This is a genomic window from Nostoc sp. (genome assembly GCF_036919895.1).
Taxonomy (GTDB): Bacteria; Cyanobacteriota; Cyanobacteriia; order Cyanobacteriales; family Nostocaceae; genus Nostoc.
On sequence record NZ_JBALBW010000049.1, the window covers coordinates 1 to 115,343 of the forward strand.

Genomic DNA, 115,343 nt, shown 5'->3' on the forward strand with positions numbered 1-115,343 from the left:
GATAATTATTTGTCAAAAAATTATGCTTCGACACAAGTTCTCTATTTAAATAAAGAATTTTCTCTGATTTTTTTTCAAAATGAGAATTGCTGGACTTATAGTAAGCAACTTTAGCCCTAACTATCAACCTTTGATTATTTACGCCCACTTACTTAAACTTTGCCACCTAGACAAAAGACCGAACCTCTCAGTTGCATTTCAGGTCGGAGACTAGGAAGTAAATTAAGTAGTCAGACAGAATTAATTACACAATGTCATTGCGAACGCTTCTCTACTAGACGCTCCACGAACGCTCGCAATGACTGTAAATATTTTTGTCATAAGGCTCAAGTCAGAAAACCCAACCACACGACTGGCTCCCCTACGTATCTTTTCAGAAATCAAACCGGATTCATATATGAGAATTGCAATATGTATGGTTTTAATATAAAGTCAACCTACTTAAAAAGTGTACTTCTGATAACTGATTGACAAATGCAGCACTCTTAAAAAGATCATATTTTCTCGCAGATAGCCAGAAGATATGCCAAGAATTTAATTAACTTGACTTTTTCAAATTTTGGTAGATATACAGCGAAGATATTGTACTTAAATCTACTTTTTTATACTCATCTTCATCTTCATATTCATTAGTATTTTTAAACAGTACGGTAAATGCACCAGCCCCTAACCTGTCTTGAGGAAATATCCGATAACAAGGCATTGTAGTTAAATGCGACTGATATTTAGCTAAATTACTAATTTCCATCGCTTGAAACTGGGGAAAGCGTTCTAAAAACCATTCACAAACTTGCTCATTTTCTTCGAGTGAATATGTGCAAGTCATATAAGCTAAATAGCCTTTTGGTGAAACAATTTTGGCAGAGTTAGCTATAATGCGCTTTTGTCGATTTGCACTTTTGTTAATAGCAGTTGGGTGAAAACATCCGGGTGCTTTTTCTCCTTTAGCAAGCAAAGATTGTCCGGTACAAGGAGCATCTACTATTACTAGATTGCTACAGCCGGGAAACATTTCGGCAAATATACTTGAATCTCTATTAACTACTGCGCTAGAGCTAATCTGGCAACGCTTCAAATTAGAAATTAGCATTCCTAGACGTTTACCAATTACTTCATTACTGATGAGTAATTCTGGTTGTAAAGCTTTCCAAGCGAAGATACTTTTACCTCCTGGTGCGGCACACATATCGAAAACTAAACGTATTGACTGAGGAATTGCTAACAAAGTGGTAGCTGCAAATACCGAAGAAAAATCTAAACAATAGAAATATCCTTGTTGATGCAAGGGATGCTGACCGGGTTTTTCTCCCAGAGATAAACGGTCTATAAATTGTGGTTGCCAATAGGTTGGTGTTTCTACTGCCAAAGGCAAAGTCTCAGGCTTTTCTTGGCACCAAAGAATACTAGGTAAAAAAGGCTGTGGATTCATTAAAGCCTCAATAAACTTTTCTTGCTCATCTAGATTAACGAACAAACGCCGCGAGACTTTAAGTAATAAATTAGAAGGTTTTTCCATCTGGATATATACAATACCAATTTTCAATCATCTATAACCTGACTTCCTTAATTACGAATTACGAATTAGTAAAATTAGGTTGTATCAAAATCTAAATCAAACTGTTACATGAGAACAATGTAATCAAGGCTTTTGGCTTCATACTCAAAATATAATGACCGCCATTCAGAACGCAATGGCCAAGCTACCCCACTGCACCGGAGAAGGTCATGTTCTTAGATAGTTTTCCGCAAAAGTTACGCAAAGAAGCACAATTATGGAGGGATGAAGGATTAATTAGTTCTTCGCTGTATGAGCAAATAGCAGAACGTTATCAATTTAAAAACCTGGAAGCTGCTGCACGCGATCGCAATAAAGCGATCGCCATTGCTGTAGGCAGCATCCTTTTATGCTTGGGCATAATTACCTTTGTATCAGGAAACTGGCAAGGAGGATCGCGAGAAGTCAAATTTATTCTGATGATGAGTTTGTTTTTTGCGATCGCGATCGCCGGTTTTTACAATTGGATAACACCTGAAGGGAAGAAGCCGCAAAAAAGTAAACGCTTACTGGGAGAAGGGTTACTCATTTTAAGCGCCTTCATTTTCGGCGCAAATATACTGCTGATGGCCCAGATGTTCAATATCGCTGGTTCAACTTCCCAACTTTTTCTCGCCTGGGGGTTGGGTGTTGTAGTGATGGCCTTCAGTTTGTCCATAAATTCTTTAGGAATTCTGTCAATTGTCCTCGTGGAAATCGGGTATTGGACAGGATTAGAAGACTTATGGTACGCTTCAGGTGAGTTAACTTGGTCGCGCTTAGTGGTGCAGCATCTGCCTTTATTGGCATGGCTGGTGTTTGTCCCCTTAGCCTACTTCTGCCGATCGCGTTGGATTTTTGGTCTAGCAGCCTTTGTTTTTGCTAGTTCCTTACAAGCTAACCTTAATCCTCTGCCACTGCTGAATTATGCTGATATAGCGCCTTGGGTGGCATCTTTTGCTTTTGCACTGCCACCTGCATTATTCTGGAGTTATGATGATCTGCTGTTTCCAACCATAAATTACAGATTGTTTCAATCTCTAGCCCGTAATTTAGCGTTGTTAAGCTTTGGCGTTGTCTTTTACGTTCTGTCTTTTCGTTGGGTTTGGGAATCTCCAAATTATGGTTATAATCAACCAACGAACGTGACAAACTTGTTCCAATCTCTGCCGATCATCGATTTGGGGATTCTCAGTGGCTTGGCGGTATTGCAATGGTTGTTTCTACTGCGTCAAAGAAATAATCCTCCGCGCCGCGAAGTGATTTTCACAACTGCTGTTATTGGTACTTTTCTCGCCTTTATTACCATCGTACCTTTTTGGCATCAAACTGTCAGCCGGATTGATGAACTTGGTGTTTTTATTTTCAATGTACTTCTAGCAACATTAGCCTGGGGACTAATTCAAGAAGGATTGAAATTAAGCAACAGAACTTCCTTTTGGGGAGGTATGCTGTTAGTGACACTGCAAATTGTCAGTCGCGTACAAGAGTACGATACCGACTTACTTTTCAAGTCCCTAGTCTTTATCTTGTGCGGTTCCGCTTTAATTAGCTCTGGACTCTGGTTTGAACGCCGTTTACCTGGTGGCTCTAGCTCTGCAAGTAAAAAGTAGTACAAATTCAGCATGGGCTAAACGCCCCGCAACGCTAACAGAATTCAGGAATCTCCCCATCATCGAAATCTCTGTGCGTCAAAATTTTTAAAGTTTCTCTGCGTTAGTCCTAATCTCGTTACTTTTGACCTCCTCAATTCCTCTGCTTTTTAGGACTACGCTCATGACTAATAGTTCTTCTGAATCTAAAAATAAAACCTTGTCTCCCGAAGCCGAATTCTCCAATAAGGTAACTTTTCGGGATTACTTGATTGCTAGCGAACAAAAATCGAATAAGCCCTTACCTTTTTGGCGGTTACTAGCTCCCTTAGCGCTGCAAACAGGGTTAATTATGGCAGTACCAGCCCAAGCCGTTTATACAGATGTGACAGGTAAGACGGTGATTTTGCAAACCGTACCTGTAGACCCTAACAATGCGATAGATGGTAACACCCTAGACTTAGATTACAACATATCCCGTACCTCAAATTTGAGTAGATTACCTGGTTGGCAAACATTAGTCAGCAAAGGTCGGGGAAGCGGCAGAAGATTGCCGGATGGAACCAATATCTACGTGACTTTGCAAGAGCAACTATCTACTGGTCGCGGTGTTCCTAGAGCTTGGAGACCGTTACGAGTCAGTAGAGATCGTCCAACATCTCTAAGAGCCAATCAGGTAGCCTTAAAAGGTGTTTATCAGGATGGTTCCGTTAACTACGGCTTAGAAACCTATTACATCCCAGAAAACCAACGCCAGCAAATTACCAACGATTTGCGAACCCAACGCGCCCGTAGAGGACAAGTACCCCCTATTGTGGTGAAAGCGAAAGTAGATCCACAGGGTAAGGCAGTGCCGGTCAGTATGTGGGTGCGCGATCGCAACTATCGCTTTTAAGCTGTTAGGCGTGTAAACATGCAAGATTTTTCTCCAAAGTTCTGAGCGCCGACTTTCGACGCTCAGAATTTTCTATTTTTTAATACTAGGAGACGAGTTAACAATTACAAAGCATCCAGAATTTGATAACCTGCAACTTGGATTATTACGCGAACGGTAAAATATAAATATAAAAAATACACAAAAACTAGTACTCATACATACATTTTTCAGTAAATAATATGAAGATTATGCAAAGATATTTATGGGATTATAGACATATAAGTAAATTTCCGGTATGTAATTGCTATCAGGTTATTAAGATGTTTCCTATTTTCAAGTATCGAAATAATAGATTATTTTTCGTGATTAACAGTCTTAGAGGGTGTTGCGATCGCGACAAATAATTCATTAACAAATACTTGTTAAGTCTGGAAATTACTAGTTCTGACACTGTGAACTTCCGATCGAAGAATGCCCAATCTCAGAGTTCTCTGTGAATTCCGACTTAAAAATTTTTGTCGAGAGATTAAGGCCTTCAGGGGTTAAACCTGTATCACACTCAGTTGAGGAAAGTTAATATTATGCCCAGACTAATTGTTTCTTCTCCCTCGATCGTAGGCACTTCTGGTTCGGATTTAGTGGTAGGCCAAGAGGATAATGCATTGCCAGCAATTGGAATTGAGGTTCTAGAAAACGGAGTCATTGAAACTAGAGGAGGTAACGACACTATCAAGGGTAGTGGCACTGGTGGCAACGACTCTGAAGGTGACGGCACAGGTATTGCTAACAGTGGCATCATCAATGCAGGTAAAGGAGATGATACTATCTCTGGCACAGGCACTGGCGGCTTCGATTATCGATTCCATAGCCCTGGTATCGGTATCTCTAACACTCAGGGCGGCTATATTAATGGAGGAGATGGAAAAGATTCGATCTTCGGAATCGGAAACTACAGTTACAGTTTAGGGATAAGCTTTGCTACAGGCATCCAAAACACTCAGCATAGCCGCATTGATGGAGGAAAAGGGGACGACTCGATCTCTGGAACTGGAATTGGGCCAGCAGATGCTATAGGAATCTCTAATACTGAGAGCAGTAATATTAATGGAGGAGAAGGGAACGATTCCATCTCTGGAACTGGAACTGGTAGCACGGACTATTCCGGGGGAGATGGTACAGGCATCTCCAACAGTGGTGGTAGCGTGATTAGTGGAGGGAAAGGAAACGATTCTATTACTGGTATCGGCAAGGGCAGTGATGCATATTTAGAACCTTTTAGATCGTTCGATGCGGGTAATGGTATAGGTATCTCCAACAGCAAGGGTAGCATCATCAGTGGAGGGCAAGGAAACGACTTCATCTCTGGCACAGGCACCGGCGGTGAAGGTGTCTATGATAGCCCTTTTGGCGAGGTTGGGCCAAGTGTAGGTACAGGCATTGTTAACAGTGGCATCATCAGTTTAGGCGATGGCAACGATACCATCATTGGTACAGGCATTAGTCAAGGCATAGGTTTTCTTAATACTAATGGCATTATCTGTGGAGGAGCAGGAAATGATACCCTTACTGGCTATGGCAGCAGTATTGGCATTCAAGGCGGCACGATTGATGGTGGAAGCGGTAACGATTACTTCAAAGCCCGACGAATTGATGATAGCGGTAATCCAGTTTCAGACCAAGGGGGCGCTATTGCCGATGTCTTGATTAAGGGTGGATTTGGAGCCGACACATTTGATGTTGGTTACGGTAATGCTACAATCGATGGTGGCTGCGGATGGGACAAGCTAATTCTGCCTGATTTAAAAAGTGATTACACTATTCTAGGCACCTCTAATAATTACACAATTCAACGCGATCGGTTCACCCTGAATGTGTTAAATGTTGAGGAAATCGTCTTTTCTGGCGCTTCCTCTACTCTGGGTACCTAATCGGATTCAAGAGAGCCATCTAGAACAAAAAACCTTTAATAGGTATACAGACGAATGGCACTAAGAAAAGCGTAAATCCTGAATCTGGCTGACTTTTGGGTATAAGGGTGTAGGGGTTGCACAATCAAGAATTAAAAACTAAATAATACTTACAAATCAACTACTTCCTCTACACCCCCATAGCCAGAAGAAGCAAGGGTTTTACTTTTTCTTCGTGACATTCGTTTTTTTCTCTTTTTTAATTAGCGATCGCACCACAAATTTACTAGTATTCCAAAACACACTACTAAGGCACAATCAGCACTGGACAAGGGGAAAGGTTAATAACGCGAGTTGTCACACTATCATCCGCTCCCTCTTCAGTCAAGCCTAGCCCCCGACAGCCCATGATAATTAAATCGGCCCCGATTTCATCAGCGACATCGCAGATAGTAAAAGCTGGTTTACCTTGCCTTTCCAGAATTTCGGATGTAATTCCTTGCCCAGAAAATAAAGATTGGGCACTTTCTAGCAGTTTAGCAACTACCTCCGGTGACACCATCGGATCTGCACTAGGCGCATCTGGAGCATCTTTTGGCGGTTCTTCTACGACAGACAGCAGCACCAAACGACTGCTGTACTTTTTGACGATGTTGGTAACAACATCAGCAGCTTCCCGCGTTTCCCGGCTTTGATCGATAGGAAATAGTACTGTCTTAAATATCTCTATCACTTGGGTACCCCTGACTCCGGTAAAATCTTGATGGTTCTACTTTCAAAACAATAACAAAAAGGCAATCAGGAGAGTTTGGTGTGTCCAAAAAAAGTTTAGCAAGTTTATCTTCAGCTGATATATCTGGGAAACGTGCCTTAGTGCGGGTTGACTTTAACGTGCCTGTGGACGATCAAGGCAAGATTACCGACGATACTCGCATTCGCGCCGCTCTACCCACCATCCAAGATTTGACGCAGAAGGGTGCTAAAGTCATTCTCGCAAGTCATTTTGGCCGTCCCAAGGGTGTGGATGACAAATTACGCCTAACTCCCGTTGCCAAGCGTCTCTCTGAGTTACTGGGGCAAGAAGTTATTAAAACTGATGACTCCATTGGCGATGAAGTTGCAGCTAAAGTTGCCGCACTGCAAAATGGCCAAGTGCTGTTACTAGAAAATGTCCGTTTTTATCCAGAAGAAGAGAAAAACGACCCAGAATTTGCCAAAAAATTGGCAGCTAATGCTGATTTTTATGTAAATGATGCTTTTGGCACTGCACACCGCGCCCATGCTTCTACTGAAGGTGTGACTAAATTCCTCAGTCCTTCTGTGGCTGGATATTTGGTTGAGAAGGAATTGCAATATCTGCAAAACGCCATTGAAAATCCCCAACGTCCTTTGGCGGCAATTATTGGCGGTTCCAAAGTTTCCAGCAAAATTGGCGTGATTGAAACGCTGCTGGAGAAGTGCGACAAGCTAATCATTGGTGGTGGGATGATTTTCACCTTTTACAAAGCCCGTGGTTTGAATGTTGGTAAGTCGTTGGTGGAAGAAGACAAGCTAGAACTAGCAAAGTCTTTGGAAGCTAAAGCTAAGGAACGGGGTGTTGCTTTACTATTACCCACAGATGTGGTATTGGCAGATAACTTTGCCCCTGATGCCAATTCTCAAACCGTTAGCATTGAGAATATCCCCGATGGTTGGATGGGTTTGGATATTGGGCCAGACTCGGTGAAATTTTTCCAAGAAGCCCTTGCAGATACCAAAACGGTAATTTGGAACGGGCCGATGGGTGTGTTTGAGTTTGATAAGTTTGCCGCAGGTACAGAAGCGATCGCTCATACTCTTGCCGAAATCGGTAAAACTGGCACAACCACTATCATTGGTGGCGGTGACTCAGTAGCGGCTGTGGAAAAGGTTGGTTTAGCAGACCAAATGAGCCACATCTCCACTGGTGGCGGCGCTAGCTTAGAGTTACTTGAAGGCAAGGTATTGCCTGGAATTGCGGCTTTAGATGATGCGTAATTAGGGATTGGGGATTGGGGAATGGGGAATGGGGAATGGGAAATAAGATTAAAAATACTATTTTCCAATCCCAATCCCCAATGCCCAATCCTCAGTACCCAGTACCCGATCCCCAATCCCTAAATATGGAAACTAAATGGCTGGAATGGGCGCAAAAGTTGCAAGCGATCGCTCAAAATGGTCTAACTTATTCTGAAGGGCCTTTTGATATTGAACGCTATAAGCAATTACGAGCGATCGCCACAGAAATCATGGCGACTTTCTCGAATGTAGAACACACTTATATCCTCGATTTATTTAGCCGTGAAATCGGGTATGCAACTCCCAAGGTTGATGTGCGAGCAGCGATTTTTCGGGATAATACTATATTGTTAGTTAAAGAAAGAGCTGATGGCTGTTGGAGTTTACCTGGTGGATGGGCTGATGTTGGCGAGTCGCCCAGTGAAGTAGTTGTGAAAGAAGTATATGAAGAATCTGGATATGAAGCACGCGCGAGCAAATTACTAGCAGTTTATGACAGAGATAAACAGGGACATCCCCCGTTTCCGTTTTATGTCTATAAGCTGTTTTTTCACTGCGAAATTATCGGTGGTTCTCCATCATCTAGTATTGAAACTGAAGATGTAGTTTTTTTTGCTGAAGATACTTTACCAAAACTTTCTATCGGACGGGTGACACCAAGACAAATCACCCGACTTTTCCACCATTACCGCAATCCAGATTTACCAACAGATTTTGATTGAAAGTAGCCTTCACCTTAACTATAAAAAGTCAGGTTTATCCTTCCCTCAACGCCCAATTTCAACATCTTCGAGAATGCCTAGTGCGTCGGGGACGAGGACGGCTGCTGAATAGTAAGCAGTAACGAGGTAAGAGATGATGGCCTTTTCGCTGATGCCCATGAATCGGACAGACAAGCTGGGTTGATATTCGTCGGGGATACCAGTTTGATGTAAGCCGATAACGCCCTGGTCTTCCTCGCCAGTGCGGAGTACAAGGATGGAGCTAGTCTGGGTATTGCTGATGGGGATTTTATTACACGGAAGAATGGGTACGCCCCGCCAAGCGGACACCATACTGCCGTCCAAATCAATGCTTTCTGAATAGATGCCAAGGCGATTGCACTCCCGACCGAAAGCCGCAATGGTACGGGGGTGAGCCAGGAAGAATTTCGACTTCCTCCGCCGAGTCAGTAGTTCGTCAAGGTCGTCGGGGGTGGGTGGCCCGGTACGGGTGTAGATGCGTTGTTTGAGATCGGCGTTGTGTAACAAACCGAATTGACGGTTGTTGATTAATTCGTGTTCTTGGCGTTCTCGCAATGCCTCAATGGTCAGCCGCAGTTGTTGTTCGGTCTGGTTCATCGGTTGATTATACAGATCCGCCACTCGACTACTTACTCGCAAGACAGTTTGGGCGACGCTCAACTCATATTCGCGGGGTGAGAGTTCGTAATCTACGAAGGTTCCCGGCAAATCAGTTTCTCCGAGATGCCCCGATGTCACCTCAATGGAGGCTTCTCCATACTTGTTCTGTGGTGCTTGTGGGCGGGTTCTGAAGCGATCGACATGAGCCTGTAGCGCCTCGGACTGGTTGAGCAGATCCCGAAATGCCTGTTGTGGTAGCGCCAATACTGTAGTTCGAGTCAGAGCCTGGATTGTGAACTGCCAACTGCTCTGGGAATCTAGCAACACCTGACCACCAAAATAATCGCCATCGGCTAACACACCCAACACGGGCTGCTCACCATACTTGCCAACACCAATCTTGTTCACCTTGCCATGTGCGATCAGAAAAAGCTGATTGGCTGCCTGACCTGACTGCACTATGATGTCACCAGGTGCAAATTCCTGCTGAACAAACCGACTCGCCAACGCATTCAACACTTCAACGTCGTCAAATCCTTGCAGCAACGGCAACTCACCAAGTTCCTGGGGAATCACCTGCACCTCGGCTCCGGTGTTAGAGAAACTCAACCGCCCATCACCTACGGTATAGGTCAACCGACGGTTTACTCGATAAGTGCCACCCTTGGTCTGTACCCACGGCAACATCTTTAACAACCACCGCGAGGTAATACCTTGCATCTGTGGTGCAGATTTAGTTGTCGTAGATAAATTACGGGCAGCAGCCGTACTCAAACTGAGCCGGGAATGCTCATTCTCAACATCTAAATTCGATTCAATAGAATCCGTCATCACCTTATCCTCTTAGTTAATAACAAAAGTGCCCGACCCAATAGGTGAGAGGTTAAGGTTATAAGACTTTTGTCAGAAAGTAATATTGCTGAAAATATTCCCAAATTTTTAGGAAGGAGCAAATCTCCTCAGAGAAACTGAAAAGTCAGTACAAAACTGATTTTAATCCTCGTTTTTCAGCGTAATTTCTCATTGACAAAGGTCATTTTGCCTTAACCTCTGATGAATGTTTAGAGGCCGATTTGTACGTCTTCTAAGATTCCGAGTGCATCAGGGACGAGGACAGCTGCTGAATAGTAAGCGGTAACGAGATAAGAGATAATCGCCTTTTCGCTAATGCCCATGAATCGGACAGACAGACTGGGTTGGTATTCGTCAGGGATACCAGTTTGATGTAAGCCAATCACCCCTTGCTTTTCTACACCAGTGCGAAGCAACAGGATGGAACTAGTGCGGGCATTGCTAATGGGAATCTTGTTGCAGGGAAAGATGGGCACGCCCCGCCAAGCAGGTACTCGGTTGCCACCCAGGTCGATGCTTTGTGGATAGAGACCGAGGCGGTTGGCCTCCCGACCGAAGGCAGCGATCGTGCGAGGGTGAGCCAGGAAGAATGCCGGCTCTTTCCACACCGTGGCCAGCAGTTCGTCAAGGTCGTCGGGGGTAGGTGGGCCACTGCGGGTATAAATGCGCTGTTTAAGGTCGGCGTTGTGTAACAAGCCGAATTGACGGTTGTTGATCAATTCATGTTCTTGACGTTCCCGCAAAGCCTCAATGGTCAGCCGTAATTGTTGTTCGGTCTGATTCATCGGTTCGTTGTACAGATCCGCCACCCGAGTACTCACTCGTAATACGGTTTGGGCAACGCTCAATTCATATTCGCGGGGTGAGAGTTCGTAATCTACAAAGGTTCCGGGCAATTCAGTTTCCCCAATATGTCCTGAACTCACCTCAATGGAAGCTTCACCGTACTCGTTCTGTTGTCCTTCTGGGCGAGTTCTGAAGCCATCGACGTGAGCTTGTAGCGCCTCAGATTGGTTGAGAAGTTCCCGAAATGCCTGTTGTGGTAGGACTAATACCGTGGTTCGGGTAACTGCTTTGGCTGTGAATTCCCAATTGCTCTGGGACTCTAGCAACACCTGACCACCAAAATAGTCACCGTCAGCCAACACACCCAGCACGGTCTGTTCGTCATACTTGCCAACACCAATCTTGTCCACCTTGCCATGAGCGATCAGAAAAAGCTGATTGGCTGGTTGGCCTAACTCCACGATCGTGTCACCAGGGGCAAACTCCTGCTGAACAAACCGACCCGCCAACGCATTCAATACTTCAACGTTGTCAAACCCTCGCAGCAATGGCAGTTCACCAAGTTCCTGGGGTATTACCTGTACATCGGCTCCGGTGTTGGAGAAACTCAACCGCCCATCACCTACGGTATAGGTTAGCCGACGGTTTACGCGATAAGTACCACCTTTGGTTTGTACCCAAGGTAACAGTTTCAACAACCACCGTGAGGTAATGCCCTGCATCTGCGGTGCAGATTTGGTCGTAGTCGCCAAGTTACGCGCAGCAGATGTACTCAAACTCAGCCGGGGATGCTCATTCTCAACATCCAAATTTGACTCAATAGATTCTGTCATAATCTAACCCTCTATTCTATAGTTACTAAAAAAACCGATCTTGGATTCACACCACCAAACTCTATTCACTGACAAAAGAACCCAACCCGACTTGACCGAGGACTGAACTTAAACCCCCTGCACCGATCAACGATCTGATCCGCGCAGCCGAAGTACCCAGACCTGTAGGGCCATTGAGTAGCCGCCCTTCTGGCGAACTATTACGCAATTCAAATTCCTTATAGCGGTCTACCGTCACATGCCACTTGAGGACACCGCACATCCACTGCTGTAGTTTCTCGACGTATCCATACAGTTTCTCGCGGGTACTTGCGTCTAAGTCGAAATCGTCGAAGAGGGCTGGCAGTTCGGTAGCGACGATGTGTTCAAATTGGCGAGCGCGAGAGGTCATCAGATTGTTAACCACCTCGACAGCCTGCGGCAGATCGCAGTTGAGGAATTGCTGAACTACCAGCACGCCGTTATTGAGTTCGCCCTCGAATTCTATTTCTTTTTGGTAAGAGAAGATATCGTTGGTCAAACAGGCAAAGTCTGCGGCTGAATTTTCCAGTTGGCGCATCGATCGCGTCCGGTAGATTTCCTGCGGGATCTCGTCGCCCTGAGCTAGTCGAGATAAGCTCATCGTCAGATCCGAGCCAAAGGTCTTACGGCGCATCTCAACATAATCAATCGGGTCTGGAATCCGGTTTTGGATTTGATTGGCGAGTTCCCATAACCAGCTTTCGGTCATATCCGCGATCGCACGGCGGAACTGACCCCGCGCGTTTTGGGACATGGGGCCAGCTGTGCGAGACCACAGATCGGCCAAGCCACGTTCTACTGGGTTGGTCGGTAAGGGGATGGGGCTGGAGTCAAGAGGCATAAACGCCAACAGTCGAGCGTTAAATACTTTTGCACCCGCCATGTTGCGGCTGTGTCCGTAGAGTGCTGGGAAATAATCGTCAGCATAAGTTCCCCAGACAAGCCAGCCCGCCGTCAGATTCAACTCAGCACCGGATGCATTGGGATGGATCAACGCACCGCATAAGGCTACGTCGGCAACATCGAACTTGTGGTCATCCCAGATGACGGCTTCAGGAATACCAGGTAGTGAGTCCAGCATCCCCATCTGGCGGGCCCATTCTTTGGAATGCTGCCGCGCGGCATCCAAATGGGAATTCAAACTTGTAGTGAAGGGCATGTAAAACTTCGGCAGCGTTACTGGCCCCACTGCTTGGTATGGAACATGAGTGAAGTTCTTGAATCTTCCCAAACCCAAGGTGCTGTATAACGATCCAATCCGTGCAGCCGATGTGCCCAGCCCAGTGGGGCCACCGAGAAGTGGTGTGGATGCTGAAGAATTGTCTCCTCCCTTGTTCATGTAACGGCTCGATCGCATGTGCCACTCATGACCGCCTGACTGCCAATCCTGTAGTCCTTTGATGTATAACAAAATGTTCACACGAGCCACCGGGTCTAGTCCGTATTCTTCAAAAAGGGACGACAGTTCTGTAATGGCGGTGTTGTCAAACTGCTGTAACCGCGAGGTCAGCAGTTCATTGGTGAGGTTGGCTGCCTCCTGCGTACTCACATTTAGGAAGCGCTCAAAGACCAACACGCAGTTGGCATTTTCGCCTTCATCTTCGACTTCTCTCTGGTAGGAGAACAGGTCGTTACGAAGATGCACTCCATCAGCAAATGTGTCTTTCAGTACACGCATCGGTCGAGTTGTGGCGATTTCGGCTGGAATCTCAACAAACACAGCATGTTCGACGAGATCGGCTGACCACGGAGCGCCACCAACCTTGCGGCGCATCTCAATGTATTCGATTGGGTTAGCGATCCGATCCTGGCTGATATTGGAGAGTTCCCATAAAGACTCTTCTAGGAGGTTCTTGGTACTCTCGGAAAACCTGCGCCGCCAGTCCGCAGACTTGGTAAATGCGGTACGAGACCACAGGTCGCCTAGACCACGTTCCACCGGGTTGGTGGGAACTGGGGGGGTGTCGGTGGGGTACACTGGCATGAATGCTGGTAGTCGGTTAAGATACTCCTTCGCACCAACCATATCTTGGGTGCGCTTATAGATTTCAAGGAAGTGATCGTCAAAGAAGAACACCCAAACATACCAATCGGTCACTAGGTCAAGCTCCGCCCCTGGTGCATCTGGATGAGTATAGGAACAAAGCAAGGCGTAGTCGTGGGCATCGAATGTCCGCTCGTCCCAAATAGGGGAGCTTTCCGCTTCCTCTTGTGAGCCAAGTATCCCCATTTGGTAAGCCCACGCTTTGGAATGCACTCGTGCCGCTTCTAGATTTGGGTTAAGCCGCGCGGGCCAAGGCATGTAAAATTCTGGCAGTTCAAAGGGTTGCATGATCTGCGCGTAACCTCCTCTGGGGTCTTTTTGCTGTCTTTATTTCGTGGCCGATCTAAGCACCGTTGCATTCTACAAGTATTCTCGCCAACCGGGCTAAGTCCCCACATTTGGTTTCCTCGTAGTGGCTTATATCCAGGCAATAAGACAAGATGCTGTTAATCCAAATAACATTTGAAGTTGTCTATAACTAAAGATAAGGCATTTGAAAAAGCTATTTAAGTCATTACTTATTTCCAATGCTGGTAAATGAATTTTTAGTGATTTATGATGATGCCTTCATAACTTTTCATAGTTTTAGAAAAAAAGCAATCCGTAGACTAAAGCAATTAAACAATAGTTAAATCAAAAACTTAATAATTAGAAGACAGTTAAGACAGTTAAGTAGATAGTTAAATCAAAAACTTAATAATTAGAAGACAGTTAAGACAGTTAAGCAGATAGCCAAAAGATTTAAGACAGTTGTTAAACAATAATTACTAATTGTAACTTTTTCGCAACTAATGTTAACAAAGAATTTCTTGTCATTAAAAGGTACAACAACGATTAATTAAAAATTATGCTATTTGGCGTGAAATACTTATCCTAAAATAGTTTTTCACTTATAACAGATTGCGGGTGGGGCCAAAAGCGATCGCAGCCAGTAGTCTGTTTCTTTGAGAGAGTTATTCATTAAAGGTTATTTATAAAAAAAAATCAAATTATCCTACGGTGGGTTCAGCGCATATTTTCAGATGATTTGTCACAAAAATTTCATCAAAGCGCCTAACGCCTAGCTGCGCGAACAAGTCGGGAAACCCGCCCAACGCGCTGGTTCACCGTAACACTCCCTAACTTTTGATTTACTTTATAAGTAGTCTCTGAAGTAGATGAGTAATATTTTTAATTTTTAATTACTTTGAGGTGTCACCTCAGCACTAGGTGTCGGTGTAGGTTCAGGTGTGGGGGTTTCTGTGGGAGTTGGCGTAGAAGTTGGTGTTGGTGTTTCTGTGGGAGTTGGTGTTTCTGTGGGAGTTGGTGTTGGTGTTGGTGTTGGCGCAGGAGTGGGATTTTCCGCCGTGATGGTGAGTCGATAGTCTTCTGGTTTCGATGCTGTGGAAACCACGACAAACTCGTAAAAACCTTTTTCTGGTAATTTTTTTGATAAACTGCGCTGGGGAGAATCTTCTAAAAGTTGGATTTTGCCAGATGGTGAATATATTGATAACAAAACTTGGGAATTTGCTTGTAGTTTCAATTCCAAAGATTGATCTTTCGCAAGTCCAGCAATAAATACTTTACCATCACCTGCTTGGAGAGTACCGTTGACTGTTTTCCCAGTTGCGCCCGGATCAAAAACAAGCTTCTGAAAAGCGCTACCGTTGAGGATCGCACTAAGTTTATCGCTTACAAAACCGTACCAAACTTGTCCAATTGGCTGATCTCGAAAATCTTTACCACGCTGTTCAGGAAATACACTTAAAAAAGCTGCGTCTCCTAAATCATACAAAGAACGACTACCAACATTGATTTTGTTGACTTCCACTTTCCAGCGATCGCGTTCAGCACTTGTATAACTTCCCAGTTGTCGGCGGGTGTTGGAACTCAATGGCGCGAGTTTTTCCAGCAATTCTGAGGCTGTTTTATCCCATTCTGCCCGTAAACCCTCATCTTCAGGTCCATCGCTGAGAGTGCGTCCCCGTAAACTGGGGTTTCTATCCCAAAAAGCTTGATTTACCAAGTTCACGTAGAAGTTAGAGTTAATCCCCAACTGTTGACGGCGATCGCTTAATCTTTCTTTGCGCTGTCGTTCTGCTGGTGAATATTGCGCTAAAGGATCGGTTGGTTGGTTACTGGTTGGAATTGGGCTGGCTGTAGGAGTAGGTGGGACTTCTACAACATTATTGCGGCGGCTATTCAGTCCCCACGAAATTAATCCAACACTACCAACTACCGCCGCCGCCACTAGGAAGGTTTTTGTTGGTGTCCACCAGCTTGTGGACTGAGGGGATGGGGGAGATGAGGAAAATGAGGGGGATGGGGAAGAAGGTGGAGAGATGGCGACAGTGGCGGATGTGGGTTGTGGTGGGGTGGGATATTGAGTTGGGGGAAAGTTAGCTGGGGGTGGGTTGAGGGCTTCGAGTACTTGACGGACTGATTGATAGCGATCGCTTGGTCTAGCAGAGAGCATTTTATCTAATACCTGCGCCAAAATCGGACTGACGTTGACATCTCGTCGCCACTGCCAGGTAAGATTATAGGTATCAATTAATTCCTGTGGTTGTTTCCCTGTCAGTAAAACCAACATTGTTGCCGCCAAGGCGTACAAGTCGCTGTGGGGAGATACTAACCCAGTTTGCATCTGTTCTGGGGGAGCAAATCCAATCTTACCTAATAGGGTTGGTGATGGGGGAGGTGCAACTGCGCCGGGTTGGTAATATTGGGAAGCAACGGCTGCTACTACTTGTTTGACACCGCCAAAATCAATTAACACTGGCAATTTGTCAACAGTGCGAAGCATTAAGTTATCTGGAGAAATATCTCGATGAATTACTCCTAGTGAATGGATGTATTCTAACACTGGCAAAATTTGCTGCAACAATTGGCGTATTTCCGCTTCTGTAAAGCGCAAACCTTGCTGTAACCGGTTATTTAATAAAGAATTGTAAGTTTCCCCTTCTACATAATCTTGCACCAAAAATAGATATTCTTTGCCCTCTAAGTTCAGCCGAAGCAGTTCCCGGAAGCGGGGAATTTGGGGATGTTGCAATTTATAGAGAACACTTGCTTCTCTCTCAAACAGTTCTTCTGCTTTTTGGACAACGTAAGCGGTTTGAACTTGGGGAGAAAATTCTTTTAAAACACAAAGTTCGCGGAAACGGTTGACATCTTCAGCTAAATAAGTGCGTCCAAAGCCACCCTGGCCGATTTGGCGCACAATCACATAGCGATCGCCTAAAGTTATTCCCGGCTGGATACTATTACTCATGGGCTTATCCAACAAATTTTCACCACACTGGAGACAAAATCGGCTACCTGGAGAATTTTCATGTCCTTTAGAACAATATATTTTTGTCATTTGTCGTTTGTCATTTGTCATTAGTTATTACTAACTTTTCTCCAGTCCCAAGTCCCCAATCCCCTTAATTGCCAGATTGTACTTTACTGACTCGATCGGCTGCGATCGCATACCAAATTTGACCGAAAGTCTTTTGATTCAGTTTGCCACGCTCCTGACCAGGAAACAACCGATCAAATTTTTCATTTGTGTCTTTGTTCAGTTGCTCAAGTGTATAGTTCCCCAATTGGCCGGATCGCGCTTGTTGTCTCCATGTATCGTAATCTTTTTGACTGTACTTACCTAATTTCCGACGAGCTTCTGTACTGAGGTTAGCCTGTTCTATTTTATTCAATAAATCGTCAGCGATACCAGACCATTCATCTCGTAAACTAGCATCTTCAGTTTTAGATGTCAGGCTACGTCCTTTTAATTCCGGCTTTTTTGTATAAAATAAATCATCTACGAAGGGAATAAAAAATCCTTCAGTAATTTCTAGCTTTTGGCGACGACTGATAATTTCCTTGAGATTAGGATTTTTACCTTTGTCGCTACCTGGTTTACCGCTTGGAAAGTAGGGGATTTGTGGTAATGAAATTGATGGGATGGTGATTGAAGATACGCCCCGAATGACTGCATTTACTACTCCCCAAGCACCTGCGCCAGTTAAGACAATTAAAGCTGTTCCCCCTAAACTCATCATAAAAGGGCGAATCCAAATAGGGAAAGATATCGGTTTAGCGATTGCTTGCGTTCTATTCTGGAATCTACTCACAATCGCGCTGGCGCGTTGTCTTCCCGGAGCAACTACCATCGTCTTAATCTTGGTGGTAATATAATTTCCAGGTGATTTAGTCGCAGTTGCCGATGGTAAATCTTTGAGGACTTGCTCGGCTCGTTGATAGCGATCGCTCGGTTTATAAGCCAGCATCTTTTTTAACACCGCTTCCAATTGGGGACTAACTCGGATTTGTTTTCCCCATCCCCAAATTCCCTGATAGCTGTCGTATAATTTTTGCGGTTCTTGACCTGTAAGCAATACAAGTGTTGTTACCGCTAAAGAGTATAAATCACTACTAAAAAATGCTTTTCCTTGCCGTAGCTGTTCTTCTGGAGCGTAGCCTTTTTTACCCAGCAAAGTATTATTTCCAACCAACTTAGTCCGCCAAAAACCTTGAGAAGCTGGCAATTGCTTGACACCACCAAAATCAATCAGCACGGGTAAATTATCAGAACGCCGCCAAATCAAATTGTCAGGAGAGATATCACGGTGAACTACATCTTGTGAGTGGATGTAGGCTAATACAGGTAAAATCTGTTGCAGTAGGGTGATTACTTCTTCTTCACTGAAAGTCTTTCCTTGGCTCTCGCGTTGTTCTAATAATTGGTAGTAATTATCACCATCCACATAATCTTGCACTAGAAAGAAAAAATCTTTAGTGCCTATCTTCACTTGTAGCGAGGCGTGAAAACGCGGAATCTGTGGATGCTGGAGTTTTTTCAGAACATTGGCTTCTCGCTCAAATAGCTCTTTAGCTTTTTGTAAATCTTGATGTTCTTGGACTTGGGGTGCAAATTCCTTCAGCACACAGGTTTGATGGGATTTACTTATATCCTCCGCCAAATAAGTGCGTCCAAAGCCACCCTGCCCTAAATGACGGATAATTTGATAGCGATTATCCACCACCTGTCCCACAGCAAGAGGTAATGGTTCACCACAATGGGTACAAAAGCGGCTACTACCATTATTTGTGTGTTGTTTACTGCAATAAAGCTGCATGGTGCTGAAGGATAAATTAATGTTTTATTGAATGACTACAACGCACATACCCTCATTTTCGGATATCCTACGAATTACGAATTACGAATTACGTTAGCGCAGCGTTAGCAACGTAGGCGCGTCATTACGAATTATTTTAACGGTGTTGGTTCTATTTCAGGATAAACAACAAGCGTCATGAACCGCAAACCACGACAGCAGCAAGTCATTAAAGCATTTGAAGATTTTTTGTCTACTCCCCTAGAAACGATACTGCAACGGCATCTCAACAGTCAAACTTCGGCAGCTTTAACTTTATTTCATGATGTGGCGGCTAATGTACCTGCCTACAAAGCTTTTTTAGCAGAAAGGGAAATTAATCCCGCGACTATTCAAACCTTGGAGGAGTTTCAAAAACTCCCAGCGATCGCTAAACAAAATTATATACTGCGTTATCCTTTAGCTGACTTGTGCCGGAATGGGCAATTAGAAGCGTGCGACATGATAGCTGCTTCATCAGGTTCTAGTGGTAAACCGACATTTTGGCCTCGTTTTTTCACAGATGAACTCCAAATCACCACACGCTTTGAACAGATTTTTCACGATGGTTTCTATGCAGATACCAGACGTACCCTAGCTGTGATTTGTTTCGCTTTGGGCACTTGGGTAGGTGGGATGTTTACTACTAATTGCTGTCGTTATCTTGCTAGCAAAGGTTATCTCATCACCGTAATTACTCCTGGGAACAACAAAGAAGAAATCTTGCGAGTTGTCCAAGAATTAGGTTCAGCATTTGAGCAAGTTGTATTATTGGGATACCCGCCATTTTTAAAAGATGTGATTGATACTGGTATCGCTCGTGGTGTGGAGTGGCAGCAATATCAGATTAAATTAGTGATGGCAGGAGAAGTATTTAGTGAAGAATGGCGGAGTTTAGTTGGTGAAAGAGTTGGTTCACAAAATCCTTGCTATGATTTTGCATCACTTTATGGCACTGCGGATGCAGGAGTTTTGGGGAATGAAACACCATTAAGTACCTGTATTCGCCGTTTTTTGGCGCAAAATCCTGATGCAGCTAGAGCTTTATTTGGAGAATCACGTTTACCCACGCTAGTACAATACGATCCCTTCACTCGCTTTTTTGAAGTTCAAGATGGCGGATTGTTATTTTCTGGAGATAACGGTATTCCCTTAGTGCGTTATGACATATTGGATACTGGCGGGATAATTAGTTATGATGCGATGCTGCAATTTTTAGCAGAATGGGGATTTAACCCCCTTGAAAATCTGCGTTCTGACACTCAACAATCACCTAGAGGTATTCATCAGCTACCTTTCGTTTATGTATTTGGTCGTTCTAACTTTACAGTTTCCTACTTTGGCGCAAATATCTATCCAGAAAATGTGACGGTGGGATTAGAGCAACCAATAATTCAAGAATGGGTAACGGGTAAATTTGTGTTGCAGGTGAAGGAAGATGCAGACAAGAATCGATTTTTATCTGTGGTTGTGGAGTTAGCGCCAGGAGTAGAGGGGAGTGAAGCTCAAAGACTTGCGATCGCATCTTCTATTCTTTCACAACTGCTCCGCCTAAATAGCGAGTTCGCTAATTATGTTCCCGTAGAATACCAAACACCACAAGTTACATTAGCCCCAATGGGTGATTCCGAATATTTCCCCATTGGAGTGAAACATCGTTATACCCGTCAATAGTGAATGGGACAACAGTTTTCAGTTAAATGCAATTCATCGCTGCAATCAAAAAAGCGATCGCATTTCCATCGTTTTTACATATCTGTTTTACCAGGCGCGATCGAATAGACTAATAACTTTCCTAACTCAGCCCTCTTCAAAGGTACTCACGCAAGAAATCAAAAGGATCGTCTTCCCAACAAGGCTCAGGTATCAGCCAAAACAAACTAGCGCTGATGTCGGCTTCAATTTCATCACCATCGTCTCGATCAAATAGTTCTATCAAAGCTGTCCAATCACGTTCTCTCAAAGACGTTAATGATGGGGCATAAACCTGGAAATTATTTGAGTATTTCACGCGCAAAGTTGTGCTTGACAGCCGTAAAAATTTAGTATAAAAACTTGTAAATAATCAGATTTTAGATTTGACAACCGCAGTTAAATAGTTAATTTGATACTATTAAATATGGGCTACTCTTATCAGTGTCTCATAATTTAAATAGGACTGCTATAGTATTTGTTACATAATTACAAGCTGAATTTACTCAGACCGGAAAAATCCTTAAGGTTGTGATTCGATTAATTCCACTCCAAACACTTCAGCAAAGCACTGTGCTACATAAAGACGCACTTCTTGACAAGTAATATCTGGAATCCATTCGGCTAAACTACCTACAGGTTTATCAGAAATACCGCAGGGTACAATGCGCTCAAAGCCTGTCATGTCTGGACAAACATTTAATGCAAAGCCGTGCATGGTAATCCAACGGCTAACTTTAATCCCAATAGCCGCAACTTTTTGCCCTTGTAACCAAACGCCAGTAAAAGCTGGAATTCTTTCTCCCTGCAACCCATAAACTGCTAATACGCGAATAATCACTTCTTCGAGTTGTCGTAAGTACCAATGCAGGTCTTTACGATAACGTTGCAGATTTAAAATCGGATACCCGACTAGTTGACCGGGACAATGGTAAGTAACCTCGCCGCCTCGTTCAACTCGATGCACATCATATTGACCTTTGTCAATATCAAATTTGAGAAAATCTGAGTTGCTTCCTTGCCCTAGAGTGTAAACGGGTGGATGTTCTAGCAAAATTAACACGTCATCTAGACTGGGGTCATGGATGCGCTCATTGAGGAGCGATCGCTGCCATGCATGAGCATCTAAGTAAGGTATTAATCCTTGGTTATACAGCAAACAACGGTTTTTGTGTGGTTCTATACTACGGATCATGCAAAAAATCAACTGGTATTAGGAACAAAATATATTGTAATTTACAGGATTGAAGTCAATAAATGTTAAGTTTTGCAAAGGATTTTAAAGGAAAGTCAAGGGAATATGCATTAGAAAATACAAAGTGCTAGCTTGAATATACAACCTCGATAGGTTTTAGGAGGAATTCTCTGCAATAAGCATCATGCCAAGACAATAAGAATGATAAATTGGCTGATGGCTCTAATAATCTTGTTTGAAATATAAACAAGATAGACTTCTACAAATACTCTTGTTGTTGATCAACAGTGAGCAAACCTCAACCGGACACAGAAGGAGCAACTATCAAAAGTTCTGTAAGCGTTGTTTTAATAGAGAAGACAGTTACCGAAGCAACTACTCAAATTTCCTCACCAAATAGTTCTATGTGGAAATCCAATTGGATATCAGCGCAGAGATGAGGAGGAAAATCGAGAGTAGAATGAGCAAAAGCTCAGATGCAGTAAGCTTAGAGATTGCTTACCAGCAGTAGATAGAAACAGTTCACAATTTGTTTTGGCGGGAGTAATAGACCTTACCGCAATTTCTTTTCATACAAAGCAAATTCACACATCAAATATTCAGTGGGAGAGTTTACATGAAGCTTGTCATCCACAGCAAAAATATTGAAATCACCGATGCAATTCGGGAATATGTACATCAAAAGATTGAAAAAGCAGCTAGTCACTTTCAGAGCATTACAAATGAAGTGGATGTGCATCTGAGCGTAGCCCGGAATCCTCGAATTAATACTAGACAAGCAGCTGAAGTAACTATTTACGCTAATGGTAGTATTATCCGTGCCGAGGAAAGTAGTGAAAGCCTATATGCCAGCATTGATTTAGTTGCAGACAAAATTGCCCGTCAATTGCGGAAATACAAAGAACGTCGTCAAGATCACAAAACTCATGCCCAACCAACAGAAGTAGTTGTTGCAGAGTCGGTAGTTCCAGATTTAATTGGCGATCGCACCCCCGAACTACCTAACGAAGTCGTCCGCACCAAATATTTCTCCATGCCACCGATGACCCTTGCAGAAGCCCTGGAACAACTGCAACTCGTGGGACATGACTTTTATATGTTCCGCAATTCTGAAACTGGAGAGATTAATGTAATTTACGAACGCAACCACGGCGGTTATGGTGTGATCCATCCCCGCAATGGTAACGGTCATACTAACGGCAAGAATAGCAAGTCAAGCCACACTAATATTGTCATGCCGGAAAAGTTGCATTCTAAATAGGGAATGGGGACTAGGGACTAGGGACTAGGGACTAGGGACTGGGTAAAGAATTTCTCAGTACCCAATCCCCAATCCCCTCACTTCACAAGCTGTTGCAAAGTTTTCAGTGCTTCTTCAACATGACCTTTAAAGTTAAACATTGAATCAAACACGTATTGCACAACTCCTTGTTGGTTAATGACATAAGTAACGCGACCAGGGAATAAGCCAAAGGCTGCTGTTGCACCATATAGCTTCCGTACTTGGTCGCCTTTGTCAGTTAATAAGGTAAAAGGTAGATTATATTTTGCAGCAAATTTTTGGTGAGATTCGCTGGAGTCAGCACTCACACCGACAACTTCAGCGCCAGCGCTTTTAAACACTTCATACTGATCGCGGAAGGCGCAGGATTCAGCCGTACATCCGGGTGTGTCATCCTTGGGATAAAAATATAGGACAACAGCCTTTGTGCCGCGAAAATCTTGAAGGCTAACTGTTGAGCCATTTTGAGCAGGTAGAGTGAAATTAGGAGCGGTATCTCCAACTTTGATTGGCATAACAACTGGTGGTAATTATTTAACAAAATTTTACCTTGTATCCGAGTATATAAATTTTGCTTGATTACCTGCATCAGGCGGGGTAGCTTAGATACTCATCAAAGAAAAAATTCCCCTTATGCGCCTGACTTCACTGGATGTTTTTCGCGGCATTACGATCGCTGCTATGATTCTCGTCAATATGGCGGGAGTTGCAGATGATGTATATCCTCCCTTAGCCCACGCCGATTGGCACGGTTGCACACCAACTGACTTAGTATTTCCCTTCTTTCTCTTCATTGTTGGTGTAGCAATGACTTTCTCGCTGTCAAAGTACACCGAAGGTAATAAACCCACTTCAGTTGTTTACTGGCGGATATTACGCCGCGCCGCTATTCTCTTTGCCTTGGGATTACTACTAAATGGCTTTTGGAATCAAGGTGTTTGGACTTTTGATTTGAGTAGCATCCGCATTATGGGAGTGTTACAACGCATCAGCATTACCTATCTGTTGGCTTCCTTGATAGTTCTCAACCTTCCGCGCAAAGGTCAATGGATACTTGCAGCAGTAATACTCATCGGTTACTGGTTAACGATGATGTATCTACCAGTACCCGATTATGGCGCGGGAGTTTTGACACGAGAAGGTAATTTTGGTGCTTATATTGACCGGATAATTATTCCCAAAGCACATCTATATAAAGGTGATGGTTTCAACTTTATGGGAGATCCAGAGGGACTATTCAGTACTATTCCGGCGATAGTAAGCGTCCTCGCTGGCTACTTTACTGGTCAATGGATACGCAGCCAACCTGTACAATCACGCACAAGCATTGGGTTAGGATTATTTGGAGTTGGTTGTTTAATTATCGGTTGGGTGTGGGGGTGGACATTTCCCATCAACAAAAAGCTGTGGACAAGTTCTTATGTCGTCTTTACTAGCGGTTGGGCGTTACTTTTACTAGCAGCTTGTTATGAACTTATCGAAGTCCGGCTAAATCGTCGCTGGAGTAAACCTTTTGAAATTATGGGCTTAAATGCGATCGCACTTTTCGTTCCATCGGTTTTGTTGATTAAAATCTTAGTGAAAACCACTATCGGCACAGCTAAAGACGCTCCCAGTACCTACAATTGGATTTACCAGAACTTTTTCGCATCTTGGGCGGGAGTTCTGAATGGTTCTCTGTTATTTGCCATAGTCACCGTATTGTTATGGTGGGTTGTTGGTGTTCTGATGTATCGACAACGTTGGTTTCTCAAAGTGTAAATTTGAAACCAGGCATTAGAAAATGAAGATTTCAGTTGTTCTTTACGTTTTAGTGTTATCAAGGTTACAACAGGTATCAAGTGATAGATTTGTAACTCTCTAGGAACAAAGGCAATCGCAGCTTTATCTATACTCTTAATCAACTCATTTCCATTCTTCTTACGGGACTGATTAAAGTTCTGGTGTCTCGCTTCTTGAATTCTGAATAAAGAAGCGTGTACGGACTTATCTGTGCGTTGAAAATTCTTATTTCTTTTAATTCACTAAATTAATCCATAGAAAAATTGTGAGGTAATGGATGCGTCGCATTAAATTTTGGGTGCTTTTGCCAGTTACCCTGATATTGGGTTGCTCAAATCAACTGTTTCAATCTAGCCCATCTGTAGCAAACTCCAATCCAGCAGTAGTTGAACCAACCAGTCCAATTTTATTAGCAAAAGCGAGTTATCTTTCACCATTAGAACAACAGGTAATTGTTGAAACAAATAAGGTACGAACAAATCCCAAGTCATACCTTCCGATTATAGAAAACTATAGGAAACGCTTTGAGGGGAATCGAGTCAAAATTGCTAATAATACCTATTTGCGAACTCAAGAAGGAGTCAAAGCAGTCGATGAAGCGATCGCATTTCTGAAATCTGCACGTCCTGTAGGAGCGTTGAGTGCCTCGAAAGGGATGTCCTTAGGAGCAAAAGACCATGTTAAAGACCAAGGCCCAAAAGGTGCTACAGGTCATGATGGTAGCGATGGTAGCAACCCCTTTAATCGGATCAACCGCTATGGTAGATGGGAAACAACCGCAGGCGAAAATATCAGTTATGGGCCAAATACTGCCCAAGATATCGTCATGCAATTAATTATTGATGATGGTGTGCGCGATCGCGGCCATAGAAAAAATATTTTTAACGGCGCTTTTAAAGTGTCTGGCGTTGCTTATGGAACTCACAAATCATATAGAACAATTTGTGTAATTGACTACGCTGGTGGGTATAGGGAAAAATAATTCGAGATAGCGAGTGGGGACAATCCGGTTCGGTTAAGATCCCCCCGCCTTCTTTTTGCCAATAGTAACCATTCCAGGGCAGCAATCAGATGGTGATATTATCGTCCCCTTGCTGATTAATAGCTAATCGCAAAATTGATAATCCCAAAATTATCAAAAATAGCACTAGCCCAATTGTACAAGCATAGCTAATTTCCAAGTTACCAAAAGCTTGCTCATATAGATAATAAACAATCGTTTTAGAACTGCTGAGTGGCCCCCCTTGGGTCATAATATATACTTCTTCAAAAACTTTGGTCGCAGAAATAGCCGAAATCACTGCTACTAATGCTAAATATGGCTTCATTAAAGGTATGGTAATATCCCAGTGTTTGCTAATACCATCAGATCCATCAATGGCTGCTGCTTCATACACATCAGCAGGAATTGATTGCAACCCCGCTAAATAAATTACCATGTAGTAACCTAGCCCCTTCCACACGGTTACAGCCATGACGCTAGCTAGAGAAATTGGTACAATACCAAAAATTTTCGCTGGGCTAGTTAACCAAGGAATACCTTCTGGAAAAAGCCCCAAAGCTTTTAATAACTGATTGAGTAATCCATTTTCTGCATACAGCCATTTCCAAGCTATTCCCGCAACCACCATTGAAATTACTACTGGGGTGTAGTAGGCTGCTCTAAACCAATTCATCCCCCGCAGTTTCTGATTTACTAAAATTGCCAGCACTAAGGGGGCAATTACTAAAATTGGGACTACACCGACAAGATATAAAAAAGTGTTTTCCAAGGTTTTCCAAAAAACTGCATCCTTCCAAAGCTTGAAAAAGTTGGCGAAACCTATCCATTGCGGCGGCTGGGCGATATCTTCATAGCTAGTAAAGCTGAGGTAAAACGCTTGCAGTGCAGGTAAAAAGACTGTTAACCCCAAAAGAACTAAGGCGGGTAGTAAAAATAAATAAGGGGTAAGGCGCTGTTTGATGAATATCCAATTTTTAGGTGTCAATTGATTCATATAAGGTCTAATAGTTGTTTTCCCTTTGTCAGCAATAATTTGGGGATGTGAGTAGATTTAAGCTTCAATATTCTAAAGGCATATATTTGCAATCTGCTGTCACAACTCAGAGATTAACTACGATGGAAACTCAGCACAACCCGCCCATTGAACATCAAAATGTCCCCATTAACCACCGTGGGCTACATGAATTTTTGTATAGTTCCGACGACGAACACAGCGCCACTGAGGTGAGTATAACCCTTGAGATGGCAAACAATGGTACTGAAATCATTGACCTTGAATCTTGGAGTGCATCTGCTCAAAACGCTAAAATTGCGGGTGTTTACGCAGTATTAGATGCAGAACGCCGCGTGCAGTACATTGGCTATTCTCGAAATGTGTTGCTTTCCCTAAATAGTCATCTTCGCCAAAATGGTCAGCAAAAGTGTGCTTTTGTGCGTGTGCAAGCATTCAAGTTCCCCAAGCGTCAAGATATGGAAGATTTGCGAGATGCGTGGATAGCAGAACTCGAAACCACACCACCTGGTAATGCAACTGATGGCGAAATGTGGGCTAGTACAGTAGGCGAAGCTACGAAGGCAGTAATGTCGCAGGCAGAACGTCAAGCCTACGAGGAGAAAAAGCTAAAGCTGCGGAAAGCAATGGCTGACACAAGCCTCTCTAAAGAGTTAGAAACAATAGATGCGAGTATAGCCGAACGTCAGCGTCAGCTTGAAGCTGCTGTGACAAATGATGACTGGAGTGTAATTATCGACGCACAGACACAAGAAACGAAGTCTTAGGATGAGGTTGAGTCTTCTCGATATTTCCCACTTGGATAGCCCATTATTCTGTAAAAGGATGGGCTATACAGGTGTTTAGATCAATGTATAGTGAGGCAAAAACTGATTGGCTAGCATTTGTACGTGTAAATATAAACAACTTTAGTCAAGATATGATATGTCACAATCAAAGCCCAATAAATACTCTCCAAAGTTAACAGAGGTTACTCTTACAGCGAATTTTAATCAAACGTGCCACAGTTAAAAGTACTAAAACCAATATTGGACTTTGTTTTAGGATTTATTTTTGTGGTGGGTTTGATAAAAAACTGCTGTAATACAAGTAAATTAGAGTGTAAGTATTATATATGGGAAATACCCAAAACGAAAAAATTAGCAGGTTTAATTGTATTTAGTGGTAAGTACTTATATGGCTCGGCTGGCAGTGATGATGCACTTTTTATTAAATGGAGGATTAATGAGTTTTGTGAGCTAAATTTTCCACATCAAATCAGTGGATTAGTTGTTGACTTTAGAAGCTTAGATTATCAATGGGGTGATGATCTTGATGTTTATCCTCAAAAACTAAGAGGATTGGGGCAACCAGTTAGAATAATCGTTACTCCAGAAAGGTATGAAGCATTTAAAGGCGTATTAGATGAGCAAGAATTGTATACACATATAGAAGTTACTTTTGCTCAAATAGTAGAAGCATTAAAATCATAATGTTGCTTAAAAAACACCATTATTAATATTTGTTATTGAGTTATGCTGACACAGCAGAAATTGCACAAACTTGTAAACCAACAGGTGTTTGAATAATCACGGATTCCACGCCAAATACTTGGGCGATCGCACTTGGTGTCAGAACTTCTTCAGGTTTACCAACTTCCCAAAGATGACCTTGTTTTAATAAAGCAATGCGAGAACTATATCGTGCCGCTAGGTTCAGTTCGTGTAGAACGGTAACAATAGTTAATTCCTGGTATTGATTCAGACTTTTCAGTAGTTCTAATAGTTGTAGTTGATAGTTAATATCTAAAAAAGTTGTAGGTTCATCTAATAGTAAAACTTTTGGTTCTTGCGCCAGTGCTAAAGCTAAAAAAGCACGCTGTCTTTCGCCACCGGAAAGTTCTTCAACTAAGCGATCGCTCAATTTTTCTAGTTGCGTCTTTTTAATTGCAGCTTCAACTTTAACCCAATCTTGGGCGTTTAATTCCCACTGCCACCAAGATTGATGTGGTGTGCGTCCTAAACTTACTAATTGTCGCACTGTTAAGCCCACAGGAACCGTTTGTTGTTGCGGTAATAATGCCAGCTTCTGTGCAACCAAATTTGGGGGTTGAGAATGAATTGCTTTACCATCAAGTAGGACTGTTCCCTGCTGTGGGAAGAGAATACGACTCAGCAATTTGAGTAAAGTAGATTTACCTGAACCATTAGCACCAACTAAACTTAACCATTCTCCTGTTTGCAGTGTGAGATTAATGTCTTGAATAATTGGGACTGTAGTGTAACCGCCTGTGAGGTTTTGCAGTTCGAGTGGCATTTGCTAAAATTTATCGCGATCGTATCATGTCCGGTTAATTAGTTATGATTCCCATATCTGTGCAAAAATCGGAAAACCCTGTTTCCCCCTGCCCCCAGCAAGAACTGCGGTCTTCATGATAAGTCCTTAAGCTGACATGATATCACGGATAACCTCCGGGTTAATCACACTGAGTGTATTACAGTGGTAATCGAGTCAGTCGTTGCAAAAATCTAGTTTTTGCCCCCTTAATTCTCCTGATTTATCCCCTATAGAACTGTGTTGGTCGAAACTAAAGCAATTATTCTCGTTAATCCAAAACACTAGAAAATAGCGAAAAATTATACAAAGAGCAAAGACAAACTTTTGTAATAACTCTAGGTATAATCCCCAGTGAAGTATAAAGGGGGAAATTAGTTATTTAGGCAATATGAAAATTCGAGAATGGCTATCCTTCTTCAGTTCCCTTGCTAAATCACTCATAAAATACTGCGATTATTCAATTGGCTATCCACAGGGAAGAATAATGATGCTAGGTTTTCTGTGTCTAGGATTCGCTTTTTATTTTGGGCTGTTAAATGTTCTTGCTCAAAGTTTCCTGAAATGAATCTCTAAAGGGTTAGGAAGTGCGATCGCGTAATTAATCTGACGAAATCTAGATTATTCTTACTTTCGTTTCTTTTTGGGATTAGTCAGGTCTAGATTTAAAAAATCCTTTATGTCTTCTGGCAGAAATGTTGAATGCTGATACAAAACTTTACATTGTTAGTTACACTAAGTCTCAAAAGCTTAAATTAGTCAACAAAACCAGAAGTGTTGAATGTTAAGAGAACTTCGATAAAAATAGCCCAAAATATGGTATTTTGGGCGAAGGCTTAAACTATATTAGTTTAATTGTGATTATAAATTCATTTACCAAAATTGTCAAAGATATCCTGAAAAGCCTGCCAAAAAACGATTATCCAGTATTGAATAGTCGTCTATTCTTTGAGTGCTGGCTATTCTATGCTCTGGATAACAGTTTAACAAGTATGCGAGATTTATTTCAAAGATTAAATAACACCGGATTTTAAGTAGATATTTCTACATTTTCCAAAGCCAGTTCTCACCGCGCACAAAAACCCTTTCAAAAAAATTATCATAAATTGAATGAGACTGTTTAGTGAATTGTGTAAAATAATTCCCGTAGCCTGATGCGATCAACCCCCATGTATTGGGGGTTTTGAACCCAAAAGTTTCAGTTACCCTGAACCTGATTTAGTTTCCACCAAAGACGGTGTTTTAATTGCTCATCACGAAAATGAGATTTCTGAAACTACTGATGTTGCAAGCCATGCAGAATTTGCTCACCGTCAAACCACCAAAATAATTGATGGCGAATCAATAACTGGCTGGTTTGCTGGTTCATGTCTGGACTTTCCGCAATGAAGACTATTTTTCAATTTAGGTGTTGATGGCGTATTTAGCGATTACCCGGATACGGCTTGGGCTGTAAAGGAAAATCTTCGACTTAAACTTTCTTCCTCATAAAATCAAGGAATTGGGTATGCTTATCGCAAATAAAGGGCTGGGACTAGGAACTAATCCCTAATCCCCAATTTAACGAGAACTGCCCTTCAAGATCAGATTTGAGTCCAAAGTATAGAAGCCAATTTGGTTAGGAACCCTAGAAAATCGACCTGTCCGATAGCCTCTAGATAGTTCATTCAGCACCTTATTTTTGATCTCTCTAATTTCCTGAGAATCTAGTTCTCCATAAATTCCGGCGATGACTTCAGCAACGCTGAAAACTTTACCTGGATTTTGTCGTAACAGAGAGGTGAGAGCATCAATTAAGAATTGACCCTCAAAAGCTTTGAGCATCGGTACTGTTTTTGTCGGGGGTACGAAAGGCTTCTTATTTTTGTTTTTGATACTCCTAGAAGCACCATTGCGATTACTTGGGGCTACCAAACTTAAATCCAAAGTATAACAACCTGGCTCATCGGGAATAGTTACCCAATAATTCCTTTCTCTACCTTGGGTAAGGGAAGATTGAACTCTACCTTTAACTACTTTGAATAGATTGGCATCTAACTCTCCATAAAGCGATCGCACGATAAAATCGATATGACAGACAGTACCTATCTGCTCTTGCAATAGCTGTTTGATGGCTTCCATTCGGGAGATCGCGTGATTATACTGGGGTAGCATGGGAATTTCCGCCACCTTGGTTGAACTATCGTTGTTCTCTAGCGCAATCTTTGCATCTGACGATGTACTTGGAAGTTTTTTCTCTTTTGTATCAACAGCAGCAGAAAAGGAATTATCGATCTCAGCCCGATCTAATGTGACTTCTGACTGTAGAGACTCTTCCAAGTTGACTTCGTGGATGTCATCAAGAGGTGATAAAAACCGCAGAGAGCCTTCTTGGGAAACATTTGAGATTTCATCAGCCGCCGTCAGTCTTGATATCTGCTTATTGCTATCAGAATAAGACCAGTTAGACAACAACGCTTCTACATGATCGAGTTGCGATCGCGCCTGCACAAAGAGGCGTTCATACTCTTCTGTGAGGCGAGCATAATAGTCTCGTAATTCCAACAATGGTGATAGAAAATTGCCCGGAGGTGGTTCTAGTTGTCCATTTTGAGTCATAAGGCTTTTATAAATTTAAATCGATATCACTTTTGTAAGACATTGCTCTGGGTTTTGCTTTCTGAGATGTTGGCTGGGATTTCTTCGGCGCTTGGGGAGGGCGACATCTCTCACAATATAAGGGACGAGGCCCGAACGTCTCGCGTTTTGTCAGATCGTTACACTCTTTACAGACAAACTGGAAAACACGAGTATGAATCTGTCTTTTGTGCGCCCTGACAGTGTATTCCCTAACATCAATGAATTTACTTGCCATAATCGGGATTGTGAATTGCCGTCGAATCAATGTCCTATCAATATAGCTATTCAAGCAAATCAAAGTGCATCAGTGTGTGTTTATGTAGAAGTTTTATTCAAATCAGTTAATGGTAGAAGGGTAAGCTTAAGAAAGCCATGATTTCTGCCTAAAAAACAACCGCCTCCTAAAAACAGGAAGCGGTGTGCGATCGCTAATCAAAGTATGATTCCAGTAAGTTTTCTCGCTCTACTGCTGACTAGGAGCAGTTGATGGAGCCGCAGGTTGCGATTGAGGTTGTTGGCGTAAACGGCGCAAAGAGTCCCGTAACTTGTTCTGGCTAGTGTTGTTATCTCTTCGCCGCCGCTGATTTGTAGTTGGTTGTGGCTTTGGTGATGAATCGGTAGCCGTTTGCTCGCGCCGGATGCGGCGTAAAGACTCTCTAGCGCTTCCTTGAGTGCGAGTTGTGCTAGATGGGCTTGTAGGAGTATTTTCTCCTCTTTGAGGTTCTAAACGTCTACTAAACCCAGATATTGCTGGTTTTATGGCTCTAGCTTCGGCTGGTTTTTTAGCTGTAGCTTCATTAGATGAAGGTGCCAATTCTCTTCGCCTACGTCTTGGAGCTTCTTCTGTGGAGTTTGCAGCCGTTGTCTGCTGGGTTCTCTCTTGTGCTTGTCTTTGTGTTTGCCGTTCTTGAACTTGGCGCGATCGCCGCGAACCCTTTATGGCAAATTCAGTGGCGATCGAGACTCCTTGTCTGCCTCCTTCTGCGGGTTTTAATTTCCACTCACGCGCTTGTCTGGCGGTTTCTTCATCTAAGTCGCGGTTTCCACTAGAACGAGCAATCCGCACATTAGTCACATTGCCTTGTGCGTCAGTATCGACAGCTACTTCTACTCTACCTTCAACTCCTCCCCGTCTTGCTGCTTCTGGATACTTGGCATTACATTCACGGCACGCTGCACGACCATTACCATTACCTGAAGTATTAATTTTTGGAGGTGTTGGCGCTATTGGCGCTGTTGCTACTGGCGGACGTTTTTCTGTTTGATTGCCAATTCCATTACCAGTGCCACTGCCAATTCCACTGCCAGTGCCACTGCCAATTCCACTGCCAGTGCCACTGCCAATTCCACTACCAATGCCGCCGCCAGTAACAGTCCCAGTTCCTCCACCAGTGCCAGTACCACTGCTTGTACCTACAGCAATACCACTACCTGAACCTAAACCAACACCAGAGCCGCCACCCCCACCACCACCTTGAGGAGCAACAGTTGTCACAGGGACTGCTGGCTTGGGCGCAATTTCCCTGTTAGCTGGCTGTGGATTTTGAATAGTTTGTTGTGGTTGTTGAACTGGCTGTGGATTTTGAGTAGTTTGTTTTGGTTGTTGAACTGGTTGTGGATTTCGAGTAGTTTGTTGTGGTTGTTGTTCAACTGGCTGAATTGTTGATCTTTCAATAAATTCTTGTACTGGTTTTTGTATTGCTGGAGTTTCTATAGACTGTTTTTGAATAACTTTAGGTTCTTTTTTGGGTTCTTCTGGAATTTTTTCAACTGATTTTTCTGGTTCCGCAGTGGGAGAATCAACGATCGCTAACTCTATTGGTTCATCTTCTCCTGTGGGGACTCTCGTCAAATAATTACCTATGCCTGAAGACAGTACGCCGATATGCAGGGCCAGTGAACCTATCAGACTGTAAGTCAGAAAAGACTTGAGAGCCTCAACTTCTTTGGAACGTTGCTCGACAGTAATGCCAGAAAAGCTCATAGCTATTGCTACCTATTCTCACTAATTTAGTTATCTTAGAATGTAAGGTTATAAATATCAAGTCAACAATTAAAATTACTTGCGATCGCCTGACGGAACCCCAAATTAGTAAAGATATCCTCAATACCATGGTTTTTAACAAAATTAATTTTTATTTTGATTAAATTAATTTATGTAACCTGAATAAAGGATTAACTATAAATTATGACAAGTATATTTAAAAAATTATCATTATATTTTATAGTTTATTGAGAAAAAGTTTCAGCTTCAATCTAGATTCTGGTAGTCTGATTTTGTATTGTAGATGATGTTATAGAGGCACTACATGGGAATTCATAATTTGTTTGCAGCAGGTGGTGTGGTCATGTGGCCCCTGTTGGTGTTTTCGGTATTGGCAGTAGCATTGATGATTGAGCGTGTTAGATTTTGGGTAAGGATCAATCAGCGTCAAAGCCGCGTGGTGCGGGATGTTTTGAATCTCTACCGACTCGATAATCTTGTTGGTGCAATGGATAAACTTCAGAAAAACGCAGATTTGCCACTGGCAAGGATTTTTCTTGCAGCTTTAGAATTAGAAGAACCAAAGCCAGAAGAATTTCGTTTGGCATTAGAAAGCGAAGCCCAGGCTGAAATACCTGTACTTAAGCGCTTCCAAAACATTTTTGAGACAATAATTGGTCTTGCGCCCTTGTTGGGTCTTCTCGGCACTGTGTTAGGATTGATTGCCTCCTTTGCCTCCCTAAACCTTGGTGATGTGGGAGGTACAAAAACAACTGGTGTTACATCTGGGATTAGTGAAGCTTTGGTATCAACTGCATCAGGATTGGTTGTTGCAATTTTTACACTCTTGTTTGCCAATACTTTCCGGGGATTGTACCAGAGGCAAATTGCATTAATTCAAGAGTATGGGGGACAGCTAGAATTACTTTACCGTCGTCGTTATGAACGAGGAGAAAAAACTTATGCGTCTACCAGATGAACCAGAACTTCCACTACAGATCAACATCGTGCCGATGATTGATGTGATTTTTGCAATTTTGACATTTTTCATCATGTCAACTCTGTTTTTAACGCGCTCAGAAGGTTTGCCAGTAAATTTACCGAAGGCTAGCACAGCGAAACAACAGCAAGTTCCCACTAAAGTTACTATTACGGTAGATGAAAAAGAACAGATAAGTCTGAACCGTAAACCAATTGCAGTTGATGATTTGACAGAGCAAATACGCGCTTTAGTTGGTTCTAACCCAGAAGTATTAGTGATTATTAATGCTGATGAGAAAGTTGATTATGGGCGGGTAGTAGCGGTGATGGATCGGGTTCGTAAAGTTAAAGGGGCTAAGTTAGCGATCGCTACCCAAAAATAAAAAGTAGAAATATTGGACATCAGAAGTTCAGAGAGTCAGAAAAATGATATATTCTGACTCCTAACTCCTTTTTCTCTAATGATTACTACTAGCTACGCTTACACATCTGCAATTCTCGATATATAAGTTTAAATAATAATTCTTGGTGGGAATGGATAAAAAAGTGGTCGCCGTCGAACTCATGTAATGAGAAAGCCGCGATAGTCTGTTCTTGCCATGCTTGCAAAGCTTCATGACTAACGTCTTGGTCTTGCAAACCACCAAAAGCAGTAATAGGACACTCCAGTGGTTGTTTTGGAGTATAAATATAAGTTTCTAGAACTGCAAAATCTGCCCGCAAAACGGGGAGGAACATCTGCATAAGTTCCGGGTTTTCTAGCACTGCTTTCGGTGTACCATTAAGACTGCGTAGCTCGTCTTGCAAATCAGCGTCTGATAGGATGTGCAGGGGTGGTTTTATGGGTGGCAATTGCGGGGCGCGACGAGCAGAGATGAAGAGGTGAAAGGGAGCAAGACTATACTGAGAGCGAAGTAGACGAGTCAACTCAAAGCTAACTAATCCGCCCATACTGTGACCAAAGAAGGCGAATGGTTTGTCTAAGTATGGTAACAAAACTGGAGCGATCGCTTCCACAAGAGGTTCTAATCGTGTCAAAGGTGCTGACTGAATCTGTCTTCCCCGTCCTGGATATTCCACAGCACAGACTTCGACATTACTCGGTAGATTATTAGGCCAAGTGCGAAAAACTGCCGCGCTACCACCAGCGTAGGGGAAGCAAAATAAACGCAAGTTTGCTTGCGGATTTGGTTGGTGACAGATAACCCAGGAATTGAAGCTTGGTGTAGTTGTCATAATAGAGCTTAGAGTTGGATAATACAACTTTGCTTTAATTTTTAAACATACTCACTGAATAATCTTATGACAGGAATGGAATCTTTAGCCGCACAAGCCGTTAGCGGTTTAGCAGTTCCGATTTTCCAAATCCTTTGGGGAGGTAGCGGTAAACTTCTAGGAATATTTGGTAAAAGCCTAGACGAAAACACTAGGGAGATAATTTTTGCTGCATCAAAACAATATGTCCAGAACTATAAAGAACGGCATGGCATTCTCAAAGTATTAGGAATGCGTGAACCTATAAACTTGGAATCGATCTATACAGCAGTTCAGTTTTTAGGTGATGATGCTATCCGTAGTTTTGAATCTATTGAGAATTTAGAAGAAGTCTATCGCCAAGCTAAAAGCCGAAGTTTTCAATCTAATGATGGTAAAAAACAAGCAGGAATAAAAGTTGCTAACGATAAGCAATATCTGATGGTGCTGGGTGGCCCTGGTGCAGGAAAGTCTACATTTGTGCGGAAGATGGGACTAGAAGCGCTCAAAGGTAAAAAAGGAGGGTTTAAACACGCTTGCATTCCAGTTTTTATTGAATTGAAAAGGTTTGCATCCAGCAACATCAATATTGAAACGTTTATTGTTGAGGAGTTTCGTACTTGCGGCTTTCCATCACCAGATAAATTTACAGCCAAAGCTTTAGAAGATGGGAAGTTACTAATTTTGCTGCATGGTTTGGATGAAGTACCAACAAAAAACTTGACTGAGGCAATTAGTCAAATTCAAAATTTTGTTGACAAGTACGATCGAAATCGTTTTATTGCGTCCTGTCGCACGGCGGCTTATCGCAGCAATTTTCGCCGCTTTAGCGATGTCTCAATGGCAGACTTTGATGATACCCAAATTCAGCAATTTATTTATAACTGGTTTCATTGTGAAGCAGACAAACAAGCGAAGACAGGCGAGAAATGCTGGGAGTTACTGCAAAAACCAGAACATGAAGCTGCAAAAGAATTGGCGCACACACCTTTATTGCTGACATTTCTGTGTTTAGTTTATGACCGTTCCCAAAGTTTTCCAGATAATCGCAGTGTTCTTTACCGGAAGGCACTGCGGATATTGCTAGAAGAATGGGCATCAGAAAAGCGAATTCTCAGAGATGAGATTTATCAAGGACTGCATACAGAATTAGAAGAGATTTTACTATCAGAGATTGCTTATACAGGTTTTGAGTCTGACAGACTATTCTTTTCACAGCGTGATATTGTTCAGCAAATTAAAACATTTTTAGCGAGTAATCTGAATGCACCTCAACATTTAGATGGGGAATCAGTACTGAATGCGATCGCAATTCAACAAGGAATCTTGGTAGAACGAGCCGAGGATGTCTTTTCGTTCTCTCACTTAACGCTACAGGAATATTTAACAGCACAATATATTGATGACCATCGCCAAGTTGATAAGTTAGTTACTGAACATCTAATAGATAAGCGCTGGAAAGAGGTATTTTTGTTGGTAGCTGGGTTAATGCGCGGTGGTGCAGATGATTTGCTGTTGCTAATGGAAAAGGAAACGCAAAAGTATATTAACACCCCGAAGTTACAAGTTTTATTAAACTGGGCAGAACAGGTAACAGTTGGCTCGCCAGGGGATTTTAAACCTGTGGGTAAACGTGCAGTTGCGATCGCCATCGCCAACGCCTACGCCATCGCCAACGCCAACGCCATCGCCAACGCCAACGCCAACGCCTACGCCTACGCCAACGCCAACGCCAACGCCAACGCCTACGCCAACGCCATCGCCAACGCCATCGCCAACGCCATCGCCAACGCCTACGCCTACGCCAACGCCTACGCCAACGCCTACGCCAACGCCAACGCCAACGCCAACGCCAACGCCAACGCCAACGCCAACGCCAACGCCAACGCCAACGCCAACGCCAACGCCAACGCCATCGCCAACGCCATCAAATATACTGATGAACTAAAAAAATCAGAAATCTTCAATAACCTTAACTTTACTGTGCTGATTGCCCGACTAGAAGCACTTAAAGCTAGAATTCCTGATGATAAACAGCCAAGGGAAGTGCGTCTGGCATTTGCTAAACACCTGCAAAAAACCTTACTTAATGCTTTCAATCTCACCCTAGAAATGATCGATTTATCTGAGCCAGAAGCGGAAGCATTCGGCAATTATCTCTACGGCAATCATCTCATCATCCAGTGCAAACAAGCAGCAGTGCGAGTGTCACCCCAAACCTGGGAAGCGATTGAGGCGCGGATGTTGTTGGTTCCAGGTGATTAAGCAACAATAGAAAAATGGAAAGATAGCCAGATAAACGCACCATCAGTTCATCACAACAGGCTAAAGATACAAAACTCGAACCTTTACAGCAATTCTGCACTGGGAAGATGATGTTTATGTAGCTGAATGTCCAGAGGTAGGAACCGCCAGCCAAGGAGAGACGATAGAAGAAGCTATTGTTAATTTGCAAGAAGCAACGGAACTTTATTTAGAAGAGTTTCCACTTTTTAAAACAGCACCTCCTCGGTTTCTTTTTTAATGCAAGCCGATGCATCAACAATGCAAGCTGACACATTAACAATGTAAGCCGATGCATTAATAATGTAAGCCAATGCATTAACAATACAAGCCGATGCATTAACAATGTAAGCCGATGCATTAGCATTGTAGGGTATTGCCAAATTTAATTTCCTACAAATTAACGAAATGCTGTACTATAGCATTTACTAATCACATGAGGTACATCATAGTCCCCTCCTCGCTTGCGGGGAGGGGGTTGGGGGTGGGGTTCTTGTACCTCACTCAACTGAGAACCGCTATAACTTTTGTTGTTATGAATGCAAAAGCTGTGGTTTTTTCTCTTCACCTATATATATCTCATCTTCTCTGTGAATGAACACTTCAGACAATGCCTGATAAGCTTCACTCCAAGCCGCCATCACTTCTTCTGTAGCAGCTTCTCCCAAAACATCTTTCATCGCTTGCAGTAAACTTTCTCCGACAACAGGATATTGCTCTGGTGTAACATGAGTCTGCACATGACGATGGGCAATCTTTTCAACCATCGACTTTAAAGCAGGTAAATTATCAATTTGGTTAGCATAGCTATAAACTGCTGTAGCTAATCTCGCAGGCTGAGAACCATCTGCTTGAGCCGCCATCCTAAATTGTTCTCTAACCTCTGGATGGTTTTGAAACATAATTTCATACATCCGAGTTGTGATTTGCTGACCGTTCTTTTTTAAAATAGGTGCTGTAGATTTGACGATATCTATTGTTTGTTGGCTAACCATAGTTTTTTCAACCACTTGGAATATTGATTGACTTCACTTTAGTGATTATTCCTCTTGGCTACTATGAGCTAGCTCAGTTAACGAGTAATAAATGAAAATGTAAGAATGCAGGTATGTACATCGATAATTTATCAAACAACACTTGATATGCATACCATTAATCAAAAGTCAACAACAAAAGCATGGGCAGGTGCTAATGCAGAACCAGCAAAAGAATTTCCCTCTACGCAACTACCAATTATCTCTGGTAAAATTCCAGATGGTTTGCGTGGCACTCTTTACCGCAATGGCCCCGCACGACTAGAACGCGGTGGCGATGCCAACGGCGGGCTACGCCAACGCATGGGACACTGGTTTGATGGAGATGGGGCAATTCTGGCTATAAATTTTACCGATGCAGTTGCAACCGGAGTTTATCGCTACGTGCAAACCTCTGGCTATCAAGAAGAAACCGCAGCAGGTAAACTACTCTACGGCAATTATGGGATGACTGCACCAGGGCTAATTTGGAATCAATGGCAAAAGCCCCTCAAGAATACTGCCAACACCTCAGTACTAGCACTTCCAGATAAACTTTTGGCACTGTGGGAAGCTGGTAAACCCCACGCCCTCGATTTAGAAACTTTAGAAACTTTGGGTGAAGATGACTTAGGAGGATTAACAAAAGGATTAAACTATTCCGCGCATTGTAAGCGTGATAAGCAAACAGGGGAGATTTTTAACTTTGGCATCAGCCCTGGACAAAATGCGACGCTGAATATTTACAAAAGTGATTCCACTGGGCGGATTATCCAACAAGCGGCATACCAGCTAGATGGTGTACCATTGGTGCATGATTTTGTTTTAGCAGGACAGTATATTGTATTTTTCATTCCGCCAGTAAGGTTAAGTGTTTTAGCCCTGCTAATAGGAATAAATAACTACAGTGATTCTCTAAAGTGGCAACCTCAATTAGGAACTCAGATTTTAGTTATCGATCGGGAAACTTTATCTGTGGTGAGTCGTGGAGAAACCGAACCTTGGTTTCAATGGCATTTTTCTAATGGTTATGTAGATGCTAGTGGTTCAGTAATTGTGGATGTTGCCCGTTATGAAGATTTTCAAACTAACCAATATCTTAAGGAAGTAGCAACAGGTAAGACTCACACACCAGCGAAAAGTACACTAACACAAGTTCATCTCCATCCTCAAACTGGCAAAGTTACATCAATTCAGCAACTATTAAACGAACATTGTGAGTTTCCGACTGTACCACAGCAACATGTAGGGCAAGCTTCGCGGTACACATATATGTCAAAATTCCGTTCAGGAACAGATATTAGCCAAGAAATATTAAATGCGATCGCTCGTTTCGACCACAAGACCGAAACCCTAACTGAAGCAGACTTTGGAGAAAACCATTATCCCTCAGAACCCATCCACGCCCAAGATACCCAAAACCCCGAACAAGGTTGGTTGCTAACCGTCGTCTACGATGGTAATTCTCATCGTAGCGAAGTTTGGGTATTTGATAGCGATCGCTTGGATGCCGAACCAGTTTGCAAACTAGGATTACCTACCGTCATTCCCCACAGCTTCCACGGCACCTGGAACCCAGCCAAATAACCCTTGCGTTTCTACAGCATTAAAACAACAACACTAAGTAAAAACCCATAGCATTGAGCAGACATAATTAATCGCATCCGTTCAATTGATTAATCGGGTGCGATTAATTATGTGGTCATTATTCACTACTCTATAAAATATTTGTTGGCTGGGCATCGCCCAGCCAACAAATATTATCCAATTACCTCAGCAGTCTTCTTCTTATCCAACTTGAGAATCAACACTCCCAAAGGTGGCAAACACAAATCCAGCGAATAGGGACGACTGTGCAAAGACCAATCATCCGTCCACTTACCACCTAAATTGCCCATATTGCTGCCACCATACTGACGCGCATCACTATTGAACAACTCAGTATAAAATCCCTTTTGTGGTACACCGATGCGGTAATGAGAATGGGGTTGCGGTGTAAAATTGCAAACCACGATCGCAAAATCATCAGAATCCTTGTCACGACGCATGAAAGAAACTACACTATGGCGATTATCGCTACAGTCAATCCACTCAAACCCAGGTTCAGCAAAATCCTGAGTGTACAAAACTGGTTCAGAACGGTAGAGATGGTTCAATTCCCGGAAAAACGTTTTTAACTGTTGGTGAGCTTCATGCTGCAATAAATGCCACTCCAAATCTGCCCAAGCATTCCACTCACTCCACTGCCCAAACTCCATACTCATAAACATGGTTTTCTTGCCTGGGTGAGCAAACATATAGCTAAATAAACAACGCACATTAGCTAACTTCTGCCATGTATCCCCCGGCATTTTACCGATGATATTCTTCTTGCCATGCACCACTTCATCGTGAGACAGGGCCAGCATGAAGTTTTCACTGTGGTTGTACCACATACTAAAAGTGATATTGTTTTGGTGGAACTGACGGAACCAGGGATCCATGCTGAAATAATCCAGCATATCGTGCATCCACCCCATATCCCACTTCAAGTTAAAGCCTAATCCGCCTGTGTAGGTGGGCCAAGATACCATTGGCCAAGAAGTAGATTCTTCAGCAATTGAGAGAATGCCAGGGAAATAGCTAAAGATAGTGTGATTTACCTGACGCAGAAAATCTGCTGCTTCTAGGTTTTCTCTGCCACCATACTGATTTGGCAGCCATTCTCCTGGTTCGCGGCAATAGTCGTTATAGAGCATCGAGGCAACAGCATCGACACGAATCCCGTCAATATGATACTTGTCAAACCAAAAGAGGGCATTTGCTGCTAAGAAATTACAGACTTCATGGCGACCGTAGTTGAACACCAAAGTACCCCATCCTTTGTGTTCGCCTTTGCGGGGGTCAGCGTGTTCGTAGAGGTGGCTACCATCAAAGAAAGCTAAACCATGTCCATCTTTGGGGAAGTGGCCAGGAACCCAATCTACAATTATCCCTAGATCGTTTTGGTGACATTTGTCAACAAAATACATGAAATCTTCGGGGCTGCCAAAACGGGAGGTGGGGGCATAGTACCCAGTTACTTGATAACCCCAAGAACCATCAAAGGGATGCTCCGCAATGGGAAGTATTTCTATATGGGTGTATCCCAATTCTTTGATGTATGGAATAAGTCGCTCGGCTAGTTCCCGATAGGTAAGGAAACGTGCGCCCGGCTTAAGTTCAGAAACAACAACTACCGGTTCAGTTTCACCATTTGGCAGTTTAGCAGGTTCGGCACTGGAAGCGTGTAACCAAGAGCCTAAATGCACTTCATAAACTGAGACAGGCTGGGTAAGTGGTTCGGTGCGCCGCCGCTTTGCCATCCAGTCTTCATCATCCCAAGTATAAGCATCTAAGTCAGTGACAATAGATGCTGTCTTCGGGCGGGCTTCCTGCTGGAAACCGTAGGGATCGGATTTTTCGTAAATGTGTCCTTCAAAATTTTTGATTTCATATTTGTAATGCTCTCCCACACCGATTTCAGGAATAAACAACTCCCAAATTCCAGTGGGGCCTTTACGCATTTGGTGTTTCCGCCCATCCCAGAGGTTGAAATCTCCGAGCAATGAAACATTACGGGCGTTGGGTGCCCAAACTGCAAAATAAACGCCTTTAACACCGCCTATTTCCGTGGGGTGCGCTCCCAATTTTTCGTATATTCGGTGATGGTTCCCTTCACTAAACAAATGCAAATCAAAGTCTGTCAAGTTGGGAGAGCGGAAGGCGTAAGGGTCATAAGTTACACGCTCATTTTCCCCTTCCTTAATCCGTAACTGGTAGTTTGCCAGTTCTGCGGTTTCAATGGTGCATTCAAAAAAGTGGGGATGATGCACTGCTTGCATTGGGTATTCTTTGCGTTGTTCAGGAAGAACGACCCATACTGCACTTGCATTTGGTAGGTAGGCCCGCACAGCCCAGACAGTTTTGCCGTCTTGTTGTATGAGATGAGAACCTAGTATTTCAAAGGGGTCGTTGTGCTGATTCCAAACGATGCTGTTAACCTGTTCAGGGGCGATCGTGGTCATGGACATGAAGCTACCTACGTAAAATAACGTGATTGACTAAATCTACTTTTTTAATATCTATATATATTCTTTACATTTATTTGCAATTTTGTCGCCACCGTTATCGTACCTCAGAATGGGATTTTGGGTATGGGGCATTGGGAATAGGGAATTGAGGAAATATCTTGACTTTTCAACCTTGAGTAATTATTAATTTATCAAAAATTTAAAAACGGGAAAAACTGAAATAATGTTTTACGTAGACGAAGCAAGAAAATCTGTTCCCGAATTTTGGGGTCTAGTTTTGGTGGTGGGACTTTTTGTAGCTGCGCTTGTAATTGAATATATTCGGCAGCTGTTAGGAATCTTCCATCAATTGGCGATCGCGCTTCTATGATAATCTGTGTCCGTAATATTTCTTCTGGTATATCCTCTGGTGGGGGTAATGCTATGACTACTGACGATCCCCAATAGCCATTCAACACAAAAAAACTTGCAACGATCGCAACTAGACCCAGAAATTTTACCGTTTTTCTTGCTTTAACTCTCCCCATCTCTTGAACTGCGTTCACAACGCAGCATGAAAATCTGTTTTCCCCATGCCCAATCTATGTTCCCAATAAAAATCTGGCAATATCAAGGGACATGACCAGTCCTCTCTTAATAGAGAATAGACTACGGGGAATGCTCTTGAGCAATTGCCAGCGATCGCAATAATTATTTATGTCCTCTCAAAACTCAGGAGTCTAAGCCATTCTAAATGCTAAATCTGGCTTAGATTTACGGAACTAAACTCCCTTTTACTCGGAATAAGGTTCGGTCAGGCGAGAATTTCAGGCGGACACTTGGTTGAGGGGGTAATCCTCATTACCAGTGTCCTTTACTTGCTGCCCTACTTAGCTAATGGCTGATATTTGAGCAAACTCTAGGCTCTGATCCACCAACAGGGAGATACAGGTTTTTAGATGAACCTAATTAATTCAACCTATATGGTGACGAGCGTTGTTACTAAACTGTTTTGGGCATGATTTAAACTTAAGCTTAAAATGCCTTATTTAGGAGTAGCTGCGGGAGTAGCAGGTGTAGTAACAGGAGGTTTAGCTCCAGCAGGAGGTGCATCAGTTGGTTCACCTGTAGCAGCTGGAGTACTAGTACCACCACCAGCACCACCACCGCCTTCACAGGCTCCGAGAATTGTAGCTAGACTTAAGATTAATGCCAAACCAAAGACTTTTGTTTTCATAACTCCTCTTTCACCAATTGTGGCTAGAACAATTTTTCGCCTGTTGAATACGATACCGTATTTATTGCTTTTTTTTAGTGCTGTGAGATTACATACTCAAAAAAACAATCTTTTGGGGTATTCTTTTTCGGATTACGTATCATACAGCCATCTGATTAGTTTCTCTTAACTCAAGAGCAAAAGGGAAATTACCAAATTTTTTAGCAAACCGAGTTATCATAGCAAAAAATTTTATTTTTTTCACGGAGTATTGCACCTTGCTGCCCCGCGTTGCCATCCTTTAGGTGCGATACCTAAAGGGCAAGCTGTCCAGTTTCTAATCACTGATTGCAAACATTGGTACAGCTACCTATCAGAATACTTAAAAGGGTGTAGTCTGTTATGTGTGCTTGTTGCACAGAAGGTAATTTCAACTCAGCAAAAACATCCAATCAAGAAAATCAATCTAAAGTACAGTATTTCCCATCTAAAAAAAATTATGGTAGTTGCTCGTAAATCTGCTGTTTCTACAAGGGGTAATTGGTTCCGGCGAGATTCTATTTTCTCTTTAGGTAGGCGACGCTCTAAGCCTATGGAGTTAGCAGCACGGAGCGCTTCTACACCAGCTACCCAAGCTACACCCATATCCTCTCAAAGACAACAGCATTCCTCGAAAAATTTAGCGGCTTCTTCCACAAATAAGGTAGTTATGCCCAAATCGTTGAAAGAGTTGGGTAGACAACAAGTGCCAAATCTAAATCAGCAGTCCAGTGCGACTCAAAAGAGTTCAGGGGGAGATTTTCTTCGCCTTCCCACCATGCCTAATTCGGGAGCAGCACCTTTATGGTTATTGCGCTTGTATACTTTTCATCGTTATTCAACAGTTTTGGCGTTTTTTTTAGTAGCATCGACACTTGCTGTTTATGGATGGACAGTATATTCCCAAGAGCTTTGGAGTAAGTCATATCGCAGACTGCAAAACCTCCAACGTCATGAGCGCCTGCTAACGACAACCAACGCCACGCTGACAAATAAAATGGCTAAGGAAGCAGAACAACCAACAGCAGGGCTGGTGTTACCAACTCCTCAAGGGATGATTTTCTTGCCTCCAGCATCTCATAGTCCTAAGCCAGCATCGTCTAACACAACGTCAAATTCTGAAACGCAACAGCAAACGCTCTCGCCACTGGGATATTAAGGTTAAGGGTCATTAGTCATTGGTCATTAGTGATTATTGATTGCTCATTAAGTTTCAGACAAACAGAGAAGTCTTTAGGTTGTTCTCCCGTAAGGTGCGCCAAAAGCCAACGCTCAGAACTTCTCCTAACAGAGACACTCTTGCTAGTTTGCTTAAGAGTAGAGGTACGAGGACAAATGACAAATGACAAAGGACAAACCCAATGCAGAAGTCACCAAGTAAAACAAAATTCAGAAAGTTTCGGAATCCGGCATTCCAAAAACGACAGAAAGGTTCTAAACGAGGGTTGTTGGAGACACTTGCCTCTAATATCCAAGAACAAACATCTGATACCAAGTCTCGACTGTTTATAGTATGGGGCGCATTAATGACAGCAGGGTTAGGGTTGGGGATCAACTTGTATAACCTGCAAATTGTCAAGGGGCAAAAGTTAACAGAGCAAGCACGAAACCAGCAAATGGTGAATTTGCGACCTTTTATGCCCCGTCGTCCGGTGGTAGATCGCAATAGTAATCTGTTGGCAATTGACCGTCCTGTATATACTTTGTACGCTCATCCCAAGTTATTTGATAAGTCTAATGAAGAGATGGCAGAGCAACTTGCCCCAATATTGGCAAAAGATACAGCTGAATTAGTGAAAACTTTTCAAAGCAAAAGAAGCGGAATTATCCTTGCCCCAGCCTTACCGGAAGAAATTATCGATCGCGTGACTTCTTTGCGCTTAAATGGCTTGGAGTTAATTCAAAAATACTCCCGATTTTATCCGCCAGACGATTTAGTTTCTGATGTGGTGGGTTATGTGAATGTTGACCGTCGTGGTCAAGCAGGTGTGGAATATTCTCAAGAGAAGTTTTTAGAACGTCCTGTGCAAACGGTGCGGCTCAGTCGCTCTGGTAATGGGTCTGTGATGCCCGATCGTGCGCCTGAAGGTTTTCTGCACTTTGATGATTTGCGGCTGCAACTCACTATTGATAGCCGTCTGCAACGGATTGCTAGCCTTGCGCTCAAACAACAGATGGATAAGTTTGACGCTAAACGGGGGGCAGTAATTGTGATGGATGCGTTGGATGGTTCCTTACTCGCCCTCGTTTCTCAACCTACCTATAACCCTAATGAATACTCTAAAGCTAATATTTCACTATTTAAAAACTGGACGGTAGCGGATCTTTATGAACCGGGATCGACTTTTAAGCCTTTGAATGTGGCGATCGCTCTGGAAAATGGCATTATTAAACCAGATGATATGTTTAATGACTCCGGTTCTATTCGGGTAGCTAATTACACCATCAAAAATGCGATGAATAATGGTAATGGGCGAATCAGCATCGCTCAGATTTTACAATATTCCAGCAATATTGGCATGGTGCAAATTATCCAACGCTTAAAGCCTTCAATCTACTACAACTGGCTAGAACGCTTGGGGCTAGGACAAAAAGTTGATACAGATTTACCTTTTGAAGTTGGCGGTCGCCTCAAAAGTCAAGAAGAATTTATCGCTTCGCCAATTGAACCAGCTACTACTTCCTTTGGGCAAGGCTTTTCTATGACCCCGTTACAGCTAGTACAAATGCACGGCGCTTTAGCCAATGGCGGTAAGTTGGTAACACCCCATGTAGTTCGAGGGCTGATTGATAGCAAGGGGCAGATGCATGATTCACCCACTCATCCCATCCCCCGCCAAATTTTTTCAACTGCAACAACTCAAAAGGTTGTGGAAATGATGGAAACTGTTGTTAATGAAGGCAGTGGTAAGGCGGCACAAATTCCCGGATATCGCATTGCTGGTAAAACTGGTACTGCCCAAAAAGCTAGTCCTAATGGCGGCTACATCAAGGGTGCTAGAATGACCAGTTTCGTGGCTATTTTACCAGTGGAATCTCCTCGCTATGTAGTGTTTGCACTGGTAGATGAGCCAAAAGGAGAAAGTGCTTATGGTTCTACTGTCGCCGCACCAATTGTCAAGTCGGTAATTGAAGCGCTGATTCCTCTTGAGGAAATTCCGCCTAGTAAGGCATTTGAGCAACAGCCGAAAGCGCCATAGAGAGTGGGGATTCAAAATTCAAAATGACGCTCTCTACGAGACGCTAAAAGCGAACGCCGGACTCGCTCTAAGTGTTGGCGAAGCCTCTCGTTCACAAAGTGTCTCCGATAGGAGAAGAGAAGGCTTTACGCTGCGCTAACAAAATTCAAAATTCAAGTTGCGATCGCTGATAATGGCATAGGAATGAGTAAACATCACCCTATCCCAAAAACAGCTTATATGCTGGATTCTTGTTTTCATCCCAATAACGATAGCCCAGGTTATCGAGAAAAGCTTGCCACTCTCCCATCTCGTGGGGGGGAACCTGGATACCAACAACAATTCGTCCGTAGTCTGCGCCGTTGTTGCGGTAGTGAAAAAGACTAATATTCCAATCGGGACTCATGGAAGTCACAAATTTCATCAATGCGCCAGGACGTTCGGGAAACTCAAAACGGTAGAGTAATTCATTGTGAGCTAGGGGAGAATGCCCACCCACCATGTGCCGCAGATGTAATTTCGTCAGTTCGTCGTCTGTTAAATCAAGGGTTTCAAATCCATTAGCTTCAAAGGTTTCTACCATCTTGACAGCATCAGCACGGTTTTGAATTTGCACACCGACAAAAATATGGGCTGTTTGTTCATCAGCAATGCGATAATTAAATTCAGTAAGATTCCGGTTGCCAATACATTCACAAAACTGGCGAATACTTCCCCGTTGTTCAGGAATTGTAACTGCAAAGATGGCTTCGCGACGTTCGCCTAACTCTGCCCGTTCTGCCACAAAGCGGAGGCGATCGAAATTCATGTTTGCACCGCAAGCTACGGCAATTAAGGTTTGTCCCTCGATTTGTTCTCGTTCAGCGTATGCTTTGGCCGCTGCGATCGCCAATGCACCAGCTGGTTCTAAAATAGATCGCGTATCCTCAAACACGTCTTTAATCGCAGCACAAGTATCGTCTGTACCCACCAAAATAATTTCATCTACATACTGCTGACACAAACGGAAGGTTTCTTCACCTACTTCCCGCACCGCCACGCCATCAGCAAATAACCCCACTTGGGATAAGCGCACCCGATGTCCAGCTTTCAGCGATTGAGACATAGCATCAGCGTCTACAGGTTCAACGCCAATAATTTTGATTTCAGGACGCAATCGTTTCACATAAGCCCCAATCCCAGAAATCAATCCGCCCCCTCCAATGGCGACAAAAATTGCATGGATGGGTTGCTGATATTGTCGTAAAATTTCCATGCCGATGGTTCCCTGTCCAGCAATTACATGGGGATCGTCAAAGGGATGAATAAAGGTCAAACCTTTTTCTACTTCTAATTCACGGGCATAGCTATAAGCATCGTCGTAAGTGTTTCCATGTAACACAACCGCCCCGCCCCTCATTCTCACCGCATCTACCTTGACTTGGGGTGTGGTTATTGGCATGACGATAATCGCTTTGGTTCCCAAGCGATTGGCTGCAAGGGCAACTCCTTGAGCGTGGTTCCCCGCAGATGCGGCAATTACACCCTTCGCCAATATATCTGGTGGTAGTTGCACCATCTTGTTATAAGCACCCCGCAGTTTAAAGGAAAATACTGACTGCATATCCTCACGTTTCAAAAGGAGTTGATTATTTAGCCGCGCAGAAAGATTTGGCGCATACTCCAGTGGTGTTTCCTGGGCAACATCATATACACGGGCAGTCAGGATTTGGATGAGGTAGTCGCAATACATGGGTGTCAAGGTGTGAGCAAAAGCCGGATGAAAACTAATTTTACGTTACAAGCGATCGCACTGGTTTTATTTAATTACCCTCTCTCGAAATATTGAGCCAATAAAATTTAAAAAGTTCTAGTATTATTGGAAGAGAAATCAGTCAGTAATTGAATTTTTTTGTTACCTCAAATTTCGTGCGATCGCTGGTAGGTTGATTTTAAAAGAATTTCGTCAACTGTCGGAATATTTAACTCAACAGATAAGTATAATGTTACTTATGAACATAAGTTTTCAATTTATGATAAAGTATGCATAGAAGATTAAATTCGGCTGTGTAGTTTGTTTTTATATATACTTGTATTACAGACCTCTCCGCATCTAAATCTCTACACCCTCTGATTCTGGAGACATTATATGTCAATTTACGTCGGTAATCTATCTTACGAGGTTAAAGAAGATGACCTCCGGCACGTCTTTGCAGAATACGGAACGGTAAAAAATGTTCAATTGCCTATCGACCGAGAAACAGGTCGAATGAGAGGTTTCGGCTTTGTAGAAATGGAATCAGACGCACAAGAAACAGCAGCAATTGAAGCCCTTGATAATGCTGAGTGGATGGGTCGGAGCTTAAAAGTTAATAAAGCTAAACCCAAAACTGATGGAGGTTCCTCTCGTCGCTATTAAGGTCTAAAAGTAAGAGTTTAACTCTAAGGTCTTGAGGGCAGATAAAGCGTCTGCCTTTTTTGCTTTGATTGACTAGCGTAAGAGAAGTTTCTGCAATTGATTATAAATTTCTTTTATGAAGTTATGCTAACGCATAGCTTACCGTAGGTATCGTTTTTTTTACAGGTGTAGCAACCATGAACCCAGAAGCTAAACATATTGTTAGCGAACTAAGGCATAAGTTCTACTGTAACTTTGCTGCTACTATGAATATGCCGGTGAGCATAACTGGTACATCTTATAGTAGTAATTCACCGATCGCATCTTGGATGGATCGTAGGGAAAGACTGAACTATGTAAATGTATATGCTTATACAGCACCTGATGAATTTGTCCCCTTCCGCCCATTCATTCTTCGACTGGCTATAAATAAGAGTGCTGGGAGAGTGGCGACATTCAGAAAAGGACAAGTCTGCCGAGGTCTTAATTTAGTGTGGGATTTCGAGTTAACTGTACTACCAAAAGAAATTTTAGACTTTCTTCCCTGGATAGTTAACTTAGTTGAGGCTCATGATAAAGGTTCCTCCTTATTACTACAATCACCACCTCATTCGTTTGAATTCAAAGTGCCAGAGGTTGGGTTATTAAATAATGCCTGGACTCAGAAAGCTTGGCTTCTTGCAAATTCGACAATATCCTAATGGTTGGTGCTAATCGCTCTTTTAGTAACCGACTAAAAATATATGTGCTTGGGCTTTGTTTGCCCAATAATTAAAGTAGCGAGACTACTTTGGAGAATGTCCCCAATTTTTGTAACCTTTTAAACCAAAATAGTTAACGATGCACGAGTGCTAGAAGGTTCTCTTCATTTGCCTGCGATACTACTCGCGCATTAATACCTGCCATATACCTGATAATTAATAAGGCAATCTACAGAGAGCAAAGATGCAGACTCTCCAAAAACTCTCCCTTCCAAGTATGGGCTGCGGGACTTGGGCCTGGGGCAACCAACTGCTTTGGGGATATGACGAAAGTATGGATGACCAGTTGCAAGCGGTGTTTAACCTTTGCATAAACAACGGTGTGACTTTATTTGATACGGGTGATTCTTACGGAACTGGGAGACTGAATGGTCGAAGTGAGTTACTTCTGGGACGATTCAACCGAGAATATGTAGGTTCAAACAAAGAAAATATTTGTATTGCGACTAAACTTGCTGCTTACCCGTGGAGATGGACACGCAACTCAATGGTAAGGGCTTGCAAGTCATCTGCCCAACGCCTAGGAAAAAACGTCGATTTGGTACAAATGCACTGGTCAACAGCAAATTATGCTCCTTGGCAAGAAGGAGGGCTGTTAGATGGTCTTGCCGATTTGTATGAGCAAGGACTAGTCAAGGGAGTGGGATTATCGAATTATGGGCCTAAACGGCTCAAACAAGTGCAGAAAAAGTTTGCTGAACGAGGTATTCCTATTACTACTCTACAAGTTCAGTACTCTTTGTTGTCTACATATCCTGTCACCCAATTGGGGCTTAAAGACCTTTGTGATGAATTGGGAATTAAACTGATTGCCTACAGCCCTCTAGCTTTAGGACTACTTACAGGAAAATATTCTGAGCAAGGCCCTTTGCCCAAAGGCATCCGCGGTTTGTTATTTAGACAGATATTAGCAGGAATGGGTAGACACGGAGTGGCTTCTGCGGGCAAATCACTTTTGCTATGTTTGCAAGAGGTAGCACAGTTCAGAAACAAAACCATGTCACAGGTAGCAATTAATTGGTGCATCTGTAAAGGAACCATTCCCATCCCTGGAGCAAAGAGCGTGGAACAGGCGAGGGAGAATATTGGTGCGTTAGGTTGGCAATTAAATGTCAGTGAAATTGCAGAATTGGATAGGGCTGCGGCAAACACAGACAAAAAAATGGTACAAAATATCTTTCAAACTAAGTAGAACGGCGTAATATGAATCATTGCAAAACCTGCTTTACTGAAGTGATTTTAAATTTTTAATTGGAACAAAGCGACCATGACTGCTGCTGTCTTTCTAGAAAACGTCTACAAGTTTTATAACAATGTACCTGTAGTTAATGACCTGTCATTCAAAATTGAAGCGGGGGAGATATTTGCTCTACTTGGCCCGAACGGTGCGGGTAAATCAACCACAATTCGGATGCTGACTACACTTACGAAACCGTCCCAAGGACGGATAGAAGTCGGTGGATATGATGTAACGAGCCAAGCAATGCTAGCAAAACAAAGTATTGGTGTAGTCTTGCAGCAAATCAGTGTGGATAACGATTTAAGCGTTTGGGAAAATATGGAACTGCATGGGAGACTACATCACATTAGCAACCCGCAGCGACAAAAACTGATTAATCAATGGCTAGAGTATGTTGAGCTAGCAGAAAAACGTGATGATTTGGTAAAAACCCTGTCTGGGGGGATGAAACGACGGTTGCAGATTGCGAGAGCTTTATTGCATCAACCGCAAATTTTGTTTTTGGATGAACCAACCGTCGGACTAGACCCCCAAACCAGGCGACGACTCTGGGAAATTATTCGAGATTTAAATAAACAAGGGATGACGATGCTACTGACGACCCATTATATGGATGAGGTCGAATTTTTGTGCGATGCTTTTGGCTCTACTAAGCCAGGACGCATCGGTATTATGGATGGCGGTAGGCTGATTTCTTTGGGAACTTTACAACAGCTCCGTTCTGTTCACGGTGAAGGTTTGGTGATGAAGCAATTGGGTTTGTCTGAAGTGGGGAATGATAGTGCGCGTAGTTGGGAATATTTGTTTTTCCCATCTTTAGAATCCGCGAATATCTACTTGAATGAACAGCCCGATAAAACCGGAATGATGGTGCGTCCCTCTAACCTGGAAGATATTTTTGTGGAATTAACGGGACGCAAGTTAGATTAACCTCATCCTCCTAACTGTCGCAGCATGGCTTCTACTCTGTCTACTCCTGCTGAGTCATTGCGCCGCTTGTACAAGTCGCGGGCTTTTTGAAGCGAGCTGTTGGCTTGTTTGGCTTGTCGTCGTTGTTTATACATTGAACCCATCAACTCATAAGTTTGGGCATTGTTCTTATCCAAGTCGATTGCTTGTTCGTATGCCCAGGTAGCAGCACTATAGTCTCCCATCCGCGATTGGGTAACAGCCAATCCTAAGTAGGCGTTAACGTTGTTACGGTTCAGCTGTATGGCTCGACGGTAGCCTTCCTTTGCCCCAGGTGTGTCTCCCAAATTGGCTTTGATGTAGCCCACAGCGTAGTAAAAATCACTATTGTTAGGGTTGATGGCGATCGCCCGACGATAAGATGTTAGTGCTGCCTGGTAATTTCCCTGTTGAGCGTATAAGTAGCCAATACCTGAATGAATTTTAGCATTTTTGGGATCTAGACTAGCTGCTTGCTGATAAACTGCGATCGCACCACCATAATCGCCACTATCCACTAATCTCCGTCCCTCTTCTAGTAGTTGCTTTAATTGTGGGTTTTTAGCTTGCGCCACTAATACCTGAGCCTGAGCCACTGAAGGTATAGTGAAGGCAAAACATCCTAGTAACACTAGGCTAAACACAAATGATGTTGGCTTGTACACAGTAAATTTCCTGAAATTTTAGAGGACTTTTTTCTTGTACATTAAAACAAAAATCTGGACTTTTGAAAACTGTATTTCTTCGTATTGATTAAGATGTGAATAGTTCATCTCATCTTTCCTTTACAATCAGCATTACACCACAGAATTTTTACTGAATAATCAAGTGTAAGATGTCAAGTTCAGATGAAGTTACTTTACATATAAATCGGTAAAATAAAAAAGAACACGCTTGGGATCAGTATATATACGTGTCATCTCTAAAAACTATATGTATCTAACTTAATCCCAGAGAGATAATACTCCACTATGAGAGGCTTTCTTTAACATTGATTCCTGTTTGTTATTTGATTTAATAATTCGTTGACCCTATATTCAATTTTTCTCACATTTTAATCATTGATAATACCTTTTAGGAAACTGCCTTCCAGACGTTTACATCCTAATTTTGGTCATTACACGGTAAGATAAAATTAACAAGCGAAATGCCCCTTCAAATCCTAGCCTTTAGTTATGACAATACTATAAATGAGAGCGCATCTGCGATCGGAATCTACAATTGTGTAAGAAGATGTTGATGAGCCTGTATCAACACACACTATTCTTCTACATATATTTTGATAATAAATATCAAATCTCAACCTAATATGCCATCTAGGAGACTAATTTATGATAATAACTACAACTGATGTGATTCAAGGAGCCGTGATTGAGTCATATTTAGGTATTGTGACAGCAGAAGTAGTCTACGGCAGCAATTTCTTGCGGGACTTTTTAGCTGGTATTCGGGATATTATTGGTGGACGTACTGCCAGCTATGAGCGTCTATTTGAGCAGGGTCAACGCAAGGCACTAGAAGAATTAGAACAGCGAGCGCAACGTTTAGGAGCGAATGCAGTAATCGGGATTGAAATTGATACTGGCACAATCAATCTTGACCAGTCAGGAGTTCTTTTGCTGATTACTGCCACAGGCACTGCTGTGAGGATGCGTTAATTTTTGATTATCTTTACTTTTGACAATTGTTACAAAGGTTACAAACTTTTGTCTTGAGTTTAATTGTATACACAATTAAAGCTTTCTTTCATATAAGTTGATAATTATATTATATATAATTTCAAAATTTTTATGTTGAGAATGTCTAAATAATTATTTAGACATTCGTATTGAAGAAGAACGTAATTTTGCTTTTTACTTTTTTGGGAATACCACATTCTTTAACAAGTGAATGTTAGCTTCCTCTAGTTATTACCACTCAGAGAAGGGGATTAGGAGGTTATATTTTCTACATAAATATACCTCACTGAATAAAAAATGGCTTAGGAATGAGTCACCGATGTCTTTGCTTTAGCCACCAAGCTGACTGATGAATTATGAATTGTGTTGACTAGCTTTTAGTTCGGGGAAAGTCAACGTCCAATTCTTATTATTATTGATCTCAAAGTACAAACCTTGGAAAATAAGCCGGAGAGCGATTCGAGTTCTAATAAATTTTCTTACCAGATAAGTTCCTGGTTCAGCAAAGATATCATTAAAGCTTTTTTGATAACCAAATTGTTTTGAACAGTAATTACCAGCACCTTCAACTGTTAATACAAAAAACTCGGCTTGTTTGTATTCATCAGGAATCATAAAGATTCCATATATATGATGACGACCACGCCACGGCTGAATAATAACCTTAGTCGCATGTACCTGGAATTTCGTAGTTTTTGATGCTAAAAAAGCCTTGGGATTACAATCAGAATCATTAACAGGCCACCAAACTGTAGTAATAATCACAGAGAATAGTAAAATTAAAAAATAGCGGAGTCTGCGATGCATAAAGCCAATAAAATTTGTTGATGCGGTCGGTAGAATTTGATGAGTAATGATAGTCAAGCTACAGTAGTAAGACTATCTACCTACAACACCTTCTAATGGCAAGGACAAAACATTAAGCAGGCGATTATTTTTTTTGTAAAAAAAATGCAGATTGTATATGCGATCGCTTGCTGTGTTTTAAAGCTTCTTTACAGTATTAAACCTAGCTGAGAAACAACCAGGCTTTTGTGGCTATTAACACTGATTTATGCTCAATTTTTTTGCTGTAATTAATTCTACAATTTGTTGATTTTATTATGCTTTTGATGAGCAAATAGAAATGGTATAGGACGGGGCGATCGCTATCAATTTCAAGCTGCTTTTATCTCTAGCCAATCAATGGGGTAGTCAAATACACAAATATCCGTTATATTCCCGTAAGTAACACTTGGTATAAATATTTATGGTAAGAAGTTGGGAAGGTCTTAAGACAGTTGCAGGTTTTTTGGGTGCGTTGGGTAAAACCCTTGCCGTAGGAATCGCCCTTACACAGTTCGGGGCAAATACTTCGGCAATTGCGGCTGATACCGTTGTTGTGCGTTTAGGTTTATTTACAGAATCCATTTCCCTGGCTGAGTTGCAAAAGGCTGCAAAAACTGGGGAATTACCTGAGAGTTTACAGCCTTTTGCTAAAGGATTACCTGAACAACAACGCCGCTTCTTGTTGGGGGCATTGGGCATGAATATACCGATGAATGTTGTCACCATTGATAAGTTAGCTAATACCCAGATTGGCACAAGTATTCTCAGTGACTTCGCTACAGCCTTAGCCCGAAAGGACAAAGCGGGAGTTCAAGCACTAAGAGCAGGATTGGTATTAGGCTCTACTGCACCGCAGGGTCTTTCTATACTAAGTTTTATCGCCGCTTATCCTAGTAGACGCTTAGAAATTGATTTGCCCCAGGCTTTTATAGTTGCAGGGAATTTGAATACAGCTTTTTGGCGCACGCAGCAATTTATGCTAACCATCGCTCCCCAAATCGACCCCAAAACACCGCAAATTCCTTTCACTTTTGATCCCAGCCAACCAGGAAACTCTGAAGTAAAAATACTCAACTTAAGCCTGAATGACCAAAAGCGCGACCGTAAAATTCCAGTTGATATTTACTGGTCAACTGCTGCAACTCCCGACAAACCCATAATTGTTTTTTCTCACGGCTTTGCGTCAGGCCGCACGGACTTGCGTTACCTAGCAGAACATTTAGCATCCCACGGTTATGTAGTCGCAGCTTTAGAACATCCCGGTAGTAATGGGGAAAATATTAACTTAGCATTACAAGGCAAAACCAGAGTTATGAAACCTCAAGAGTTTTTGTATCGCCCTCAAGATATTAGTTTTGTTCTTGATGAATTAGAAAAGCTCAACCAAACAGCTAATAATCCACTGCAAGGAAAACTTGCAACCAATAAAGCGATGGTTGTTGGTTATTCTTTTGGTGGTGCTACAGCTTTAGCACTTGCTGGAGCCGAATTACAACTAGAACATCTGAAACAACGCTGCAAAAAGAACTTGACTATTTTGAGTCTGGGAGAAAATATACAGTGTATTGCTCAAGAACTACCAGAAAATAGCTATCAACTACGAGATCCCAGAATCAAACAGGCGATCGCTCTCAATCCTACAACTTCTCTGATGTTTGGCGAAACTGGGTTAACTAAGATACAAGTTCCTACCCTAGTATTAGCAGGTTCCGCCGATAAAACGGCCCCAGCTTTAACTGAACAGATTGTGGGATTTGACAAAATCCCATCCCCAAAATGGCTCGTTGGTATAGTTGGGGGTACTCATCTAAGTATAAAAGACCCTAGTACTACTTTGGATCAGGTAGGACAACTAAATACACCGATTAGTGGCGGTGAAGTTGTGGGTGAAAAAGCAGCAGATGTTCGCAAGTACGTTAAAGCTATAGTTTTAGCCTTTGCTGCACAGATGACTCCAGAAGCCAAAAACTACGCTGTCTTTCTGACACCAGATTATGCTCAGTTTGCTTCAACTCCTGCATTTCCATTTCGCCTAATTACACAGATTCCTCCTGATGATATGGCAGTGGTGAAAGAATTTGTTAATAAATAAGAGACTTCCAATTAAAAATTTTTACGCCAACTTGCTTAAGTAACATACAGATAGGATACAGGGATCATAGTTAATTTTTGAAATACACGTAGGGGAGCCAGTCGTGTGGGCGGGTTTCCCTACATATACTTAGATTTTTTCAAAAATCAAATCGGATTCCTATAGCCCTTTCAAGGTGTTCAAAGAAAATACCTTGTTTCAGTGCTATTACCCTAAGTTATCCGCTCAGATTTTGGGCTTTTTGAAGGTTGAAATCATTAATCTTCGTTCCAAATTTTACCACCTTGAAAGGGCTACAGCTAGGATTTATATCTTGACAAAGAAGACCAGATATGTATGACTTAAAAAACCACGCTTGTCGTAGGGATAATTCATTTAGACTGAATTTTTGATATCTTACTTAAGTGAAATTATACGAACTTGATACTAAACCTATGGTTGCTGTTGAATCAATACTAAATTTTTACAGTATAAATAACTATTGAGACAGAAACTTTATAATATATTTGTTAAAAATAATAGAAGCTTGAGGGTGTAAAAAAGTAGGACTGTCTGCTGGATAATACATGTGTATTCTAGCTAAAATGCCAGAAATAAATGAACACAAGTTGCTTGTTGCAAAAATATGTTTGTATATTGATTGGCTTAAGATTCTTTAGACTCACAAAAAGGCTTGAGCCTTTTTATCTGCTAAGTAGGTCGGCGCAATTAAAGCTAACTGGCATTCGCATAGCGGCGACCACAGGAGAAAGCTGTCATCTGTCCTTAGTCATTGGCATTAGTAAAGGCTTTAAGTCTGTTTACGTTTCGCAACATACTTGAGGTTTTTCACGCCAACTTACTTATAAATGACAAAGCAGAAATTACAAAATCCAGACGTATTTGTTTACTTAACTAATAATTAGTTTTAAACACATAAAATTGGATAACTATTTTTGACTTTTAAATCAACAGCTTATTCAATTTTATACAAGCTCATGCAACTCTATACAACTCTTGAAATCGAACAACTTAAACAACACGAAGACTTTCCTTACTTACTTGAAATTACGGAGTGGGTGAAAAACTTTTTAGGAAGACCTCATCCTAACTTAGGAAGACCCGGCGCAGTTTGTCCTTTTGTACCTTACTCTCTAAAGTCAAACAGTATTCGTCTAGCAGTTATTCGCACAAAAGATTTGTATCCAGAACAATTAGCAGAGGTTGTTGGACACTACCGAAATATATTTCTTGGGATGGAAGTTAAAGAGCAAGAATTAGCAATTAATAAAGCTTTTTTAATTATCTTTCCTGACATTGATGAAGGAGCCTATCAAGTAATAGATAATGTCCAGCAAAAACTTAAACCTTTGTTTGTTGAATCAGGACTAATGATCGGAGAGTTTCATAAACGCAATGAAAGTCCTGGTCTGCATAACCCAAATTTTCGTCCACTTCGTAGCCCGATCCCCTTATTGGCTATCCGGTTTATGGTTGAGGCTGACCTCCCCTTTCTTCTGAGTCAGACCGATCCACACTTACGTATTAGGTATCTGGAAGCTTATTTAAAGAATTTTGGTCATAAATTTACAGATGAAACAAAGTTTAAAAATGCGGTTCTTGCGTTAGCTTTAGCAAGAGAAGCACTTACAGCTATTGTCAGATAATATCATGTCCGGCAAATCACCCATAAGAAAATAACCTCCCCGTAAGCGGGGAGGGGATACAAAGCATAGCTTTGGCGGGGTGGGGTTCTTCGGGTCTAAGAAGCAATCAAGCGGACATGATATTAATGGTTATCAGCTAGCGAGATACAGCTTGTTTTTTAAATATTTTTGTACTTTTGATTTTTCATCTCCACATATAAAGATTGTGTATCAATAAGGATCAAAAAAATATAAGTATTTTAACGATCGCTCTTTCAAGAATAACTTTTTGGTTTACCGATCAACGGTTAATTCTCAAGCATGAACTAAATAAAAAAGCGCTCTCCCAAATTGGGAAGGCACTTTTTTGTTATTTGAGTGTGCGGTAGTGTAAAAACAATTCACTTCCAACCTGACGAGTTTCGACAAGTTGCAGATGAGGAGCAACCTTGGGAACAAAACCCTCCCCCTCTACTGGACTAGGGGCATCTTTTCCTCCAAAAATGACAGGCCAAATTGTCAACCACCAGTCGTCAATTTTCCCAGCCTTTACTAGAGCAGCTGTTAAAGAGCCGCCTCCCAAAACTACAACCTTATGAATACCCCGCTCTGCAATCAAGCTGTAGGCCCGATCCCAGTCCAGGTCTGTATCTCCCAAATCAATTAATTCAGCCAGTTTTTGCAAGGTTGTTGCATCAGAATTGCGCTCTAAACCAGTTCGTGTTGTAAATATCCATCGCTTAATGTCTTGACTCCAAAAAGGCAAGTCCAGCGAGAGATCAAGGGAACCTGAGACAACGCAGGTAATGGGCTGGGGAGACTGATTCCGAACCTCACGTGCTGCCAACAGTTCGGGATTGCTAATTTTAAAGCTTACCCCTTCAGTCCGAATTGTCCCTGCTCCTACCAGGATTAGATCGGCAAGTGAGACTTGAGACTCCAAATGTGCTAGATCAACTGCATCGAAATCACGGGGTGCATGAGGATCTACGGCGCTGATCTTTCCATCCGCCGTCATTCCAAGAACTACAGTCGTTTGAATAGCTGACATGATTGCGTTCTGATGGTTCTTTATGATTTTACCCTTTTGAATCCTTGGCATGAATACTTGTTACATTGTGCTTTAAATCACTTTTCAAGCTATAGCTCAAGGTGCTAAAAGGATTGTTGTTGGATTATTGCCTCTACGCAAGAGTCTAGCAAGAGTCAATTTTTTCCACTTAAGAGACTGTCATGCCTAAACACATATCTGCAATTGTAGTTGTCTTAATTTTAATTTTTGGGTTGGCATCTCCTGCTCAAGCTGCAACTCCTCGTTCAAGTTGGGTGGAAAATGAAATTTACCAATACAACCATCCCTTTGCTTCTCAATTGCCTCAAGAACTGGCAACGAAGATGCAAAAGATGAAAGCTAGCCCCTTCGCCTTTTATCGGGGAACAGATCATATTTTTTATCGTGATATTCAGGCTTTGCCAAACTCAGGTTTTGTAAATTCTTCAACCTCAGCTATCTGGTTAGAAGGAGATATGCATCTGCAAAATCTTGGGGGAATGAGAGATGGCAATGATAACAACGTTTTTGACACCACTGATTTTGATGAAGGCTATCTTGGCCCCTACGTTTGGGACTTGCGACGCATGGCAGTTTCCATTCTGCTAGCAGCTAAAGAGAATGGTCTTAGCTCAAGTGATGCTCAAGATATTGTGCGGAATTTCTTGGATGCTTATCTGAATAAGATGAGCGACTTTAAGGGAACCAATGATGAACTATCATATCGTTTGGAATCCAGCAATACGAACGGTGTGGTCAAAGATTTGATTCAAAATACATCAGGTAAGAGCCGTTCTAGCTTGCTAACTAAATACACTCAGCTAAACAACAGTAACAATCGAGTTTTCCAGACAACCTCGGAACTCCAGCCTGTATCTAGCAGCACCTATTCAGATATTGCTGGAGCTATGAGCAGCTACATTGCTTCAATTTCTAGTAGTAAGCGCTACAACAATAGTTACTACACCCTCAAGGATATTCGGCTCAAATTAGGTTCCGGCACTGGTAGTCTTGGTAAGTACCGATATTACTTGCTGATTGAAGGCCCAAGTTCAGCAACCGACGACGATCGCATTTTGGAGATGAAGCAGGAAGGTAGTAGCGCAGTTGCGATCGCTGTTCCAGGTTTGCTACCAACTTCAGTTTACGGAAACCAAGAAGGGGCGCGGGTAGCAATGGCCATGAAAGCGATGCTCTCCAATACCGATCCCTTGGTTGGCTATACTACGGTCAGTAGCATCCCTTTTATGCTGCATGAAAAATCACCCTACCAAGTGGATTTTGACTATACGTTACTAACTACTAAGTCAAAGTTCATGGATGCGATGGGATATGCAGGGAAGGTTGTTGCGAAGAACCATGCCATCTCTGATAAAGACTACGATGCTGCGATCGTTTCTGTAAGTGTTGACAAAGAAGTTACTGATGTTGTGAGCGGTAACAAGTCTGTATTCAAAGACGAAATCGTTAACTTTGCAGTAGACTATGCAACTCAAGTCGAGTATGACTACACGAGTTTTGTTAATGCTTATAACCAGGGGGTGACATTGTATTAAGATGCAATGCTTGTTGAATGCAGCAGTTCTAAATCATTTGTAAAAATAAACGAACCGCAGAGGCGCAGAGAACGCAGAGAGAGGAATCGGATATTTTCACGACTTATTTAGCTAAAACAGCAGAAGCCCCACACTCCTAAAAGTGAGTGTGGGGAAGCCCGTCTACAGCGCTGGCTCATGACCCATATTCATTATATTTCTTAAGGCAAATACCGCAACCAATGGGATGATAAATAAGTACAAACAAAGCCGAAAATACTGGTTGTACAAGGAACCTAGACAATCTAGAATATGGGTTCCATTCAATAATAGACTTGTGTTGAGCCTTCACGTAGCGTCTCGTTGGCGACGATATAAGCTCTTGTTTGCAAGTTCTAAAAAACCCTGCCTCATATTATAAGAGGTAGGGTTAGTATACTTACTAAGGCTATTTAACTACACATAAATGATATCACTCAAATTGCATAAGCGATCGCCCCGATACAACAATAAAGCCGACAGAATCAAGCCTAATCTGGGGTTGGCGAATTCCTTCGAGGATGGCTGCATTTAAAGCAGTTTCTATCTGCAATTCTTCAGCTAATGCATTATCCCAGCTTTGTTGGTTCAAACGCAGGCGTAATTGTTCGACTCGATTGGCTAATTTATTCTCGGCGACTTTAGCACAACTTTGGCACAATTCAATAAAATCTGGACGATTTGAGAGTAATTCTGAAGAAGTATTCCGCACTTGATAGCAGAAATTTTGCCATTTACTAGGATCAACAAATTCGTCAATAATTCCTAAACGCTCTTTTGCCAGATTGTAATCTCGTCCTTGACTATTGTTTTTATCTTTATATGGACGTTGCAGAATACTTAAAAGAGCTTTGTCTTCAACAACCTTTATTGGCTCTTTGCGACCATTAACATAGATAGTTTCTATAATTGGCGCAAATAGAGCATCAACACGTCGCTGCAAGTGTTTGAATTGAGAACTATCTAGTTTGTTATCTAGTAAAACTTGTTTGGCAATTCTTAAATTTGCCTCCACTACATAATTGCACTGAAAACCGAACCACTCTTTCCCTTCTTTAGCATCCCAAGACGCATCAGTGCGCCACAGAGCAAAGGCTTCACCTCTATCATCCCAGTTAATGTAGTTCCAGAGTGCTTCGACAAATCCTTCCCCAACTCGAAAGAGTTTAATGCCAGGACTCTGGTTTGCCACTCTGCGATTATAAGTACCAAATTTGTCTAGGTTACTATCAGCAAAACGGTTTTTTAAATCATTTATGGGAACCAATGTCCGCGTTGAGGGTTGATAACGTCGCATATCTGATGAGTCAGGGTTATTGAGTCCTCGGAATCCCAGCGCCTCACAAATCCAGCCTTCAATTGCCCGTTTCATTTCTAGATGACAAGCATCGTAATTATCTAGCTCTTGAAAATACTCGGTGGCAATTTCGTCGTTAGCGTCAATTTCATCTAGAGCATTTTGTTCGCTAATTTTGGCAATTTCGTTTTCAATTTGCTCTTGAATTAGTGGAATAATCTCTAACAATCCAGCAGCACCAGATTTAAACAAAGCTATTTCTAATTCTGCAAGTTTATCATCCACATAAAACTGCAAACTGGCAATTGATTGTTGGAAAATACCAAAGCCATCTTTTAATACTTGATACCAAGCATTGTGGGGGCTATCTTCCAAATAAGGGCCAATCAAAACACAAGATTGGACTCCAATTTTGCTACCAATGCGGTCAAGTCTACCAAGTCTTTGCTCTAATTGATTCGGCGACCAAGGAAGGTCAAAATGAATTAACCAATCGGCAAATTGGAGGTTAAGTCCTTCTTCTCCAGAGCGATCGCATACTAGAATAAAGCAGTTTGGGTTATTCCTGAATTTACTTAACCCTTCCTCAACTTTGTCTGGTGATTCTCCAAATTGATGTTTGGCTATTGTCTCTGCACCAAAGGTATCAGATAAATACCGGACTATTTCGCCACAAGTCTGCCCAAAGCTGGTAAAGACAATAAATTTGGGCAGAATATCGCCAGAAATTGGTCTCTTGATTCTCTGCTGTATCCTCGTGATGAATTCTTTTTGATTCTTCCGAACGTTTGCAGGAATTTTAAAGTATGTACCTAGCTGATTCAGCACTACTGTTTTCAAAGTTTCCGTCCGTCCTCCGTCCTCTTGGGGTTGAAGAATAATTTTAAGGAAGGATTGCAGAATCTCTTCTTCCCCTGAAAATTTGGGGGTTGTAGTTAATAGGCGAATATCATCTTCTTTAAACTCCTGGATGAGTTTAGCATGAGGCTTACCAGTTAACCGAGCGGTAATTACCTGCTCTAAAATCCCTAACCAAGTCCCAGCAGCTAAGAATAACACCAGAAAAATTCGCTGATATGGCTTTTCATCAGGAGCAACACTCCGCCATTGATTGAGGAGTTCGTGGATATCAGGCGATCGCTCGTCTAAATCATACTCTTCTTTCGGCGTAAAGTTGCGGTCAAATATCACATCTTCTACCGCCGCGCGACGGTTGCGAAGCATTCGGCGGTGTAGTCGATAGATATCACTAACGTGGGTGCGAATCGCTTGAACGATTTGATCTTGCTCGGTAGAATTGGCTTTTAAACAATTTTCTAAATCATCCGCCAGCTTCAATAAATACTCATCCTCAGCTAAGAGGGTTCGTAGTTGCTGCAAGTTGCTTTTGAGTACAGCAGGTTCTGCACCTTCTTTAAAAGAAAGCAGAAGTCTACCGATTTCCTGACGGCTTTCAACTTTGGCGCGGAAACCTGCTAAATCACCAATTTTATAGGTTGTTGGGTCGAGCAAGTGCAACATTGCCAGAAAATCTTGCTCGTGATTGAGAACAGGAGTAGCAGATAATAAAAGTAAGCGATCGCTCTTATGAGCAAGTTCTTTGCAAGTCTGAAAACGCTGGCGTACTGTCGCATCCTTTGAGGTTGCCATTGCTGCGATATGATGAGCTTCATCTAAAATTAAGCAGCCTATCCTCGCTTTCAGGTTGATTTTATGGATATCTTCAACCGCCAGCACCGCTACCCGTTTGCCAAAATGGGAGATGTAGAACTTGTTTTCTAACTCAGTTCGCCATTGTTTGAGCAAATATTGTGGAACTAATACCACCGCTCCTCTTTTTGGCTCATCTAAGAGGAATTGACGCAGAATCGCACCCGCTTCGATGGTTTTTCCGAGTCCCACCTCGTCTGCCAACAAGTAACGCTGAATTGGGTCTTCCAGTACCCGCCTAACTACTTCAACTTGGTGAGGATAAAGATTAATATTTGCCGAAATCAATCCCGTCATCCCGCGACTGACAGCGCGTTGCTTAATCAAGGATTTGACGAAAGCCAATCTTTTATCGTGGAAGTAAGGCGTTTCGTGACCCTTCATCGCTAGAGTTTCGATGGGGTCTGTGTTTGGCAGATTACAACGAACGTAAATATCTTCTTCAGTAGCGATCGCAGTTTTCTTATCTGGTAAATCAATTTGATACATTTCTGTATCTTCATCCCAAATGAAAACTCTCCCAACTATCCATTTATCCTGAGTTTGGTACTTAATATAGCATCGAGCCTGGGGTTCAAGCCTGACCTCAGATAGCGAACTTAAAGGTAAAGTTTTTTGAAGACGTTGCCCTATTGAGCAGAAATATTCAACATTTGCATTGGCATCAGAGATTTCCGTAATTTTTCCGATACCCAAAGAGTTATTCTGGGACTGTACCAATAAACCGAGCTTAATCATAGATCCAGTCCCCTGAACACACTAAAAGAACTTTCCAGACTAGTTTGTTCACCTAAATATCTGGAAATTTTGTCGATCAACATTATAGATAATAAACTGGCATTACAGTTTTTATTATGGCGATGTCTACGAGACGCTAAAAGCGAACGAATACTCGCTAACGCCGATAGAATTAAGATCGTGTACCTTTATTGACTATGAAGAAAATCCGAGACAACACAATTAAGTTAAATCAATATTTAAAGTTGATGGGCATAGTGCCAACTGGAGGACAAGCCAAGCTGATGATTCAAGGTGGTGATGTCCAAGTAAACGGGATGCTGGAAACCCGACGAGGGCGGCGACTAGTACCGGGTGATAAAGTGACAATAGAAGGAAAAACTTTAGAGGTGAATTTGGATAACAATGAAGACCAACACCTAGTGATAGATTTTCCTGAACAAACTGAGTAAAGGATTTTTATCCCAAATTGAAAAGTTTCTCTTTTGCCTTCTGAGTAATGCTACAAATTTCCAATAAAGTTACCATCCCACAGAGTGAGATTGAAATTAGTGCGATTCGCTCCCAAGGAGCAGGAGGCCAAAATGTCAATAAGGTTTCAACTGCGATTCACTTGCGCTTCAATATTGTTGCTTCATCATTACCGGATTATTATAAAGAACAGCTTTTAAAGCTGAACGATCGACGCATCAATCAGGATGGAGTTGTTGTAATTAAAGCACAAGAACACCGAAGCCAAGAAAACAATCGGGAGTCAGCTTTGAAACGACTTCAAGAACTGATTCAAAGCGCAGTTGTCGTAACGATAAAACGCAAACCCACCAAACCAACTCGCAGTTCTCAAAGAAAGCGCCTTGACTACAAAACTAAACACGGACAGGTTAAGTCTAATAGAGGGGAAGTGACAGATTATTGATTTATCAATTAGACTTTTGCACTCAATTTTGTTGCAAAATCTTACCAGAGAATTAAGACTAATTCCTTCTATTGACTGTGGTAAAGTTCATGGCTTAGTTGGTTAGCTTGAGAGTAGCAATTATTAAAGGTGAAAAAGATGAATAAGACATTACTAACGATTTTGATGCTTGCGCTCTTACTCTTATTCATCATTTCTCCCTTTGCTGCCCTCGCTAGTTTAATGCTGATAGTGGTAGTTGCAGCATTTTTCTCTTTACTAGGGAACTTGTTCCAAGTAATAATTGGTGGTGACACCAACACAAAAGGGTCATGAAGTATAAAGCTATGGGTTTTGAGGCAATTTAGAGGGTAATTGACTCAGGGGTGTAGCTAAACCGTCAATACTGACAAGATTTTTCTTCTGTTGATATTCTCTAACTCCCTCTTCACCTTTTTTGCTAGCCCAGTTTACTAAAGTCTGGCGCTCACCTTGATATTCATAGAGTGGTACGCCAAAACCACAGGAAGTCTGTATTTTTTCAATGTCGGCGACGATAATTTGACGAGTTCCAGGCATCGGCACAAACAAAGAATATAGAGAGTCCCAATCTGGAGAACTCGGTAAAATGGTGTTTCCTTGACCGTAAAGACGGAGGATACACGCAGGTTCTTCAAAGGCGCAAAACATGAAGGTTATCCGCCCATTTTCTTGCAAATGGGCTGAGGTTTCGTTACCACTGCCTGTAAGGTCTAAATAACCTACTCGGCTGGGAGAGAGGACGCGAAAGCATCCTAAACCTTTAGGAGATAGGTTAACATGACCCGTAGGACTCAAGGGTGCAGAGCCAACAAAGAAAAGATGTTGGGCTGCAATAAACTCTTGCTGTTCGTCAGTAATACAGTCAAAAACTTTAGCCATAGACTGTCTGATTTATATTTGTAAATTCCCCATCTTCTCAGCCTATGTCTTAGCTAAATATCTAGCGAGAGCCAATTGCTCAGTCTAAAGAAGTGGGGAGTTGGGAAAAATATTACTATCTCATATACCGACTTGCCATTTGGATGGCATCAGCGATATCAACATCACCATCGCCGTCAGCATCCAGAAAGGAATTTAGTACAGGATTACCACCAGCTTGGGGATTTTGAGCATTTGCGCCTGATTGTAAGAAATTCAGCACTAAAGGTACTGCTAAAGGTAGCAATTGTTGAACTATACCAGCATCCAATCCGGTGCGCTGGGCAGCAACCTCAGCTACTTGCTGTTGTATTTCAGGAGAAAACAGCGAATCGACTGCTTGGGGATTAGCTGAAGTTCCAGCATATTGATTCACTAAACTTTGTGCGGCTTCATTTCCGTCTGTAGCTTGCTTGTCTTGTAAAGCAGAACGCACTTGACCACCGACAATTGACAAGACTGATTGAATGGTAGAAGGGTCTGCACCAGTCTGTTGGCTCAACTGTTGTACAGTGTTAATAATTCCTCCCAGTTGCCCTAAGCTGCCCTGTTGATTGGGATTAGCAACGGCCCCAAGAATTTGATCGAAAAGTCCCATAAATTTCTCCCTTTATTCTCAAAAAGCTTGCCAAAACTGGCTTGAAGTATTTGATGTAGGCAAACTTTCGTCAGTCCACTAAAAGATTTAAACACGCAAGCTGATACTTGCTGTTAATTATTATGAAAAAATTAACTTTGGAAAGCTAATAGCTTAAGGATGACAAATCGGTAAAGTGATACTTGTGGTGGGCAAAGCAATGGCAAATTCTGTACCCTACAGTAGTATTATGCTTTCTAAATTCTTGACGATCGCTACTTAGAAAAGGCAAAAACAGGGAACTTCGACCTCGCTTTATTGAGAATAAGCCCTGGTAATTGAGAGATAAAATTCGATCTCACATTTTCCCATTGCTCCCAGATAAGAAGTATCTGTCTACTGAGATATAACAATCTGAACTTGATCTCAAAAAATCCTGAAACTATTAAGATCAGAAGCATCTGCCTACTGAATACCCACTAATCTTTCCCAGCCATGCCTCTGTCGCGCATAGTAACGCTAATTGTTGGTCTGATCGTCATTTTGGGGCTAGCCCTATGGCTAATTGATTCCCTATCGCGCCTCTATTGGCAATTGTCCTATTCGCCGTTGCTTGGCAATTTGCTGCTGTTGCTGCTGATTGTCCTTATCGGAGCCTTGGTTGCCGCTTTTGTCTATTATGTATTGGTAATTCAATCTGGGGAAAAGCGATCGCGTCGCAACCCCAAGCGAGTCACTGCGGCGCAAATTCCTGCGGCTAAATCTGACGCTGCTTCTACAACTCTCCAAGCTGTGCGCCAACAGGTAGCGCAAATTCAAGATGAAGTCACACGTCAAGCTTTATTAAGCCGATCGCGCGAGATTGAAGCGAACTTAGCCCGGGGTGAAATTCAAGTAGTGGTATTTGGTACGGGGAGTGCTGGCAAAACTTCTCTAGTTAATGCAATTATGGGACGCATGGTAGGTCAAGTGGATGCACCGATGGGTACAACCCAGGTTGGAGAAACCTATTGTCTGCGGTTGAAGGGATTAGAACGGAAGATTTTAATTACAGATACACCAGGGATTTTAGAAGCGGGGGTGGCGGGAACGGAACGGGAACAAATGGCGCGAGAACTGGCGACGGAAGCAGATTTACTGTTATTTGTGGTGGATAATGACTTACGACGCTCAGAATATGAGCCGTTGCGGGGATTAGCAGAAATTGGCAAGCGATCGCTTTTGGTGCTTAATAAAACTGATCTATATACAGATGAAGATAAAGAAGCCATCCTTGCAAGATTGCGTCAACGGGTACGGGGATTTATTGCTACTAGTGATGTGGTAGCGATCGCAGCTAATCCTCAATCTGCACAACTAGAAACTGGCGAAACCTACCAGCCAGAACCCGATATTGTCCCTTTACTGCGGCGCACAGCTGCTGTTTTACGCGCCGAAGGTGAAGATTTGGTAGCAGATAACATTCTTTTGCAATCTCTGCGATTGGGAGACGAGGCGCGAAAACTCATCGATAGTCAGCGTCGCCGTCAAGCTGACAAAATCGTAGAACGCTTTCAGTGGATTGGTGCTGGTGTAGTCTCAGTTACGCCCATACCAGTTGTGGATTTATTAGCGACAGCCGCAGTCAACGCTCAAATGGTTGTGGAAATTGGCAGAGTCTACGGCTGTGAATTGAATATGGAACGGGGACGAGAGTTAGCCCTTTCTTTAGCGAAAACTATTGCCAGTTTGGGCATTGTTAAAGGAGCGATTCAGTTATTATCTACAGCGTTGCAACTTAATGTTGCTACCTTTCTGATTGGTAGGGCGATTCAAGGCGTAACAGCAGCTTATTTAACGCGAATTGCTGGTAAAAGTTTTATTGAATATTTTCGTCACGATCAAGACTGGGGCGACGGTGGAATGACGGAAGTTGTGCAGAAACAGTTTCAGATTAATCGCAGAGATGAATTTATTAAAGCTTTTATTCAAGAAGCGATCGCGCGAGTGGTGAAGCCGTTACAAGATAAAACTGAAGTAGTTGAGGAAGATGAAGAAATCAATAATTAAATAATTAAGAATTTAAAAAAATATGCTTACTTGTCTTATATAATCTAATTACTATACACTTTTAAGTGTGCTAGCATATCGACAATAATCAATAGAAAATAACAATGCATCAAACAGTAACTCTTGAGGACGCATTAGAGTTAATAAAACAGCTTTCATTGATAGATAAAATCCGCTTAATTGGGCAAATTACACCTCAAATTGAACGCGAATTAACAAATATTCAGTCGAAACCGCGCAATTCCTTGCGAGGATTGTGGCGAGGTAGTAATGTTTCTGAATCAGATATTGTACAAATGCGGCAACAAGTTTGGAAAAACTTCCCACGTGAGGATGTTTAATGTCTGACTTGGTAACAGATACTCATGCGCTGATTTGGTACTTAGAGGATAGTCCTAACCTTAGTGTTCGTGCCAACGAAGCATTTGACAAATGCGATAGGGGTGAAATTATAATATATATACCAACAATTTGTTTAGTCGAAATAGTTTATTTGCAAGAAAGAAGACGAATATCAGCAGATATGAGATATCTGCTAGATACTGCATTAGCTAATGAAAGTAGTGGATTAGCTTTAGTTAATTTAACAACTGAAATTGTTGATGTATTATCTACGATACCACGTGATATTGTTCCAGATATGCCTGATAGAATTATTGCTGCAACAGCAAAGTATATGGGTTTACCTTTGATTAGTCGAGATGCAAAATAGTATCATCTGGAATAAGTATTATTTGGTAAAAACATGGCGATCGCCAGCCGAATATACTGTTGATTTAAATAATGCAATTTTAGCTAACTTTTCCTGAAATTAACTTTGATAATTGCTAACAGTTAGATGTATCTAGGTCAATTTTTTAATAACAATACAAATTGTAATAAAAAATTATATTTATTTACGCAAAAATACTTAAACAAATAAACTTGTATTTAAGGTATCAAAACTCCGTTAATTTATTTCTAAAGCATTCCGGAAACAGGAGGTAATGTCAGAAAAACTAAATAATAAGGACTTACTGAGTAACCAGGTCATGACCAACCACATAATCGGTAAATTACTACAAGGGCGTTACCAAATTGTCCGAAGCCTCGGTGCAGGGGTATTTGGACAAACATACATTGCTGTAGACGTAGATTATCCAGAGAATCCCAAATGCGTTGTTAAGCAGATTAAAGTTAGCAGTTGCGAACCTGGCTACTTAGAGATGCTGAGGCTAATGTTTCTAACTGAAACTGAAACCCTCAAGCTTCTGGGAAGCCATCCACAAATTCCTAAATTTATCGCCTGTTTTGAAGAAAACAACCAGTTTTATTTAGTGCAAGAGCTAATTGAAGGATATGCACTGACTGCGGAATTGCCCATTGAGCAAGAGTGGGGGTGTCTGTGGAATGAAAAAGAAGTTGTAGAATTCCTGATCGATGTCTTAGGTATTCTAGAATTTGTTCACTCTCAAGGCGTAATCCATTGTGACATCAAACCGGAAAACTTGATTAGACGTAATAGCGATGCCCTACGCAAGTTAGTTTTGATTGACTTTGGCTCAATCCAGTCTATTGATTTTGGCATCGGTGCAGAATTGCCAATTTATAGAATTCCCGTCACCTCATTGGGATACATACCACCAGAGCAATTTATTGGTCAAACCCAGCCCAACAGCGATATTTATGCTCTAGGTATGATTGCTATCCAGGCTTTAACTGGGTTAGAACCACTGCAATTAAAAGTCGATCCTTGTACTAATGAAATTTTTTGGCGTTCTCAAAACACGCCAGTTAACGATTATCTAGCTGCTGTTCTCAGCCAAATGATCCGCTACGATTCTCAAAACCGCTTCCAGTCTGCGGCTGAGGTGTTGCAAGTACTGAAACAAATAGTATGGGAAACTCAGCCACCAGAAACATTAGAAGCAGACAATCAATTTTTCCTAGAAGCGGCGATTGAAGATAATAATCCGACATCCGGCAAATTATCTCCGTTATTCACAGGAATGAAAGTCGGACTGGCGGCTAATTCTTTGTTGATGGGATTTGGTGTATATTCTTTAATTAATACTTCTCCTGCATACTCAGAAACAGAAACTTTATCTAAAGCCACACAAGAATATCAAGCTGGGGATTTGCAAGAAGCGATCGCACTTGCTAAATCAATTCCCTCCCACAGCAATGTTTATCCAGAAGCGCAAGCCACAATTGAAGAATGGCAAGGGCAATGGCAAATTGCTGCCCAACAATATCAAATGGCTCAACTAGCTTTTCATGAGAGCCGATGGTCAGATGTTCTTGATGCTGTTTCTCAAATTCCAAATATTTCGTATTGGCAATCTAAAACAGATAAACTAGTTCAGAAAGCATACATCAATATTGAAGCACAGACACAAGATTTGTTAGCAAAAGCTTACGAAAGTGCCCAGATAAAAGATTTTTCTAGTGCATTACAATATCTGCGGCAAATTCCTAAAGAAAGTCGTGCGGGTGCTTTAGTTCAAGAAAAATTGGCTGAGTACAACCGAAAGCGCCAGATTAGAGCAGCTTACTTTTTACAAAATGCTTACAAAAAAGCATCAATTGGTGATTTCGAACTTGCTCTAAAATTTCTGCGAAACATTCCTCAAGACACTCTAGTTTATGCTCAAGCTCAAGTCAAATTAAATGAGTATACTCAAAAGCAACGTCTGCTAGCTGACAATCAAAAGGTAGCTTCTGCAAAAAGAACAAATTCATTTATCTCTAAAAAGTCAGCTAATAAAATTGAATATCTTCAGGTAGGAAATTACCTGCAAGAAGTTAATATTCGGTAGTAATAGTAATTGTTAGATGTATAAACTTGTTATATACATCAATTTTTTAGTTTGCAAATTCTCATTTATCGGATAGGTAGTTCAACGATAAACTCTATACCTTCACCAGGTTGGGAATGGTATGTAATATTGCCATGATGATTATTAACCACAATTTGGTAAGCAATCGATAGACCAAGCCCTGTCCCTTTACCGACGGGTTTTGTTGTGTAAAAGGCATCAAATATTTTTATTTTATCTGCGTTTTCTATACCTGAACCATTGTCGGCAACTCTTAAAATAACTTGCTCTCCAATTGCCTCAGTTTTAATTTTAATCATACCAGGATATTGACAAATTGTATCAATATCTTTAGTTTTATATGATTCTTCAACTGCATCGATTGCATTACAAATTAAATTCATAAAAACCTGATTAATTTCGCCGGGTAAACACTCAACAAGTGGCAAATCTCCATATTCTTTAATTAATTGGATAGCTGGGTGATGAGCATTTCGTTTAAAGCGATGTCCAAGAATGAGTAATGTACTTTCTAACCCTTCATGCAAGTTAGCTAGTTTCTTACCAGCTTCTCTATGGCGCGAGAAGTTGTTCAAATATGACACAATTTCTGTGACGCGATCTGTACCAAGTTGCATTGATTGAATAATTTTAGACAAATCACCTAACAAAAATTCCAGATCGCTTTTTTCAATTGCAGTTTGAAGTTCATCTGGGGGTTCGGGCAGATATTTTTGATAGAGGTTTAGTAAACTAACTACCTCTTGTACATACTTTTCAACAAAATTCAAGTTACCAGCTATAAAATTGATGGGATTATTAACTTCATGAGCAATTCCGGCTGTCAGTTGCCCTAATGCTGCTACCTTTTCGGCTTGAATAAGTTGAGCTTGAGTCTGTTGTAATTCGGCGTTTTTAGCAATCAAGGTTTTCGTCAAATTTCTCAGCTTGAGGTGATTTTCAATCCGCACTAAGACTTCTTCATGCTGAAAAGGTTTGGTAATGTAGTCTACAGCCCCCAATTGCAAACCTTTGACTTTATCAGCCGTTTCTGAAAGGGCTGTCATAAAAATGACTGGAATATCTTGGACGCGAGGATTGCTTTTTAGCTGTTTACAGGTTTCAAAACCATCTATACCCGGCATCATCACATCCAGCAAGATTAAATCAGGTAAATCATCATTTTCTAATCGCTGAAGGGCTTTTTCTCCACTGCGGGCTGCCCAAACTTCAAAGCTAGATTGATCCAGAAAACTGGATAAAACTTGTAAATTTGCAGGGTTATCGTCAACGACTAAAATAATTCCTCTAGAAGGAGCGTAATTAATAGAATTGTTTTGGTTCTCAATAAGTGTTTTCATACTTTTTCTACTACATATTTAGTCAAAAAACTTAGAATTAAATCTTCATCAAATTGCCTTGCTAGTTGCCGTAGTTCGTTAGCAAACGGTGCAAAGATTATGTCTGTTTCCTCAAGTTGGTCGGCCCACTTGAGAATGGCGTTGAAGTTACCTTTAGTGGCTAAGGTGACTATTTCTTGCAACACTTGGGGGGAAGGAGGGCTTAATTGAGCAGTTACTATTGTTGCTTCTTTAGCTTTTTCCCCATCCGGCTGAGATTGCCTGTAAATCCATACCAAATTTAAGTATTGTTGTAGTTGATGCAATAATTCATCTACTTGTATAGGTTTGGTTAAAAAGGCATTACCTCCAGCTTGCAGACTGCGATTTTGGTCGGCTTCAAAAACACTAGCAGAAGAAACAATAATCAATACATCCTGAATTTCTGGAGTCTGACGCAGGTGTTTAATTAATTCAAAGCCATCCATTTCTGGCATCAGCAAATCTGTGATGATTAAGTCCGGCTTGAGAGCGATCGCTTTTTCTAAACCTTCTTTACCGTTGCTGGCTTCAACGACATTAAAACCCAGTGGTTGCAGTAAGTTTGTAATCACTGTGCGATTCTCCCAGCGATCGTCAACCATCAGGATGGTGTAGGCGCTACCCTCAAAGCCAATGATTTGTTTGTCTGATGTAGTCATCGCAGATTGTACCCAGTCGGTCGCTTCGGAAATCTCCAATTCAAACCAGAAGCTACTCCCCTGACCAATCTGACTCTGAACATGGATATCGCTACCCATCATCTCTACTAACTGCCGAGTAATCGCTAAACCCAGACCAGTGCCTTCAGCTTGGCGCTTTTTCTCACCTACTTGTTCAAATGGCAAGAAAATTTTGCTCAATTCTGCGGGAGTTATACCAATTCCCGTATCTTCTACGGTAAAGCGAAGGCGATGTTTCAGCGTCTGTCCATCACTGGGAGGTCGAACGATGACTTCAATATTGAAAGTAACCTGACCTTGATCTGTAAATTTGATGGCATTTCCCAGCAGATTTAATAGTACTTGACGTAATCTTTTGACATCAATATGAACCCCTGTAGGCAAGTCGAGCGCGGGTTTATAGACAAACAAAATGCCCTTTTGTTTTGCCCGAATGTGGCATATTTCGACAATTCCTTGGAGAAAGGAGGGGAAATGCACATCATCAGGATGCAGTTCTAGCTTTTTCGCTTCAATTTTGGAGAGATCCAAAATATCATTAATTAAAGTCAACAGATGAGAGCCGCATTGTTCAATAATATTGACGTGATATTGCTCTTGATTCGGTAAAGCTGGGGAACGCAGCAAAATTTGGGCACAACCGAGAATGCCATTTAAAGGTGTTCGCAGTTCATGACTCATGTTGGCTAAAAATTCACTTTTAGCGTGGTTGGCTGTATCCGCCGCAGTTTTAGATTTTTTTAGTTCGCGTTGTTCAAATGCTTGCACTTGCCACAAGACGGTAATCATGGTGACAGTTAATCCACCAACAATTAAGGCGATCGCATCGAGGAATTGCAATCGAGATTCGATATTTTGACGGGGAATTACCAAAGCTACAGACCAATTAGCGGCTTGCAACGGCAGATAAGCCACATACTTTTTAGTGCCGTCAATTTCCATTAACTCAATTCCCTGCTGTTTGTTTACCATCCTCCGGGCGATCGCATTTAAATTGCGATCGCTCATTTTCAGCAAGCTGGGTGCAGGTTTTTCTAGGGTTGACATCAACGCTGAGTTAGGATGAGCGATCGCTTGTCCTTGAGAATTGAGGGCAAAAGCATAGCTGTTCGTACCGTATTGCAGGGAGTTAACAACCTCTGTAATGCGATCGACTCTCACATTGCCCTGGAAGGCCCCGATTGGTGAACTACTGCTAGCAGAGTTTGACCAAATCGGGGTAGAGATCGCAATTAAAGGAATTCCTGTAGAACGGCTAATAAAGGGATCAGAAATGTTGCTCTTTCCCGCAATTGCCTTTTTAAAGTAGTCTCGATCCCGAATATTTTTATTTGTTCGACCAACTTTTGTATTGGAATATGAAGCATCAGGGTTAGCTATTTGGAAAAGGAAAAATTCATTGATCCGCTTGACTTCTGCTTTTAAATACGGTTCTGCCACAGGCCAGTTTAAGGAGCGTACAGTTGAAGTATTAGCCAGGGTTTGTACCTCCACTTGGCGAACATGTAGCCACTCCTCAATTTCATCACCCCCTCTCTGTACCTCTAAAAAAGCGCTATGTCTCAAATCTTTGAGCATCATATTTCTAGCGGCTTGATAGCTGAAATAAGCCGAAATGCTAACTACAAGGGTAGTGCCGCCAAGAATAAATCGAATCAGCAAATTTCGCGAGGGTTGATTTCCTCTGTTAGCTACAGATACGCTGGAGTTTGCTCGTATCAAGGGTTAACTCCTTAATCGCATAGTTCGGTAAAAAGAAATTCTAGGTTATCTTTAGATTGCCCAAGAAATTACCGATGCTCACAGCTTTTGGTAAAATAAACAATAAATTTATAGGAATGCCACGAATTATAAGTTTTTATCTCAAGATATTCTTTAAAATCAACTAAAATTCTAGTTATTGCTTCTGATTAAGTGTTGGTAACAATTCGTAATTACGAATTACGAATTGCGTTAGCGTAACGCGAAGGAGTCCGCGTACCCCTACGGGGAAGCAAGCTACGAGACGCGATGCGTAGAGAGCATAATTACGAATTATTTATGGTGTTGGGGGCGGTGGATTAATAGGAGTAGGAACTGGGATAACAGGCACGATTATAGGCTTTGGTTTCTCGGATTGTAGTTGAATCTGGGCTTGATTGCGCCCGTCTATTGCTTGTTGGTAATTAGGCTTGTATTTTATTGCTCGATCGTAAGATGCGATCGCATCTTGAAACCGTTTTAAATTTAAGAGAGCATTACCTCTGCTATACCAGCTTTCGGCATGGTCTGGTTTATAACGAACTGCCTTATTATAAGACGCGATCGCATCTTCGTATTTTTGCAAAATGTATTGTGAATTCCCCATATTATACCAGAGTTGATAGTTTCTTGGCTGAAGGGTTGCGGCCTTATTATAAGCTTTTACTGCTTCTTCATAGCGTTGATTTTGATGCAGCGACCAGCCCAAATTATACCATCCTTGATAGTTGCTAGGATTGTATTTAATTACTTGATTAAAAGATTCAATTGCATCTGGATAACGTCGTAAATTTAGTAGGGTATTACCTCTCGAAAACCAGGCTTGATAATAATTTGATTTGTATTGTACCGCTTTATCATAAGCTGTAAATGCATCTTGGTAGCGTTGCAGATTAACTAGCACATTTCCTAAATTATACCAAGCTTGGTCGTAGTCGGGTTTTAAATCAACGACTTTTTGGTAGGCTGCGATCGCTTCTTCATATCGGTTAGAATTCTTTAAGGCTAATCCTTTTTTGTACCAAGCTTCATAATTATCTGATTTTAATTCAATCGCTTTTTCATAAGCTTTAATTGCTTGGTCATATTGGTTTAGGTTACTAAAAGCTTCACCCTTAGCATTCCAGATTTCTGAGCTTTCATTATTTAATTGTAAGGCTTTGTCAAAAGATGCGATCGCTTCTTGATATCGCTGTAGATTTGCCAATACAAAGCCCCGTCCACTCCAAGCTTCAAAATAATCTGGCTTAATTTGAATTGCTTTATCATACGCAACTAGCGCTTCTTTAGATTTTTTTAATTTAAACAGTGTTTTGCCTTGACCATTCCAGCCTTGAGCATAATCTGGTCTAATATTAACAGCCTTTTCATATACTTCTAATGCGTCTTGATAGCGTTGCAAATCAAAAAGTGTATTTCCTTGCTTGGATAATTCTATAGCGTTATTTGAATTAATGTAATTCAAAATAAATATTGATGCTATTCCACTTAATGCAACTAAAAATATTGTTAGTAAAACTTTACCTAAAATTCCTTTTTTTAATGGAGGTTTAGTTATATTTTTGGATAGAGAAATAGGAGTTAACGCTATTGTTTCAGCCAGTGGTAGTGTTAACTCTTTCAGTGCTTGTAATGCTATCGTTGCCGAAGAATAGCGCTGTCGAAAGTCATAGCACACCATTTTATCTAAAAATTCAGCAAATTCTGGCGTTACCGTGGCTTTATCGCGCCAGATAATTTCATTAGTCTCAGCATCTTTTATTATTTCCTCTGGTAATAATCCAGTAAGAGCTTGAATAGCAATTATTCCAGTAGCATAGATATCACTGCTTAATTTTGGCGTACCATGAGCTTGTTCTCCAGGGATATATCCAGGTGTACCTATAGCAACAGTACCTTTAGCTGACCCTTCGGGAGTAATCACTTGGGTCGTAATTTGTTTAACTGCACCAAAATCAATTAAGATTAATTTGCCATCTGGCTGTCGTCTGAGAATATTTCGGGGATTGACATCACGGTGAATTACATTCTGTCGATGGACAAATTCTAGAATTGTCAAAAGTTCTTGTAAAAGTGAAATTACTTGTTCTTGACTAAGGGTTTTACCTGGTATTAATTCTTGACTCAGGTCATAACCTTCGATTAATTCCTGTACGAGATAAAATTCGGCATTTTCCTCAAAATAAGCTAAAAGTTGAGGAATGCGATCGTGAGTTCCTAATTTATATAGAACTTGTGCTTCTGTATCAAATAAACGTCTAGCTGTCTCCAACGTTACCGGATCATTTGCCTGGGGTTTAAGTTTCTTGACGACACATTGAGGTGAACCGGGTAATTGAGTATCATAAGCGACAAATGTTTCACCAAAACCCCCTCCTCCCAAGTTACTAATAATTTGGTATCTTCCAACAAGTGTGTTTCCCAGCATCTCGTTTGCCTAGTTAAGTGCGATGCGATCTGATTTCAATCTTGCCACAGGTTAAGGGTTATAGGGAGAATAGCTAATGACCAATGACTAATGACAAACTTATATGATTCCTATTAGTGATAATATTCGTTGTTGGAATAAGCCGATTATTACCTATTGGCTAATTGGCATTAATATTGCCGTATTTTTTTGGGAACTCCAATTAGAATTTAGTGAGACATTGGGCTATTTTGTCAATAGTTGGGGTGTGATTCCAGCCCAGATTAGTGCAGCAATTACAAATGCTCTCTTTTTCAACTCTGCTGCTTGGATAATTGTAGTTTGGCGGGCATGTTCACTAATTTTTGGAATATTTCTACACGGCAGTTTTAGTCAAATATTGGGAAATATGCTATTTCTGTGGGTTTTTGGCAAGACTGTAGAAAATATTCTGGGACGTAGACGCTATCTCGGATTTTATCTGGCAACTGGTATTATAACAGAAGTTTTACAAATTCTGGCTGAACCAAGTTTGACAGTACCGTTGATTGGGGCAAATGGTGCGATCGCAGCTATTTTAGGGGCATACGTTATGAAGTTTCCTAAAGCTAAAATTGACAGTATTTTGCCGTTAATTATTGTGTATATCCCGATCGAACTTCCAGCCTTTTTCTATATATTTTGGTGGTTTGTGCAACAATTATTTTATGGGATCGGCAGTTTAAATATTCCCCCCGTTGGCGTAAATCAATCGGGTGTTATTTTTTGGGGACAGGTTGTAGGCTTAGGGATTGGTGCAGCCTTCATGCGATTGAAAAGATAAGATGATTTATTCAAGTATGGATAGCGACTGAATCGACTTTCAAGCACATAAACAAGAATGTATCTGTTTTCTCGATCCGCAGCCCTGCCCCTTTTAAGCGGGAAGAATCAAAGTCTCTCAATTTATCAGGAGATTTAGAGGAGTCTAGAACTTTTGATACCCATAAGAGGACTTTTCAAATATCCTCTCAACTGCTTCTCTTCTTACCGTATAATTGGACTGCCATGATGATGAACTAAATACCACTTTCCAGCAATAAAGTGAAATATATTTGTAGCTGTTGATTGTGCTTCAAGTCTTCTCCCTGCAACTACTTGGAACACATTTTCCCTCAGCACAACATAAGCAATATTATCACTTAACTCTGTAGCAATTATATCTGTGTTTATTTCGATATAAGCAGTGTTTTTAAATATCTGTTCCCAAGAGATGCGAATCTCCTTCCAACCTCGCAGTATATTACTTCCAGGATGAATACAAAAACTACCAGTTCCTTGTGACCATACTGCACTCATTATCTCAATGTCTTTTCTTTCAAAAGCTCGATAAAAAGCTGCATTAGCCGCTAAGACTTCATCCTTCGTCATAGGTAATCAAATATTAAAAGTTAGGAGTTAAGTAACTCGGCGTAGTTATATTAAGAAATTTAAATGTAGGGTGCATTGTCGCGTAGCGCAACTCACTGTTAACAATTCCAGGTGCGTTAGCCTACGGCATAACACACCCTACTGATAATTTATCTTTCTTTATATACATTGAACTTTTATCGCCGATTTACTTATGAGTTGCTAAATTATAACTCTCAAATTTGACAAATTAGTAATTACCAATGCCTAATACCCAAAGCCTGAAGCTAAATATCATGAAAATTTGACATAACTGCTATTGCTCAATAGCTGGCTAGCGAATAATATGATGAAACCATGACATTGCGATCCCGAAAAGGCTTATAGATTCGTAACACAGGCAGAAAACCTATTGAAACCCCTTGATCCCTAGATATGCTTAGTGGTTAATATTGACTTAACAAACAGAACATTCTCCGATCCCAAAGAAATGCTAATTTTGGCATAACTAGGAATTGGTTGAAAGTTACCTCAATTTAAAAACAGATTAAAAAACTTAAAACTGGGCAAAACCAGGAGTCAGGAATAAGAAATTCATCTGGAGTGGATGAGATTTTATATAGCATTCTTTAACCAGGGGAAATCATTTACCGCTTACACTACTGGAGGCCAAATAAATGGCAAAAGAACGCCCGCCACTAGAGGAGATGACCTTACGCCAACTACGAAGAGTTGCTAGCGAATATAGCATCTCTCGCTATAGCCGAATGCGTAAATCACAATTGTTGGCATCAATTTTAGAAGTTCAGCGCAGCAAAACTTTGCTCAGTCCATCTCGTTCATTGGAGGCACAGGAAACCGTGGAAGCAGCTAAGTTTGAATTAGGTCAAGAAGATCGTACAGGTGGATCTCTGGCTGATGTTGATGAAGGACTTGCAGATTTGCCCTCTGGCTATGGTGAAAGCCGGATTGTCCTTTTACCGCGCGATCCTCAGTGGGCTTACACTTACTGGGATATTCCCAATGAACATAAAGAGGAACTGCGCCGCCAAGGGGGACAACAACTCGCACTAAGAATTTATGATGTCACCGACATCAATATCGAATACCAAAGCCCCCACAGCATTCAAGAATATCCGGCTGATGAACTAGCTAGAGAATGGTATTTACCAGTTCCAGTTAGCGATCGCGATTATGCGATCGATATCGGCTATCGTGCTGCTGATGGTCGCTGGTTAGTATTAGCTCGTTCTGCTAGAGTACATATTCCTCCCGTCTATCCTTCTGACTGGATTGAAGATGTCTTCATCACTGTCAACTTTGAAGAAGATTTGCGTGCTAAGACTCAGTACGAACTAGTTCCCCCCACCAAGAAGATTGCAGCTACAGCTACAGCTACCGGCAATGGTAGTAATGCTGTGAATGCCAACGGCAATCCTATCTACGACCAAATCTTTGGTTTAGCTGAATCTGCCGAAGGACTACGGGTTGCTGGTTCTATCTTCGGTTCGCAACACCAAGTACCAAGTCCAGAACAAGCCCTTAGCTCTTACATTTTCCCATCTGGTGTGGGTATGTGGGCAGTTCCCACCATGTCTGGCTTAACAGCCTCCGGTGCTGGAATGTCAGGTGTTGGCTTCTCAGCTTCCGCCGTACCAGTGCATCCGCGCCAGTTCTGGTTAATTGCCGATGCTGAATTGATAGTTTACGGTGCAACCGAACCCGACGCTACTGTCACCATTGGTGGCCGTGCAATTCAGCTAAATCCAGATGGCACATTCCGCTTCCAAATGTCCTTCCAAGATGGTTTAATTGACTATCCGATTCTGGCTGTAGCTGCTGATGGTGAGCAAACCCGGTCAATTCAAATGAAATTTAACCGTGAGACACCATCTCGTAATACCAACACCAAAGAAGAAGCTGTTGTAGAATGGTTCTCTTAAGTTTTGGTTATCAAATTAATTGCAGACTGAAATTTTAAATTATTCCCCGCTATAGTAATTCTGTAGCGGTTTTTTTGTATTATTATGTCAACAAAAAAATTATTTTTGTTATTTATCTTGATAATTGGTACAAGCTTGTTATCAGGTTGTCAAGAGATTGAAGCAAATTCAGCCCCTAAAGCATCTAAAACTTGCCCTGGTAAAGATGCTAAATTCAGTATTGATTTTTTTAAAACCAATAATCAAGGTAAAAAGAATTCCAGAGGTATTAACAATGTAATTATTTTTAATCCCAAATCAGCAGAACTAGATTTTAAAGTGAATGTTGGTCTATCTCATAAACTCTACGCCAAAGATGCTAAAGGTAAACTCCGTAAAGAATACATCCCAAAACAGTTTCATGAACTACTCAGAGATGAAAATGCTAAATTAAATGGACAGCTACCAATTGCCGCAATTAATGCCGACTATATAGGTACTGATAATAAACCGCAAGGCTTAAATATTTCTCGTGGCGTAGAATATTCAGGAATATTTAAAAATAAGCGTTCTTCTTTTGGGATATCAGGAGGTGCGCCCAATCAGCGACAGGCTACTATCCAAGCCGGGAGAAGAAACAGCGATATTCTCAATTACAATTTAGTGGGCGGTAATGGCAGATTCTATCGTCAGGGTAAGTTTAAAGATATTTGTCAAGATTTGGGAGAATTTGCTTGTAAAAATGCTACTAATCGCTCTCTGGCAGCAATTACTGATCGAGGCTATGTAATCTTAATAGTTAATGACTTGAAAGCTAATTCTGATATTGAATCATCTCAACTTAATCAAGAATTACTGCCAGATATGTTTGATAATGTCCTAGAAGGCATTGCTAACAATAACTGTTTAGGTAAAATTCAAGAAGGAATTTTATTTGATGGAGGTATGTCTCCAGGATTGTATTATAACCAGAAAATTTATGTAGAAAATCTTGGGCCAATTGGTTCAGTTTTTTTGATTTACAAAAAATAAAATAGTCTTGTTTGTTAAGACGATAAATTAAAATTATGCTCGATAGTAGTGCAGTCAAAATTTCCGAGCAAAGCCTGCACCGAAGTCCAACTGAATTCTGACTCCTTAATTCTGTTTAATAAAATTGTTTGTGATGCTCTGATTTGCGATCGCAATCTCTATCTCAGGAGTAATAGACACAAAAGAACACTTTATCGTAAAAATTGGTAATATATGGTGCTTTCTGAACTTGAATCTATATGGCTCACATTAGAAGCCTATTTGTGGCAAAGCAACCTAATATTGGCATACTAATTCGTGCCCTGCGGCAAGAGTTAAATCTGTCTCAAGAAAAATTTGCCGCCGAGTTTGGTGTTACTTTCCCAACAATTAACCGTTGGGAAAATGGACATGTAACACCTTCTCCTTTAGCAATACAGCGAATCAGTAGCCTACTCGATGAGTTAGGTGAACGCGGGGAAATTATTAAGGCAACATACTTCCGAGAACAGGAGTAACCTTTGTGAGTTCGGAATGAGAATCGGCCTTGTCACTTGGGAATATGGATGATATATAGGTGACAATGAGAAAATCGTCAAAACAGCAACTTGCATTTAAAAGACGCTCTCTAACCTTTAAAAAGTCACGGCAGAGTTGAGATTTCAACGCTGGATATGACCTTAAATATCTTCCAAAATGACTGTTTGGCAGCATAAACGTCTAATTTAGAGGGTATTTTGACCGAAAACGACCACAGATTTATCCTTTAACCGACGCATGACCAATCGAGAGGAATTAATGAAGAACGAGTCAACGTCAGCAAGCAACGCCGACGTAAATTTCCTTCTCGGCGGAGGTGAAATGGGTGCTAGGATGCGAGAACAGGACTGGTCAAAAACCTCTCTTGGCCCAACACAACAGTGGCCACAGAGTTTAAAGACCGCCGTTCGGATTATGCTGACTTGTCGCCAACCGATGTTTGTCTGGTGGGGCAAAGAACTGATTAACGTTTACAATGACGCTTACAAGGCGATCGTTGGCGGCAAGCATCCAGAAGCCTTGGGGCAGCCAGCTTCTTATGTGTGGCGGGAGATATGGGATCAGGTTGGGCCTCGCGCAGAATCAGCGATGGTGAACAATGAGGGCACTTACGACGAAGCGCTGCTGCTAATTATGGAGCGCAACGGCTACCCTGAAGAAACCTATTATACTTTTTCATATAGCCCGGTTCCTAATGACCAAGGCGACACAGGTGGGATCATCTGTGCCAACATAGAGGACACTCAGCGCATCATTGGTGAGCGTCAATTGGCACTTTTGCGCGAACTAGCTGCTAGGACGGCAGATGCGCGGACATTCGATCAAGCCTGTAGCCTGAGTGCGAATTGTCTGGAGAGCAACCCTTACGATTTGCCTTTCGCAATGATTTATCTGGTCGATCCAGATCGGCAGCAAGTTTTTCTAGCTGGAACATGCCGGATTGAAAAAAATCATGTAGCAGTTCCTGAAACAGTCGATCTTGATTCTGATTCAGTTTGGCCTTTTGCAGAAGTCATCAGAACGCATCAGGCAAAACTGATTTCTGATTTGGAAGTGTCTTTTAGTAGCTTACCTTGTGGTGTTTGGCAGCGATCGCCCCATCAAGCGATCGCAGTGCCAATTGCCCCATCCGGTCACACAGGAAAAGCTGGTATATTAATTGTCGGCTTAAATCCCTTCCGGCTATTCGACGATAATTATAAAAGATTCATTGATTTAGTTGCGGCTCAAATTGCAGCCAGCATCGCCAACGCCCAAGCTTACGAGGAAGAACGCAAACGCGCCCAAGCATTGGCAGAAATCGATCGCGCTAAAACTGTCTTTTTCAGCAACGTCAGTCACGAGTTTCGTACCCCTCTAACTCTGATGTTAGGGCCATTAGAGGAAACCTTAGCCAATTGTGCCACCCTGCTTCCAGCTAAGGAACAAGAACAGTTAAAAATGGTGCAACGGAATGGACTCCGCTTGCTAAAACTGGTCAACAGTCTGCTAGATTTCTCACGCATCGAAGCCGGACGAGTTCAAGCCTCTTATGAACCCACCGATCTGGCCACTTTCACCGCAGAACTCGCTAGTGTATTTCGTTCAGCAGTAGAACGCGCAGGAATGGAATTATCAGTCAATTGTCCTTCCCTTCCATCACCAGTGTATGTAGATCGGGAGATGTGGGAAAAAATTGTTCTTAACCTGCTCTCCAATGCATTTAAGTTCACAATGGCTGGAAAAATCGCAGTCAGCTTGCAGTGGGCAAACGATCGCATTGAGTTCGCAGTCCAAGATACAGGAATCGGCATCCCAGCAGAAGAAATCCCCCACCTTTTTGAACGATTTCACCGCGTTAAAGGGGCGCAAGGACGCACTTTTGAAGGTTCGGGAATTGGATTGTCACTGGTGCAAGAATTGGTGCAAATGCATGGCGGAACAGTCAAAGTCACCAGTGTTTTAGGCGCAGGTAGTTGCTTTACTATATCAATTCCAACGGGATATGCTCATTTGCCTCCAGACCGGATTAGTGCGCCTCGAACCTTAGCTTCAACTGCATTAGGTGCAACACCTTATTTAGAAGAAGTCCAGCGTTGGCTACCAGAAGAAGGAAATAGGGAACAGGGAATAGGGAATAGGGAAGAATCTTACCTGTTACCTGTCACCTATAACCTGTCACCTTCCTCCCCCCGAATTCTCCTGGCTGATGATAACGCAGATATGCGTGATTACGTCAAACGGCTTTTAGGTCAGCAGTATGAGGTGGAATCAGTTGCAGATGGTTTAGCTGCTTTGGATTCTGCTCGTGGGCGTGTCCCAGACTTGGTACTGACGGACGTAATGATGCCCGAATTAGATGGCTTTGGACTTCTGCAAGAATTACGGGCCGATCCTCTGACGAGAAAAGTTCCAATCATTCTGCTGTCAGCGCGGGCGGGCGAAGAAGCACGGGTGGAAGGGTTAAAAGCGGGAGCCGATGATTATTTAATTAAACCGTTCTCAGCTCGGGAATTGTTGGCGCGGGTTGAGGCAGCCCTAAAAATGGCTCGGCTCCGCGAGGAGGCAATGGAACGAGAGCAAGGGCTGCGGATTGAAGCTGAGGTCGCAAAAGCCCACTTAGAGACTGTCCTAGCTGGCATTCAAGACCAGTTTTATGTGTTGGATCGGGAGTGGCATTATACCTTTGTCAACGATCGCCTAGCAGATGTTGTGGGCATCCAAAAGGAAGATTTACTAGGTAGGATAGTTTGGGAAGTGTTTCCCGATCTGGTTAAAACCGAGTTTTATACTCAGGTTCATCGGGCAATCGCCCAACAGACAGTTGTTCGGTTTGAATACTTTCATGCTCCTTGGAAACGCTGGTTTGAGAATCGCGTTTACCCCTTTGGTGAAGGAGTAAGCATTTTTACTACAGAGATTAGCGATCGCAAACAGGCAGAGAAAGCACTTCGTGAAAGCGAAGAACAGTTCCGCAACATGGCTGACAATGCCCCTTTCATGGTTTGGGTAACAGATACCGATGGCTACTGCACCTATCTCAGTAAGAGTTGGTACGACTTTACCGGTCAAACTGAGGAAATGGGTCTGAGATTTGGCTGGTTGAACGCCGTACACCCAGAAGATTACGAAGACGCTAAGAATATTTTTCGGGAAGCTAAAAGTTACTGTTCGGCCTTTCGTATGGAGTACCGCTTACGGCGCAAAGATGGTGTGTATCGCTGGACAATCGATGCTGCTAATCCTTGGTTTGGGGTGGATGGTCAATTTAAAGGTTACATTGGCTCAGTAATTGACATTACAGAACGCAAAGTAGCAGAAGCCGAACGCGATCGCCTCCTGCAACTTGAGCAAGCTGCTAGAACTGAAGCTGAAAGAGCCAACCGGATTAAAGATGAGTTTTTGGCGGTACTTTCCCATGAATTGCGATCGCCTCTCAATCCCATTCTTGGTTGGGCTAGACTGTTACAAACCCGCGAATTTCACCAAGCAGAGATCAAGAAAGCGATTGCAACTATCGAGCGGAATGCTAAATTACAAGCGCAACTAATTGAAGATTTGCTCGATGTCTCTCGGATCTTACAAGGCAAGCTCAACCTTAATATGTTTCCTGTCAACCTAGTGCTGGTAATTGAGGCGGGATTGGAGACAGTGCGTTTAGCAGCAGAGGCTAAAGATATTCAAATTAAAACAATGCTGGATGCTTCTTTAGCGCATGTTTTGGGTGATTCCGGTCGTTTACAACAAGTAATCTGGAATTTGTTATCGAATGCTGTCAAATTCACTCCTGAAGGGGGAAAAATTGCGATTCGATTGGAGCGCATTGATACTCAAGCTCAGATTACCGTCAGCGACACAGGTAAGGGGATCAACCCGGAATTTATCCCTTATGTATTTGAATATTTTCGTCAGGCTGATAGCACCACAACCCGAAGGTTTGGTGGTCTGGGGTTAGGGTTAGCAATTGTCCGTCATTTGATAGAATTACATGGTGGTACGATTTGGGCAGAAAGTTTAGGGGAAGGGCAAGGAGCTATTTTTACAGTCAGGCTACCCCTGATCAAAAAAGAGTTAATCCCAAAAGAACAGATAAATATCGATCGTTTAAATGACTCTTCTACAACTGAAATCCTTGCAGGTATCGAAATCTTAGTTGTGGACGATGACGATGATACCCGTGAATTCCACTCATTTGTGCTAGAACAAGAGGGAGCAAGGGTAATTGCTGTGGCATCAGCAAAAGAAGCACTGCAAGTATTGGCTGAGTCAGAACCAGATATTTTACTCAGTGATATTGGGATGCCAGAGACAGATGGCTATATGCTGATCCGCCAAGTTAGAGCATTGCAGGCATTGCAAGCTAAACAGATTCCCGCGATCGCTTTAACTGCTTATGCTGGAGAAATCAACCAGCAACAAGCACTTGAATCAGGATTTCAAAAGCATTTGTCCAAACCCGTTGAACCAGAGGAGTTAGTCAACGCAATTGCAACTCTGATTGGCAGGAATGGGAATGCCTGAGTTCCAAAAACCATTCAAAAAACACCCTTACGATCGAGAGTGTTTTGGCATTATCCAGGTATATTCATAAAAATTATTAAAAATTATAGTTTCAGATTTTTTATCTAGTGATAGGGATAAATTAATATAGCTAAAAAATCTTCCTCCCCTAGCTGATTTTCCCCTTTATTTCATAACTTAAATTCTTAATCTAACTATTCATTAATTTGCTTCATTTCATAAAAAAATATAGGCAATTAGTTGAGTATTTAATATAAAAATATAGAAACACTGTTGAGTTAATTGATCGACTAAATTATTCAATTTACAGAAATCATCAAATCTTCATGTATTTGAAGCTTAGTTTATCTTTTACACTAAAAATAGTGGGAATAATAGAACAAATAAGATTAAAAAAGTAGTTAGCTATGAGCCAAATATGTCCTATCTCCAAAACCTGTGCTTGTCGCAATGTTGCACGCTGCCAGACAAAGGAAGCAGGCAGGCTCTTTCTCTGGTTCCCCGTTTCACATACCCTAAAAAAAGTCACCTCTTACCTAAAGAAGTTTGCCCTAAAGTATGAATTGATGCACGAACGTCCAGGTTTGAGTTTGGACTGTAAACCCGGACAGTCCCTAGAAATTGCTCGTAATCTGGCCAAACTACTTGCACCAAGAGAATTAAAAGAGACGCAAGTCCTTTTCATGCAAGGTACTTTCCAACCTCAAATCCACGATTTTAGTGACATCGCTTCATTACAACGCTTCATTAAGTTGAACCAATCCGACTGGCTGGTTGAAATGCTGGCAAAGGAACGATTTACCAGTTACTTCCAACCAATTGTCTCAATTAACGATACATCACAGGTTTTTGGATATGAATCGCTCTTGTGGGGACTAGATGAAGAAGGCAATTTAGTGCTACCAACACCAATTGTGGAGTTAGCAACCGAAGCCGGACTTCTACCACAACTTGACCAAGTTGCTCGCCTCAGCGCAATTACTCAATTCAGCCGCTATCAAGTGAGTGGGCACATCTTCATCAATTTTGCACCAACGTCACTTTATGACCCAGCTTTTTGTCTACGTAGTACGGTAAAAGCAATTGATACTGCGGGATTTTCTCACGATCGGGTTGTTTTTGAAGTCGTGGAATCAGACAATCCTCAAGATTTAACTCACCTCAAGGCAGTGCTTAAATACTACCGCGATGCTGGGTTTTTAATCGCTCTTGATGACCTTGGTTCTGGCTATTCCAGCCTAAACTTGCTGCATCAGTTACGTCCAGACTTTATCAAGCTGGATATGGAGTTAATACGAGATGTACATCAAGACCTTTACAAAGCTTCGATTACTGAGAAGCTTCTAGAGATTACTCAAAAATTAAACATCCAGACCGTTGCTGAAGGAATTGAGTGCATTGAGGAACTGAATTGGCTGCGAGAACGAGGTGCAAATTTTGCTCAAGGCTATTTGATTGCTAAACCCAGTGCAGTGCCTATTACTACAACCCCTTACTTCGATCCGATCGCATTAACTATAGTATCAGCAAATTCTCAGGTAGTTGAGCAGGTTCAACACCAAAGCGAGTCCGAACGAATTGTCGCAGCTGTGACGCAACGAATTCGCCAATCGTTAGAGTTAGAAGAGATTTTGCAAACCACAGCGGCCGAAGTGCGGCAACTGTTTGAGGTAGACCGAGTAATAATTTACCAATTTCAGGCAGACTGGAGTGGGTTAGTAGCTGTAGAATCCTTAGCAGAAGAGTGCATGTCCATTCTGGGATTTAACGTTATGGACACGTGCTTTAAATCTACCCGTGCAGCTTACTTTCAACAAGGTAACACTAGAGCCATAGAAGACGTTGAAAATGCGGGACTATCGCCGTGTCATCTTGACCTCCTGCGGAGTTTGCAAATCCGGGCAAACCTTGTTGTGCCTATCTTGCAGAAAGAGCATTTGTGGGGACTATTGATTGCTCACCAATGCCGTCATCCCAGACAATGGCAGCAATCGGAGATTAACTTGTTTAACCAGTTAGCGGGACAAGCTGCGATCGCTATTCAACAATCAGAACTTTACCACCAATTACAACAAGCAAACCAAGAATTACAGCGCCTTGCCTGTTCAGATGGTCTAACCCAAGTAGGAAATCGACGTTGCTTTGATGACACGTTAAATACACAGTGGCAACGATTGGCACGAGAGCAAGTCCCGCTATCTTTAATTTTGTGTGATGTCGATTACTTTAAGCTCTACAACGATACGCATGGACATCTGGCAGGAGATGATGCACTTAGACAGGTTGCTAAGGCAATCTCTCAGACAGTAAAACACCCCGCAGACTTAGTTGCTCGTTATGGTGGAGAAGAGTTTGCAGTCATTTTGCCGAATACTGATATCGAAAGGGCCATTACAGTTGCCAAAGATATTCAGACCAATATTAGTGCATTACAAATGCTTCATCCTCATTCTGATGTTAGTGAATTCATCACCCTAAGTCTTGGTGTAGCAACCATCATACCTCATAGCCAATTATCTCCTGAAGCCTTAATTGCTGCTGCTGACCAGGGACTCTACCAGGCAAAAGCCCAAGGAAGAAATTGTGTAGTGCAGATGGACTCTGAGGATGTCGAACTTAAATCGGAAAAAAAACAAAGCGGAGTACCCAAGCTCTTACGGAGAGAGTCCTGAATTTAAGCGCCTAGTAAATATTATTACTATCATTAACGTGATTTAAGTTACATAGAGTAAGCCACCGAAGATATTTATGTCTTGGGTGGCGGTGTGCAGTCGAGGGGCAACGACTATTTCCAGATAAATTTACTGGAAATTGCTCGGCAATGGATTGAAAGACAATGTTCAGACGACAAGCCGCACACAGGGTAATTATTGGGAGGAATGTTAGGTAATATCGCTACTGGCTAGGCTTATTTTCTGCAAATGACTAACTTTTACAATTCTGATTCCGTCTTCGGAGCAATAATTTCCCCACTACCCAATTCCAGTATTAAATCCTGATCGGTAATCAATCCACTTAGTTCCTTCACTTGTAAGTTCATTTCTTCACAAGCTTGTCTGAGTTCTCGTGCAAATTTATTGAGGTCTTGACCATAGCCACATTGATAAGCAGCAGTTTCAATTCCTTGCTTGGCATTTGCTCTAGCACAATCTACTAGTTCTGTGCCTTGCAGTGGTGTTGGAGATGCCATAGACTTAGTTATTATTTCTTAAATGTTTGCTGCTAAATACATTATCAATATTTAAAGATTAGCTCATCCCTCCAATGGAAGACTATGAGGGTAGAGTTAAGAGTGAGAAGTTAAAAGTTATAAATGAAAAATATATCGTCGAATATATCGGTTATAACTTTTAATTCCTAATTCCTAATTCTTAACTTTTTCACTTACCTATTGACAACATCTCCACTATTGACATGCAACACTTGCCCAGAAACATAAGAACTATCAACAGAGTCTAAATATACGTAGCTAGGAGTAATTTATTCTGGTTGTCCGGCTCGTTGCATTGGTATTTGTTTACCAGAAGTTTCAACTTTTTATTTGGGAAAAATTGAATAAATTAAAGGTGTCCAAATCGGTACTGGCGCGACAGCATTAACACGACTTCCTTTTGACCCCATATTTTGTGATAAGGAGCGATTAAAGGCAACAATAGCAACTTTCGTAGAAGAATAATCTAGTAGTTGTGGGCTATCTTTATAAGCTGTTACCGATGTGGTATTGATAATAGAACTGCCTGCTTGTAAATGCTTGAGCGCAGCTTTAATTATGAAAAAATACAAGTATATGTAGGGTGTGTTAGGCGTAAGCCGTAACGCACCTGAATCCTTACATTTTTGGTGCGTTACGCTGATGCTAACACACCCTACGTGTATTTCAAAAATCAAATATGAGTCCTATATTAGATTAGTGCGGAAAATTCGTTCTAGTTGTTCTTCGGTTCAATAGTGCCATTTTTGCTAAATAAAAATAAAGATTTCTACTTTTTTACTTCACGATCGCAAAATACCCTCTTTTATAGCATCGATTTTAGTTAATGTTAATATTTATTTAGGCTGATATTTATATAGTTAACTTCTTGCAGACTATATTTGTTGCAAAAGTCCTTGACGACTATTCCCCAAATTAATAGCCCAAAAGCCTGCGTGGTGCGCTACATTGAGATCATTAGAGGGTAGGGGTTATGGCAATATTAAATATTTCCGAGTTAGAGCAGGTTGAAAAGTTTCGCCACTTACAATTAACCCTAAGCGATCGCTGGAAAACGATCGAGTCATTTGACAATAGTGAAGCGGATATTTTAATTATTCCCTCCCTAAGTCTCGATCGGCGGGAACTCCAAAAGATCGAAGGCTGCGAGCATTATGAAGAAAGATTACTATTCTCCTTAATTCGATTGCAGAATCCCCGGACTCGGCTGGTTTATGTAACATCAGTACCCTTGCATCCGAGTATCATTGATTATTATCTGCAACTGTTGCCAGGAATTCCTTTTTCTCATGCTCGCAATCGCTTGCTGCTACTTTCTACTTATGATTCCTCCCTTAAGCCTCTGAGCCAAAAGATTTTAGAACGTCCCCGCTTGCTAGAGCGGATTCATCAATCTTTAAGGCTAGACAAATCGTTTATGATCTGCTACAACTCTTCGCACTGGGAAGGCGAATTGTCTGTAAAATTGGGTGTACCACTGTATGCTGCCGCACCAGATTTACAAACTTGGGGGACAAAAAGTGGCAGTCGGCAAATCTTCGCCGAAAGCGGAGTACCACATCCAGATGGCACCGAAAAAATTTGGAACCACACAGATTTGGCAGAAGCTACCGGTGATTTATGGGAACGACAACCGAGATTAAAACGGTTAGTGGTGAAACTCAATGAAGGCATTTCGGGAGAAGGGAATGCATTGTTGGATCTTAGACCAATTGAGAATTTAGCACCAGGTAAAGGGACTCATGCCCAAAGGGTAGAGGCAATTAGCGATCGCTTCTCAACAATGCGCTTTCAAGCAAAACAAGAGACTTGGGATAATTTTTCGGGAAGAATCCCGGAATTAGGGGCAATCACCGAAGCATTTGTGGAAGGGGAAATTAAGCGATCGCCCAGTGTCCAAGGACGCATTACACCCACCGGGGAAGTGGAAATCCTTTCAACCCACGACCAAATTCTTGGAGGCCCAGACGGTCAAATTTATCTTGGTTGTCGCTTTCCGGCTGATGAAAGCTATCGATTGGAATTACAGCAATTGGGGCTACAAGTTGGCAGAAAGTTAGCAGAAAAAGGCGCTTTAGAGCGATTTGGCGTAGATTTTATCGCCGTTGACAAGGGTAACGCAGAGTGGGATATTCAGGCGATCGAAATTAACCTGCGTAAAGGCGGTACAACTCACCCATTCATGACTCTGAAATTATTAACGAACGGTCGCTATGACCTTTCCACAGGTTTATTTTATAGTCAGCAAGGTCGCCCGAAATACTACATTGCCACCGATAATCTCCAAAAAGAGCGCTATCAGGGATTATTGCCTAATGATTTGATGGATATCATTGCTCACCACAGACTGCACTTCGACAGTGGTACAGAAACGGGCACAGTATTTCATCTTATGGGTTGCCTTTCGCAGTTTGGCAAGTTGGGATTAACCAGTATTGGTGATTCCCCACAACAAGCACAAGACATTTATAACAAAGTTGTCAAAGTTCTTGATGAAGAAACCCGCAGCGAAAATCATGATTTCTCGGCGTTTTCAGATTATTCTTTTCCCGTCGCTTGGGATGAACATAGTTAAGGAATCTGCTTAGGAACGTGGACTAAATACGGATTTTTAAAGTTCTGTGTTTGTAACGGACTATGCATAGTAGAACGATTAGCAATACAAGCGCTTTGATAGTTGATGGTTCCACTACTTTCTTCACTTCTATAGGGGGTTTAGGAGCAACATTGCATGGAATCTCGACTATCTGTGTGTGATTGGAACCATTAGCAGTCAAATCGCATTCGCCTTTGTTGGTGAGAGAAATAGGTGGTGGAACTGGAGTAACAGATGGTGGAACTGGAGTAATAGATGGTGGAACTGGAGTAACAGCTGGTGGAACTGAAGAAACAGCTGCCTGAGCTGAAGAACTATCGCCATTAAGTAATAAAAACAGGATTAAAGCAAGACCCCCGGCTCCGATTATTGGCCAGAGTGGGAAGGAATCAGAACTGTTTGGTACTAAGACATCTCCCTCAGTCCCAGGGAAAGTATCAAGGGCTATTTCTTCTCCGTCCAACGGTCGTGGAGTGTCACTCAGCAATATATCGCCCGGGACATCTTCTCCTAATATCTGATTAAATTCCTGTGGGATTGCGTTGTTGGGTCGTCCAAGTTCCCCACCATTTTCGGAGTATGGATAGGATAATAGTTCAAAAATCCTTTTTTGGAGTTGGTTTTGATCTCCAGAATTCAACGCATCTAGGCCTGTAGAGAGTTTATTCAAATAAAAATTCGTCATTTCTGGCGACAGACCTAGAGATTGAATCTGTTCTTTGATATTGTCAATTTTTGAGGCCTCTTCAAACAACAGTCGTCCGTATGAGAATTTCAAGTCTAGTAATCCATTACGAAGGCTGACTGGATTATTGACTCCTGAGTATGGTGCCCAGTAGAACTGGTTGGTTACAAGTCCAAGTCCCTCTACTGGATTGCGACCAATACCTTGTCCAAGAAGGTATTGAGAGCTATCCATGATGGCGGGGGATTCGTTTCTCCAAAATGAGGCGAAAGGCACCGAATAGAGATTGGGATTGTTACCGTAAAAGCTAGCGAAATTCTGGAAGTTTTTCTCCCCACCGGCTGCTCGGATCAAGAGGTTTTCATAGCTATTCCCGCTGTTTAACTCTACTAATCGTTGGATTACCGCTCCAGTTTTATTGCAGGTCAGGCCAAATCCTACATCACATCCAGGAATGACTCGCATCTGGCTTAAATTCTGGTTATTGATTTGGTACTGGAGATACTCAGACTCCAATCCTTGTTGGATACCATAACGGCCAATATTGAGCTGTGCAGAAGCAGACTGACATGTAGTGAGTGCTACTGCAACAGATGAAAATGCGATCGTTGCAAAACGAACCGCTTTCGACACCGCAATTCTTTGAAAAATTGATTTAGGCAAAATGCACCTCCAGAAAACTACAGCAATTTAATTGAGCATGGGGCATTGGTTCGTCTCCCCCAATCCCCAATCCCCAATCCCAATTCAACTCTTAGGTAAAGAAATGTTGATCGTGATTCCGGTACCTTTGAGATTTCCTGATGAGAGTGTGTGATATAAGACCAATGCCCGGTTTGGCTGGTCGAAAAGAAATCCACGACGCGTGGGTTTGATCTTCCCTTCCTTTACTAAGGAAACGAAGGCTTCTAAATATCTACGTATGCCTTGACGGTTCTCTTGACTAGCATTCAGATGATGCTCAATCAGCATCATAAAGAAGTCCAAGCTCCGATTTTGCTGCCCTTGAATCAGACTACCCTCATCTAGAAAAGAAGTTGCGATTAGCCTGCCATCAACTTGTTTAACCTTAAACATAGTGAAGTAACGCCCTTCTATTTTGGGATCGTTTGCATAACAGACCCAAGAACCCTCTTTATTTTGTGTAAAACCCTGTTCTGCAAGGTAAGAAAGCAAAGAATTATTTGCCTTATTCTGAGGTGGAGGTAACAATTCCTCAATGGGATCTAAAGAGCAAATCCTGTGTGTTGTTTTTGTTTTCAGTTGAGAAATAATAGGAGTCTCTTGAGTAGGGACGCGCAAGGGTTTGTCATCAGACATTGCCATGCTAGACATCGCAGCCAATGCAGATACTTGCAGAACGATCGCACCAAACAAACGAACAATGATATTCATGGTTTTCCTGTTACTTTTGCTTATGTTGTCAATAATCAAGTTGTTACTAAATCAGGATTGATCTAGCAGTCCTAGATTGTTTGTTAAATTTAAGTGTTTTCCTCATTTGGTCGAGGGTCACTTAAGTTTTCAGCAATCACATAGGTTTTATATATAGGTAACTAAGTGCGAATAGAATAAATATCTAAATAAAACATAAAACTTCAATGTATTGTTGACAAGTAAAATTAGGCTTTTTGATACTTTTACGTATACAAAAAACGATTGGCATTGAGTCAACACTTTTATATTTAGTGCCACCTAAATTCTTGCCATTCTTAAGAGGCTTTTATGCCTTATTCGCTGGCTACCATGATTTCTAAAAAAGGCTTTTTTAGCTCTTTCGTATCTTAGTATAAGCAGACTTTCAAAAGCTCTATGCTTTGCACATTGGTGCTTTTGTTGATTTCGTTGCTGGGTTGAATAATTTTTTGTTTTTTGGAGGTAGCACACCTAACTAGCTGTTTCAGCATGGTAATAATTTTATGTATAAAATAATATCTCCTGGCAGTAAAATAATATTACCATGAGCTTGAGACATGCAACACTATTGTGGACAGTTATCAAAGTTGTACACTATGAATCGCAACCATCTCTTCATTAAATTGCATGGCAAATAGCTGAGAGTTAAAGTCAATTTACTTATATATCATTAGTACTTTCAAATTTAGTACTCTTGTTCTTTAACTATTAATGCTGTGTCTCAAATATAACCTATAGTTAACAGGCACACTGACGATAAATATATTCTAATTGCTGGATAAGCTTGATTATCTGAATTTTAAGCTACAAGCGATCGCATCAAACTAAGTCAAATTAGATGACTATGTATAAAATTTACGTTTTAACAAGCTTTTGTCGCTATAAATTTTCTCAGCGTCTTAGACTCAGACTCCTGAATCTATATATTGTCATAACGAAAAAGTATTACTTAGATTTGCCCTGTAGATAGAGGAATATCCTGAGTAAAGTTGGTATATTTGAGAATTTCAGTGGTGACAAGCTTTGACTATAATTAAGATACTAAGTTGTTATTTTTACAAGCCTTGGCAGTATGAATGTGGAATTTTTTAGCAGGATTCCTTTGATGCCTTTAGTATTACTATTGCTAGCTTACACTCTTCTGGGATGGTATCTTGCTGCTAATCATATTGTTTGGTTGGTGGGAGCTTTTGTTGCTGCTATGGTTTTAGCTATAGTGCGAAAGAGTACTTCTTGGTTAGAGCGTTTTGTTGAATTTGGTTCTCAAATTTTAGCTGTTGGATTATTTTTAAGTATATCAATTGCTTTTGTAGCAACTTGGGCGCTATTATTAAAGCTTTTTATCATCCCCTTAACGACTACACTTTTAGCTGATTTGGAGATGCGCTTTTCTGGCTTCAACAAACTAGATTCATTTTGGATATTAACAGTTCTAGCAGTATTGGGTTTGGTAGTGGGCGAATTCATAGATATTCTACTTTTTCCCAGTAGCAGATATTAAAGTATTAAAGATAAAAAGAGATTTATATTATTTATTAAGTAGTGCTGCCTAGATATGTGCCACTACTTAATGTGAAGTGTTAGAGGATATTTTACACGTTTTAAATTACACCCCAAACTGTGCATTTTGAGTCGAGCAAGTGCGGCGGAACTTTTGAGTACTGGGACTTTAATACATAGAGAGATATTCTGGTAATAGAAAGCTATCTTAACAAAGATGCAAAATTTAAAGTTGAGATATTAAGTTATTAGTTTCAATCGGGAACAACAACTTTACTATCCTTCTGATGGTTAATTGACCAACGGTGATCGACAGTCACAGAGGTAAACTCGCAGATTTCTTCTAGTCGCTTTTGTTGCACCGCAGCTTTACGCAGAGTGATAATTAGTTGATTTACCTGATGCCGTAAATCTGGATTATCATTTACTGCTAACATAGTTTGTCTTTCTAAAAGTTGAAGTATAAGTTCGTAGTGAATAGGTGAAGGTAGAGGAATTTGCTCCATGAAGTTCAATTTTGATTTCATATCTGGAATTTTGTATTAGTTAAACTTTATCTCTTGTAAATGAATTGTTACATACTAAATAACTAGTTGCTTATGCTTTAATTTGATTAGCGATGAAGATTTGGCAAAGAATCTATAATACTTGACATCAAAGTACTGCGTATCTACGCATAGTATGCCTCATTAGTTGCCCTGCACAAAGAAGTACAGGGGAGGTGTTGATTTCAGAAATTCCTCGGCAAGATATGGCCGATCGCAGCGCCGGGATCTGGTTGTTTTACCAAAGATTCTCCAATGAGTACAGCAGATGCACCTGCTGTAAGCACCAAATTCAAATCATCTGGGTTGTGTAGTCCTGACTCACTGACAACAAGAATGTTTTTCTCCTGCAATTGGCTACCCCTTGCAGCTAAAAGTTGGCAAGTAGTTTGCAGATCAACAGAGAAATCTTCCAAATTGCGATTATTGATTCCGACTAAGTAGACCCCATCTAAAGCTAGCACTCGGTCAAGTTCTGCCAAGCTATGAACTTCAATCAAGACTGCCATTTTCAGGTTGTTAGCAATTTTGAGGAAGTATTTCAAATCTTGATCGCTCAGGATAGCTGCAATCAATAAAATAGCATCTGCACCCTGAATCCGTGCTAAGTATATCTGATAAGCATAAATGATAAACTCTTTGCATAGTAAGGGCAAATCTACGGCAGCCCGAATTTTGGCCAAGTTGTCAAAACTACCTTGAAAGAACTTGACATCGGTTAGCACTGAAAGACAACTAGCACCACCTTGCTGATAAGATTGGGCGATCGCTACTGGGTCAAAATCTTCTCGGAAAACGCCTTTGCTAGGTGAAGCTTTTTTCACTTCCGCAATCAATGCTGGTTTAGTTTTACCTTGGCGCAAAGCGGCGACAAAATCACGAGTTGGCGGCGCAGTCAGTACCTGCTTCCGCAATTCTTGCAAAGGAACCTTTTCCCGCATCAGATCGTATTCTACTTCTTTCTGCCAGACAATTTCTTCTAAGATGTTGTTTGGCGCGGCATCAGGTACGGCTACCTGATAACGTAATATCGATACATCAATAGCTGGATTAGGGGAACGACGACGGATTTGCATAAGGATTGGGGATTAGGGATTGGGGATTAGGGATTGGGGATTAGGGATTGGGGATTAGGGATTAGGGATTGGGGATTAGGGATTAGGGATTAGGGATTAGGGATTAGGAATGAATTCTTCCCAATCCCCACTACCCAGTACCCAATCCCCAGTACCCAGTACCCATTCCCTAAATTGTGATCGCTCGTTTATAAGCTTCGTCTAGTACTTCGGAGAGTGTTGGGTGGGCGTGAACTAAATGTGCGAGGCTTTGGACGGATTGACGGTTTGCGATCGCAGCTGACGCTTCATGAATTAAGTCTGAGGCGTGCAGTCCGAAAATGTGAACGCCTAAGACTTCTCCTGTGTCTTTGCGATATATCACTTTGGCAATACCGTCGGCTTCATTTTCTGCCAACGCTTTGGAATTCCCTTTGAAGTAACTCCGACTTGTGGCGACTTCAAAACCTTCGGTTTGTCCCAATTCCTTCGCTGCGGTTTCTGTTAAACCTACATAGCTAACTTCTGGGTGGGTAAAAGCTGCTGCGGGGATGCTGCGATAGTCTACTATTCTTTCCCTCCCAAGAATATTTTCTACCGCGATAATGCCTTGAGCAGAAGCCGCGTGTGCCAACATCATCTTCCCATTAGCATCGCCAATTGCCCAGACATTTGGTACTACTTCACCGGCTGATAGTACTGCCATGCGATCGTCAACTGGGATAAAATTCCGCCGATCGAGTTCTATGCCCACAGACTCTAAACCAAGATTTTTGGTCGCAGGGATGCGTCCTGTAGCCACCAAGCAAGCATCTACTTCGATGACATCTACATCTTCTTTGGTTTTGAAATCTGCTAACTCAATTACCACTGGTGAACCAGGGGTGACTTTTTTGGCGTATATTCCGACTTTCGTTTCAATATCGCGGGAAGTAATCAGTACCCGTTCGGCAAGTTTGGCAATATCGCGGTCAAATCCTGGCATTAACTGATCTAAAGCTTCAATCAAGGTGATTTCACAACCCAAAGCTGAGTAAACATCAGAAAATTCCAAGCCGATGTAACCACTACCAATAATCGCCACCCAGTCTGGTAACGACTCTAACTTTACACCTTGGTCGCTGGTAAATACAGTTTTGCCGTCTACTTCAATCCCTGGAGGTACAAAAGGAATTGAACCAGGTGAAAGGATAATATCTTTGGCTGTGATGGTTTTTTCGCCACCGTCTCCGGTTACAGAGACTTTTTGCGCCCCGGCGATTTTTCCCCAACCCCTGATGATATCCACTCCTAGACGTTTGAGGCTGTTAGTTAAGTCCCCTTGAATTTTCGAGACGAGATTATTAGCATGATTAGCGATCGCTTGGCGATCGAATTCCACGCTACCAATTTGAATTCCCAGCGATTTGAGGTGGTGGGCATCGCGTAACTCCCGCACCCGCCCAGATGCCGCCAGTAGTGCTTTAGAAGGAATACAACCCCGATTAACACAGGTTCCTCCCATATCAGCAGCTTCAATAATCGCTGTTTTTAAACCACAACTTACGGCGTGTAAGGCTGCACCATGTCCGCCTACACCAGCGCCGATAATGACTAAATCGTAATCAAATCCTTGACTCACGTTACGTTCCCCGTCTGCTTCGCCTATTTATTCTCAACTTGACCGACAATCAGCGCAACCCCTTTAATAGTTATCAGTTATCAGCCATCAGTTTTGTTGCTGGGTTTAAGCCCCTAGCCCACAATTATCAGCGAACATTGGAAACTATCAACCGATTTAACTCCCCTACCATCCGCCTGATAACAATTTCTTGATTCAACTTCGGGTATTGCTAGCTTTAATTATGATTCACTGACTTCGGGCGAAAAGATGGATGTTTTCAGTAATTATAGTCAAATCTAGATACTTATTTTTTTTATACTTTAAAGGGAATTGGGAATTGGGAATTGGGGAATTAGAAACTGATTCATCCACCTCAGAACTCCGTTCATCCACCTCGGAACCTCATACTCAATGCCCAGTCCCCAATCCCCAGTCCCCAGTCCCCAGTCCCCAATTCCTAATGACTTTACAGCGCGATCGCTAACACCTAAGCTTGATTTAGGATTGATCCAGAGGATTTACACAGGCGATCGCTCGATGTCTATTCCCCAAATTACTGAATTTACTATCCGCCGTCATGCCAACGCCAAATCTTTCCAACGCGGCGAGGCATACTATGAAGCTGGTGCTGTCAATGCTGTTACCCAACGCGGTCATCTGCTTCAGGCTGATGTTGCAGGGACTGAAGCGAGACCTTATCATGTCAATCTGAGTTTCGATAGCAGTGGGTTAACCTCAGCAAACTGCACCTGTGCCTACAACTTAGACGGATGGTGCAAACACATTGTCGCGACGATGCTTGTCTGTGCCCGTGAGTCGGAAAATATTGAGCAGCGCCCCACCCTAGAACAACTACTCGAACGGTTGGATAGTAGCCAAACCCAAAGGTTGTTGCAAGAGTTAGTAAATGAATATCCACCATTAATTGAGGCGATTGACCGTCATGTAGGTTGGATGACGAATCCGATGGTCGAGCAAACAACCATAAAATCCGTGCGCCGCCTTACTATCGATCCGGCTCCCATTCGGCGACAAGTCCGGCAAATTATTCGGGATGCTGTGCGCTTCTTTGAGGAAGGGTGTGAAGAAGATCCGATTGCCGAAGATTTACTTAGTGTGGTGCAAACTGCGGTAGATTTTAGCGAACGGGGAGAAGGTGAAAATGCGATCGCTATTTTAGAAGCAATTACCTTTACCTGTGTAGAAAATTGGGACGATATTGCAGATTACGGCGCTGAAAATGATGAAATTGTTGGCGAATTAAATCAGGCTTGGTGTGAAGCAATTCTTACTGCTGAACTCACCCCCGAAGAAAAAGTTGATATTCAAATAAATTTGGAAGCTTGGCAAGATGAGTGGAATGCTGATTTTGGCTTAGTTATGGAAGCTTTACGCCAAGCTTGGGATTATCCACCATTGCTACAAGTTCTCCAAGGTAATATTACTGAAAGGGGGGCTTGGGAAGAAGATGTACCAGACTATGCAGATGATTTGGCACTAATTCGGCTAAAAATCCTTGAAGGTCAGGAACGTTACGAAGAATACTTGTATTTAGCAAAAGCAGAAGGGCAAACCCAACAATATCTGACAATGTTAGGGCGTTTGGGCAGGGTGGAAGAAGCAATTGATGCTGCTCAAACCCAGATGAACTCAATGGAAGAGGCTTTTGCCCTAGCGAAAGCATTAAGCGAACAAAAAGCATTACAGCATGCACTAGATATAGCCCAGAGTGGCTTAAATTTACCGGGTAATTGTCAGTATGAATTAGGAATTTGGACAAGTGATTTAGCTGTTGAGTTGGGTAATAGTGAAGCTGCTTTATTAGCAATCAAAGCGGCTTTTCAAGTCAAGCCCTCTTTTGTTGACTATCAAAGGATGGCAGAATTGGCTGGGGAAAACTGGGAAAGTGTCAAAACAGACCTGCTAAGAATTGTCCGTACTTATAGTGGTTGGGGAACAGAATCAGCCAAGGTAGATATATTTTTGCATGAGGGGCTAATTGATGATGCAATTGCGATCGCTAACGAACTCAGTTCTTATGATTCCGAGTTGATAAATCGCGTCATGAATGCTGCTATCCCTCACAATCCTAATTGGGTGATTGCTAATGCGCGTCGCCGGGCCGAAAAGATTATGGATGCAGGTAAAGCCGAATACTACTACTACGCAGTTGAATGGTTGAAAAAGGCACGTACCGCCTATTTGCAATCTGGGAAGAAAGCTGACTGGTTAAGCTATCGGCAAAACTTGATGCAAATTCACGCTCGTAAACATAAATTAATGGGAATGTTCCAGCAAAGGGATATGGATTGACACTCTACGGTCTAAATAATCGATGCTTTGAAGTCTGCAATCACCACATTATTTCACTTTTAAATTGAGATTTGCCCAAGATATCAACTTTGACGGCAAAAGATGAAGTAAGATTCACATCTGAGACAGTTTCCGTATAATCCCATAGTTACTGACAAAAAATAGTCCAGTGTGATGATTAATAAATATCCTCAGAATCTTATAACGTCCCAGTTACCACTGCTTATATTACTCAGCAGCATATCTTCTAGTCCACTGAAAGCTCAGGCTGTTGATACAACACAATTACCAACTAGTAATTTTATCCTGTCACAACGACAACTCCCACCACCACAAGATTTACAACCACCCATACCTTCGCCACGTCCTTCACCGGAACTACCACAGCAACTTCCCCCACCAGCAGAACTATTTCCCCCCTCTGTCCCCACTCCCACACCTGATGAACCACCACTTGGCAACTTTCCTCAAACTATTGTTGTAGAACGGTTTGAAGTTCTTGGTAGCACAGTCTTCAGTCCCAAAGAGTTAGCCAAAGCCACTGCTGAATTTACCAAACGACCGATCTCGCTAACTGAAGTGTATCAAGCCCGTTCTAAAATTACCGATCTATATGTCAGCAATGGTTACATTACTTCTGGTGCATATATCCCACCCCAAACAATCCAATCTGGTGTTGTCAAAATTCAGGTGGTTGAAGGTAAATTAGAAGGTATTCAGGTAACTGGAACTCGGCGGTTGAATCCAAATTATGTCCGCAGCCGCCTAGCAATAGCGACATCAGCACCTCTGAATCGCCAACGTCTACTAGAAGCACTGCAACTATTGCAACTGAATCCTTTAATTCAAAACGTGTCTGCTGAACTATCAGCCGGATCGCGGACAGGTTCGAGTCTTTTAGAAGTCAAGGTTAGTGAGGCAAAAACCTTTAGTAGCCAAATAGTTCTTGATAATGGGCGATCGCCTAGCGTTGGCAGTTTTCGCCGCCGATTACAATTGAATGAAGCCAACTTATTGGGATTAGGGGATTCTCTAGGTGTTGCTTACACTAATACCGATGGTAGCAATTCCTTTGACGCAAGCTACACATTACCACTCAATCCCCGCAATGGGACACTTACCTTCAACTATGGCACTACGTCAAGTAATGTCATTGAACCTCCTTTCAACGTTTTAGATATCGAATCGGCTTCTCGCTATTACGAAGTAACATTCCGCCAGCCCATAGTTCAAACTCCTACCCAAGAATTTGCTCTGGGATTGACAGCCTCTCGCCGGGAAAGTGAAGCCTCTTATAGCCCTTTGGGAGAACAACTACCTTTCCCCGGTTTAGGTGCTGATGAACAGGGACGCACAAAGGTATCTGCATTCCGATTTTTTCAAGAGTGGACGAGTCGTAACAGTCGCCAAGTCATCGCCCTCCGTTCTCAATTTAGCTTGGGCATAGATGTATTGAATCCCACGATTAATCAAAATGCTCCCGATGGGCGTTTTTTTGCTTGGCAAGGACAAGCACAGTGGGTACGCCTTTTAGCTCCTCAAACCTTACTGTTACTTCGTTTAAACACACAACTTGCATCTAGAACACTTCTGCCTTTAGAGCAATTTGGCTTAGGTGGGCAAGATAGCATTCGGGGCTATCGTCAAGATTACCTGCTAACGGATAATGGCACTTTTGTCTCTGCGGAAGTTCAAGTACCAATTCTGCGCTTACCTCAAATAGATAGCACCTTACAGGTTGTCCCCTTTGCAGATTTTGGTATTGGCTGGAATAGTTCGGGTAGAGAGAATCCCAACCATAATACTTTAGCTGCTGTTGGTTTGGGGTTGCGTTGGACACAGGGCGATCGCTTCACCGTTCGTCTTGACTGGGGCGTTCCTTTAATATCTGTTGACTCAAATGACAGAACATTACAAGAAAACGGTCTGTATTTTAGTTTACTCTATAATCCTTTTTAAAATTTCGGTGTTAGAAATAGTTTATTTTCCTTCCTTCATCTCCGATAGGCTGCACCGGTCGGGGATTACAGCCATTAAAAAATAAAAATAAGACGGTTATTTATATAATTTGGAGTTTCCCCACTCTAAATAAAAATCCGTAAATACACCATGTATTTTATTCAGTGTTTGCTCTGATTCTGGGTATCCTAAGAAAGAGAAGGTTGGGTTATGTAAAGGAAGGGACAAAGTTTATAACTTATTTCTGGGATTTCAATTTAAAAATATTCCATCCAACCAATAATCATAGTTGTAGGATGTGTTACCGCGATAGCGTAACTCACCTGTTATCTGTAGGTGATGCGTTAGGCTTAACACCATAACACACCCTACTGAATAATTTATTTTTGGGAAGTCCAAATGAGTCGAGAAAACAGCTAGAACTTCTACTGTAAAACTGATTCAACAACTAGCTATATTATTCAATAAGGTCAATCATGAATAGAAGGGCTGGTTTGCAATTCACACTAATTTTGTGATCGCAGGTGGTGACAACTTTGATTAAACAAGTTTTCCTAGAAGTTAAGACTTTCAGATGGTGGTCTGAAAGTCTTATTTTTCAGACTAAAACATAAATATATGAGAAATTGAGGAACAGCCATGCTAGGAAATGAGCGGGAAAAAATACGCCATCTGTTGGTCATCAAAGACCTGGAAGGGAGGCGAACTGTCCCCTTGCGAGAGACTACTTATTCTCTGGGGCGGCATCCTGCAAACACTATTATCTTGGCTTCTCGGTCAGTATCAATGCAACATGCAATTTTATTGCGAGTAACTGTTCCAGAGACTGACCAATATGGCTTCCAGATTATTGATGGCAACTATAAGGGTAAAGGAAGTACTAATGGCTTATTTATAAATGGCGCTAAATGCTTTTCTCATAACCTTAGAAATGGAGATGCCATTGCCTTTGGCAGCAATCAAGCTCAGGCTAAATATTATGCTATTTCCAACATTTCAGAGCAAGCATTCTCTGAATCTTTTGATGTTGAAGACTTATCTGGTTTCTTATCAGAGCAAGCCAGTCCTGCCAATCCTTTTCAAACCCTAGCTATCGATCCTGGTTTTGAAGCAGCTAGTGAGTCTGCCTTAGCTCGCCTAGCATCATTCCCTGAACTCATCCCCAATCCAATTATTGAGATGGACTTCGAGGGAATAGTGACTTATCTCAATCCAGCCGCAACTCTCAAGTTTCCTAACCTCAGAGAAGTTGGGACGCAACACCCAATATTAGCGGGACTCCTGAATACAGTTAAGAATCTAGAAAAAAATTCTTTTGTGCGCGAAGTGGAAGTAGGTACAGAAGTTTTTGAGCAATCCGTTCTCTACCTGCCTGAAAGTGATTTAATTAGAACTTTTATTATTAGAGATATTACGGAGCAAAAACAAGCTACAGCCGAACTGCGTCAGCGCGATCGCTTGCTACAAGCTGTTGCAGAAGCTGCCAATTATTTGCTAGGAGAAATGAATTATGAAACTGGTATCGATCGCGCTCTAGCTCTACTGGGTGAAGCTGCCCAGGCAGACCGGGCTTATCTCTTTCAGAACCATCTCCATCCTGCTACAGGAGAAATAGCTGTCAGCCTCCGGTTTGAATGGACGCAATCTTTGATTGAATCTAGCCACCACTATTGGCAGAATCAACCTTATCAAGCTTCTGGATTAGCCCGTTGGCACGCTGTTCTCTCTAGCGGCCAGTCGATTAGCGGCCTCACCTCAGAATTTCCTGTCGCCGAACAAGAATTCCTGATCAGAGATGGCATTCAATCCCTTCTCTTGGTGCCTCTCCGCTTAGAGAACGAGTGCTGGGGATATATTGGCTTGGCAGACTGCACCTTTGAGCGTCATTGGTCAAAGCATGAAGAATCTAACCTGTTGACAATGGCCGCCAGTATCATTGGTGCGCGGCAGCGTCAGCAAGTAGAAGAGAAGATTCGCTATCAAGCCCTTCATGACATGCTGACAGGGTTGCCCAATCGCCTACTATTTAGTGAACTGCTCAGTAAAACTCTACCGAACGCCACGCGGAATAACGAAAGTTTAGCTGTAATCTTCCTCGACCTAGATCGCTTCAAGGTCATTAATGATACTCTGGGGCACACTTTGGGCGATCAATTGTTGAGAAGCGTCTCTCAAAGATTACAAGACTTACTCAGAGGCGGAGACACTATAGCCCGATGGGGAGGCGATGAGTTTACTATCTTGCTCCCGCGAGTCAATGATATTGAAGAAGTAACGCAGGTGGCGTACAGAATCTTACAAACCTTAGAAGATCCTTTCCATCTCCAAGGGCATGAACTTTATGTGACTGCCAGCCTCGGTATTGCGTTGCTTGATAGCAACAGTCCTGATGGCGAAACACTAATCCAGCACGCAGATGCCGCTTTATATTATGCCAAGGACAAAGGGCGGAATAACTACCAATTTTATAGTGTTTCTCTAAGCGCCAAAAATCCCGAACTTCTAACTTTAGAAAAGAGTTTGCGCTATGCCCTAGAACGTGAAGAATTTACGGTGTACTATCAGCCCCGTGTGAACACTGCCACAGGACAAATTACTGGTATGGAGGCTCTGTTACGTTGGCAGCACCCAGAAATGGGATTAGTTGCGCCCAGTGTCTTCATTCCCCTCGCTGAAGAAAGCGGATTAATTATCGCCATCGGCGAATGGGTGCTACGGAAAGCGTGTATCCAAAACAAAATCTGGCAAGATGCAGGATTGCCACCTATAATGATCGCTGTCAATCTTTCTCTGAAGCAGTTCCGCCAACCCAAATTGGTGGATATTATAACCACAGTTTTAGAGCAAACAGGTCTAGAAGCCCGCTTTTTAGAATTAGAAATTATGGAAACCACAGCCATTGAGGATTTAAATTTTACTAGAACGGTATTAGAAAATCTAAAACAGATGGGTGTTTACATCTCCATTGATGACTTTGGTACAGGCCATTCCTCGCTTTCGCGCTTACAGCTTTTGCCACTCGACAATCTGAAAATAGATCAGTCTTTCATTAAAGATTTGAAGCCCGATTCTAAAGTAGCTCATATTATCAAGGCCATAGTTACCTTGGGACAAAGCTTGGGATTGAAGTTAACAGCCGAAGGGGTAGAAACAGAGGAGCAATTCGAGTTCTTGAAATCTATCAACTGTGATGAAATACAGGGTTATTTATTCTACCGCCCACTTTCTGTCCTGAAGGCTACAGAAGTCCTCGAAAGTAAACGACCAACTCTCTAGAGCATGGATTTAGGATTGATGGTTTAGTAGATTTTAGTAGATTAGGTATGTATTGGACTCAAATAAGAAGCGCTACATAGCGCTTCTTATTTCCAACGGCGATTTTGTAGGAGTAAACTACACCTTCAGATTCTGAATTAGACATCGCATTGCCAAAGTTTGATTGTCATGTCTCTACTACCACTAACCAAAGTTCTACCATCGGGGCTGAAAGCGACGGAGTTAACCCAATCTGAATGGTTATCCAAAGTATAAAGTTTTTGTCCAGTGCTAATATCCCAGAGCTTCACAGTATGATCTGCACTACCACTAGCAAGATGTTGGCCATCGGGGCTAAAAGCCACAGACCAAACATAATTATGATGTCCTGCAAGTGTGTTAATTAGCTTACCTGTACTGATGTTCCATAACTTGATAGTCTGGTCGTAACTGCCACTAGCTAAAATTTGTCCATCAGGGCTAATGGCGACACAAGTCACGTAACCTGAATGCCCGTTGATAGTTTGCAGCAGTTTTCTACTCTTCAAATTCCACAACTTAATGGTATTGTCTGCACTACCACTGATTAAAATCTGCTGCTTTGGGCAAATGGCAAGGGAGTAAAGCAAGTAAGAATGACCTTTGAGGACGTGTAGTAATTGTCCCATATCTATATGGGAAATCTTGATAGTGGTGTCTCTACCGCCACTTAGGACAGTCTGACCATCTGGACTAATGATTACAGAAAAAACTGGGGTTGAATGTACTTTGAGGGTGTTGAGTAATTTACCCGTAGACACTTGCCAAATCATCATGCTGCTGTCGTCACTGCCACTAACCAGAGTTTGGCTATCTGGACTAAAGGCTATACATCTTACCCATTTTGTATGACCAGTGAGAAGATGTAGTAATTTACCTGTGTCGAGATGCCAAATCTTAATAGTATTATCACTACTTCCACTAGCCAGAGTTTGCCCATCTGGACTAATTACGGTTGTGAAAACCCAGTTAAGATGAGTCAGGGTGTGTACACACTTCCACGGTGAAGGTTGAGACTGTGATTCAGGTGGTGGTGTTGGTGGCTTTGATGGTGGTGATGTAGGTTTGGGCGGTGCTTTTTTCTGTTCCAGTTCTGCGGCATTTTTAAAAGGTGAAGGTTGAGACTGTGATTCAGGTGGTGGCGGCGTTGCTGGCTTTGGCGGTGGCGATGTAGGTTTGGGTGCTGCTTTTTTCTGTTTCAGTTCCAGTTGTATAGCATTTTTGAAATCTGACTCGGCTCTATTTTCATATCCTAGTTTCGAGCAAGCAAGCCCTCTATATTTATAGGCTTCAAAGTAGTTGGGGTTGAGACGAATCGCTTGGGTAAAGTCTTCAATTGCTTCAGTATATTTTCCTCTTTGAGCTTTATCCAAGCCCCGTTTATAGAAACTTTCAGCATTGGATGGAGTGAAATCTATTTTGATAGAAGTAGAAGCAGATTGATTTGTCTCACTTGGCGGATAAGATTTTAACCTTGCATAAGCTTGATTAATTTCTTTGATTTTTTCTTCCGCTTCTAGCTTTTGCTGTGGTTCAAAAAAACAATCTGGATGCCAAGTCTTAGCCATCTGGCGGTAAGCTTGCTTGACATCATCAACAGATGCACCTGGTTTTAACCCCAGAATATCGTAAACATGATTTATATCAAAGCGATCGCTCATACTAGAAAATCAGCAGCAAATCTCAATATACTTAGTATTCCCAAGTATAAGTATTGTCTAACTCAAAGTATGGTATCGCCGTCTGAGCGGTTTTCATCTCCAACGCTGATTTAGTCGTAATATCTTTTTAATCCCCTGACAAAATCTTTCTAGCAGAGGTCTAGGCTTTGATACATATTTAGGCGATCGCACTTTCCGTACAGCGCCCGGATTTCTTAACTCTTGTTCTATTTGTGCAGCTTTATTTAAATCGGAAGCGGCTCTATATTCGTATCCTAGTTGAGAGCAAACTAGCCCACGATATTTATATGCGTCAACATAGTGAGGATTGAGACGAATTGCATGGGTAAAATCTGCGATCGCATCTTCATATCTTCCTACCGTGGCATTTTCTACTCCTAAAGTATAGAAAGCTTCTGCATCCCAACGATTGACAGATATTTTTGTGGGATTTTTAGGCGAAGATGAAAATGGATTTTTAGAAGTGGGAGGTTCCGATGGACTTTCTGATTTGAGTTTGTTGTAAGCTACGTTAATTAATTTGATTTTTTCCTCAGCTTCCTGTTTTTGCTTTGGATCGAAAAACCGATCGGGATGCCAAATTTTCACCAGTTTACGGTAAGTTCGCTTCACCTGTGCTTGAGACGCACCAGGTTCCAGCCCAAGAATTTCATAAGCATCATTGATATCGAAGCGTAGACGTTTTGGCTTGTCGTTAGACATCGCGCATACTTAAAAAATCGGCAACTATATACTATGTTAACTATTCCTCTAAATTTCCTCCAATCAACCCAAACGCCCCATTCTGGTTATCACTGGGATGGCGGTAGTCGCCGCTTTTTTGAGGGTTGGTATTACCGCGTCACTTTGCCGGAAATTGGGCAAACCTTCGCCTTTATGTACTCCATTGAAGACCCCATCGGCGGTAAACCTTACAGTGGCGGTGCAGCCCAAGTCCTCGGCCCAGATGATGAATATTTATGCCGGACTTTTCCTGATGTGAAGAAATTTTGGGGTAGTCGGGATGTTCTGGGTTTAGGTCATTGGGGTAAAACGGATTTGCAAATTGCTCCTCTGTATCTTTTACCAGCAGAGTTTGAGCATCATGTTCAAGAAGGATATCAAGCTACAGCTACCTTGAATCAGGGAATTATCCGTGACTATGCTACCAATAATTATTGCCGTTGGGAGTATGAAATTCAACCAGTATACGGTTGGGGTAATAAAAATAGTATTCAGCAATCAACCGCCGGCTGGCTCTCATTCTCGCAGATTTTTGAACCAGGATGGCAGATTTTGATGGCTCACGGTTTAGCCAGTGGTAAAATTGACTGGAATGGTGAAATCTACGAATTCACCAACGCCCCAGCCTACGGCGAGAAAAATTGGGGTGGTGCTTTTCCCCAAAAATGGTTTTGGATAAATTGTAATTGCTTTGAAGGCGAACCCGACTTAGCATTAACTGCTGGCGGTGGACGGCGGGGTGTGCTGTGGTGGATGGAATCTGTAGCGATGATTGGGTTGCACTATCAAGGTAAATTTTATGAATTCGTTCCCTGGAATTCACAAGTAGACTGGGAAATTCAGCCTTGGGGTAGATGGCAAATGAAAGCTACTAATTCTAATTATGAAATTGAATTGACAGGAACCACAGATTTACCTGGTACACCTCTGCGTGCGCCTACAGCAGAAGGTTTAAAATATTGTTGTCGAGACACCATGCAAGGAAAGTTAAATTTAGAGTTACGAGAACTAAATGGGAGAAAATCTCAAATAATCTTGAAAGCGGAAAGTTTTCTTTGTGGTTTAGAAGTAGGTGGCGGCTCTTGGGATAATCTTTGGCAGTCTCGCTAAAACTACTGCTATAATCATATATGCTTCCTAGTTGGGGTTGTAGCTCAGTTGGATAGAGCGGACGCCTCCTAAGCGTCAGGTCGTGCGTTCGAGCCGCACCAGTCCCGTAAGCAAACAAATCTCTATGACCTTGATTAATAGCAGGTCATAGGGATTTTTATTTTTTTCTGTAGTTGCTGGAAAAGCAAATGCCAAAGCTGCTTTAATCCCTTCATCGGTAAGTCGTGGATGCGCGATGATTTTGTATTTCCTGTTTTTCTAAAGTTATTTCTATTAAACATCAGTAGAAATTAGAATACATCGCAAGTCTTTATCAACTACATTTAAATTTTGTTTAATTAATTCAACATATTTACATAACTGATGTGAAGCGTTTTTTGCGGAAGAATTGTTTGTTTTGATTTCTATAATCACTATTAGACCAAACTTATCTCTAGCTATGATGTCAACTAAACCATCTGAACCAGAAATATTTGGTAATTTAAATTCTGTTTGGATCGCATTTAAACCATCTTCAATTAAATGTAAATTATTTACGAGGAAATCCCTGATTTTGCTTCCTTAGTCATATAGAGTTATTGTTGAAGCTTATAGTTTATTTTGTGGTGTTAGTTAGATACAGCATAACTTCTACTTACTTAGATGTCAGTATAAAAATCTTTTTTTTTAATAAAAGCTATGGATACGGTGAAGTGTGCATTGTTCATTTGAAATTAACAATCTGAATGGCAACAAACTCTCTATCACCTACCAGAACACAAGGCGCGATCGCTCTTTGTCACCTTCTGGTTAGTCTGCAAATAATCGTGTAACAAATGGCAACCCCGCGTGAGTAAATTTTCGAGTTGGATATCTGCCAAATCTTGGAAGATTACTGTGCCATTACCACTACCCGCAGCCAAAATCTTACCATCAGGACTGAAACTAACGCTGGTTAACTCAGCTTCATAGCCTTTCAAAGCAATTAGTAATGTCCCTTCTCGGTTCCAAATCCTCACTTTGTCATCACTACTGGCGGCTAAAGTCTTACCATCGGGGCTAAAACTCACACTGATGAAGCTGTCGCCATCTCCCGCAAGAGTATTTAGGATATCACCGTCCCGACTCCAAAGTTTGACGGTGCTATCAATACTAACTGAAGCAATTACTTGACTATCTGGCGACCAAGCAACTCCATTTACCCGGCGGATATGACCAGTTAAATTGTATAGTAATTTACCCTCTATACTCCAGATTTTCACGGTTTTATCATCACCGGCTGAGGCTAGCAATTTACCGTCTGGGCTAAAACTTACCCAATTCACTGCATCTTGATGTCCTTGCAAGGTGTTGAGTAGTTTACCGTCTCGACTCCAAAGTTTTACTGTTCTATCTTTACTAGCTGAGGCAATTATTTGACTATTAGGCGACCAAGCTACACCCAAGACGGTACTATTATGACCCTGTAAAGTGTTGAGCAGTTTACCGTCAACACTCCAAAGTTTCACTGTTTTATCTTTACTAGCCGAGGCAATTACCTTACCATCAGGACTAAAACTAACTCCCCAAACTTGACCTTGATGCCCTGTAAATGTACGGAGTAGTTTACCGTCTAGACTGAAGAGTTTTAAAGTTTTGTCTCGACTCGCGGCTGCTAAGGTGCGATCGCTTGGGCTAAAACTGATGCTAGTTATCCAGTCATCATTATCGGCTTTGGGCTTTCGCAGTAATACATCGTCCCAATGCCAGAGTTTAATAGTTTTGTCCCGACTTGCAGAAGCTAGGGTGCGACCGTCTGGGCTAAAACTGACGCTGTTAACCCAATTATTATGTCCCTTCAAGGTTCCTAATAATACACCTTCAAAACTCCAAAGTTTGATTGTCTCGTCGGTACTTGCGGAAGCGATGGTGTTACCATCACGGCTAAAACTAACGCTGGTAACTCCACCACTATGACCTGATAAGGTTCGCAGTAATTTACCCTCCAGATTCCATAGTTTGATTGTCTGGTCTAAACTAGTAGAAGCGATAGCTTTCCCATCGGGCGACCAAGCAACACTCAAAACTGCATCATTATGTCCCTGTAAGGTTTTGAGCAGTTTACCATCCCGACTCCACAATTTCACCGTCTTGTCACCACTCCCGGAAGCAATGGTTTGTCCATCGGTTGACCAAGCGACACTCAAAACTGCACTATTATGTCCCTGCAAGGTTTTGAGTAATTTACCATCCCGACTCCACAGTTTTAATGTCTTGTCTGTACTTGCTGAGGCAATAATCTGTCCATCTGGGCTAAAACTGACACTATTCACTACACCCTGATGCCCTAATAGAGTAGCAAACAGTTGACCCTCTCGACTCCAAAGCTTCACCGTCTTGTCTTGACTGGCGGAAGCGATCGTTTGACCATCTGGGCTGAAACTAACGCTATTAACGACATCTTCATGCCCCGATAAGGTTTTAACCAAGCTACCATCAGGATGCCAAAGTTTAATTGTAGTGTCGGCGCTGGCTGAGGCAATTACAGAGCGATCTGGACTAAATGTAACACTATTTACTCCTGATATATGCCCTTCCAAACGGTTATATTCTCTCAACCCAGAAACTGCTTGATAAAGTGCCGTTTGTACTTCTTCTTTTGTATAGGAATCTACCCAGACTGTCTGTTGTAATTTCTTCCCTGCCTTTAAACCTTCTTTTAAAGCATCAATACCTTTTTGCGAGGCAAAGAGGGCTTCACTCGATGCACTAAGAGTTTTAATTTCGCTATCGACTGCTGTCACAATGGAAATACTTAATCCTAATATAGCGAGAACAGAAGCAGTCAGGGCAATTTTCAAGGAACGATTTAATTGAGCTTCACTAAGTCTTTGTCTCTTTTGACTTTCTGCAAGTTTAGCTGTTAATTCTTTTTCTTTTAGTTCCGCTCGTAATTGCTCAATTTGTAACTGACTCAATTCTTCCCGCTTGTGTAATTCTCGCAGTTCTGTTAATAAGTCTAATCCCTGCTGGGGATGAGTATCTGCCAATTTGAAGCGCTGCTTTTTTTGGCTAAGTTCGCTTTTAAGTCGCTCA

General features: G+C 41.9%; 86 protein-coding genes, 1 tRNA gene and 3 pseudogenes (1 of these 90 running past the window's edge). 47 read left to right on the top strand and 43 right to left on the bottom strand.

Features of this window, described 5'->3' with window-relative positions; translation table 11 throughout:
• Positions 1 to 538: 538 nt before the first annotated feature.
• Positions 539 to 1,516 carry an RsmB/NOP family class I SAM-dependent RNA methyltransferase gene (locus V7K55_RS08450; protein ID WP_334830097.1) on the bottom strand — a complete coding sequence of 326 codons (978 nt, stop codon included), beginning with the start codon at positions 1,514 to 1,516 and terminating at the stop codon, positions 539 to 541.
• A 209-nt stretch (positions 1,517 to 1,725) separates the two neighbouring features.
• On the opposite strand from V7K55_RS08450, the gene V7K55_RS08455 reads away from it, so the two are divergent.
• The 3 genes from V7K55_RS08455 (at position 1,726) to V7K55_RS08465 (ending at position 5,931) form a co-directional block, all read left to right on the top strand.
• Positions 1,726 to 3,147 (top strand): DUF2157 domain-containing protein, encoded by a 1,422-nt coding sequence (locus V7K55_RS08455; protein ID WP_334830099.1) that lies wholly within the window; start codon positions 1,726 to 1,728, stop codon positions 3,145 to 3,147.
• Positions 3,148 to 3,310: 163 nt separating this feature from the next.
• Positions 3,311 to 4,021, top strand: a complete 711-nt coding sequence (locus V7K55_RS08460) for a GDYXXLXY domain-containing protein (protein WP_334830101.1) — start codon at positions 3,311 to 3,313, stop codon at positions 4,019 to 4,021.
• Between the two features lie 563 nt (positions 4,022 to 4,584).
• A complete protein-coding gene (locus tag V7K55_RS08465; RefSeq protein ID WP_334830103.1) occupies positions 4,585 to 5,931 on the top strand; it encodes a calcium-binding protein in 1,347 nt (448 codons plus the stop codon).
• 286 nt (positions 5,932 to 6,217) lie between these two features.
• On the opposite strand, the gene V7K55_RS08470 is transcribed toward V7K55_RS08465, so the two are convergent.
• Complete coding sequence (locus V7K55_RS08470) at positions 6,218 to 6,634, bottom strand: universal stress protein (RefSeq protein ID WP_334830333.1); 417 nt, start codon at positions 6,632 to 6,634, stop codon at positions 6,218 to 6,220.
• A gap of 89 nt (positions 6,635 to 6,723) precedes the next feature.
• Between V7K55_RS08470 and V7K55_RS08475 the strand changes: the two genes are divergently transcribed.
• Together V7K55_RS08475 and V7K55_RS08480 are read left to right on the top strand one after the other, a co-directional pair.
• Positions 6,724 to 7,926, top strand: a complete 1,203-nt coding sequence (locus V7K55_RS08475) for a phosphoglycerate kinase (protein ID WP_334830105.1) — start codon at positions 6,724 to 6,726, stop codon at positions 7,924 to 7,926.
• A gap of 125 nt (positions 7,927 to 8,051) precedes the next feature.
• A complete protein-coding gene (locus tag V7K55_RS08480) occupies positions 8,052 to 8,669 on the top strand; it encodes an NUDIX hydrolase (RefSeq protein ID WP_334830335.1) in 618 nt (205 codons plus the stop codon).
• Positions 8,670 to 8,714: 45 nt separating this feature from the next.
• On the opposite strand, the gene V7K55_RS08485 is transcribed toward V7K55_RS08480, so the two are convergent.
• The 5 genes from V7K55_RS08485 to V7K55_RS08505 all read right to left on the bottom strand — a co-directional run bounded on the left by V7K55_RS08485 (position 8,715) and on the right by V7K55_RS08505 (position 18,931).
• On the bottom strand, positions 8,715 to 10,121 hold the full coding sequence (locus tag V7K55_RS08485) for a family 2B encapsulin nanocompartment shell protein (RefSeq protein ID WP_334830107.1): 1,407 nt from the start codon (positions 10,119 to 10,121) through the stop codon (positions 8,715 to 8,717).
• Between the two features lie 230 nt (positions 10,122 to 10,351).
• Positions 10,352 to 11,761 (bottom strand): family 2B encapsulin nanocompartment shell protein, encoded by a 1,410-nt coding sequence (locus V7K55_RS08490; protein WP_334830109.1) that lies wholly within the window; start codon positions 11,759 to 11,761, stop codon positions 10,352 to 10,354.
• Positions 11,762 to 11,822: 61 nt separating this feature from the next.
• Positions 11,823 to 14,114: a family 2 encapsulin nanocompartment cargo protein terpene cyclase gene (locus V7K55_RS08495; RefSeq protein ID WP_334830111.1), complete on the bottom strand. Its 2,292-nt coding sequence runs from the start codon at positions 14,112 to 14,114 to the stop codon at positions 11,823 to 11,825.
• An 889-nt stretch (positions 14,115 to 15,003) separates the two neighbouring features.
• Positions 15,004 to 17,172: a serine/threonine-protein kinase gene (locus V7K55_RS08500; RefSeq protein ID WP_334830113.1), complete on the bottom strand. Its 2,169-nt coding sequence runs from the start codon at positions 17,170 to 17,172 to the stop codon at positions 15,004 to 15,006.
• A gap of 64 nt (positions 17,173 to 17,236) precedes the next feature.
• Positions 17,237 to 18,931: a serine/threonine-protein kinase gene (locus V7K55_RS08505; protein ID WP_334830115.1), complete on the bottom strand. Its 1,695-nt coding sequence runs from the start codon at positions 18,929 to 18,931 to the stop codon at positions 17,237 to 17,239.
• Positions 18,932 to 19,108: 177 nt separating this feature from the next.
• Here V7K55_RS08505 and V7K55_RS08510 point away from each other — a divergent pair, with 177 nt between their 5' ends.
• A complete protein-coding gene (locus tag V7K55_RS08510) occupies positions 19,109 to 20,623 on the top strand; it encodes a phenylacetate--CoA ligase family protein (RefSeq protein ID WP_334830117.1) in 1,515 nt (504 codons plus the stop codon).
• Between the two features lie 136 nt (positions 20,624 to 20,759).
• Here the strand turns inward: V7K55_RS08510 and V7K55_RS08515 are convergent, their stop codons facing one another.
• On the bottom strand, positions 20,760 to 20,960 hold the full coding sequence (locus V7K55_RS08515; protein WP_334830119.1) for a hypothetical protein: 201 nt from the start codon (positions 20,958 to 20,960) through the stop codon (positions 20,760 to 20,762).
• Positions 20,961 to 21,164: 204 nt separating this feature from the next.
• Positions 21,165 to 21,836, bottom strand: a complete 672-nt coding sequence (gene lipB, locus V7K55_RS08520; RefSeq protein ID WP_334830121.1) for a lipoyl(octanoyl) transferase LipB — start codon at positions 21,834 to 21,836, stop codon at positions 21,165 to 21,167.
• 616 nt (positions 21,837 to 22,452) lie between these two features.
• Here lipB and hpf point away from each other — a divergent pair.
• Positions 22,453 to 23,097: a ribosome hibernation-promoting factor, HPF/YfiA family gene (gene hpf, locus V7K55_RS08525; RefSeq protein ID WP_334830123.1), complete on the top strand. Its 645-nt coding sequence runs from the start codon at positions 22,453 to 22,455 to the stop codon at positions 23,095 to 23,097.
• Positions 23,098 to 23,174: 77 nt separating this feature from the next.
• Here the strand turns inward: hpf and V7K55_RS08530 are convergent, their stop codons facing one another.
• Positions 23,175 to 23,633 (bottom strand): peroxiredoxin, encoded by a 459-nt coding sequence (locus V7K55_RS08530; protein WP_334830125.1) that lies wholly within the window; start codon positions 23,631 to 23,633, stop codon positions 23,175 to 23,177.
• 118 nt (positions 23,634 to 23,751) lie between these two features.
• On the opposite strand from V7K55_RS08530, the gene V7K55_RS08535 reads away from it, so the two are divergent.
• The gene (locus tag V7K55_RS08535) at positions 23,752 to 24,879 is read left to right on the top strand and encodes an acyltransferase family protein (protein ID WP_334830127.1); all 1,128 of its coding nucleotides are present in this window, start codon (positions 23,752 to 23,754) and stop codon (positions 24,877 to 24,879) included.
• 298 nt (positions 24,880 to 25,177) lie between these two features.
• Entirely contained in the window at positions 25,178 to 25,882 is a 705-nt protein-coding gene (locus V7K55_RS08540) for a CAP domain-containing protein (protein ID WP_334830129.1), read from the top strand.
• 85 nt (positions 25,883 to 25,967) lie between these two features.
• On the opposite strand, the gene V7K55_RS08545 is transcribed toward V7K55_RS08540, so the two are convergent.
• On the bottom strand, positions 25,968 to 26,897 hold the full coding sequence (locus V7K55_RS08545) for a carbohydrate ABC transporter permease (protein WP_334830131.1): 930 nt from the start codon (positions 26,895 to 26,897) through the stop codon (positions 25,968 to 25,970).
• An 86-nt stretch (positions 26,898 to 26,983) separates the two neighbouring features.
• Between V7K55_RS08545 and V7K55_RS08550 the strand changes: the two genes are divergently transcribed.
• Both V7K55_RS08550 and V7K55_RS08555 read left to right on the top strand, forming a co-directional pair.
• On the top strand, positions 26,984 to 27,682 hold the full coding sequence (locus tag V7K55_RS08550) for a GIY-YIG nuclease family protein (protein ID WP_334830133.1): 699 nt from the start codon (positions 26,984 to 26,986) through the stop codon (positions 27,680 to 27,682).
• A gap of 231 nt (positions 27,683 to 27,913) precedes the next feature.
• Positions 27,914 to 28,387 (top strand): hypothetical protein, encoded by a 474-nt coding sequence (locus tag V7K55_RS08555; RefSeq protein WP_334830135.1) that lies wholly within the window; start codon positions 27,914 to 27,916, stop codon positions 28,385 to 28,387.
• A gap of 40 nt (positions 28,388 to 28,427) precedes the next feature.
• On the opposite strand, the gene V7K55_RS08560 is transcribed toward V7K55_RS08555, so the two are convergent.
• Positions 28,428 to 29,210 carry an ABC transporter ATP-binding protein gene (locus tag V7K55_RS08560; protein ID WP_334830137.1) on the bottom strand — a complete coding sequence of 261 codons (783 nt, stop codon included), beginning with the start codon at positions 29,208 to 29,210 and terminating at the stop codon, positions 28,428 to 28,430.
• A gap of 875 nt (positions 29,211 to 30,085) precedes the next feature.
• On the opposite strand from V7K55_RS08560, the pseudogene V7K55_RS08565 reads away from it, so the two are divergent.
• Both V7K55_RS08565 and V7K55_RS08570 read left to right on the top strand, forming a co-directional pair.
• Positions 30,086 to 30,349: pseudogene (locus V7K55_RS08565) on the top strand (IS4 family transposase); the annotation flags it as partial.
• 82 nt (positions 30,350 to 30,431) lie between these two features.
• Positions 30,432 to 30,587: pseudogene (locus V7K55_RS08570) on the top strand (glycerophosphodiester phosphodiesterase family protein); the annotation flags it as partial.
• A gap of 201 nt (positions 30,588 to 30,788) precedes the next feature.
• On the opposite strand, the gene V7K55_RS08575 reads toward V7K55_RS08570, so the two are convergent.
• From V7K55_RS08575 to V7K55_RS08585, 3 genes are all read right to left on the bottom strand, one after another.
• The gene (locus V7K55_RS08575) at positions 30,789 to 31,826 is read right to left on the bottom strand and encodes a hypothetical protein (RefSeq protein ID WP_334830139.1); all 1,038 of its coding nucleotides are present in this window, start codon (positions 31,824 to 31,826) and stop codon (positions 30,789 to 30,791) included.
• A gap of 7 nt (positions 31,827 to 31,833) precedes the next feature.
• Positions 31,834 to 32,082 carry a hypothetical protein gene (locus tag V7K55_RS08580; RefSeq protein WP_334830141.1) on the bottom strand — a complete coding sequence of 83 codons (249 nt, stop codon included), beginning with the start codon at positions 32,080 to 32,082 and terminating at the stop codon, positions 31,834 to 31,836.
• Positions 32,083 to 32,310: 228 nt separating this feature from the next.
• Positions 32,311 to 33,831: a TonB family protein gene (locus V7K55_RS08585; protein ID WP_334830143.1), complete on the bottom strand. Its 1,521-nt coding sequence runs from the start codon at positions 33,829 to 33,831 to the stop codon at positions 32,311 to 32,313.
• Positions 33,832 to 34,156: 325 nt separating this feature from the next.
• Here V7K55_RS08585 and V7K55_RS08590 point away from each other — a divergent pair, with 325 nt between their 5' ends.
• Together V7K55_RS08590 and V7K55_RS08595 are read left to right on the top strand one after the other, a co-directional pair.
• Positions 34,157 to 34,810, top strand: coding sequence for a MotA/TolQ/ExbB proton channel family protein (locus tag V7K55_RS08590; protein WP_334830145.1), 654 nt, complete (start codon positions 34,157 to 34,159; stop codon positions 34,808 to 34,810).
• On the top strand, positions 34,794 to 35,195 hold the full coding sequence (locus V7K55_RS08595; RefSeq protein WP_334830147.1) for an ExbD/TolR family protein: 402 nt from the start codon (positions 34,794 to 34,796) through the stop codon (positions 35,193 to 35,195). The genes V7K55_RS08590 and V7K55_RS08595 overlap by 17 nt, the downstream gene beginning before the upstream one ends.
• Before the next feature lie 88 nt (positions 35,196 to 35,283).
• Here the strand turns inward: V7K55_RS08595 and V7K55_RS08600 are convergent, their stop codons facing one another.
• Positions 35,284 to 36,048 carry a thioesterase II family protein gene (locus tag V7K55_RS08600; RefSeq protein WP_334830149.1) on the bottom strand — a complete coding sequence of 255 codons (765 nt, stop codon included), beginning with the start codon at positions 36,046 to 36,048 and terminating at the stop codon, positions 35,284 to 35,286.
• A 66-nt stretch (positions 36,049 to 36,114) separates the two neighbouring features.
• Between V7K55_RS08600 and V7K55_RS08605 the strand changes: the two genes are divergently transcribed.
• Entirely contained in the window at positions 36,115 to 38,331 is a 2,217-nt protein-coding gene (locus tag V7K55_RS08605) for an NACHT domain-containing protein (protein ID WP_334830151.1), read from the top strand.
• 227 nt (positions 38,332 to 38,558) lie between these two features.
• On the opposite strand, the gene V7K55_RS08610 is transcribed toward V7K55_RS08605, so the two are convergent.
• Together V7K55_RS08610 and V7K55_RS08615 are read right to left on the bottom strand one after the other, a co-directional pair.
• Positions 38,559 to 38,732, bottom strand: coding sequence for a hypothetical protein (locus tag V7K55_RS08610; RefSeq protein WP_334830153.1), 174 nt, complete (start codon positions 38,730 to 38,732; stop codon positions 38,559 to 38,561).
• Positions 38,733 to 38,882: 150 nt separating this feature from the next.
• Positions 38,883 to 39,344 (bottom strand): globin domain-containing protein, encoded by a 462-nt coding sequence (locus tag V7K55_RS08615; RefSeq protein ID WP_334830155.1) that lies wholly within the window; start codon positions 39,342 to 39,344, stop codon positions 38,883 to 38,885.
• Positions 39,345 to 39,491: 147 nt separating this feature from the next.
• Here V7K55_RS08615 and V7K55_RS08620 point away from each other — a divergent pair, with 147 nt between their 5' ends.
• Entirely contained in the window at positions 39,492 to 40,949 is a 1,458-nt protein-coding gene (locus tag V7K55_RS08620; RefSeq protein WP_334830157.1) for a carotenoid oxygenase family protein, read from the top strand.
• 173 nt (positions 40,950 to 41,122) lie between these two features.
• Here the strand turns inward: V7K55_RS08620 and glgB are convergent, their stop codons facing one another.
• The 3 genes from glgB to V7K55_RS08635 all read right to left on the bottom strand — a co-directional run bounded on the left by glgB (position 41,123) and on the right by V7K55_RS08635 (position 44,630).
• Positions 41,123 to 43,414, bottom strand: coding sequence for a 1,4-alpha-glucan branching enzyme (gene glgB, locus V7K55_RS08625; protein WP_334830158.1), 2,292 nt, complete (start codon positions 43,412 to 43,414; stop codon positions 41,123 to 41,125).
• 191 nt (positions 43,415 to 43,605) lie between these two features.
• A complete protein-coding gene (locus tag V7K55_RS08630; protein WP_334830338.1) occupies positions 43,606 to 43,941 on the bottom strand; it encodes a hypothetical protein in 336 nt (111 codons plus the stop codon).
• 497 nt (positions 43,942 to 44,438) lie between these two features.
• Positions 44,439 to 44,630 (bottom strand): hypothetical protein, encoded by a 192-nt coding sequence (locus tag V7K55_RS08635; protein WP_334830160.1) that lies wholly within the window; start codon positions 44,628 to 44,630, stop codon positions 44,439 to 44,441.
• 478 nt (positions 44,631 to 45,108) lie between these two features.
• Here V7K55_RS08635 and V7K55_RS08640 point away from each other — a divergent pair, with 478 nt between their 5' ends.
• Together V7K55_RS08640 and V7K55_RS08645 are read left to right on the top strand one after the other, a co-directional pair.
• Positions 45,109 to 45,807, top strand: a complete 699-nt coding sequence (locus V7K55_RS08640) for a hypothetical protein (protein ID WP_334830162.1) — start codon at positions 45,109 to 45,111, stop codon at positions 45,805 to 45,807.
• Positions 45,808 to 46,009: 202 nt separating this feature from the next.
• Positions 46,010 to 47,848, top strand: a complete 1,839-nt coding sequence (locus V7K55_RS08645) for a peptidoglycan D,D-transpeptidase FtsI family protein (RefSeq protein ID WP_334830164.1) — start codon at positions 46,010 to 46,012, stop codon at positions 47,846 to 47,848.
• Positions 47,849 to 48,047: 199 nt separating this feature from the next.
• Here the strand turns inward: V7K55_RS08645 and ilvA are convergent, their stop codons facing one another.
• Complete coding sequence (ilvA, locus tag V7K55_RS08650; RefSeq protein WP_334830166.1) at positions 48,048 to 49,559, bottom strand: threonine ammonia-lyase, biosynthetic; 1,512 nt, start codon at positions 49,557 to 49,559, stop codon at positions 48,048 to 48,050.
• Positions 49,560 to 49,955: 396 nt separating this feature from the next.
• On the opposite strand from ilvA, the gene V7K55_RS08655 reads away from it, so the two are divergent.
• From V7K55_RS08655 to V7K55_RS08670, 4 genes are all read left to right on the top strand, one after another.
• Positions 49,956 to 50,225 carry an RNA recognition motif domain-containing protein gene (locus tag V7K55_RS08655; protein WP_334830168.1) on the top strand — a complete coding sequence of 90 codons (270 nt, stop codon included), beginning with the start codon at positions 49,956 to 49,958 and terminating at the stop codon, positions 50,223 to 50,225.
• Between the two features lie 176 nt (positions 50,226 to 50,401).
• Positions 50,402 to 50,905, top strand: a complete 504-nt coding sequence (locus V7K55_RS08660) for a hypothetical protein (protein WP_094345855.1) — start codon at positions 50,402 to 50,404, stop codon at positions 50,903 to 50,905.
• 244 nt (positions 50,906 to 51,149) lie between these two features.
• Positions 51,150 to 52,157, top strand: coding sequence for an aldo/keto reductase (locus V7K55_RS08665; protein WP_334830171.1), 1,008 nt, complete (start codon positions 51,150 to 51,152; stop codon positions 52,155 to 52,157).
• 75 nt (positions 52,158 to 52,232) lie between these two features.
• Positions 52,233 to 53,135 carry an ABC transporter ATP-binding protein gene (locus V7K55_RS08670; protein WP_334830173.1) on the top strand — a complete coding sequence of 301 codons (903 nt, stop codon included), beginning with the start codon at positions 52,233 to 52,235 and terminating at the stop codon, positions 53,133 to 53,135.
• Positions 53,136 to 53,137: 2 nt separating this feature from the next.
• Here V7K55_RS08670 and V7K55_RS08675 read toward each other — a convergent pair whose 3' ends face one another.
• Positions 53,138 to 53,818: a tetratricopeptide repeat protein gene (locus V7K55_RS08675; protein ID WP_334830175.1), complete on the bottom strand. Its 681-nt coding sequence runs from the start codon at positions 53,816 to 53,818 to the stop codon at positions 53,138 to 53,140.
• 666 nt (positions 53,819 to 54,484) lie between these two features.
• Between V7K55_RS08675 and V7K55_RS08680 the strand changes: the two genes are divergently transcribed.
• The gene (locus V7K55_RS08680; protein ID WP_094327544.1) at positions 54,485 to 54,811 is read left to right on the top strand and encodes a YbjQ family protein; all 327 of its coding nucleotides are present in this window, start codon (positions 54,485 to 54,487) and stop codon (positions 54,809 to 54,811) included.
• A 375-nt stretch (positions 54,812 to 55,186) separates the two neighbouring features.
• Here V7K55_RS08680 and V7K55_RS08685 read toward each other — a convergent pair whose 3' ends face one another.
• On the bottom strand, positions 55,187 to 55,639 hold the full coding sequence (locus tag V7K55_RS08685; RefSeq protein ID WP_334830177.1) for a hypothetical protein: 453 nt from the start codon (positions 55,637 to 55,639) through the stop codon (positions 55,187 to 55,189).
• Between the two features lie 442 nt (positions 55,640 to 56,081).
• On the opposite strand from V7K55_RS08685, the gene V7K55_RS08690 reads away from it, so the two are divergent.
• The gene (locus tag V7K55_RS08690; protein WP_334830179.1) at positions 56,082 to 57,752 is read left to right on the top strand and encodes an alpha/beta hydrolase; all 1,671 of its coding nucleotides are present in this window, start codon (positions 56,082 to 56,084) and stop codon (positions 57,750 to 57,752) included.
• A gap of 977 nt (positions 57,753 to 58,729) precedes the next feature.
• Entirely contained in the window at positions 58,730 to 59,398 is a 669-nt protein-coding gene (locus tag V7K55_RS08695) for a DUF6875 domain-containing protein (protein WP_334830181.1), read from the top strand.
• A 349-nt stretch (positions 59,399 to 59,747) separates the two neighbouring features.
• Here V7K55_RS08695 and V7K55_RS08700 read toward each other — a convergent pair whose 3' ends face one another.
• Complete coding sequence (locus V7K55_RS08700) at positions 59,748 to 60,428, bottom strand: RibD family protein (protein ID WP_334830183.1); 681 nt, start codon at positions 60,426 to 60,428, stop codon at positions 59,748 to 59,750.
• Between the two features lie 182 nt (positions 60,429 to 60,610).
• Between V7K55_RS08700 and V7K55_RS08705 the strand changes: the two genes are divergently transcribed.
• Complete coding sequence (locus tag V7K55_RS08705) at positions 60,611 to 61,984, top strand: DUF2252 domain-containing protein (RefSeq protein WP_334830185.1); 1,374 nt, start codon at positions 60,611 to 60,613, stop codon at positions 61,982 to 61,984.
• A gap of 451 nt (positions 61,985 to 62,435) precedes the next feature.
• On the opposite strand, the gene dpdE is transcribed toward V7K55_RS08705, so the two are convergent.
• Positions 62,436 to 65,747 (bottom strand): protein DpdE, encoded by a 3,312-nt coding sequence (dpdE, locus tag V7K55_RS08710; RefSeq protein ID WP_334830187.1) that lies wholly within the window; start codon positions 65,745 to 65,747, stop codon positions 62,436 to 62,438.
• 197 nt (positions 65,748 to 65,944) lie between these two features.
• On the opposite strand from dpdE, the gene V7K55_RS08715 reads away from it, so the two are divergent.
• The 3 genes from V7K55_RS08715 to V7K55_RS08725 all read left to right on the top strand — a co-directional run bounded on the left by V7K55_RS08715 (position 65,945) and on the right by V7K55_RS08725 (position 66,978).
• Complete coding sequence (locus tag V7K55_RS08715; protein ID WP_094330109.1) at positions 65,945 to 66,199, top strand: RNA-binding S4 domain-containing protein; 255 nt, start codon at positions 65,945 to 65,947, stop codon at positions 66,197 to 66,199.
• A gap of 47 nt (positions 66,200 to 66,246) precedes the next feature.
• Positions 66,247 to 66,663 (top strand): alternative ribosome rescue aminoacyl-tRNA hydrolase ArfB, encoded by a 417-nt coding sequence (gene arfB / locus V7K55_RS08720; protein WP_334830190.1) that lies wholly within the window; start codon positions 66,247 to 66,249, stop codon positions 66,661 to 66,663.
• Between the two features lie 138 nt (positions 66,664 to 66,801).
• Positions 66,802 to 66,978 carry a hypothetical protein gene (locus tag V7K55_RS08725; RefSeq protein ID WP_334830192.1) on the top strand — a complete coding sequence of 59 codons (177 nt, stop codon included), beginning with the start codon at positions 66,802 to 66,804 and terminating at the stop codon, positions 66,976 to 66,978.
• Positions 66,979 to 66,987: 9 nt separating this feature from the next.
• Here V7K55_RS08725 and V7K55_RS08730 read toward each other — a convergent pair whose 3' ends face one another.
• Complete coding sequence (locus tag V7K55_RS08730) at positions 66,988 to 67,563, bottom strand: pyridoxamine 5'-phosphate oxidase family protein (RefSeq protein ID WP_334830194.1); 576 nt, start codon at positions 67,561 to 67,563, stop codon at positions 66,988 to 66,990.
• 115 nt (positions 67,564 to 67,678) lie between these two features.
• On the bottom strand, positions 67,679 to 68,200 hold the full coding sequence (locus tag V7K55_RS08735) for a DUF937 domain-containing protein (protein ID WP_334830196.1): 522 nt from the start codon (positions 68,198 to 68,200) through the stop codon (positions 67,679 to 67,681).
• 474 nt (positions 68,201 to 68,674) lie between these two features.
• Here V7K55_RS08735 and V7K55_RS08740 point away from each other — a divergent pair, with 474 nt between their 5' ends.
• From V7K55_RS08740 to V7K55_RS08755, 4 genes are all read left to right on the top strand, one after another.
• Positions 68,675 to 70,228 (top strand): YcjF family protein, encoded by a 1,554-nt coding sequence (locus V7K55_RS08740; RefSeq protein WP_334830198.1) that lies wholly within the window; start codon positions 68,675 to 68,677, stop codon positions 70,226 to 70,228.
• A 104-nt stretch (positions 70,229 to 70,332) separates the two neighbouring features.
• Entirely contained in the window at positions 70,333 to 70,569 is a 237-nt protein-coding gene (locus tag V7K55_RS08745) for a hypothetical protein (protein WP_334830200.1), read from the top strand.
• On the top strand, positions 70,569 to 70,940 hold the full coding sequence (locus tag V7K55_RS08750) for a type II toxin-antitoxin system VapC family toxin (protein WP_334830202.1): 372 nt from the start codon (positions 70,569 to 70,571) through the stop codon (positions 70,938 to 70,940). The genes V7K55_RS08745 and V7K55_RS08750 overlap by 1 nt, the downstream gene beginning before the upstream one ends.
• 319 nt (positions 70,941 to 71,259) lie before the next feature.
• Complete coding sequence (locus tag V7K55_RS08755) at positions 71,260 to 73,026, top strand: serine/threonine-protein kinase (protein ID WP_334830204.1); 1,767 nt, start codon at positions 71,260 to 71,262, stop codon at positions 73,024 to 73,026.
• 65 nt (positions 73,027 to 73,091) lie between these two features.
• Here the strand turns inward: V7K55_RS08755 and V7K55_RS08760 are convergent, their stop codons facing one another.
• The 3 genes from V7K55_RS08760 to V7K55_RS08770 form a co-directional block, all read right to left on the bottom strand.
• Positions 73,092 to 74,387: a hybrid sensor histidine kinase/response regulator gene (locus V7K55_RS08760; RefSeq protein WP_334830206.1), complete on the bottom strand. Its 1,296-nt coding sequence runs from the start codon at positions 74,385 to 74,387 to the stop codon at positions 73,092 to 73,094.
• Positions 74,384 to 76,810 (bottom strand): hybrid sensor histidine kinase/response regulator, encoded by a 2,427-nt coding sequence (locus tag V7K55_RS08765; protein ID WP_334830208.1) that lies wholly within the window; start codon positions 76,808 to 76,810, stop codon positions 74,384 to 74,386. The genes V7K55_RS08760 and V7K55_RS08765 overlap by 4 nt, the downstream gene beginning before the upstream one ends.
• A 316-nt stretch (positions 76,811 to 77,126) precedes the next feature.
• Entirely contained in the window at positions 77,127 to 79,256 is a 2,130-nt protein-coding gene (locus V7K55_RS08770) for a tetratricopeptide repeat protein (RefSeq protein WP_334830210.1), read from the bottom strand.
• Positions 79,257 to 79,359: 103 nt separating this feature from the next.
• Between V7K55_RS08770 and V7K55_RS08775 the strand changes: the two genes are divergently transcribed.
• Positions 79,360 to 80,058 carry a rhomboid family intramembrane serine protease gene (locus V7K55_RS08775; protein WP_334830212.1) on the top strand — a complete coding sequence of 233 codons (699 nt, stop codon included), beginning with the start codon at positions 79,360 to 79,362 and terminating at the stop codon, positions 80,056 to 80,058.
• Between the two features lie 203 nt (positions 80,059 to 80,261).
• Here V7K55_RS08775 and V7K55_RS08780 read toward each other — a convergent pair whose 3' ends face one another.
• Positions 80,262 to 80,645 carry a nuclear transport factor 2 family protein gene (locus V7K55_RS08780; RefSeq protein ID WP_334830214.1) on the bottom strand — a complete coding sequence of 128 codons (384 nt, stop codon included), beginning with the start codon at positions 80,643 to 80,645 and terminating at the stop codon, positions 80,262 to 80,264.
• Positions 80,646 to 81,301: 656 nt separating this feature from the next.
• Between V7K55_RS08780 and V7K55_RS08785 the strand changes: the two genes are divergently transcribed.
• From V7K55_RS08785 to V7K55_RS08805, 5 genes are all read left to right on the top strand, one after another.
• A complete protein-coding gene (locus V7K55_RS08785) occupies positions 81,302 to 82,567 on the top strand; it encodes a DUF4912 domain-containing protein (protein ID WP_334830216.1) in 1,266 nt (421 codons plus the stop codon).
• A gap of 84 nt (positions 82,568 to 82,651) precedes the next feature.
• Complete coding sequence (locus tag V7K55_RS08790; protein WP_334830218.1) at positions 82,652 to 83,578, top strand: phosphodiester glycosidase family protein; 927 nt, start codon at positions 82,652 to 82,654, stop codon at positions 83,576 to 83,578.
• 239 nt (positions 83,579 to 83,817) lie between these two features.
• Positions 83,818 to 84,075 carry a helix-turn-helix domain-containing protein gene (locus V7K55_RS08795; protein ID WP_334830220.1) on the top strand — a complete coding sequence of 86 codons (258 nt, stop codon included), beginning with the start codon at positions 83,818 to 83,820 and terminating at the stop codon, positions 84,073 to 84,075.
• Between the two features lie 280 nt (positions 84,076 to 84,355).
• Positions 84,356 to 88,597 carry an ATP-binding protein gene (locus V7K55_RS08800; protein ID WP_334830222.1) on the top strand — a complete coding sequence of 1,414 codons (4,242 nt, stop codon included), beginning with the start codon at positions 84,356 to 84,358 and terminating at the stop codon, positions 88,595 to 88,597.
• 407 nt (positions 88,598 to 89,004) lie between these two features.
• Positions 89,005 to 91,269, top strand: a complete 2,265-nt coding sequence (locus tag V7K55_RS08805) for a bifunctional diguanylate cyclase/phosphodiesterase (protein WP_334830224.1) — start codon at positions 89,005 to 89,007, stop codon at positions 91,267 to 91,269.
• Between the two features lie 260 nt (positions 91,270 to 91,529).
• On the opposite strand, the gene V7K55_RS08810 is transcribed toward V7K55_RS08805, so the two are convergent.
• Positions 91,530 to 91,787 (bottom strand): hypothetical protein, encoded by a 258-nt coding sequence (locus V7K55_RS08810; RefSeq protein WP_334830226.1) that lies wholly within the window; start codon positions 91,785 to 91,787, stop codon positions 91,530 to 91,532.
• Positions 91,788 to 91,981: 194 nt separating this feature from the next.
• A pseudogene (locus V7K55_RS08815) lies at positions 91,982 to 92,374 on the bottom strand (SDR family oxidoreductase); the annotation flags it as partial.
• A gap of 407 nt (positions 92,375 to 92,781) precedes the next feature.
• On the opposite strand from V7K55_RS08815, the gene V7K55_RS08820 reads away from it, so the two are divergent.
• The gene (locus V7K55_RS08820) at positions 92,782 to 94,383 is read left to right on the top strand and encodes a peptide ligase PGM1-related protein (RefSeq protein ID WP_334830229.1); all 1,602 of its coding nucleotides are present in this window, start codon (positions 92,782 to 92,784) and stop codon (positions 94,381 to 94,383) included.
• Between the two features lie 22 nt (positions 94,384 to 94,405).
• Here the strand turns inward: V7K55_RS08820 and V7K55_RS08825 are convergent, their stop codons facing one another.
• Together V7K55_RS08825 and V7K55_RS08830 are read right to left on the bottom strand one after the other, a co-directional pair.
• Positions 94,406 to 95,752, bottom strand: a complete 1,347-nt coding sequence (locus V7K55_RS08825; protein ID WP_334830231.1) for a hypothetical protein — start codon at positions 95,750 to 95,752, stop codon at positions 94,406 to 94,408.
• 84 nt (positions 95,753 to 95,836) lie between these two features.
• Positions 95,837 to 96,484, bottom strand: a complete 648-nt coding sequence (locus V7K55_RS08830; protein WP_334830233.1) for a hypothetical protein — start codon at positions 96,482 to 96,484, stop codon at positions 95,837 to 95,839.
• A 1,093-nt stretch (positions 96,485 to 97,577) separates the two neighbouring features.
• Here V7K55_RS08830 and V7K55_RS08835 point away from each other — a divergent pair.
• Positions 97,578 to 98,006, top strand: coding sequence for a hypothetical protein (locus V7K55_RS08835; RefSeq protein ID WP_334830235.1), 429 nt, complete (start codon positions 97,578 to 97,580; stop codon positions 98,004 to 98,006).
• Positions 98,007 to 98,259: 253 nt separating this feature from the next.
• Here V7K55_RS08835 and V7K55_RS08840 read toward each other — a convergent pair whose 3' ends face one another.
• The 3 genes from V7K55_RS08840 to lpdA all read right to left on the bottom strand — a co-directional run bounded on the left by V7K55_RS08840 (position 98,260) and on the right by lpdA (position 101,226).
• Positions 98,260 to 98,511 (bottom strand): DUF5340 domain-containing protein, encoded by a 252-nt coding sequence (locus V7K55_RS08840; RefSeq protein WP_334830340.1) that lies wholly within the window; start codon positions 98,509 to 98,511, stop codon positions 98,260 to 98,262.
• A gap of 224 nt (positions 98,512 to 98,735) precedes the next feature.
• Positions 98,736 to 99,626, bottom strand: a complete 891-nt coding sequence (gene trpC, locus V7K55_RS08845) for an indole-3-glycerol phosphate synthase TrpC (RefSeq protein ID WP_334830238.1) — start codon at positions 99,624 to 99,626, stop codon at positions 98,736 to 98,738.
• A gap of 169 nt (positions 99,627 to 99,795) precedes the next feature.
• Positions 99,796 to 101,226, bottom strand: coding sequence for a dihydrolipoyl dehydrogenase (gene lpdA / locus V7K55_RS08850; protein WP_334830240.1), 1,431 nt, complete (start codon positions 101,224 to 101,226; stop codon positions 99,796 to 99,798).
• Positions 101,227 to 101,745: 519 nt separating this feature from the next.
• Between lpdA and V7K55_RS08855 the strand changes: the two genes are divergently transcribed.
• The 3 genes from V7K55_RS08855 (at position 101,746) to V7K55_RS08865 (ending at position 108,756) form a co-directional block, all read left to right on the top strand.
• Positions 101,746 to 103,521, top strand: a complete 1,776-nt coding sequence (locus V7K55_RS08855) for an SWIM zinc finger family protein (protein WP_334830342.1) — start codon at positions 101,746 to 101,748, stop codon at positions 103,519 to 103,521.
• A 174-nt stretch (positions 103,522 to 103,695) separates the two neighbouring features.
• Positions 103,696 to 105,480, top strand: a complete 1,785-nt coding sequence (locus V7K55_RS08860; RefSeq protein ID WP_334830242.1) for a ShlB/FhaC/HecB family hemolysin secretion/activation protein — start codon at positions 103,696 to 103,698, stop codon at positions 105,478 to 105,480.
• A 639-nt stretch (positions 105,481 to 106,119) separates the two neighbouring features.
• Positions 106,120 to 108,756 (top strand): EAL domain-containing protein, encoded by a 2,637-nt coding sequence (locus V7K55_RS08865; protein WP_334830244.1) that lies wholly within the window; start codon positions 106,120 to 106,122, stop codon positions 108,754 to 108,756.
• Positions 108,757 to 108,893: 137 nt separating this feature from the next.
• Here V7K55_RS08865 and V7K55_RS08870 read toward each other — a convergent pair whose 3' ends face one another.
• Together V7K55_RS08870 and V7K55_RS08875 are read right to left on the bottom strand one after the other, a co-directional pair.
• Positions 108,894 to 110,435, bottom strand: coding sequence for a DnaJ domain-containing protein (locus V7K55_RS08870; protein WP_334830247.1), 1,542 nt, complete (start codon positions 110,433 to 110,435; stop codon positions 108,894 to 108,896).
• A gap of 93 nt (positions 110,436 to 110,528) precedes the next feature.
• The gene (locus V7K55_RS08875) at positions 110,529 to 111,158 is read right to left on the bottom strand and encodes a J domain-containing protein (protein WP_334830250.1); all 630 of its coding nucleotides are present in this window, start codon (positions 111,156 to 111,158) and stop codon (positions 110,529 to 110,531) included.
• Positions 111,159 to 111,191: 33 nt separating this feature from the next.
• Here V7K55_RS08875 and V7K55_RS08880 point away from each other — a divergent pair, with 33 nt between their 5' ends.
• Together V7K55_RS08880 and V7K55_RS08885 are read left to right on the top strand one after the other, a co-directional pair.
• Positions 111,192 to 112,289, top strand: coding sequence for a tocopherol cyclase family protein (locus V7K55_RS08880; RefSeq protein ID WP_334830252.1), 1,098 nt, complete (start codon positions 111,192 to 111,194; stop codon positions 112,287 to 112,289).
• A 33-nt stretch (positions 112,290 to 112,322) separates the two neighbouring features.
• Positions 112,323 to 112,396 (top strand) — tRNA-Arg (locus tag V7K55_RS08885).
• A gap of 166 nt (positions 112,397 to 112,562) precedes the next feature.
• On the opposite strand, the gene V7K55_RS27495 is transcribed toward V7K55_RS08885, so the two are convergent.
• Both V7K55_RS27495 and V7K55_RS08890 read right to left on the bottom strand, forming a co-directional pair.
• Positions 112,563 to 112,841, bottom strand: a complete 279-nt coding sequence (locus V7K55_RS27495) for an endonuclease NucS domain-containing protein (RefSeq protein ID WP_442949075.1) — start codon at positions 112,839 to 112,841, stop codon at positions 112,563 to 112,565.
• A gap of 191 nt (positions 112,842 to 113,032) precedes the next feature.
• Positions 113,033 to 115,343: the 3' end of an nSTAND1 domain-containing NTPase gene (locus tag V7K55_RS08890; RefSeq protein ID WP_334830254.1), read on the bottom strand. Its footprint extends 2,822 nt past the window's final position; only the last 2,311 of its 5,133 coding nucleotides appear in the window; the start codon falls outside the window, past its right edge; the stop codon is at positions 113,033 to 113,035.

Bases quoted from the DNA above. Each gene is read 5' to 3' on its own strand.
- V7K55_RS08450 (WP_334830097.1), bottom strand. From the start codon at position 1,516: ATGGAAAAACCTTCTAATTTATTACTTAAAGTCTCGCGGCGTTTGTTC.
- V7K55_RS08455 (WP_334830099.1), top strand. From the start codon at position 1,726: ATGTTCTTAGATAGTTTTCCGCAAAAGTTACGCAAAGAAGCACAATTA.
- V7K55_RS08460 (WP_334830101.1), top strand. From the start codon at position 3,311: ATGACTAATAGTTCTTCTGAATCTAAAAATAAAACCTTGTCTCCCGAA.
- V7K55_RS08465 (WP_334830103.1), top strand. From the start codon at position 4,585: ATGCCCAGACTAATTGTTTCTTCTCCCTCGATCGTAGGCACTTCTGGT.
- V7K55_RS08480 (WP_334830335.1), top strand. From the start codon at position 8,052: ATGGAAACTAAATGGCTGGAATGGGCGCAAAAGTTGCAAGCGATCGCT.
- V7K55_RS08485 (WP_334830107.1), bottom strand. From the start codon at position 10,121: ATGACGGATTCTATTGAATCGAATTTAGATGTTGAGAATGAGCATTCC.
- V7K55_RS08490 (WP_334830109.1), bottom strand. From the start codon at position 11,761: ATGACAGAATCTATTGAGTCAAATTTGGATGTTGAGAATGAGCATCCC.
- V7K55_RS08495 (WP_334830111.1), bottom strand. From the start codon at position 14,114: ATGCAACCCTTTGAACTGCCAGAATTTTACATGCCTTGGCCCGCGCGG.
- V7K55_RS08500 (WP_334830113.1), bottom strand. From the start codon at position 17,172: ATGACAAAAATATATTGTTCTAAAGGACATGAAAATTCTCCAGGTAGC.
- V7K55_RS08505 (WP_334830115.1), bottom strand. From the start codon at position 18,931: ATGCAGCTTTATTGCAGTAAACAACACACAAATAATGGTAGTAGCCGC.
- V7K55_RS08510 (WP_334830117.1), top strand. From the start codon at position 19,109: ATGAACCGCAAACCACGACAGCAGCAAGTCATTAAAGCATTTGAAGAT.
- lipB (WP_334830121.1), bottom strand. From the start codon at position 21,836: ATGATCCGTAGTATAGAACCACACAAAAACCGTTGTTTGCTGTATAAC.
- hpf (WP_334830123.1), top strand. From the start codon at position 22,453: ATGAAGCTTGTCATCCACAGCAAAAATATTGAAATCACCGATGCAATT.
- V7K55_RS08530 (WP_334830125.1), bottom strand. From the start codon at position 23,633: ATGCCAATCAAAGTTGGAGATACCGCTCCTAATTTCACTCTACCTGCT.
- V7K55_RS08535 (WP_334830127.1), top strand. From the start codon at position 23,752: ATGCGCCTGACTTCACTGGATGTTTTTCGCGGCATTACGATCGCTGCT.
- V7K55_RS08540 (WP_334830129.1), top strand. From the start codon at position 25,178: ATGCGTCGCATTAAATTTTGGGTGCTTTTGCCAGTTACCCTGATATTG.
- V7K55_RS08545 (WP_334830131.1), bottom strand. From the start codon at position 26,897: ATGAATCAATTGACACCTAAAAATTGGATATTCATCAAACAGCGCCTT.
- V7K55_RS08560 (WP_334830137.1), bottom strand. From the start codon at position 29,210: ATGCCACTCGAACTGCAAAACCTCACAGGCGGTTACACTACAGTCCCA.
- V7K55_RS08575 (WP_334830139.1), bottom strand. From the start codon at position 31,826: ATGACTCAAAATGGACAACTAGAACCACCTCCGGGCAATTTTCTATCA.
- V7K55_RS08580 (WP_334830141.1), bottom strand. From the start codon at position 32,082: ATGGCAAGTAAATTCATTGATGTTAGGGAATACACTGTCAGGGCGCAC.
- V7K55_RS08585 (WP_334830143.1), bottom strand. From the start codon at position 33,831: ATGAGCTTTTCTGGCATTACTGTCGAGCAACGTTCCAAAGAAGTTGAG.
- V7K55_RS08590 (WP_334830145.1), top strand. From the start codon at position 34,157: ATGGGAATTCATAATTTGTTTGCAGCAGGTGGTGTGGTCATGTGGCCC.
- V7K55_RS08595 (WP_334830147.1), top strand. From the start codon at position 34,794: ATGCGTCTACCAGATGAACCAGAACTTCCACTACAGATCAACATCGTG.
- V7K55_RS08600 (WP_334830149.1), bottom strand. From the start codon at position 36,048: ATGACAACTACACCAAGCTTCAATTCCTGGGTTATCTGTCACCAACCA.
- V7K55_RS08605 (WP_334830151.1), top strand. From the start codon at position 36,115: ATGACAGGAATGGAATCTTTAGCCGCACAAGCCGTTAGCGGTTTAGCA.
- V7K55_RS08615 (WP_334830155.1), bottom strand. From the start codon at position 39,344: ATGGTTAGCCAACAAACAATAGATATCGTCAAATCTACAGCACCTATT.
- V7K55_RS08620 (WP_334830157.1), top strand. From the start codon at position 39,492: ATGCATACCATTAATCAAAAGTCAACAACAAAAGCATGGGCAGGTGCT.
- glgB (WP_334830158.1), bottom strand. From the start codon at position 43,414: ATGTCCATGACCACGATCGCCCCTGAACAGGTTAACAGCATCGTTTGG.
- V7K55_RS08630 (WP_334830338.1), bottom strand. From the start codon at position 43,941: ATGGGGAGAGTTAAAGCAAGAAAAACGGTAAAATTTCTGGGTCTAGTT.
- V7K55_RS08635 (WP_334830160.1), bottom strand. From the start codon at position 44,630: ATGAAAACAAAAGTCTTTGGTTTGGCATTAATCTTAAGTCTAGCTACA.
- V7K55_RS08640 (WP_334830162.1), top strand. From the start codon at position 45,109: ATGGTAGTTGCTCGTAAATCTGCTGTTTCTACAAGGGGTAATTGGTTC.
- V7K55_RS08645 (WP_334830164.1), top strand. From the start codon at position 46,010: ATGCAGAAGTCACCAAGTAAAACAAAATTCAGAAAGTTTCGGAATCCG.
- ilvA (WP_334830166.1), bottom strand. From the start codon at position 49,559: ATGTATTGCGACTACCTCATCCAAATCCTGACTGCCCGTGTATATGAT.
- V7K55_RS08655 (WP_334830168.1), top strand. From the start codon at position 49,956: ATGTCAATTTACGTCGGTAATCTATCTTACGAGGTTAAAGAAGATGAC.
- V7K55_RS08660 (WP_094345855.1), top strand. From the start codon at position 50,402: ATGAACCCAGAAGCTAAACATATTGTTAGCGAACTAAGGCATAAGTTC.
- V7K55_RS08665 (WP_334830171.1), top strand. From the start codon at position 51,150: ATGCAGACTCTCCAAAAACTCTCCCTTCCAAGTATGGGCTGCGGGACT.
- V7K55_RS08670 (WP_334830173.1), top strand. From the start codon at position 52,233: ATGACTGCTGCTGTCTTTCTAGAAAACGTCTACAAGTTTTATAACAAT.
- V7K55_RS08680 (WP_094327544.1), top strand. From the start codon at position 54,485: ATGATAATAACTACAACTGATGTGATTCAAGGAGCCGTGATTGAGTCA.
- V7K55_RS08685 (WP_334830177.1), bottom strand. From the start codon at position 55,639: ATGCATCGCAGACTCCGCTATTTTTTAATTTTACTATTCTCTGTGATT.
- V7K55_RS08690 (WP_334830179.1), top strand. From the start codon at position 56,082: ATGGTAAGAAGTTGGGAAGGTCTTAAGACAGTTGCAGGTTTTTTGGGT.
- V7K55_RS08695 (WP_334830181.1), top strand. From the start codon at position 58,730: ATGCAACTCTATACAACTCTTGAAATCGAACAACTTAAACAACACGAA.
- V7K55_RS08700 (WP_334830183.1), bottom strand. From the start codon at position 60,428: ATGTCAGCTATTCAAACGACTGTAGTTCTTGGAATGACGGCGGATGGA.
- V7K55_RS08705 (WP_334830185.1), top strand. From the start codon at position 60,611: ATGCCTAAACACATATCTGCAATTGTAGTTGTCTTAATTTTAATTTTT.
- dpdE (WP_334830187.1), bottom strand. From the start codon at position 65,747: ATGATTAAGCTCGGTTTATTGGTACAGTCCCAGAATAACTCTTTGGGT.
- V7K55_RS08715 (WP_094330109.1), top strand. From the start codon at position 65,945: ATGAAGAAAATCCGAGACAACACAATTAAGTTAAATCAATATTTAAAG.
- arfB (WP_334830190.1), top strand. From the start codon at position 66,247: ATGCTACAAATTTCCAATAAAGTTACCATCCCACAGAGTGAGATTGAA.
- V7K55_RS08725 (WP_334830192.1), top strand. From the start codon at position 66,802: ATGAATAAGACATTACTAACGATTTTGATGCTTGCGCTCTTACTCTTA.
- V7K55_RS08730 (WP_334830194.1), bottom strand. From the start codon at position 67,563: ATGGCTAAAGTTTTTGACTGTATTACTGACGAACAGCAAGAGTTTATT.
- V7K55_RS08735 (WP_334830196.1), bottom strand. From the start codon at position 68,200: ATGGGACTTTTCGATCAAATTCTTGGGGCCGTTGCTAATCCCAATCAA.
- V7K55_RS08740 (WP_334830198.1), top strand. From the start codon at position 68,675: ATGCCTCTGTCGCGCATAGTAACGCTAATTGTTGGTCTGATCGTCATT.
- V7K55_RS08745 (WP_334830200.1), top strand. From the start codon at position 70,333: ATGCATCAAACAGTAACTCTTGAGGACGCATTAGAGTTAATAAAACAG.
- V7K55_RS08750 (WP_334830202.1), top strand. From the start codon at position 70,569: ATGTCTGACTTGGTAACAGATACTCATGCGCTGATTTGGTACTTAGAG.
- V7K55_RS08755 (WP_334830204.1), top strand. From the start codon at position 71,260: ATGACCAACCACATAATCGGTAAATTACTACAAGGGCGTTACCAAATT.
- V7K55_RS08760 (WP_334830206.1), bottom strand. From the start codon at position 74,387: ATGAAAACACTTATTGAGAACCAAAACAATTCTATTAATTACGCTCCT.
- V7K55_RS08770 (WP_334830210.1), bottom strand. From the start codon at position 79,256: ATGCTGGGAAACACACTTGTTGGAAGATACCAAATTATTAGTAACTTG.
- V7K55_RS08775 (WP_334830212.1), top strand. From the start codon at position 79,360: ATGATTCCTATTAGTGATAATATTCGTTGTTGGAATAAGCCGATTATT.
- V7K55_RS08780 (WP_334830214.1), bottom strand. From the start codon at position 80,645: ATGACGAAGGATGAAGTCTTAGCGGCTAATGCAGCTTTTTATCGAGCT.
- V7K55_RS08785 (WP_334830216.1), top strand. From the start codon at position 81,302: ATGGCAAAAGAACGCCCGCCACTAGAGGAGATGACCTTACGCCAACTA.
- V7K55_RS08790 (WP_334830218.1), top strand. From the start codon at position 82,652: ATGTCAACAAAAAAATTATTTTTGTTATTTATCTTGATAATTGGTACA.
- V7K55_RS08795 (WP_334830220.1), top strand. From the start codon at position 83,818: ATGGCTCACATTAGAAGCCTATTTGTGGCAAAGCAACCTAATATTGGC.
- V7K55_RS08800 (WP_334830222.1), top strand. From the start codon at position 84,356: ATGAAGAACGAGTCAACGTCAGCAAGCAACGCCGACGTAAATTTCCTT.
- V7K55_RS08805 (WP_334830224.1), top strand. From the start codon at position 89,005: ATGAGCCAAATATGTCCTATCTCCAAAACCTGTGCTTGTCGCAATGTT.
- V7K55_RS08810 (WP_334830226.1), bottom strand. From the start codon at position 91,787: ATGGCATCTCCAACACCACTGCAAGGCACAGAACTAGTAGATTGTGCT.
- V7K55_RS08820 (WP_334830229.1), top strand. From the start codon at position 92,782: ATGGCAATATTAAATATTTCCGAGTTAGAGCAGGTTGAAAAGTTTCGC.
- V7K55_RS08830 (WP_334830233.1), bottom strand. From the start codon at position 96,484: ATGAATATCATTGTTCGTTTGTTTGGTGCGATCGTTCTGCAAGTATCT.
- V7K55_RS08835 (WP_334830235.1), top strand. From the start codon at position 97,578: ATGAATGTGGAATTTTTTAGCAGGATTCCTTTGATGCCTTTAGTATTA.
- V7K55_RS08840 (WP_334830340.1), bottom strand. From the start codon at position 98,511: ATGGAGCAAATTCCTCTACCTTCACCTATTCACTACGAACTTATACTT.
- trpC (WP_334830238.1), bottom strand. From the start codon at position 99,626: ATGCAAATCCGTCGTCGTTCCCCTAATCCAGCTATTGATGTATCGATA.
- V7K55_RS08855 (WP_334830342.1), top strand. From the start codon at position 101,746: ATGTCTATTCCCCAAATTACTGAATTTACTATCCGCCGTCATGCCAAC.
- V7K55_RS08860 (WP_334830242.1), top strand. From the start codon at position 103,696: ATGATTAATAAATATCCTCAGAATCTTATAACGTCCCAGTTACCACTG.
- V7K55_RS08865 (WP_334830244.1), top strand. From the start codon at position 106,120: ATGCTAGGAAATGAGCGGGAAAAAATACGCCATCTGTTGGTCATCAAA.
- V7K55_RS08870 (WP_334830247.1), bottom strand. From the start codon at position 110,435: ATGAGCGATCGCTTTGATATAAATCATGTTTACGATATTCTGGGGTTA.
- V7K55_RS08875 (WP_334830250.1), bottom strand. From the start codon at position 111,158: ATGTCTAACGACAAGCCAAAACGTCTACGCTTCGATATCAATGATGCT.
- V7K55_RS08880 (WP_334830252.1), top strand. From the start codon at position 111,192: ATGTTAACTATTCCTCTAAATTTCCTCCAATCAACCCAAACGCCCCAT.